Origin of the sequence: Aquirufa salirivi (assembly GCF_045310485.1) — a bacterium.
In the GTDB taxonomy this organism is placed as follows: Bacteria; Bacteroidota; Bacteroidia; order Cytophagales; family Spirosomataceae; genus Aquirufa; species Aquirufa salirivi.
Genome location: NZ_JBEWZH010000007.1, coordinates 1 through 115343 on the forward strand (window position 1 = coordinate 1; position 115343 = coordinate 115343).

Annotated in this window: 97 protein-coding genes and 1 tRNA gene (1 of these 98 running past the window's edge); 65 read left to right on the top strand and 33 right to left on the bottom strand. The window is 38.5% G+C overall.

Features of this window, described 5'->3' with window-relative positions; all coding sequences use genetic code 11:
• Window positions 1-861 precede the first annotated feature (861 nt).
• The 6 genes from rmuC to drt3b all read left to right on the top strand — a co-directional run bounded on the left by rmuC (window position 862) and on the right by drt3b (window position 10951).
• Window positions 862-2166 (top strand): DNA recombination protein RmuC, encoded by a 1305-nt coding sequence (gene rmuC / locus U0R11_RS10150; RefSeq protein WP_406751582.1) that lies wholly within the window; start codon window positions 862-864, stop codon window positions 2164-2166.
• Between the two features lie 1196 nt (window positions 2167-3362).
• Entirely contained in the window at window positions 3363-4064 is a 702-nt protein-coding gene (locus U0R11_RS10155; RefSeq protein WP_406751583.1) for a DUF6090 family protein, read from the top strand.
• 1510 nt (window positions 4065-5574) lie between these two features.
• Window positions 5575-6462 (top strand): ABC transporter permease, encoded by an 888-nt coding sequence (locus U0R11_RS10160; RefSeq protein ID WP_406751584.1) that lies wholly within the window; start codon window positions 5575-5577, stop codon window positions 6460-6462.
• A complete protein-coding gene (locus tag U0R11_RS10165) occupies window positions 6459-7139 on the top strand; it encodes an ABC transporter ATP-binding protein (RefSeq protein WP_406751585.1) in 681 nt (226 codons plus the stop codon). The genes U0R11_RS10160 and U0R11_RS10165 overlap by 4 nt, the downstream gene beginning before the upstream one ends.
• A gap of 387 nt (window positions 7140-7526) precedes the next feature.
• A complete protein-coding gene (gene drt3a / locus U0R11_RS10170) occupies window positions 7527-8897 on the top strand; it encodes an antiviral reverse transcriptase Drt3a (protein WP_406751586.1) in 1371 nt (456 codons plus the stop codon).
• Window positions 8894-10951, top strand: coding sequence for an antiviral reverse transcriptase Drt3b (gene drt3b, locus U0R11_RS10175; RefSeq protein WP_406751587.1), 2058 nt, complete (start codon window positions 8894-8896; stop codon window positions 10949-10951). The genes drt3a and drt3b overlap by 4 nt, the downstream gene beginning before the upstream one ends.
• A 378-nt stretch (window positions 10952-11329) precedes the next feature.
• Here the strand turns inward: drt3b and U0R11_RS10180 are convergent, their stop codons facing one another.
• On the bottom strand, window positions 11330-11539 hold the full coding sequence (locus U0R11_RS10180) for a zinc ribbon domain-containing protein YjdM (protein ID WP_109322565.1): 210 nt from the start codon (window positions 11537-11539) through the stop codon (window positions 11330-11332).
• Between the two features lie 13 nt (window positions 11540-11552).
• On the bottom strand, window positions 11553-13406 hold the full coding sequence (locus U0R11_RS10185; protein WP_406751588.1) for a YgiQ family radical SAM protein: 1854 nt from the start codon (window positions 13404-13406) through the stop codon (window positions 11553-11555).
• A gap of 1192 nt (window positions 13407-14598) precedes the next feature.
• Between U0R11_RS10185 and U0R11_RS10190 the strand changes: the two genes are divergently transcribed.
• The 13 genes from U0R11_RS10190 to U0R11_RS10250 all read left to right on the top strand — a co-directional run bounded on the left by U0R11_RS10190 (window position 14599) and on the right by U0R11_RS10250 (window position 28310).
• Complete coding sequence (locus U0R11_RS10190) at window positions 14599-15588, top strand: glycosyltransferase (protein WP_406751589.1); 990 nt, start codon at window positions 14599-14601, stop codon at window positions 15586-15588.
• Between the two features lie 100 nt (window positions 15589-15688).
• Window positions 15689-16549, top strand: coding sequence for an EboA domain-containing protein (locus U0R11_RS10195; protein ID WP_406751590.1), 861 nt, complete (start codon window positions 15689-15691; stop codon window positions 16547-16549).
• Between the two features lie 64 nt (window positions 16550-16613).
• The gene (locus U0R11_RS10200) at window positions 16614-17567 is read left to right on the top strand and encodes a TatD family hydrolase (RefSeq protein WP_406751723.1); all 954 of its coding nucleotides are present in this window, start codon (window positions 16614-16616) and stop codon (window positions 17565-17567) included.
• Window positions 17567-18448 carry a UbiA-like protein EboC gene (gene eboC / locus U0R11_RS10205; protein ID WP_406751591.1) on the top strand — a complete coding sequence of 294 codons (882 nt, stop codon included), beginning with the start codon at window positions 17567-17569 and terminating at the stop codon, window positions 18446-18448. Before U0R11_RS10200 ends, eboC begins: the two co-directional genes overlap by 1 nt.
• Before the next feature lie 9 nt (window positions 18449-18457).
• Window positions 18458-19603: a 3-dehydroquinate synthase gene (locus U0R11_RS10210; protein ID WP_406751592.1), complete on the top strand. Its 1146-nt coding sequence runs from the start codon at window positions 18458-18460 to the stop codon at window positions 19601-19603.
• 6 nt (window positions 19604-19609) lie between these two features.
• A complete protein-coding gene (gene eboE / locus U0R11_RS10215; protein WP_406751593.1) occupies window positions 19610-20812 on the top strand; it encodes a metabolite traffic protein EboE in 1203 nt (400 codons plus the stop codon).
• 4 nt (window positions 20813-20816) lie between these two features.
• The gene (locus U0R11_RS10220) at window positions 20817-22184 is read left to right on the top strand and encodes an alkaline phosphatase family protein (protein WP_406751724.1); all 1368 of its coding nucleotides are present in this window, start codon (window positions 20817-20819) and stop codon (window positions 22182-22184) included.
• Between the two features lie 59 nt (window positions 22185-22243).
• On the top strand, window positions 22244-22600 hold the full coding sequence (locus U0R11_RS10225; RefSeq protein ID WP_406751594.1) for a hypothetical protein: 357 nt from the start codon (window positions 22244-22246) through the stop codon (window positions 22598-22600).
• A gap of 20 nt (window positions 22601-22620) precedes the next feature.
• Complete coding sequence (locus tag U0R11_RS10230) at window positions 22621-23715, top strand: Gfo/Idh/MocA family protein (protein WP_406751595.1); 1095 nt, start codon at window positions 22621-22623, stop codon at window positions 23713-23715.
• 1 nt (window position 23716) lies between these two features.
• On the top strand, window positions 23717-24556 hold the full coding sequence (locus U0R11_RS10235; RefSeq protein ID WP_406751596.1) for a sugar phosphate isomerase/epimerase family protein: 840 nt from the start codon (window positions 23717-23719) through the stop codon (window positions 24554-24556).
• Window position 24557: 1 nt separating this feature from the next.
• Window positions 24558-25763: a parallel beta-helix domain-containing protein gene (locus U0R11_RS10240; RefSeq protein ID WP_406751597.1), complete on the top strand. Its 1206-nt coding sequence runs from the start codon at window positions 24558-24560 to the stop codon at window positions 25761-25763.
• Window positions 25764-25765: 2 nt separating this feature from the next.
• Window positions 25766-26812: an SO2930 family diheme c-type cytochrome gene (locus tag U0R11_RS10245; RefSeq protein WP_406751598.1), complete on the top strand. Its 1047-nt coding sequence runs from the start codon at window positions 25766-25768 to the stop codon at window positions 26810-26812.
• Window position 26813: 1 nt separating this feature from the next.
• A complete protein-coding gene (locus U0R11_RS10250) occupies window positions 26814-28310 on the top strand; it encodes a sulfatase family protein (RefSeq protein WP_406751599.1) in 1497 nt (498 codons plus the stop codon).
• Between the two features lie 149 nt (window positions 28311-28459).
• Here U0R11_RS10250 and leuS read toward each other — a convergent pair whose 3' ends face one another.
• A complete protein-coding gene (gene leuS, locus U0R11_RS10255; protein ID WP_406751600.1) occupies window positions 28460-31282 on the bottom strand; it encodes a leucine--tRNA ligase in 2823 nt (940 codons plus the stop codon).
• Between the two features lie 130 nt (window positions 31283-31412).
• On the opposite strand from leuS, the gene U0R11_RS10260 reads away from it, so the two are divergent.
• Window positions 31413-32369, top strand: coding sequence for a sulfite exporter TauE/SafE family protein (locus U0R11_RS10260; RefSeq protein ID WP_406751601.1), 957 nt, complete (start codon window positions 31413-31415; stop codon window positions 32367-32369).
• Here U0R11_RS10260 and U0R11_RS10265 read toward each other — a convergent pair.
• A complete protein-coding gene (locus U0R11_RS10265; RefSeq protein WP_406751602.1) occupies window positions 32366-34489 on the bottom strand; it encodes an FG-GAP repeat domain-containing protein in 2124 nt (707 codons plus the stop codon). The genes U0R11_RS10260 and U0R11_RS10265 overlap by 4 nt on opposite strands.
• Window positions 34490-34530: 41 nt before the next feature.
• Between U0R11_RS10265 and U0R11_RS10270 the strand changes: the two genes are divergently transcribed.
• A complete protein-coding gene (locus U0R11_RS10270) occupies window positions 34531-35820 on the top strand; it encodes a UDP-N-acetylmuramoyl-tripeptide--D-alanyl-D-alanine ligase (RefSeq protein WP_406751603.1) in 1290 nt (429 codons plus the stop codon).
• 78 nt (window positions 35821-35898) lie between these two features.
• Here the strand turns inward: U0R11_RS10270 and U0R11_RS10275 are convergent, their stop codons facing one another.
• Window positions 35899-36609 carry a metal-dependent transcriptional regulator gene (locus U0R11_RS10275; protein WP_406751604.1) on the bottom strand — a complete coding sequence of 237 codons (711 nt, stop codon included), beginning with the start codon at window positions 36607-36609 and terminating at the stop codon, window positions 35899-35901.
• A 104-nt stretch (window positions 36610-36713) separates the two neighbouring features.
• Between U0R11_RS10275 and U0R11_RS10280 the strand changes: the two genes are divergently transcribed.
• From U0R11_RS10280 to purQ, 6 genes are all read left to right on the top strand, one after another.
• Window positions 36714-39020: a TonB-dependent receptor gene (locus U0R11_RS10280; RefSeq protein ID WP_406751605.1), complete on the top strand. Its 2307-nt coding sequence runs from the start codon at window positions 36714-36716 to the stop codon at window positions 39018-39020.
• A complete protein-coding gene (locus U0R11_RS10285; protein ID WP_406751606.1) occupies window positions 39017-39508 on the top strand; it encodes a thioredoxin family protein in 492 nt (163 codons plus the stop codon). Before U0R11_RS10280 ends, U0R11_RS10285 begins: the two co-directional genes overlap by 4 nt.
• Before the next feature lie 165 nt (window positions 39509-39673).
• On the top strand, window positions 39674-40990 hold the full coding sequence (gene ahcY, locus U0R11_RS10290) for an adenosylhomocysteinase (protein WP_406751607.1): 1317 nt from the start codon (window positions 39674-39676) through the stop codon (window positions 40988-40990).
• 97 nt (window positions 40991-41087) lie between these two features.
• Window positions 41088-41474, top strand: a complete 387-nt coding sequence (locus tag U0R11_RS10295; RefSeq protein ID WP_406751608.1) for a phage tail protein — start codon at window positions 41088-41090, stop codon at window positions 41472-41474.
• Between the two features lie 34 nt (window positions 41475-41508).
• Complete coding sequence (locus tag U0R11_RS10300) at window positions 41509-43116, top strand: M1 family metallopeptidase (RefSeq protein WP_406751609.1); 1608 nt, start codon at window positions 41509-41511, stop codon at window positions 43114-43116.
• Window positions 43117-43172: 56 nt separating this feature from the next.
• Entirely contained in the window at window positions 43173-43850 is a 678-nt protein-coding gene (gene purQ, locus U0R11_RS10305; protein ID WP_406751610.1) for a phosphoribosylformylglycinamidine synthase I, read from the top strand.
• A gap of 183 nt (window positions 43851-44033) precedes the next feature.
• Here purQ and U0R11_RS10310 read toward each other — a convergent pair whose 3' ends face one another.
• From U0R11_RS10310 to U0R11_RS10325, 4 genes are all read right to left on the bottom strand, one after another.
• The gene (locus U0R11_RS10310; protein ID WP_406751611.1) at window positions 44034-47084 is read right to left on the bottom strand and encodes an efflux RND transporter permease subunit; all 3051 of its coding nucleotides are present in this window, start codon (window positions 47082-47084) and stop codon (window positions 44034-44036) included.
• Between the two features lie 5 nt (window positions 47085-47089).
• Window positions 47090-48160: an efflux RND transporter periplasmic adaptor subunit gene (locus tag U0R11_RS10315; protein WP_406751612.1), complete on the bottom strand. Its 1071-nt coding sequence runs from the start codon at window positions 48158-48160 to the stop codon at window positions 47090-47092.
• A gap of 215 nt (window positions 48161-48375) precedes the next feature.
• Complete coding sequence (locus U0R11_RS10320; RefSeq protein ID WP_406751613.1) at window positions 48376-48888, bottom strand: hypothetical protein; 513 nt, start codon at window positions 48886-48888, stop codon at window positions 48376-48378.
• A complete protein-coding gene (locus tag U0R11_RS10325) occupies window positions 48845-49990 on the bottom strand; it encodes a DUF4221 family protein (RefSeq protein ID WP_406751614.1) in 1146 nt (381 codons plus the stop codon). The genes U0R11_RS10320 and U0R11_RS10325 overlap by 44 nt, the downstream gene beginning before the upstream one ends.
• An 837-nt stretch (window positions 49991-50827) precedes the next feature.
• On the opposite strand from U0R11_RS10325, the gene U0R11_RS10330 reads away from it, so the two are divergent.
• Complete coding sequence (locus U0R11_RS10330; RefSeq protein WP_406751615.1) at window positions 50828-53881, top strand: efflux RND transporter permease subunit; 3054 nt, start codon at window positions 50828-50830, stop codon at window positions 53879-53881.
• 205 nt (window positions 53882-54086) lie between these two features.
• Here the strand turns inward: U0R11_RS10330 and U0R11_RS10335 are convergent, their stop codons facing one another.
• The 3 genes from U0R11_RS10335 to U0R11_RS10345 form a co-directional block, all read right to left on the bottom strand.
• Complete coding sequence (locus U0R11_RS10335) at window positions 54087-54695, bottom strand: LolA family protein (RefSeq protein ID WP_406751616.1); 609 nt, start codon at window positions 54693-54695, stop codon at window positions 54087-54089.
• 7 nt (window positions 54696-54702) lie between these two features.
• Window positions 54703-57174 (bottom strand): FtsK/SpoIIIE family DNA translocase, encoded by a 2472-nt coding sequence (locus U0R11_RS10340; RefSeq protein WP_406751617.1) that lies wholly within the window; start codon window positions 57172-57174, stop codon window positions 54703-54705.
• Window positions 57175-57237: 63 nt separating this feature from the next.
• The gene (locus U0R11_RS10345; RefSeq protein ID WP_269010635.1) at window positions 57238-58269 is read right to left on the bottom strand and encodes a quinone-dependent dihydroorotate dehydrogenase; all 1032 of its coding nucleotides are present in this window, start codon (window positions 58267-58269) and stop codon (window positions 57238-57240) included.
• A 185-nt stretch (window positions 58270-58454) separates the two neighbouring features.
• Here U0R11_RS10345 and U0R11_RS10350 point away from each other — a divergent pair, with 185 nt between their 5' ends.
• From U0R11_RS10350 to U0R11_RS10360, 3 genes are read left to right on the top strand one after another with little or no spacing between them, the layout of a single operon-like run.
• Window positions 58455-59417 carry an alpha-E domain-containing protein gene (locus U0R11_RS10350; protein ID WP_406751618.1) on the top strand — a complete coding sequence of 321 codons (963 nt, stop codon included), beginning with the start codon at window positions 58455-58457 and terminating at the stop codon, window positions 59415-59417.
• A 54-nt stretch (window positions 59418-59471) separates the two neighbouring features.
• On the top strand, window positions 59472-60206 hold the full coding sequence (locus U0R11_RS10355; protein WP_406751619.1) for a peptidase: 735 nt from the start codon (window positions 59472-59474) through the stop codon (window positions 60204-60206).
• The gene (locus U0R11_RS10360) at window positions 60203-61057 is read left to right on the top strand and encodes a transglutaminase family protein (RefSeq protein ID WP_406751620.1); all 855 of its coding nucleotides are present in this window, start codon (window positions 60203-60205) and stop codon (window positions 61055-61057) included. Before U0R11_RS10355 ends, U0R11_RS10360 begins: the two co-directional genes overlap by 4 nt.
• Here the strand turns inward: U0R11_RS10360 and U0R11_RS10365 are convergent.
• On the bottom strand, window positions 61054-61785 hold the full coding sequence (locus U0R11_RS10365; protein WP_166375720.1) for an MlaE family ABC transporter permease: 732 nt from the start codon (window positions 61783-61785) through the stop codon (window positions 61054-61056). The genes U0R11_RS10360 and U0R11_RS10365 overlap by 4 nt on opposite strands.
• A 37-nt stretch (window positions 61786-61822) precedes the next feature.
• On the opposite strand from U0R11_RS10365, the gene U0R11_RS10370 reads away from it, so the two are divergent.
• From U0R11_RS10370 to U0R11_RS10385, 4 genes are read left to right on the top strand one after another with little or no spacing between them, the layout of a single operon-like run.
• The gene (locus tag U0R11_RS10370) at window positions 61823-62527 is read left to right on the top strand and encodes an SDR family oxidoreductase (RefSeq protein WP_406751621.1); all 705 of its coding nucleotides are present in this window, start codon (window positions 61823-61825) and stop codon (window positions 62525-62527) included.
• Window positions 62527-62961: a tRNA (adenosine(37)-N6)-threonylcarbamoyltransferase complex ATPase subunit type 1 TsaE gene (gene tsaE / locus U0R11_RS10375; protein ID WP_406751622.1), complete on the top strand. Its 435-nt coding sequence runs from the start codon at window positions 62527-62529 to the stop codon at window positions 62959-62961. Before U0R11_RS10370 ends, tsaE begins: the two co-directional genes overlap by 1 nt.
• Window positions 62958-64175 (top strand): alanine dehydrogenase, encoded by a 1218-nt coding sequence (locus tag U0R11_RS10380; RefSeq protein ID WP_406751623.1) that lies wholly within the window; start codon window positions 62958-62960, stop codon window positions 64173-64175. Before tsaE ends, U0R11_RS10380 begins: the two co-directional genes overlap by 4 nt.
• A gap of 4 nt (window positions 64176-64179) precedes the next feature.
• Window positions 64180-64596, top strand: coding sequence for a hypothetical protein (locus U0R11_RS10385; RefSeq protein WP_109322531.1), 417 nt, complete (start codon window positions 64180-64182; stop codon window positions 64594-64596).
• A gap of 949 nt (window positions 64597-65545) precedes the next feature.
• Here the strand turns inward: U0R11_RS10385 and U0R11_RS10390 are convergent.
• The 5 genes from U0R11_RS10390 to xerD form a co-directional block, all read right to left on the bottom strand.
• Window positions 65546-66148 carry a hypothetical protein gene (locus U0R11_RS10390; protein WP_406751624.1) on the bottom strand — a complete coding sequence of 201 codons (603 nt, stop codon included), beginning with the start codon at window positions 66146-66148 and terminating at the stop codon, window positions 65546-65548.
• A 27-nt stretch (window positions 66149-66175) separates the two neighbouring features.
• On the bottom strand, window positions 66176-66427 hold the full coding sequence (locus tag U0R11_RS10395) for a hypothetical protein (RefSeq protein ID WP_406751625.1): 252 nt from the start codon (window positions 66425-66427) through the stop codon (window positions 66176-66178).
• Window positions 66428-66958: 531 nt separating this feature from the next.
• Window positions 66959-68236 carry a type II toxin-antitoxin system HipA family toxin gene (locus U0R11_RS10400; protein WP_406751626.1) on the bottom strand — a complete coding sequence of 426 codons (1278 nt, stop codon included), beginning with the start codon at window positions 68234-68236 and terminating at the stop codon, window positions 66959-66961.
• Entirely contained in the window at window positions 68223-68552 is a 330-nt protein-coding gene (locus tag U0R11_RS10405) for a helix-turn-helix domain-containing protein (RefSeq protein ID WP_406751627.1), read from the bottom strand. The genes U0R11_RS10400 and U0R11_RS10405 overlap by 14 nt, the downstream gene beginning before the upstream one ends.
• Window positions 68553-68751: 199 nt before the next feature.
• Entirely contained in the window at window positions 68752-69660 is a 909-nt protein-coding gene (gene xerD, locus U0R11_RS10410; protein WP_406751628.1) for a site-specific tyrosine recombinase XerD, read from the bottom strand.
• Window positions 69661-69761: 101 nt separating this feature from the next.
• On the opposite strand from xerD, the gene aroQ reads away from it, so the two are divergent.
• The 8 genes from aroQ to mog are packed head-to-tail and all read left to right on the top strand — an operon-like array spanning window position 69762 to window position 75478.
• On the top strand, window positions 69762-70187 hold the full coding sequence (gene aroQ / locus U0R11_RS10415; protein ID WP_166375715.1) for a type II 3-dehydroquinate dehydratase: 426 nt from the start codon (window positions 69762-69764) through the stop codon (window positions 70185-70187).
• A 1-nt stretch (window position 70188) separates the two neighbouring features.
• Window positions 70189-71253 (top strand): aminotransferase class V-fold PLP-dependent enzyme, encoded by a 1065-nt coding sequence (locus U0R11_RS10420; RefSeq protein WP_406751629.1) that lies wholly within the window; start codon window positions 70189-70191, stop codon window positions 71251-71253.
• Window position 71254: 1 nt separating this feature from the next.
• Window positions 71255-71824 carry a MarC family protein gene (locus tag U0R11_RS10425; RefSeq protein WP_166375713.1) on the top strand — a complete coding sequence of 190 codons (570 nt, stop codon included), beginning with the start codon at window positions 71255-71257 and terminating at the stop codon, window positions 71822-71824.
• Window positions 71825-71826: 2 nt separating this feature from the next.
• Window positions 71827-72453, top strand: coding sequence for a ribonuclease H1 domain-containing protein (locus U0R11_RS10430; protein WP_406751630.1), 627 nt, complete (start codon window positions 71827-71829; stop codon window positions 72451-72453).
• Window positions 72440-73156: a tRNA1(Val) (adenine(37)-N6)-methyltransferase gene (locus U0R11_RS10435; protein WP_406751631.1), complete on the top strand. Its 717-nt coding sequence runs from the start codon at window positions 72440-72442 to the stop codon at window positions 73154-73156. The genes U0R11_RS10430 and U0R11_RS10435 overlap by 14 nt, the downstream gene beginning before the upstream one ends.
• Window positions 73157-73188: 32 nt before the next feature.
• Entirely contained in the window at window positions 73189-74154 is a 966-nt protein-coding gene (locus U0R11_RS10440) for a glycosyltransferase family 2 protein (RefSeq protein ID WP_406751632.1), read from the top strand.
• A gap of 2 nt (window positions 74155-74156) precedes the next feature.
• A complete protein-coding gene (locus U0R11_RS10445) occupies window positions 74157-74954 on the top strand; it encodes a tRNA threonylcarbamoyladenosine dehydratase (protein ID WP_406751633.1) in 798 nt (265 codons plus the stop codon).
• Complete coding sequence (gene mog, locus U0R11_RS10450; RefSeq protein ID WP_269010587.1) at window positions 74951-75478, top strand: molybdopterin adenylyltransferase; 528 nt, start codon at window positions 74951-74953, stop codon at window positions 75476-75478. Before U0R11_RS10445 ends, mog begins: the two co-directional genes overlap by 4 nt.
• Here mog and U0R11_RS10455 read toward each other — a convergent pair.
• Both U0R11_RS10455 and folP read right to left on the bottom strand, forming a co-directional pair.
• Entirely contained in the window at window positions 75475-76290 is an 816-nt protein-coding gene (locus tag U0R11_RS10455; RefSeq protein ID WP_406751634.1) for an aminotransferase class IV, read from the bottom strand. The two genes, mog and U0R11_RS10455, sit on opposite strands and share 4 nt — an antisense overlap.
• Window positions 76268-77062: a dihydropteroate synthase gene (gene folP / locus U0R11_RS10460; RefSeq protein ID WP_406751635.1), complete on the bottom strand. Its 795-nt coding sequence runs from the start codon at window positions 77060-77062 to the stop codon at window positions 76268-76270. The genes U0R11_RS10455 and folP overlap by 23 nt, the downstream gene beginning before the upstream one ends.
• A gap of 150 nt (window positions 77063-77212) precedes the next feature.
• Here folP and U0R11_RS10465 point away from each other — a divergent pair, with 150 nt between their 5' ends.
• From U0R11_RS10465 to U0R11_RS10475, 3 genes are read left to right on the top strand one after another with little or no spacing between them, the layout of a single operon-like run.
• Window positions 77213-77791 (top strand): DUF1599 domain-containing protein, encoded by a 579-nt coding sequence (locus U0R11_RS10465; protein ID WP_166375705.1) that lies wholly within the window; start codon window positions 77213-77215, stop codon window positions 77789-77791.
• Window positions 77792-77803: 12 nt separating this feature from the next.
• Entirely contained in the window at window positions 77804-78913 is a 1110-nt protein-coding gene (locus U0R11_RS10470; RefSeq protein ID WP_406751636.1) for a BT_3928 family protein, read from the top strand.
• A 2-nt stretch (window positions 78914-78915) separates the two neighbouring features.
• On the top strand, window positions 78916-79437 hold the full coding sequence (locus tag U0R11_RS10475) for a shikimate kinase (RefSeq protein WP_406751637.1): 522 nt from the start codon (window positions 78916-78918) through the stop codon (window positions 79435-79437).
• Here U0R11_RS10475 and U0R11_RS10480 read toward each other — a convergent pair whose 3' ends face one another.
• Window positions 79438-81066 (bottom strand): hypothetical protein, encoded by a 1629-nt coding sequence (locus U0R11_RS10480; RefSeq protein ID WP_406751638.1) that lies wholly within the window; start codon window positions 81064-81066, stop codon window positions 79438-79440. It abuts the gene before it with no gap.
• Window positions 81005-82027, bottom strand: a complete 1023-nt coding sequence (locus U0R11_RS10485) for a hypothetical protein (protein WP_406751639.1) — start codon at window positions 82025-82027, stop codon at window positions 81005-81007. Before U0R11_RS10485 ends, U0R11_RS10480 begins: the two co-directional genes overlap by 62 nt.
• Window positions 82028-82159: 132 nt before the next feature.
• Here U0R11_RS10485 and proS point away from each other — a divergent pair, with 132 nt between their 5' ends.
• Complete coding sequence (gene proS, locus U0R11_RS10490; RefSeq protein ID WP_406751640.1) at window positions 82160-83632, top strand: proline--tRNA ligase; 1473 nt, start codon at window positions 82160-82162, stop codon at window positions 83630-83632.
• Here the strand turns inward: proS and U0R11_RS10495 are convergent.
• Both U0R11_RS10495 and glmM read right to left on the bottom strand, forming a co-directional pair.
• Entirely contained in the window at window positions 83629-84780 is a 1152-nt protein-coding gene (locus U0R11_RS10495) for a cysteine desulfurase family protein (RefSeq protein ID WP_406751641.1), read from the bottom strand. The genes proS and U0R11_RS10495 overlap by 4 nt on opposite strands.
• Window positions 84781-84785: 5 nt before the next feature.
• Complete coding sequence (glmM, locus tag U0R11_RS10500) at window positions 84786-86174, bottom strand: phosphoglucosamine mutase (RefSeq protein WP_406751642.1); 1389 nt, start codon at window positions 86172-86174, stop codon at window positions 84786-84788.
• 783 nt (window positions 86175-86957) lie between these two features.
• Between glmM and U0R11_RS10505 the strand changes: the two genes are divergently transcribed.
• The 6 genes from U0R11_RS10505 to U0R11_RS10530 all read left to right on the top strand — a co-directional run bounded on the left by U0R11_RS10505 (window position 86958) and on the right by U0R11_RS10530 (window position 93099).
• Window positions 86958-87371, top strand: a complete 414-nt coding sequence (locus tag U0R11_RS10505) for a hypothetical protein (RefSeq protein ID WP_406751643.1) — start codon at window positions 86958-86960, stop codon at window positions 87369-87371.
• Window positions 87372-87883: 512 nt separating this feature from the next.
• A complete protein-coding gene (locus U0R11_RS10510; RefSeq protein ID WP_406751644.1) occupies window positions 87884-88342 on the top strand; it encodes a DUF1801 domain-containing protein in 459 nt (152 codons plus the stop codon).
• A gap of 24 nt (window positions 88343-88366) precedes the next feature.
• Window positions 88367-88840 (top strand): GyrI-like domain-containing protein, encoded by a 474-nt coding sequence (locus U0R11_RS10515; protein WP_406751645.1) that lies wholly within the window; start codon window positions 88367-88369, stop codon window positions 88838-88840.
• 1110 nt (window positions 88841-89950) lie between these two features.
• Entirely contained in the window at window positions 89951-90940 is a 990-nt protein-coding gene (locus U0R11_RS10520) for a bifunctional heptose 7-phosphate kinase/heptose 1-phosphate adenyltransferase (RefSeq protein ID WP_406751646.1), read from the top strand.
• A 2-nt stretch (window positions 90941-90942) separates the two neighbouring features.
• Window positions 90943-92226: an AGE family epimerase/isomerase gene (locus tag U0R11_RS10525; RefSeq protein ID WP_406751647.1), complete on the top strand. Its 1284-nt coding sequence runs from the start codon at window positions 90943-90945 to the stop codon at window positions 92224-92226.
• Between the two features lie 12 nt (window positions 92227-92238).
• Entirely contained in the window at window positions 92239-93099 is an 861-nt protein-coding gene (locus U0R11_RS10530) for a TonB-dependent receptor plug domain-containing protein (protein ID WP_406751648.1), read from the top strand.
• Here U0R11_RS10530 and U0R11_RS10535 read toward each other — a convergent pair.
• The 7 genes from U0R11_RS10535 to fabD form a co-directional block, all read right to left on the bottom strand.
• Window positions 93096-95276 (bottom strand): T9SS type A sorting domain-containing protein, encoded by a 2181-nt coding sequence (locus U0R11_RS10535; RefSeq protein WP_406751649.1) that lies wholly within the window; start codon window positions 95274-95276, stop codon window positions 93096-93098. The genes U0R11_RS10530 and U0R11_RS10535 overlap by 4 nt on opposite strands.
• A gap of 111 nt (window positions 95277-95387) precedes the next feature.
• The gene (locus U0R11_RS10540; RefSeq protein ID WP_406751650.1) at window positions 95388-96551 is read right to left on the bottom strand and encodes a hypothetical protein; all 1164 of its coding nucleotides are present in this window, start codon (window positions 96549-96551) and stop codon (window positions 95388-95390) included.
• 148 nt (window positions 96552-96699) lie between these two features.
• Window positions 96700-97212 carry a tetratricopeptide repeat protein gene (locus U0R11_RS10545; RefSeq protein ID WP_406751651.1) on the bottom strand — a complete coding sequence of 171 codons (513 nt, stop codon included), beginning with the start codon at window positions 97210-97212 and terminating at the stop codon, window positions 96700-96702.
• A gap of 45 nt (window positions 97213-97257) precedes the next feature.
• Window positions 97258-98163, bottom strand: coding sequence for a response regulator (locus tag U0R11_RS10550; RefSeq protein ID WP_406751652.1), 906 nt, complete (start codon window positions 98161-98163; stop codon window positions 97258-97260).
• A 2-nt stretch (window positions 98164-98165) separates the two neighbouring features.
• A complete protein-coding gene (locus U0R11_RS10555; RefSeq protein WP_406751653.1) occupies window positions 98166-98945 on the bottom strand; it encodes an ATP-binding protein in 780 nt (259 codons plus the stop codon).
• Between the two features lie 123 nt (window positions 98946-99068).
• Window positions 99069-99142: transfer RNA gene (locus tag U0R11_RS10560), tRNA-Gln, on the bottom strand.
• A gap of 134 nt (window positions 99143-99276) precedes the next feature.
• Window positions 99277-100158, bottom strand: coding sequence for an ACP S-malonyltransferase (gene fabD, locus U0R11_RS10565; RefSeq protein ID WP_406751654.1), 882 nt, complete (start codon window positions 100156-100158; stop codon window positions 99277-99279).
• Between the two features lie 100 nt (window positions 100159-100258).
• Between fabD and U0R11_RS10570 the strand changes: the two genes are divergently transcribed.
• The gene (locus U0R11_RS10570; protein WP_406751655.1) at window positions 100259-101356 is read left to right on the top strand and encodes a hypothetical protein; all 1098 of its coding nucleotides are present in this window, start codon (window positions 100259-100261) and stop codon (window positions 101354-101356) included.
• Here U0R11_RS10570 and U0R11_RS10575 read toward each other — a convergent pair.
• Together U0R11_RS10575 and U0R11_RS10580 are read right to left on the bottom strand one after the other, a co-directional pair.
• Window positions 101353-101712, bottom strand: a complete 360-nt coding sequence (locus U0R11_RS10575) for a thiol-disulfide oxidoreductase DCC family protein (RefSeq protein WP_406751656.1) — start codon at window positions 101710-101712, stop codon at window positions 101353-101355. The genes U0R11_RS10570 and U0R11_RS10575 overlap by 4 nt on opposite strands.
• The gene (locus U0R11_RS10580; protein WP_406751657.1) at window positions 101712-104552 is read right to left on the bottom strand and encodes a T9SS type B sorting domain-containing protein; all 2841 of its coding nucleotides are present in this window, start codon (window positions 104550-104552) and stop codon (window positions 101712-101714) included. Before U0R11_RS10580 ends, U0R11_RS10575 begins: the two co-directional genes overlap by 1 nt.
• 173 nt (window positions 104553-104725) lie before the next feature.
• Between U0R11_RS10580 and U0R11_RS10585 the strand changes: the two genes are divergently transcribed.
• The 11 genes from U0R11_RS10585 to U0R11_RS10635 form a co-directional block, all read left to right on the top strand.
• Window positions 104726-105394 carry a succinate dehydrogenase cytochrome b subunit gene (locus U0R11_RS10585; protein WP_406751658.1) on the top strand — a complete coding sequence of 223 codons (669 nt, stop codon included), beginning with the start codon at window positions 104726-104728 and terminating at the stop codon, window positions 105392-105394.
• A gap of 22 nt (window positions 105395-105416) precedes the next feature.
• Complete coding sequence (locus tag U0R11_RS10590; RefSeq protein ID WP_406751659.1) at window positions 105417-107396, top strand: fumarate reductase/succinate dehydrogenase flavoprotein subunit; 1980 nt, start codon at window positions 105417-105419, stop codon at window positions 107394-107396.
• A 9-nt stretch (window positions 107397-107405) separates the two neighbouring features.
• Window positions 107406-108164, top strand: coding sequence for a succinate dehydrogenase/fumarate reductase iron-sulfur subunit (locus tag U0R11_RS10595; protein ID WP_406751660.1), 759 nt, complete (start codon window positions 107406-107408; stop codon window positions 108162-108164).
• Window positions 108165-108212: 48 nt separating this feature from the next.
• Window positions 108213-108797, top strand: coding sequence for a thymidine kinase (locus U0R11_RS10600; protein WP_406751661.1), 585 nt, complete (start codon window positions 108213-108215; stop codon window positions 108795-108797).
• Between the two features lies 1 nt (window position 108798).
• Window positions 108799-109254, top strand: a complete 456-nt coding sequence (locus U0R11_RS10605) for a YkgJ family cysteine cluster protein (protein ID WP_406751662.1) — start codon at window positions 108799-108801, stop codon at window positions 109252-109254.
• Window positions 109255-109331: 77 nt separating this feature from the next.
• Window positions 109332-110249: an ROK family protein gene (locus tag U0R11_RS10610; RefSeq protein WP_166375336.1), complete on the top strand. Its 918-nt coding sequence runs from the start codon at window positions 109332-109334 to the stop codon at window positions 110247-110249.
• Window positions 110250-110414: 165 nt separating this feature from the next.
• Window positions 110415-110651, top strand: a complete 237-nt coding sequence (locus U0R11_RS10615; protein WP_092019417.1) for an acyl carrier protein — start codon at window positions 110415-110417, stop codon at window positions 110649-110651.
• A gap of 123 nt (window positions 110652-110774) precedes the next feature.
• Window positions 110775-112022 (top strand): beta-ketoacyl-ACP synthase II, encoded by a 1248-nt coding sequence (gene fabF, locus U0R11_RS10620; RefSeq protein ID WP_406751663.1) that lies wholly within the window; start codon window positions 110775-110777, stop codon window positions 112020-112022.
• A gap of 4 nt (window positions 112023-112026) precedes the next feature.
• A complete protein-coding gene (rnc, locus tag U0R11_RS10625) occupies window positions 112027-112773 on the top strand; it encodes a ribonuclease III (protein ID WP_166375338.1) in 747 nt (248 codons plus the stop codon).
• 2 nt (window positions 112774-112775) lie between these two features.
• Entirely contained in the window at window positions 112776-113717 is a 942-nt protein-coding gene (locus tag U0R11_RS10630; protein WP_406751664.1) for a hypothetical protein, read from the top strand.
• 66 nt (window positions 113718-113783) lie between these two features.
• Window positions 113784-115343: the 5' portion of a hypothetical protein gene (locus U0R11_RS10635; protein WP_406751665.1), read on the top strand. 75 nt of this gene lie beyond the right edge of the window; 1560 of the gene's 1635 nt are visible here — the first part of the coding sequence; it begins with the start codon at window positions 113784-113786; the stop codon falls past the right edge of the window.

A 115343-nucleotide genomic window follows, 5' to 3' on the forward strand; every position in this document is an offset into this window, starting at 1 on the left:
TCGAACAGAGAAGTTAAGCCCCGCACCGCTGATGATACTGGGATCAAACCCGGGAAAGTAAGTAAGCTCCAAGTTATTATTATCCCCAAGCCCGCTAGATTCTAGTGGGCTTTTTTTTTGCTGAATGAAGAATGTAGAATTAGTGGTTAGTTATTAGAGTTTCGAATGTGAATCCGACATCCATTCATAATTTATACTTCACCATTTACCATTTATTAGTGCTGCATTGTTGGAATAAACCTTTCAATGTAGAATGTAAAATGTAGAATTTTTGATAGAAAACACTGTCGTGCAGCCCTGCGAAATGTGATGAACACAGCGGTAGACGAGGTTTTGACCTCAGCATAGGCGATGTGCGTAGGCGTCAAAAGTATAGGCGATAGCGGAGTGAATCACGGTTTCGCGAAGCGAAATTCGCCTTTGCTGAACGACAAAAAAAGAAGTTTTTTTGTTTCTTTTTTTTCAAAAAAAGAAAGGCCTTGGTAAGTTTGATTCAGTAAAAAGAATTGTTAAATAAATTCACATAACTACATTTCCTAGTTAAAAATCTCATTGGTCTTTCTTTTTTTTCATAAAAAAAGAAACAAAAAAAACAAAAGAAATACGGTTAATCCTAAGACGAATTCCGCATGCGCGGAACCGATGTTCACTCCGCATACGGCTTTAATCTTTGACGCATAGCCTTAGCCTACGCACGAGGTCAAAGATGCGCCTGCCGCTTCGCTCATGCTTCGTTCACATCTTTCGTAGGATTAACCCTTTTAAATAGGGATTAGTTGTTAGGGATTAGAACGTAGACCGATCCATTTACAATTTATAATTCACAATTTACAATTCTACATTTTCCCTATCTTTACATCCATGACTATCCTCTACATCTTTCTCGGAATATTAGCCGGAGCCGGTATCACCTACCTCCTACTGCAAGGCAAAATCAATTTACTAGTAAGCCAATTGGCCCAATTCAATCAAGAACAAGCTAAATGGCAAACACTGGAGGCCGAGACTAAAAAGAAAATCCAAGAGCTAGAACAAGAAAACAGAAGCATGTTTGGCCAAATATCCCTTTTGGAAGGCCAAAATACTAGCCTCAAAGAATCCTTGGATAGCCAGAAGGCCGACGAGGACAAAATGCGTAAAATGCTGGTGGATATCAGCAATGAATCCGTGCTCCGACAAGGCAAAGTGCTCAGCGATCAGCAACAAGTAAAGCTGAATGACGTACTCAATCCACTCAAAGAAAAGCTGAAGGAGTTTGAAGAGAAAGTCAACCTAGGCCAAAAGACCAGTCTGGAGCAAAGTACCGTATTGATGGAGCAAATCAAAAACCTGACCAGCCTCAACCAAACCGTAACCCAAAAAACAGAAGATTTGACGAATGCCCTCAAAGGCTCCAATAAAACCCAAGGAAACTGGGGTGAAATGATCCTAGAACGCGTATTGGAAAGCTCTGGCCTCAAAAAAGGCTCCGAATATGAGACCCAATTTGTGACAAGAAATCAAATGAACGAAAGCATCAAACCCGATGCGGTGATTTTCCTGCCTGACAATAAAAATCTGATCATTGATAGCAAAGTGTCTTTGGTGGCCTACGAACGCTACACCCGTGCCGAGGAAGGTAGCCTAGAGAAAGAGATTGCCCTTAAAGCTCATATTGAATCCTTAAAGAACCACATCAAAGAATTATCTGCGAAAGATTATCACACAGGTCTGAACTTGAATAGCCCCGATTTTGTCTTGCTGTTTATCCCCATTGAATCTGGATTTGTGGCGACCATTTCCCAGGACACCACCTTATTCAACTTTGCTTGGGAAAGAAAAATAGTCTTGGTCTCCCCTTCTACCCTATTGGCTACGCTGAGGACCATTGCTTCTGTTTGGAAAACCGAATACCAAACCCGTAATGCCATTGAAATAGCCCGACAAGCCGGCGATTTGTACGATAAATTTGTCAGCTTTACCCAAGACATGGAAGACGTGGGCAAACACATCAAAAAAGCAGAAGATGCCCACGTCAATGCCCTCAACAAATTAAGCACAGGTAAAGGTAACCTCGTTACCCGTGCGGAGAAACTCCATAAACTTGGCATCAAGTCTACCAAAAAACTCAACCAAGGACTTATTCAGGAGGAGGATTCTGATGAAGAAGAGGAAAATGAATTATAAATTATAATTTATAGATTGTGAATGCCTGAATGACGTTGACCGTTTTATCAATTTTTGAATTCTACATACTTCATTTTACATTCTACATTGAGAGGTTAACCGCAGGGTCCATGTCGAATGACAGATGATAGGGATTTGTAATCTCATGTCAAAGTTGGCTTCGAGAACCTCAGCCAACAACGAGAACCTCAGCCAACAGTATTCGCAAACGATAACATTTTACATTCTAATTTCTAAAAACTAATCAGAAGGTTAATCCCAACGAAAGATGGGAACGAAGCATGAGCGAAGCGGCAGGCGGGAAGGAAATTGTAAATGATGAATTATAAATTATAAATAGATGTAGCATTCTACATTCTACATTTTTCATTCTAACAGCCGTATGCGGAGTGACAATCGGTTCCGCGCAGCGGAATTCGTCTTAGGATTAACCGTATTTCTTCCGTTTTTTTTGTTTCTTTTTTTATGAAAAAAAAGAAATGCCAAAGAAAGTTAAGCTTCTGAAAATTGATGAATTCAAAAGAGTCAAAGCTAAAGGACATGTTCACCTCCCTACGTTTCGGTGTAAACCGAAGGGTCATGTCAAATGACAGATAATAGGGATTTGCAATCCCATGTTAACTGTTGGCTTCGAGAACCTCAGCCAACATTATTCGCAAACAATAGCATTCTACATGCTAAACACTAAAAACGAAACCATACTAACTAATACTACCTCTGCGTTCATCACCTTTCGCAGGACTGCACGACGGAGTTTTCTATCAAAAAATCTACATTCTTCATTTTACATTCTACATTGAGAGGTTAATCCAATGATAAGTAGTAATTGTAATTGAAAAGCATTTTACACGAACGGTTATTAGCTTTTCAATAACTATTTTCCAGCCAGCAATTTGCCCAAATACCACTATTTTACACCAAAATGATGGATTAAACGATCTATTCCCTATTTCTTTTTTTTGTTTTCTACCAAAATTCCACTTTGTCTTTACAACAAAGTCTAGCTAACGAACCTGCTGGATATGGTAGGCAAGTAGATTTTGGGTAGATTCGTGGCTGTAAATGCGAAATACCTGTTTCGGCATGCCAATAAAAGAGTAGGGATAAGCGAAATGTAGTAGCGCTTATACCCAAGGTATACATTAATTAGGAACGACAGAAAGAACCAATCAACATAAAAATTACCAATCGAAAATATGCAAGAAGAAATAATAAAACACACTAAAAAAATATATTCAGAGATGAACAATAAAAAACATTCTTTCAGTGAAAAAGTAAAAGAAGTTCTAACGGAAATTTTAATTATTGTATTTGCCGTTACTCTTTCCATTTGGCTCCACTCTTGGAGCGAAGAAAAACATCAACAGGAAGATGCTCAATCATTTTTAATTGGCTTGAAAGACGATTTACAAAATGACATTTCAAACCTAGAAGACACAAAAAATATATTAAATAAAACTCAACAACAAGTTTTCTTTAATTCACACCTCACACCTGAAAAAATAGACAGTATTAAAGCTAATCACCAACAGATTAATTCAGGTACCAATTTCATCAATACCTTAGTCAATAATGGACGATATGAAGGCTTTAAATCGAGTGGAAAAATAAACAATATAGAAAATCAAAACTTAAGGAATTCGATTTTAAGTTATTATCAGCAAACCATTCCACAGATAGCACTGGTCGAAGGGGCATACGAAAAACTTACTTCTAGGTATGTCGATTTATTAATGAGTGGAGATGAAGATATCAATAAGACTATATTGAAAAAGAAGACAAAGATTATTTTATCAGGTATTGATAATTTTACCCAATACAATCAAAAAACGTATGAAGACGCGATTAAGCAAGCAAGAGACATTATAAAAGAAATTGACAAAATAGAGACTGAATAAAAAAGCGAACGCACAATAGCTGTTTGACCATTTAGCGATTTAGGGCTGTTAGAATGAAGAATGCTACATCCATTTATAATTTATAATTCATCATTTACAATTTCCTTTCCGCCTTGGTAAGTGATGTTCTGTAAAAAGATTTTTTAAAAAAGTTAATACGAATGCATTTCCTAGTTAAAAATATCTTTGGTCTTTCTTTTTTTTCAAAAAAGAAAATTCGAACGAATGACAGATAATAGGGATTTGCAATCCCATGTTAAATGTTGGCTTCGAGAGCCTCAGCCAACATCGAGAACCTCAGCCAATATTATTCACAAACAATAGCATTTTACATTCTAATTTCTAAAAACTAATCAGAAGGTTAATCCCAACGAAAGATGAGAGCGCAGCATGAGCGAAGCGGCAGGCGGGAAGGAAATTGTAAATGATGAATTATAAATTATAAATAGATGTAGCATTCTACATTTTTCATTCTAACAGCCGTATGCGGAGTGACAATCGGTTCCGCGCAGCGGAATTCGTCTTAGGATTAACCGTATTTCTTCTGTTTTTTTTGTTTCTTTTTTTATGAAAAAAAAGAAATGCCAAAGAAAGTTAAGCTTCTGAAAATTGCTGAATTCAAAAGAGTTTAAAATACTTTTTATTTAAAATCAAGCACTTTGCGTTTCATTAATTCACATGGATTTTCTTTTTTTTCAAAAAAAGAAACAAAAAAACTTCTTTTTTTTGTCGTTCAGCCAAGGCGAATTCCGCTTTGCGGAACCGTGATTCACTTCGCTATCGCCTATATTTTTGACGCCAACGCACATCGCCTATGCTGAGGTCAAAACTTCGTCTACCGCTTCGTTCATCACATTTCGCAGGGCTGCACGACGGTGTTTTCGATCAAAAAATTCTACATTATTCATTTTACATGCTACATTAAGAGGTTAACCGCAGGGGCATGTCGAATAACAGATAATAGGGATTTGCAATCTCATGTTAAATGTTGGCTTCGAGTGCCTCAGCCAACAACGAGAACTTCAACCTAAATTATTCACAAACGATAGCATTCTACATTAAACGGTTAATCCCAACGAAAGATGGGAACGCAGCATGAGCGAAGCGGAAGGCGCATCTTTGACCTAGTGCGTAGGCAAAAGCTAAGCGTCAAAGATTAAAGCCGTATGCGGAGTGACAATCGGTTCCGCGCAGCGGAATTCGTCTTAGGATTAACCGTCTTTCTTCTGTTTTTTTTGTTTCTTTTTTTATGAAAAAAAAGAAATACCAAAGAAAGTAAAGCTCCAGAAAAAGTGATGAATTCAAAAGAGTTTAAAAGCACTTTTCGTTTCATTATTTCACATGTATTTTCTGTTTTTGAAAAAAAAGAAATGCCTTGGTAAGTGATGTTCTGTAAAATAACTGATAAAATAGATTTTACACGAACGGTTATGTCAATGAATCATTTTAGCGTATTTTAATATCTTCAAACAACACCCTACTGAAAGAGTATATTGAACTTCAAGTTAAGATGTGCAACCGCCATTTGAAAGATGCGGGGATTCATCCACTAGTGGCCTATGTTCTATTGGCGGGATTGTTCCTTGGACTTTCTGTTTACTTGTTTCAAAGCACGGAATTTGCCCCCTATATTTACTTGCTTTTTGCACTGTCGATGATTGGAAATTTATCGGAAAAGCGGAGAACAGAGTTTCTGCGCCTTTGTTTTGGCGACTCTCGCATGAAAAAAATTAGAATTTGCGAGAATGTCATAGCTTCTCTGCCATTTCTAGCTTTTCTGCTGTATCAACAACTTTTTGTTTATATGGCATTATTAGTAGCATTGGTCATCCTAATGGCACTCAGCCAGTTCAAAACCGCCTTACAATGGACCCTTTGGACGCCATTTTCAAAAAGACCTTTTGAATTTATGGTGGGTTTTAGAAATACATTTTACCTATTTTTTATGGCCTATGTCTTGGCTGTGATGGCTGTTATACAGAATAATTTTAATTTGGGGATATTCGCTTTGTTGATTGTATTTACCACATGCCTATTTTTCCATACCAAAGCAGAAAATGAATATTACGTTTGGTCATTCCATCCGAAACCGAGAGCATTTTTGTTGAGGAAAATAAAAACGGCCCTGCTTTATTCTACTTTACTGGCTTTACCCATAACACTGCTTCTCTCCTATTTCTTTTATCAAAACATCGGCATCATCTTGCTTTTCATGGTACTTGCTTGGGCATTTTTGATATCGATGATTGTGAGCAAATATTCCGAGTATCCTAATGAAATATACCTTGCACCCAGTATCTTGTTAGCGCTATGTCTTTGGTTTCCGCCCTTACTACTGCTATTCATTCCTTACTATTTCAAAAAATCTGAAAACCGCCTCACCCGTTTATTGAAATGATATCCATCCGAAACTTATCCAAGCAATATGGGACTAAGGTAGTGTTGAATCAAATCCACCTGGATTTTGAGCAAGGAAAAGTATATGGCATTGTCGGTGAAAATGGTGCCGGAAAGACCACCTTATTTAGGTGCATAGCTGGATTAGAAGACTACGAAGGTGAGATACTCTCCCATCTGACACCCCTAAAAAACCACCTAGGTTTATTGTTGACGGAACCTTTTTTCTTTCCGAAAATAACAGGCAAAGAATACATCCAGTTGTTATGCCAAGCCAGGGACATCCAAATCTCCAATTTGGAGGACAAGAACATTTTTGATTTACCCTTGAACCAATATGCGGCAACTTATTCCACGGGAATGAAGAAGAAATTAGCCTTGACGGCCATTTTATTGCAGGGCAACGAGTACTTTATCTTGGACGAGCCATTTAATGGAGTGGATATAGCCAGTAATATCCTGATTACCGAAATCATTCATCAACTCAAAGCACTGGGTAAGACTGTCATTATTTCCTCCCATATATTCTCTACGCTGAGTGATACTTGTGATAAAATACAGGTGATGAGCCAAGGAAGTTTGATCAAGTCTGTTCAAAAGCCAGACTTTGCCAACTTGGAAACAGAAATCAAGCAAATGACCCTAGGTAAGAAATTGGATAAATTGGGATTGGCATAATATGCCCAAGAAGCTTACCAATTTAGCTAAACATGCCAATTTTTACACGAACGGTTGATAGCTTTCTTTTAGACTATTTCATGCCAAATTTCAGCCAAAATACCTCCATATTAATCCAATTCAAGGATTAAACGGCATGTTCTCAATTTATATGGTTCATTTTCAAGCAAAATTTCAATTTGTCTTTACAACAAAGTCTATCTCGGAGACCAGCTAGCTATGGTGGGGAAATGGATTTTGGGTAGATTGGGACTATTAATCTTAAAATACTGATTTCTATAAACTACCTAAAAGGTAGGCATAAACAGGTATTTAATATTGATTAAAAAATTAGTGGCAACAATACGAACAAATCCACATAACAAAAAATAAAGACACGAGTCCGAGATGTTAGATCAGTCATTTTCAATTGAAAATTTCAGAAAGATTCTTGATATAGAGAATCGAAAAGGATATTATTTGGAAGGAGATTTCTTTTCTGACATAAAAGAAATTAGCAAAAAAATAAAAGAGGTTAACGCAGAAATTCGAATACTCAAACAAAAAGGATTAGACAATAAAAGTTTTATTGAAGAACGAAACACAATTAATGAAAAGAAAGATAAACTTAACGAACAGCGTGAACAAAAGTTGACAATGAAACTAACTACAATTAGTTCAAATGTTACGGCCCAAGAATTTAAAATTAAAATCGTTAAAGACATTTCTATAACCGATAAGCCAGTTTACAAGACTGAGTATAATTTAGAAAATATTTTAACTCTAAAGCAACTTCAATATAATTTCAGGAAACTTTATAAAGTAAAACAATCGAGTCGCTACGCCATTATAAGCCAATTAAAGAATTTGCTTGATGATGGATTTCCAAAAATCATTTTGAAGACAGATATAAAAGAGTTTTACGAAAGTATTCCTCACGATAATTTATTGAATAAAATCAATGACGATAATTTGCTAACTCATTTATCAATGCGTTTTATTCAACAAATTTTAAATACGTTCAAACACGAATCAGGTACAACTAATGGAGTTCCGAGAGGGATCGGTATTAGTCCATATTTGACAGAACTATATATGAGAGATATTGATGCAAAAATCAAACTTCTCCCAAACTTGATGTATTATGCAAGATATGTGGACGACATAATCTTAATTTTTATGCCACAAATTATTAACACGAACAGATATTATCAAATAGAAGTAAAAGAAGTTCTTTCTAAAGAAGAATTGATTATGAATGAAAGCATAGGTAAAACAAAACTTATTGATTTATCAAACAAGAATATAAATCAACAATACGAATTTGAGTATTTAGGTTATAAATTCATTTCAGGATATAAATCCAATAAACACATTCCTTTAAAATTAACAATTTCATCTAGGAAAAAACAGCAATATGAGGATAGGTTGAAAAAAGCATTTGAACTATATGCTAAGCAATCAAAACAAAATGAAAAAAAAGCGAGAAAACTATTTGTAAAAAGAATCAAGTTTTTGACAAGCAATACAAGATTAGTAAACAACAAAAGAAATGTAATCACGGGAATATATTACACTAATAGCTTAATTTCAACAACGGATGATTTAAAAGATTTAGACCTTTGCTTTGATGAATTTATAACCAGTTTTGCTTTACAAGAAACACTTGCTTCAAGGATTAGAAACTCAAATTCATTTGTATCAGGTTTCGATCCGACAAATATTTCAAAGTTCAGCACAGTTGAATTAAATAAAATAATGAACCACTGGACAAAGTGAAAAAACGAAAGAAAAAATACATTAAGTATAAAAAAGAAAGAGTCATTCTTTCAGATGTATTGCCATTTGAAGTTCCTATTACATTTTCAAATCGAAATTTTTATGATTTTCTTTTGTCATGCAAAATTGTTGTGGAAAATGAAAAAATTGCTATTCTGAAAAACAATACGCAAACAAACCAAGAAATTATAAAACTTCTCATGGGAATTAATTCAGCTACACCATTTATAAATGAGAAGGTCAATTTTGAAGAGACTAAAAGAGATAGTATTCCTTTTGGTTATAAAATCGTTCACAAGGAAAATGATTTTCGTGAATTGACTATCATTCATCCCAAAAACCAACTTGCTGTTATTGATTTTTACGATACATATAGAGACTTAATATTATATTACTGTAATAAAAGTCAGTTTTCCATTAGAAGACCATACAGAATTTCAAAATATACATATTTCAAAGATCGACTCCACATAGAAAAGCTTGCAGAGGATAACGATGAAATTGTTGAACAAAATGATTTAGAATATGAAAATTTAAAGACGTTTTTTGTCTATAAAAAATACAGTAATATCCATAAATTTTACGAATCATATCAATATCATAGGTGTGAGAAAAAGTTCAATTATCTTTTCAAGTTTGATATTTCAAAATGCTTTGACAGTATATATACTCATTCTATTTCATGGGCATTATTGGACAAAGAAATTGTAAAAAAATATTTAGCTGATAGCAAGCAAACCTTTGGTCAAAGATTTGATAATTTAATGCAAAAACTAAATTACAATGAAACAAACGGAATTGTTATAGGACCTGAATTCTCAAGAATATTTTCTGAACTAATTTTGCAAGAAATTGATGACCAAGCAAAAGATGAATTAAAACTTGGAGGATTCCATTACAAAAAAGATTACGAAATTTTTAGATATGTAGATGACTATTTTATTTTTTACAACGATGAATCTACTAAAGAGAAAATTATAACCACTTTCAGGTTGAGATTGCGTGATTTCAAATTATCATTAAATGACTCAAAAAGTATTCAATACAAAAAGCCAATAATTACAGAAATCACTATTGCGAAGCAAAAAATAAACGACTTACTAAATACTATTTCATACAAAATTGAAGATTTTGAAGAAGGCTTAGAAGAAGATGGGATAACAACAATTAAGAAAAAGAAAGGTAAAGTATATATTAATTCTAATAGTTTAATAACCAAGTTCAAGACAATAATTTTTGAAGCTAAAATTGATTATAAAGACATTCTCAATTACACTTTTACAATTATTGAGAGAAAGTTAAATACATTAGTAAAAAACTACTTCAAAATAATTAACGAAAAGAATACTGAAAAAGATTTTATAAATGCATTACTTGAATTATTAGATTTTGTATTTTTCCTTTATTCAGTATCGCCGAGAGTAAATACAACAATAAAACTTTGCAGAATTTTACGAATAGTTACAACTATTCTAAACCATAAAGACGAGTTTAATTTTGACTTCAAACATCTTGTCTTTAAAAAGATTTATGACAACATTATTTTTACTTTATACAAAAATAAAACCGTTAGCCACGCGCAAGTAGAAACGTTGTATTTACTTATAGCACTTGGCGAACTCGGCAATAAATATTGGCTTACAGAAGACGTACTTGCAAGTTATTTGCGAATTGATAACAAAGACTCTAACTTCTATTCTAAAACAGAACTTAACTATTTTTCACTTGTTGTTTCGCTTTTTTATATGAAAGACAAAGTTCGTTTTAAAAAACTTCGTGACTTCATTTTACATAAATTGGTTGAAAAATTTGAAAATGTGAGTTATGTCGACAGAATAAAAAAAGCAGAGTTAATTTTACTATTGTTTGACATTATTGCATATCCATATATAAATATTGATACAATAAAACGAAAAGTGCTAGCTTTATACAACATCTCAGATACAAGCTTACAAACAAATATTATTAATGCAAGAAATAATTGGTTTACAAATTGGTCAGATTTTGACTTTGGAAAAGCACTTGATGCCAAACAAAGCCAGGAAGTATATTAAGAAACTGAATCAGTCCAACCGTTAACGCCATAGGTGGCACACACACAAGCAGAGTTAGACATCACTATAAATGAGTTGTATAACGACAAAAGCAGCAGGGACTGGCTGCTTTTTTTTAAAACAAAACAGAAATTATTTAAAAAGAAATACTAATAGAGGCAGAAAATGTGACTGTTAAGGAAATCAATCAAATGGAAGTTGAATTTATTAAGCAATATCAATCCAACAACCCAAGCATTGGCTATAACCAGTGGCCAAAATTCAAAGAAAATACTAAATAATTCAGGGGCAGAACCTCAAAGATTTGGAAATGAAAGCTTAATCTTACCTAAAAAAAAGCCCCCATTTATAATTCATAATTTATCATTTATAATTTCCTTACGCTTTCTTCAAAAACTCCGTCTTTAAGACCATCATCGTTTTTTCTACTTTGCCTTCTACTTCGCCTTCAAAATCGGTTAAGCGGATGTTGCGCACCATGGTTCCGCGTTTGATGACGCCAGATGATCCACGTACTTTTAAGTCCTTAATTACTGTTACTGAATCTCCGTCGTTCAATAAATTACCGTTGCTGTCTTTAACTTCCATGTGCTATAATTGATTAATATTTTTGGTTCCTATTTCTAAAGCCCAATAAGCGCTGCGCTAAGTCGGGTCGCTGTAATTTGGTCAAACGGTTACGAATCCAATCCTTGAACTCGGCTTTGTACCAAAAGAAATACTTATTTTGATTTTGCTTCTCTTCCTTGGTTTTGGCCGTATAAATCGGCTGCAAGGTATACGGATGAACACCAGTATAATAAATCACCTCAGCCACCGTCATGGGCGTTGGGGTGAAATCCTGTACTTGTTCCAAGTGAAAGCCTAAATCCTTGGTCTCGGCCGCCAAATTGGCCATGTCCACTTCCTCACATCCTGGGTGAGAAGAAATGAAATAAGGAATCAAAGGCTGTTTCAAACCATGCTTGGCTGAAATGGCATCGTATTTTTCTTTGAACTTCCTGAAATATTTGAACGAAGGCTTGCGCATAACCCGCAAAGTAGCGTCCGAGGTATGCTCTGGAGCCACTTTCAATCGGCCAGATACATGGCGCGTAATCAATTGCTCCATGTATTCATCGTGGTTCATGTCGGAATTATTCTTATTGAAATCATCCACCAACAAATCATAACGCACTCCCGAACCCACAAAGGCTTTCTTGATGCCTGGATGCGCATCAACCTTTTTATATATCTCCGTCAATGGCTTGTGAGAGGTATCCAAATTGGAACAAATCACGGGGTGAATGCAGCTTGGACTAGAACAACGAGCACAAATGGACTCGTCTTTGCCCCGCATCTTGTACATGTTGGCCGAAGGTCCTCCCAAATCAGAAATGTATCCTTTAAAATCTGGTGATTTCGTGATTTGATCGACCTCCTTCATGATGGATTTCTCACTTCGAGAAGCAATGAACTTCCCTTGATGGGCCGAAATGGTACAAAAACTACAACCTCCAAAACAACCTCGGTGCATGTTGACCGAGAATTTAATCATCTCAAAAGCGGGAATAGGCCCTCTTTTGCGGTATTTGGGATGAGGTAAACGGGTATAAGGTAAATCAAAAGAGCGATCCATCTCCACCTCATCCATGGTTTTGAAAGGGGGATTAATGACCAAGGTTTGATCTCCTACTTGCTGTATAATCCGATTGGCCTGCCATTTATTGGACTCCACCTCCACAATCTTGAAATTGGCGGCGTATTTGATTTTATCAACCAAACAATCTTCATGACTGCTCAATTCCACGGTTTCCCAGGAATCCACCACCAGTAAAGCAGCCTCTTTGGGTTGTAAAAATGCCACTTGATTGATATTCGTTAACTCCGTTAATGGAATCCCACTTTTCACCCCACGAATAATCTCGCGCAAGGGCTGCTCGCCCATGCCATATACCAATACATCGGCTTTGGAATCTATTAAAACCGAAGGAAATAATTTGTCGGCCCAGTAATCATAATGCGTCACCCGACGTAAGGACGCTTCTATTCCTCCAATCAAGACAGGAACATCGGGATAAATTTCTTTGAGTATGTTGGAATACACCGTTGTGGCATAATCCGGTCTAAAACCTGCTTCCCCACCAGGGGTATAGGAATCATTGGAACGTAAGCGACGGTTGGCTGTATAATGATTCACCATGGAATCCATACAACCGGCGGTTACACCAAAAAAATACTTGGGTTTGCCTAATTTCTTGAAATCACGTAAATCATCTTGCCAGTTGGGTTGGGCCACAATACCCACTTTCAAACCTTCACTTTCCATGATTCGACCAATCACTGCGGTGCCAAAAGAGGGGTGATCCACGTAGGCGTCGCCGGATATTAAAATAACATCTAGCTCGTCCCAGCCTCGTTTTTCTACTTCTTTTTTTGTTAAGGGTAACCAGTCGGTGATCGGTCTTTCTTCCATGTTACAAAATTAGTGGAAATTGGGTGTTTTACCTATTCTTCGATTATCAACATGTTTTGCAGGATCATGTCAAACCCGATAATAAGAAATGCCTTGGTAAGTTAAGTTCCATAAAAGGAATTGTTAAAAAAGTTCATACAAGTACATTTCTTAGTTAAAAATTTCCTTGGTCTTTCTTTTTTTCATAAAAAAAGAAAATCCTAAGTATTTGCTAAAACATAGTGTTATTGTTACAACTCCTAGAAAATAGCTTTACCGAAGATTTAATTCATATGGTCTTTCTTTTTTTTCATAAAAAAAGAAACAAAAAAAACGAGAGAAATGCGGTTAATCCTAAGACGAATTCCGCTGCGCGGAACCGATTGTCACTCCGCATACGGCTTTAATCTTTGACGCCATCGCACATGGCCTATGCGCAAGGTCAAATATCCGCCTGCCGCTTCGCTCATGCTGCGTTCCCATCTTTCGTTGGGATTAACCGTTTTGTTATTAGGGTTAAGGGATTAAGATGTAAAATTTGCCACCACCATTTATACTTTATAATTCATCATTTACAATTTCCTTTTGCTTCGCTCATGCTTCGTTCCCATCTTTCGTTGGGATTAACCAGTCAATGAAGAATGTAGAATAATAATTAGCTGAGGCTCTCGATGTTGGCTGAGGCTCTCGAAGCCAACTTTAACTTGAGATTGCAAATACCTATTTTCTATCATTCGCCATGCCCTGCGGTTAACCTTTCAACGTAGAAGGGGAAATGTAGAATGTAGAATTTTAGGAATGAAAATACCGTCGGTCAGCACGAGCGAAAGGTGATGAACGCAGCGATAGACGAGGTTTTGACCTCAGCATAGGCGATGCGCGTCGGCGTCAAAAATATAGGCGATAGCGGAGAGAATCACGGTTCCGCAAAGCGGAATTCGTCTTAGGATTAACCGACTTTCTAAAAGTTTTTTTGTTTCTTTTTTTCTCCCAAAAAAGAAATGCCTTGGTAAGTAAAGTTCAGTAAAAAAAATTGTTAAATAAGTTTACATAAATACATTTCTTAGTTAAAAATCTCACTGGTCTTTCTTTTTTCTCATAAAAAAAGAAAAAACAAATTAGTCTCAGTAAAGTAGCATTATTCTAAAATAACAAGAAAGAGTATAAAACTTAAGGATGCATTATTCGCCAATCTCTTCTATTTTTGTAAGATATGCAGCTTTCCATCATATTTGTTAATTACCAAAGCGAAGATCTTCTACTGAATTGCTTTAGGAGCATTTACCAGTATACCCAAGGTCTGGAATTTGAGTGCATTGTGATGGATAATAAATACCAAGCGGGTGCTAATGCTACTATTCTTCAGGAATTTACAGCCACGGTGTGGATTGATTTGGGCTATAATGCTGGGTTCTCCAAAGCAAATAATATGGGTTTAGCACTTGCCAAAGCCCCTCATGTTTTGTTCATGAATGCGGATACATTGGTAAGCGACAATGCCATTGGGAAAGCCTATGATTACCTACAACAAAAACCTGAAATTGCCGCTGTTGGAGCTATTCAGGTAGATGCGGAGGGGAATCCGATACCCTATTATCGGACGCTGAACGACATCCGCATTGATTTATACATTTTGCCCAATATTCATTCCTGGAAGAAATGGGTATACCAATGTTTTCCTAGCTATGTGGCGCAAGAAAGCTTTGAGACCAATAATTTGGTTGGGTTTTTCTTGATGACGAGTCAAAAAGTAATCGATCAAGTGGGAGCTTGGGACGAGGATTTTTTCATGTATGCCGAAGATGCCGAATGGAGTACTCGGTTGATTAAAGCAGGGAAATTAGCCTATTTTGAGGATATCCGAGTGACGCATTTATTAGGTGATAATCCCTTCCGAAGAGCGAAAACTTCCTGGGTCAATCGTTTTTCAGTTCAAATCCAAGTGTCGAATTTATTGTGGATTAGGAAAAGCTATGGCCTGGTAGCCTATTTGCTTATTTTATTGAACTATACAGCTTTGGTTCCCTTGTTTTGGACTTGGAAAACCCTATTGAATCTGGTCAAAATGAGGCCATTGATGCACAATACAGAGAATCAGGTCTTGTTCAGTCGAAAAACGGGCATGCTATTTCATTATTTTTGGCAAACGGTTTTTTTGTCAAAAAAGTCATATCAGATCAAACCTGAAGAAAATGTTCACTAAATGCCATTTCTGATAAATATCATACATAAATCATGTCATCAATCTAAGGATTATGTAGTAAATTCGTTTTTAGCCTAAAATCATCATAAAATTGTAAATTTTGAATATCTCAGAACCATTATTTCAAGCCTTATCTGGACAATGCCAACCCAAAGAATTGGATTGGTTGAAGGAAAAATCTGCGAAAGACACTAATTCCCTATCGCTTAGCTTTGTCATGGTTCCTCGTTTTATAGAAAAACAAGAACTAGAAAACGAAGTCTTGAGCCAGGCCGCTTCCATCCTGCCCGATTGGAATTGGAATGGCTGGACTTTGGACCGCTTGGCTCGCGTGTATTTATTGAGCCTTTGCCAAGAGCGAGATTTAAGTCGAGAAGAATACATCAAAAAAATTAACTTACTATTTGATACCGCTGAATTAAACGAATCGGTAGCACTATATTCGGCCATTCCGGTTTTGGCCTATCCAGAAGCTTGGATGAACCGTGCCACGGATGCGGTGCGTTCTAATGTAGGTTTAATCTTTGATGCCATTGCCTTTGGAAATCCATATCCCAAGCAGTATTTCTCGGAATTAGCTTGGAACCAATTGGTCTTAAAATGCATCTTCAACGATAAGCCGATTCATCAAATTGAAGGATTAGAAGAAAGAAATAACGAAGCTTTGGTAAATACCTTGGTGGATTTTGCGCATGAGAGATGGGCAGCGAACCGACGAGTACCTTCGCAAGTTTGGCGCCTGCTTATCCCCTATTTGAACCAAGAAATATTACCCAATATTGAAAAATTAATTCATTCCGATTCCGCCTCAGACCGTTTGGCAGCTGCGCTTGTTTTAGCGCAAAGCAGCTTGCATGAAGCGAAAACATTGGCAGAAAAATATAAAAACGAGCTTCCTGCCATCCCAAAAGATGCTTGGGGAGCTTTAGAGAAACCAGAACCCATTTACCAACCAGCCTAGGATTATGTGTAAAAATCCACACCCATCGAACCCATCCCATTTTCAAGGATCAGCAGAGGAAGAAATGACTGCTAGCACCGTGGAAGAAACATTTGAGCAATACATCAAAGGCATGAAGTTTTTTGATCCGCATGTGCACATGACGGCAAGAACAACGGATGATTACCAAGCCTTAGCGGATGCTGGAGTCGTGGCCATCATTGAACCAGCCTTTTGGTTAGGTCAACCTAGAACGGGGTTATCCTCGTTCAAAGACTATTTTGCTACCTTGGTTGGTTGGGAGCGTTTTCGTTCTTCTCAGTTTGGCATCAAGCATTATTGCACCATTGGATTAAACTCACGGGAGGCTAATAATGAGGCATTGGCTGAGGAAGTGATGGAGATTTTACCTTTGTTTTTGCAAAAAGAAGGCGTAGTAGGTGTTGGAGAAATTGGTTTTGATGACCAAACCGCCTTGGAAGAAAAATACTACCGAGCACAATTGGAATTGGCCAAAGAAATGGGCTTACCTGTGCAGGTGCATACACCTCACCGAGATAAGAAAAAAGGGACGGAAAGAAGCATGGCCATTGCATTAGAGCATGGTTTAGATCCTCATATGGTCATTATTGATCATAACAACGAGGAAACGGTTAAATCGGTTTTGGATCAAGGATTCTATGCTGCATTTACCATTTACCCCTTCACGAAAATGGGTAATGAGCGCATGGTGGAAATCGTCAAACAATACGGTCCATCCATGATCATGATTAATTCAGCGGCCGACTGGGGAATTTCCGATCCCTTGGCAATTCCTAAAACAGCAGCCTTGATGAAGATGAAAGGGATTGCCGATGAAGATATTCGTTTAGTGACCTACCAAAATGCCTTGGATGCTTTTGCACAAAGTGGACAAATTAAGGAATCTGATTTTATCCATGGCATGGAAATAGATCAGTCTTTGAAATTCAATGGCAATACTGTTTTAAGGGGTGGACAGGCTCCAAGAGTCAATAAAAACTCCTTGATCATTCGCTAATGAGTCAGATTAGGGCCTTTTTGGAATTAACTCGACCAGCCAATGTCATCACGGCATTGACCGACATCATGGCGGGTATGGCCATCGTAGGTTTCCTTTTCGTTTGGAAAGATTATTCCATACAGCCCTTACTTTTATTAGGATTTTCCACCATGTGTCTATATGCCGGCGGTGTTGTGTTCAATGATGTGTTTGATAGAGAATTAGACAGCATGGAACGACCAGAAAGAGCTTTGCCTAGTGGCAGAATTTCTTTACAAGCCGCTGTGGCAGGAGGTTTATTCCTTCTTGTTTTGGGTATTTTCTTAGCCTTCAAACAAAGTTTACTCAGTGGCTATGTGGCCATCATCATCACCTTATTAGCCATATTTTACGACTGGAAAGGAAAACACATGACTTATTTTGGCCCCATCAACATGGGCCTTTGTCGTGCCTTTAACCTACTTTTGGGCATGTCGGTCTACGAACTAGGCGTCATAGAACAGGGGCAATGGATGATATTACCCTTGATTTATATCGCGGCGATTACCATGGTGAGTCGGGGTGAAGTACATGGCAGTACGCCTTGGCCCATCGCAGCAGCAGCCTTATTCTTTTTGATCATTCATGCGGCACAATTATCCTTGGCCATTAAATTGGAACAATGGATTGCCATTCCTTTCATTATCTTGCATATCACGCTTATATTTAAACCTTTAATAAAAGCATATCAAAATCCCATTGGACCTAACATTGGTAAAACGGTGAAAGCAGGAGTCTTATCACTCATTGTGATGAACGCAGCCTGGGTGAGTCTAAGTGGACAATGGATGATTGCTTTGGCCGTATTAGCCCTATTACCCATTTCCATGCGAGTAGGGAAATTCTTTGCCGTTACGTAATTTTATAGCATGCAGTCATTAGAACAATATTTTCAGGTACCCTTTCGCTATCAAGTCATTTTTTCCAAAGGCTTATTCCAACAAGATAATCCCGTTTTCAAGGATTTCATCTTGAACTTTGGTTTAGCTGATTTTAGAAAAAGGATCATATTTGTCATTGATAAAGGTGTGGCAGATGCCCATCCGAACTTGACCTCTGAAATCGTCCAATACTTTGATACCTATCCTGTGGCTGATTTAGCCCCAGAAATCTTGATTTTACCTGGTGGAGAAGTTTGTAAAAATGACCCTCGCTTTTATGAAGAAGTGGTTCGGGTTATTGATGAGCATCGCATCGATCGACACTCTTTTGTGGCGTGCATTGGTGGTGGAGCCTTTTTAGACATGAGTGGTTATGCTGCAGCTATCTCGCACCGTGGGGTGAAATTCATTCGTATACCAAGTACGGTTTTATCTCAAAATGATTCGGGAGTAGGCGTGAAAAATGGGGTAAATTACATGGGAAAGAAAAATTTCCTGGGCACTTTTGCTCCTCCTGTAGCCGTATTCAATGATGTGAATTTATTGGCTACTTTAAACGACCGCGATTGGAGATCAGGCATTGCGGAAGCCATCAAAGTCGCTTTAATCAAGGATTTGGCCTTCTTTCAATGGTTGGAAGAAAATACCTCAGCCATGAATGAGCGCCATGAAGCGGTCATGATCGAACAAATTTACCGTTGTGCGGAATTACACATGCAGCATATTTCCAGTGGTGATCCCTTTGAATTAGGTTCAGCTAGACCTTTGGATTTTGGCCATTGGGCAGCCCATAAATTGGAATATTTAAGCAATTTCGAGATTCGTCACGGGGAAGCTGTGGCCATCGGTATTGCTTTAGATACAGCCTATTCCCATGAAATTGGTTATTTAACCGCCGAAGAAAGAGACCGAGTGATTACGGTCATTCGTAGATTAGGATTTGATACCTACCACCCAGCCTTGGCAGAAAATGACAAAGCTAATTTATTCAAAGGCTTGCAGGAATTTCAGGAGCATTTGGGTGGACAATTATGCATTACTTTGTTGGAAAAACTAGGCAAAGGAAAAGAAGTGCACGAAATGAATTTTGATTTAATTAAAAAATCGGTTGATTTCTTAGCTCAATTAGGATAGCAAACCATGAAAACAGCACAAGGGCTTTTAAGTTATTGTTCCAACATTCACCCAGGTGAAATTTGGTCTGAACATTTTGCCAATCTTCAAAAAAACATACCAGCGATCAAAGCAGCGGTAAGTCCTGACGCTCCCATGGGCCTTGGTTTACGCATTGCGGATTTAGCGAGTAAAGATTTGCAAGATGAACAAGCTTGGGAAGCCTTGACGGATTGGTTGAAAGCCGAGGATTTATATGTGTTTACGCTCAATGGATTTCCTTTTGGTGGTTTTCATGGAGTAGTGGTCAAAGATGATGTGCACACTCCCGATTGGACCACGAAAGAACGATACGAATATACCCTGCGTTTGGCACATATATTAGCCAAACTTTTACCCGAAAATCAAACTTCAGGTGGTATTTCCACCTCGCCACTCTCCTACCGTTTTTGGTGGAAAAGTCCAGAGGCCTTGCAAGAAGCCACTGAAAAAGGCACGTTAGCCTTGGTGGATGTAGTGGACCAATTGGCGCAGATTGAACAAGCGACTGGGAAAAGCATACACATTGACATAGAACCAGAACCCGATGGAATTTTAGAAAACCACCGTGAGTTTGTGGATTGGTATGGTGCCTGTTTATTGCCATTAGGTATCCCTCATTTAATCGAAAAAGGATATAGTGCTGCGAAAGCCGAGGAATTGATTCGACGACATATTCAAATCTGTTTTGACATCTGTCATTTCGGAGTTAGCTATGATCATCCTGCTACCTGCATTGCAGAGTTGAAAGAAAAAGGCATACAAGTAGGTAAGATACAAGTGAGTTCTGCCTTGCGTTTGGACTTTAGTCAACAAGCCGAAGAGAAATTAGCCTTGTTAAAAAAATACCAAGAGCCTGTTTATTTGCATCAAGTGAAAGCCAAAAAAGCGGATGGTAGTTTCATTCAATATCCGGATTTGGACCAAGCCTTTGCGGCTTATGAACCAGGGGCATTTTTGGAATGGAGAATTCACTACCATGTACCTCTATTTTTAGAGAGTTATGGTTTATTGGGTTCAACACAAAAAGAAATTAGAGAAACATTAGCGATACAAAAGCAGGAAGCATTCACAGGCCAAATGGAAATAGAAACCTATACTTGGGGAGTCTTGCCAGAAGAACATCAAATTCCCATTCATGAATCCATCATTCGTGAGATTCAATGGGTACAAGAACAATTAAAAGCCTAATATGATGCAAAAGACGGTCGTGATTGATGTCGTTGGATTAAGTCAAAGCGTGCTTTGCGAGCATACACCGTTTTTAAACCAGTTCATTGCTTCCAAGCAAATTTGCCATATTAAACCCGTTTTACCGGCTGTGACGACTACTTCTCAGAGTTGTTATGTCACTGGAAAATACCCCAATGAAAACGGAATTGTGGGAAATGGCTGGTATGATCGCGAAGATGCCGAAGTAAAGTTTTGGAAACAATCCAACCATTTGGTGCAAGGAGAGAAAATATGGGATGCTGCCAAAAAGGCCAATCCCAACTTTACCTGTGCTAAAATGTTCTGGTGGTACAACATGTATTCAACAGCTGATTATTCGGTGACACCTCGTCCGCAGTACCATGCCGACGGCGTGAAAGCACCCGATTGCTACTCCTACCCTGCCTCCTTACGTGACGAATTACAAGCCGAACTAGGAACATTTCCTTTGTTTAGTTTTTGGGGGCCAAATGCCAATATAAAATCAACCCAATGGATTGCGGATGCATCAATCTGGGTAGATAAGAAATACAATCCCACGTTGAACCTGATTTATTTGCCCCATTTGGACTATTGTCTACAAAAATTCGGCCCAGATCTTCCCAAGATTGCGAAGGAATTACAAGAGATCGATCAGGTGGTCAAAGAGCTAGTGACGCATTTTGAAAGCACAGGAGCAGAAGTGATTCTGCTATCGGAATATGGTATCAATGAAGTAAATCAGCCGATTTACATCAACCGAATTTTGCGTGAAAAGGGATTGATTAGCATACGTATCGAACAAGGCTTAGAACTTTTGGATGCAGGTGCTAGTGCTGCATTTGCTACGGCAGATCACCAGATAGCGCATGTGTACATACAAGATGCCAACAAAATAGCGGCCATCAAGGCCGATTTAGAAAAAGTAGCCGGCATAGCTAAAGTCCTAAATAAAGAAGAGCAAAAAGCCTACCACATAGACCATGCCCGCAGTGGAGAACTAGTTTTAATCGCTGAACCGCAAGCTTGGTTTGTTTATTATTTCTGGATGGATGATGCCAAAGCACCCGACTATGCCCGATTAGTGGATATTCATCGGAAGCCAGGTTATGACCCTGTTGAGATGTTTATGGACCCTAAAAACCCCTTCATTAAACTCAGAGCGGCTTATAAATTGGCCAGAAAACTCAGTGGTTTTCGCTATTTGATGGATGTGATTCCATTGGATGCCACACTGATCAAGGGTTCCCATGGAAGTATTTTTTGTGAGCCAGCCTATTATCCTATTTATGTGTCGGATCAAAAGAGCCTTCCTAGCCAAGTAGAAGCACCAGAAGTATATGATTTAATTTGGAAAACTATTTTTCAATAAAAATTTAATTAGAAAAATTAGCACTATATTTAGCCATTAAATCAATAAAATACTTTACCATGAAAAAACTTATTGCCCTATGCGCCATGATGGCGATGTTCCTTGGCCTGAGTACAAAAGCTACTGCGCAAGACTTTGATCCAAAAGCGATGGTTCAACGTCAGCTTGACCGTTATTCTACGGAATTAAAACTGACTGATGATCAGGTTAAAAAATTGGAGCCCATTATTTCCTCTCGTATGCAAAAAATGATGGAATTCCGTCAGGCTGGCATGGAGCGTGAGCAAATGATGGCAGAAATGAAGAAAATCAATGATGGCCAATTAGAATCGTTGAAAGGTATTTTTACTCCAGAGCAATTGGAAAAATACTTCACACTGCAGAGTCAAATGCGGCAGGGTGGACCTAGAAACTAATTCAAGGCCTTAATTACGCCATGAAAACAAAAATCCTTTTACTTATAGGGCTGGTCTTCATCAGCCCTATACTTTTAGTAGCTAATCCCATTCGGGTGGGAATAGCCGGGATGACGCATGACCACGTGGGTCAGGCATTGCGTGCCGCACAAAAAAATGCGGATGTGCAGATTGTAGGATTTGCCGAGAAAAATAAAGACTTGGCCATGCGCCTGCTCAAGGAATACCATTTGCCTGAATCCCTTTGGTTTCCTGATTTAGAAACATTGATTGCCCAAACGAAACCAGAGGCCGTTTGTGCGTTTAATAGCATTTACGAACATTTGGAAGTGGTTCAAACCTGTGCGCCGAAAGGCATTCATGTCATGGTGGAAAAACCTTTGGCCGTCAATATGGATCATCTGGCTCAGATGAAAGCACTGGTTAAAAAACATCCGATAGCCTTATTAACCAATTTTGAAACGACTTGGTATCCCTCCCATGCCAAAATGTGGGACATGCTGAAAGTGGAAAAATCCTTGGGAGATCTGCGCAAGGTGGTCATCATGGATGGTCACAATGGTCCCGTAGAAATTGGTTGTTCGAAAGAATTCCTAGCTTGGTTGACTGACCCTAAAATGAACGGCGGAGGAGCATTGATTGATTTTGGATGCTATGGCGCCAACATCATGACATGGCTCATGGAAGGTCAAAAGCCCATTTCGGTTACGGCAGTCAGCCAGCATTTAAAGCCCCACATCTATCCCAAAGTGGATGATGAAACCACCATTATTTTAAACTATCCTAGCTGTCAAGCCATCATCCAAGCATCTTGGAATTGGCCATTTGACCGAAAAGATACCGAATTATATGCCAGCAAAGGTATTTTAGTGGCCGATAAGTCCAAACAAATGAAGTATATTTCCGAAGGTCGATTTGGCAAAGAAAGCCTCCTTCAATTATCCCCATTAGCACCTGAAAAAGCCCATGTATTTGCTTATCTGGCGGCCGTCGTGCAAGGCAAAATAGATCCCCAAAAGGATTTATCCTCCTTAGCCATCAATGAAATTGTGGTAGAAATATTATCTGCTGCGACAGAATCTGCAAAAACTCACAAAACCATATTTTTAAAATAACATGAAAGCTACTTTACTCCTACTTTTATTACCGATGTTGGCCTTGGCCCAGAAACCCATGAAAATCAACGGCAAAGACATTGGTATGGTTTCATTTACTTACCGCAATAGTTTCTCCAAAGACATGGTCAAAACCTTGGATACCTTACAAAGTCAGGGAATTACCGACATGGAATTTTCTAGTTTATTTGGCAAAACGGCCCAAGAAGTACGTGGCTTATTGGATGAAAGAGGCATGAAATGTACTTCTTTTGGAGTGAGCATGGCTGATGCATTAAACAAGACAGATCAGGTGGGGGAAAATGCGAAAACCTTAGGCGCTTCCTTTGTTCGCGTGGCATGGATTCCTCATACAGGTCCGTTTACCTTAGAAATGGCTCAAAAGACAGCTCAGGAATTCAATCAGATTGGTAAGGCCTTAAAAGAGAAATATGATTTAACCTTTTGCTACCATAACCACGGCTTTGAATTTGAGCCTTATGGAGAGGGTACTTTGTTTGATTACTTGGTTCAAAACACGGATCCAAAATATGTTAGCTATGAAATGGACATCCTTTGGACTTTTTTCCCAGGTCAAAATCCAGCTACACTGTTGGAAAAATACGGCAATCGATTTAAATTGATGCACTTGAAGGATTTGAAAAAAGGCGTGCAAGGAAATATGTCGGGTGGTACTTCTGTTGAAAATGATGTAGCTTTAGGAACGGGCCAACTGAACATACCTGAAATCATGAAAGCGGCTAAAAAAGCCAAAATTCAGCATTATTATTTAGAAGATGAAAGCTCTAGATATCCTGTTCAGACCCGTCAAAGCAGAACCTATTTATCGAATTTAAAATAATATGACAAAGCGTTTTCTTTACCTATTGATTTTACAACTAGCCATCCTTAGCCCGCTTATTGGGCAACAAGCTATTGAAAAGAAAATCCAAACGGATTTGATTTTAGCAGAAGATGGAAGTACCATACAATTAGAAGAAGGTACTTTTCAGATTTCGCAAAGTCTATCCATGGATGGTAAAAAAAACATGATCATCCGAGGTAAAGGAATCGATAAAACCATACTTTCTTTTAAAAATCAAGCAGGAGGTGCCGAAGGCATAAAAATCACTAATTGTGAGAACATCATTTTGGAAGATATGACGGTTCAGGATTCCAAAGGTGATTTAATTAAAACCATGCATGTGAAAGGCATCACATTTCGCCGCATCAAAGCCGAATGGACAGGTAAGCCCTCTCCTAGCAACGGTAGCTATGCGCTTTACCCCGTGCTTTGTGAAAATGTATTGATAGATAGTTGCATTGCCATTGGGGCCTCCGATGCGGGCATTTATGTAGGCCAGTCGAAGTACATTGAAGTGAAAAATAGTACCGCATTTCAAAATGTGGCTGGCATTGAAATAGAAAATTCTCAATTTGCGGAGGTGCATCACAATAAGGCCTATGGCAATACAGGAGGTATTTTGGTCTTTGATTTACCTGATTTGGTACAGAAAAAAGGTGGTCATGTGAAGGTATACCAAAATGAGGTCATAGAAAATAATTTAGCCAATTTTGCCCCAAAAGGAAACATTGTGGCTCGGGTTCCCAAAGGAACGGGCATGCTAGTTTTAGCGACGAGTCAGGTGGAAATTTTCAACAATAAGATTCATCAAAATAAAACCATGGGCGTAGGAATTATTTCTTACCACATGACAGAAAATAAAATCACGGATTTGGAATATGACCCCTATCCTACGGCCATTGAAATCCGCGACAATGATTTTGAAAGAAAAGCCGGTAGAGTTCCTGCCAAAGGTCGATTTGGTCAGATGTATCGCTTCAAACTGAAATTTGGCAGACAGGTACCCAATATTGTGTATGATGGCATTTTAGATCCAAAACGATTGGATTCCAGCGGTGAATATTTTCCTTCTTATCGGATTTGTATTCGAAACAATACGAATCAAAGCTTCGCCAATATCGATGCAGAGCACGATTTCAAAAACATACAACGCGACGTCAGTTTGTACGATTGCCATCTTCAAGCATTTAAGACACTTCGTTAATCATGAACAGGTCTTTTCGTTTAGGCTTGATGATTTTGGTATGGATGAGCTTTATTCAGGCTAGTTCCATCCAAAAAAACACGGCTGGCTATGTCATAAAATTATCTGACTATGGGTTTTTCAAAGGTGATTTAAAAGATCAAAATCCACAGGACGGCGTGATTCCTTACCAATTGAATTCCCCCCTTTTTTCCGATTATGCATCCAAACTCCGCTTTATCAAATTACCAGATGGAAGTAAAGTAGCCTATAATGCAGATTCGGTATTCCAATTTCCGGTAGGTACTGCCCTCATTAAAACCTTTTATTATCCCAAAGAGGAAGCTAATCCTTCGGCAGGCAGAAGGATCATGGAAACTCGGGTGTTGATTCGTCAAGAGAAGTCGTGGGTGGCCTTGCCTTATATTTGGGATGAAGCTCAAAGTGAAGCTACCCTAGAAGTAGCAGGAGGTTCTTCTCAGGTTAGTTGGAAAGACAAGCAAGGCATACTAAAACAAGTCAATTATCAGGTTCCCAACATGAACCAATGCAAAGGTTGCCATGAACGCAGTGCTAAGATGAGCCCGATTGGTCCTTCGGCCCGACAATTAAACGGTGACTTTCATTATACTTCCGGGAAGCAAAATCAATTGGATTTCTGGACAAAAGCAGGCATTTTGAGTGATTTACCTCATTTCAATGAAATTCCAGCGCTAGTCAATTATTCCGATGAAAGTAAATCACTCGATGAACGAGCGAAAGCCTATTTAGATATCAACTGCGCGCATTGCCATAACCTAACAGGGTCAGCACGTTCCTCTGGATTATATCTACATTGGAATTCAAAAGATAAAACAGCCTATGGCTTCATGAAAACACCAGTAGCAGCTGGAAGAGGGTCAGGCAATTTGAAATACGACATTGTTCCTGGCAAAGCCAAGGAAAGTATTTTGGCCTACCGCATGGATTCGGTAGATCCTGGGGTCATGATGCCTGAACTAGGTCGTAAAATGAAGCATCAAGAAGGAATTAAATTGATTCAAGATTGGATAAACTCCTTAGCACATTAACATGAAAATAAACATTCTTTTCCCGCTTTTGCTGGCTTTGTCCTTGGTTTTTCCGAGTTTGGCTCAAAAGAAAAATACGCAAAAACCCAATATCATATACATCTTAGCGGATGATTTGGGGTATGGGGATATTTCCATTTACAATCCCAAAGGGGATAAAATTGCCACACCCCACATTGATCAATTGGCCAAAGAAGGCATGCGCTTTTTAGATGCCCATTCTGCTTCTGGAGTTTGTACGCCCTCCCGCTATGCCATCATGACGGGTCAATATCCTTTCCGAAGTAAATTACCTACTGGTGTTTTAAGAGGCTACAGTCGCAGCTTGATTGAAAAAGAACGCGTAACGGTGGCCTCTTTTCTAAAAAGTCAAGGTTACCAAACTGGCGTGGTTGGAAAATGGCATTTGGGTTTGGACTGGGCCGTCAAACCTGGTTTTGAGGGTAATTTAACTCAAGTGAATTATGGCATTCAGGAAGAAATGAAGCCCGAGCACATTGATTATGACCAAGACCCTACAGGTGGTCCTGCAGCGGTGGGTTTCGACTATTCCTATATTTTGCCCGCATCCTTGGACATGCCGCCTTATTGCTATTTGGAAAATCAACATTTGGTGGAAAAGCCCACTGCCTATACGGATGGCAATAAATTAACCTCAGGTTATACCGGACCTTTTTGGCGAGAAGGCAAAATGGCACCCAATTTTGATTTTTATGGCGTCATGCCCCGATTCATCGATAAGTCCAAAGCGTTTTTGACACGTCAAAAAGCCAATCAACCCTTTTTCTTATATATCCCCTTTTCGGGTCCTCATACTCCTTGGGTACCCCAAAATAAATTCAAAGGAAGCTCCAAAGCGGGCGAGTATGGTGATTTTGTTCAACAAGTGGATGCTTCGGTGGGGCAGCTCATGAAAACCTTAGATAGCTTAGGCTTGAAAGAAAATACCATAGTTATTTTTACCAGTGATAATGGTCCCTATTGGAGAGAGAATTTCGTGAAAGAATTCCAACATCAGGCGGCAGGAGCATGGCGAGGAATGAAAGGAGATGCTTTTGAAGCTGGGCACCGAGTGCCATTCATTGTTCGTTGGCCCAAGAAGGTCAAAGCCAAAAGCACATCTCAAGCCTTAGTTTCTCAAACCAGTTTATTAGCTACTTGCCAACAGATCCTTGGACAGCCAACCAGCAAAAATGATAGTTATGGTATTTACCCTTTACTGACTCAGAAAAGCAAGGATATTCCAGAACAAGAGGCATTGGTATTCACCACCTCCATTGGCTACTTGGTTGTCCGACAAGGCGAATGGAAATGGGTAGAAGGCTTGGGATCCGGTGGTTTCACGAACCCGAGAAATGTCAAAGCCACCAATCACATCACAGGTCAATTATTCAACTTAAAACTAGATCCCAAAGAATCCGAAAACTTGTTTGAGAAATATCCGGAAAAAGTGAAGGAGATGCGGGAGTTACTTCAGCGGATTAAGCATATAGAATGAAGAATGTAGAATGTAAAATAAAGAATGTAGAATGTAGAATTGAGTGCTAAGTTTAATTTATTATTTTCATCTAACTCTAGATAAATTTGATGAAAGCGTAGAATCTTTTTCTGAAAAATTCTACATTCTACATTCTTCATTCTACATTGTTATTTTGCCAAAACGATATTCACAATCCGCTTAGGAACCACGATGATCTTACTGGGTGTTTGTCCATCCAAGACTTTTTGAACTTGAGCATGAGCTAAAACGCCTGCTTCAACTTCGGCAGGACTAGCCGTGGCAGAAAAAGATAAAGTTAATTTCACTTTTCCATTGAATGAAATCGGGTAATTAAACTCATCTTCAACCAAAAAGGCCGCATTGAACTCAGGGAATTTAGCTTTGGAAATACTTCCTGCCTCCTCACCCAAGGCCAGCCATAACTCTTCTGCCATGTGAGGGGCATAAGGAGATAATAAAAGCACTAAATCCTTTAATATAGCTTTCTTATGGCATTTCAAATGGGTCAAATCATTGACACAAATCATCAAGGTAGAAACCACCGTGTTGAACGAATAACGCTCTAAATCTTCGTGTACTTTTCGGATGGCTGCATGCAATACTTTCAATTCTTCTGGCTTGGCAGGAGCATCATCCAATTTCACTTTTTGCGTTGTTTCATCAAAGAACAAACGCCACACCTTTCTTAAGAAATTATGAGAGCCTGAAATACTGTTGGTATTCCAAGGTTTAAATTGCTCCAATGGTCCCAAAAACATCTCATAGACACGTAAGGTATCTGCACCGTATTTGGCAATCAAATCATCAGGATTCACGACGTTGTACTTGGATTTGGACATTTTTTCCACTTCCCAGCCACATAGGTATTTACCATCTTCCAACACGAAAACGGCATCCGCAGGAACATCGTTTCGAGAGGATTTGAAGGCCTCAACGTTCAACATATCATTTTCCACAATATTGACATCCACATACAAAGCTGCCACATCATATTGATCCTTTAGCCCATGAGAAACAAAAGTAGCTGGACTCACATTTTTCACTCGATAGACGAAATTAGATCTACCTTGGATCATTCCTTGATTGATTAATTTCTTTGCAAACTCCTCTTCCTGCACATATCCCAAGTCTTTCAAGAATTTATTCCAAAAACGAGAATACAATAAGTGCCCCGTAGCATGTTCAGAACCTCCAATGTACAAATCCACCGCTTTCCAATAATTCACTGACTCTTGCGATGCAAATTCTTGTTCATTTTGGGCATCCATATAACGGTACCAGTACCAAGAAGAACCCGCCCAACCCGGCATGGTCGACCATTCATAGTCGTACTGACCATGGTATTTCCAAGCATCTGCTGCACGACCTAAGGGTGGTTCGCCAGTTTCTGTTGGTAGATATTTATCAATCTTAGGAAGTTCTAAGGGCAATTCACTTTCCTGAATCAAATAAGGCAATAAATCACCTTTGGAATTCGGTTTAAAATAGACAGGAACGGGTTCTCCCCAATAACGCTGACGTGAAAATACTGCATTGCGCATGCGGTACTGAATCTTAGCTTTACCAATGCCCTTTTCTTCTAACCAAGCGGTTAAAATGGGAGTAGCCTCTTGATAGGTCTTTCCATTGATCAATTCGGAATTGATGTATTTCCCTTCTTTGGTCGCATCAGCTTGTTGATCTATATCCTTCTGAGCATCCAATATTGGGATGATCGGTAAATTAAAATGCGTCGCAAAGTTCCAGTCACGCTGATCTCCCGAAGGTACACCCATCACGGCTCCAGTACCATATCCAGCCAAGACATAATCAGCCAAATAAATAGGCACACGCTCTGCGTTGAACGGATTGATGACAAATGAACCTGTAAATACGCCGCTCACTTGTTTTACTTCCGAAACACGATCCAACTCAGAACGAGATTTCGCCCAAGTCACATAAGCCTCCACAGCCTCTTTTTGCTCCAGCGTAGTCAATTCATTCACCCACTCATGTTCTGGTGCTAAAACCATAAAGGAAACTCCATAAATGGTATCCACACGGGTCGTAAATACTTTGATTTTTTTATGAGAAAGCGCAGGATTATCGATATCAAAATCTACTTCTGCACCAATGGATTTTCCAATCCAGTTGCGCTGTTGTTCTTTCAATGAATCTGACCAATCTACCTCTTCCAACCCACGCAATAGTCGGTCAGCATAAGCCGTGATACGCATGGACCACTGACGCATTTTCTTTTGTTCTACTGGATGTCCACCACGCTCTGAAACACCATCTTTGACCTCATCATTGGCCAAAACGGTCCCTAAAGCAGGGCACCAGTTCACCACCGAATCATCCAAGAAAGCTAAACGGAAAGACAATAAATAAGCATATTTTTCTTCTTCAGAATACGCATTCCACTCCTCGGCGCTGATACGTTTTACCTCTTCATCACAAACGGCTTTTACTCCAATAGAGCCCGATTTTTCAAAAATTTGAATCAAGGTATCGATCGACTCCGCCTTATCGGAAGCCTGATTATACCAAGAATTGAACAACTGCATGAAAATCCATTGAGTCCATTTATAATAGGAAGGATCTGAGGTTCTCACTTCTCTCGTCCAGTCAAAGGAAAAACCCATGTTTTTCAATTGCTCAATGTATCGAGCGATATTTTGCTCGGTGGTAAGTGCAGGATGTTGCCCTGTTTGAATCGCATATTGCTCAGCAGGCAGACCAAAGGAATCAAATCCCATGGGGTGTAAAACCTCAAATCCCTGTAAACGCTTGTAGCGCGAGATGATATCAGATGCAATGTACCCTAGCGGATGCCCGACGTGCAATCCTGCCCCAGATGGGTAAGGAAACATATCCAACACATAATATTTAGGTTTATTCGGATTTACCTGTGCTTGAAAGGTATTATTTGTCTCCCAAAAAGACTGCCATTGCTTTTCGATTTCACGAAACTGATACTCTGTACGCATAAATTTTTATCATTTTAAAAAAGGAATGCAAATTAGGGCTTTTTTATGAAAAAATATTTACTCTACTTTATTGGTAGATTAGATAAAGTCTACTATTTTTGTAGGCGAATTTACCTTACGAGTAAGCATTATGTCCCTAAATACTCCTCCTAGTTCAGATACAAAGAGAAAATTCCCGAGCATTTTCAATGCGGTGCAAACCATTTGGAAACGGGAAAGAAGTATTACCGAAGTGATTATTCACATCAGTAATGCGCTGGCTTTGATGATCGTGGGACACATCCTGTTTACCTATGTAACCTTTGCTAAAATGGAAGTGGTCTTCTCTTCCATCAATTCTGAAATTTTGTATTACATCTTAGGAGGTTTTTTAGCCCAAATGATTGATGGGGCCTTAGGCATGGCCTATGGTGTTACAGCTACCACCTTTTTACTATCCGTGGGTATTTCTCCTGCCGCAGCTTCTGCCAGTGTTCATGCTTCCGAAGTATTCACTTCGGGCGTTTCAGGTTACATGCACTTGAAATTCGGAAATGTCAATTCTAAGCTTTTTAAAACCTTAGTGATTCCGGGTATCATTGGAGCCATCTTAGGAGCTTATGTGATTTCTAGCCTAGAAGAATATGCGGGATATATCAAACCCATCGTTTCTATCTACACCTTATTTCTGGGTGCCATCATCATCCGTAAGGCATTAATTAAAAGACAGGAAAAACGTCAATTGAAAAAAGTAGGGCTTTTAGCGCTATTTGGTGGCTATTTGGATTCCATTGGTGGTGGTGGATGGGGACCCATTGTTTCCTCTACTTTGATTGCTTCGGGGCGTCATCCCAAATACACCATTGGCAGTGTCAACCTTACTGAGTTTTTTGTTTCTCTAGCCTCTTCTTTGACCTTCTTTACGGTCATTGGACTAGGCTATTGGCAGGTGATCATAGGCTTAATTCTTGGCGGCGTAGTTGCAGCTCCGATTGCAGCTCGTTTGGCCAACAAACTTCCGATCAAATCCATGATGATATTAGTGGGTATGGTGATTATCATTGTTAGCCTTCGTCAAATTATCCTCGGGGCTGATAAATTCTTTTAGTCGATCAGCAAACGCTTCACGATGGTCTGACCGGCCTGATTTTCCCAGCGGACAAATACCGTCCCTTGAAATCCCTTAGGTAATTGAATGGTCTTGGTTTCTTTGGCTTGAATGGCTATGGAATTCATCATAACTCTTCCTTGTAAGTCTAAGAAGGTCAATTCCCCAGCAGCCTCACTCATCACAAAAATAGGCCCTTTACCAGGATTTGGCCAAACTTGTAAGCGATCTTGATTTAGTAGTTCAACAACTGGGTTAGCACTTATATTTTCCAATAACTGAACACCTCCAGCACCTAAACCAAGGCTAAGATCCATTTTGCCATCCCCATTCCAATCGGCTGCACTCGGCCAAACGCGCTCACCAAAATCGGCTGTCCATGTAAATGCTTGTGATCGTGTAGCACTTTTCCCATCCAAACTGAAGTTGATTAATTGTGCTTTGCCGATTCGATCAAATACCAAACATTCCATTTTACCATCCCCATTGACATCCAAGAAGCTGAGGCTTTTCGGAATGAAATTCAAATCTTGAAGCAGATTAGCCCAGTTGGCATTGTCCAATTGCAAGGATTTATCTGTTTGAAATTGATAGGATCGTATTCTTCCCGACTTTTCTAACACCAATAAATCCAATTTTCCATCTTGGTTCCAATCGACAAACAGGACTGTCTCTCCCACTTGCAGAACGGATACTGGGATTTCTTGCCATTTATTATCTATGGTATAAAGAGCCAGCTTTGCCCCTACAAAAGTTTGATATGAAATCAATAGCTCTTTCTTTCCATTTCCATCCCAATCTACTGCTTGAGGAATGATTTCCGTAGCTTGTATCACTGCGCTAAAATTGCCAAAGTCTGTACTCTTCAAAAGCAAAGATGCTTGTTGGGCTGTCCCCACATTTTCATAATAAGTCAAACTTGCCCTTACACCCCTAGCTCCCCGAATACCGCTATTCCCGATTAATAGGTCTAGATCTCCATCCTCATCGGCATCCCACCAAAGAGGCGCCGCATTTTCTCCTACGTCCAACATCTGATCTTGCAGGAAGGCAGAGTTCTTTTCCACCCAATTACCTCCTTCCAACTGGTAATAAGCTAATGATTGTTGGAAATTTTGGCTAAACAAAGCATTGTCATAGGTATTACTCGATACCAACAAGTCGAATTGACCATCAGCATTGACATCTTGAGGAAAAGCCGAGGCAAAAGCACCTACTTGAACGGGGTTTCCCGTGGGAAAATGGTAATTCAATTGGCTGAATTGAGGCTTAGAAGCTGTACCTGTATTGATTAAATGAATGAGATTCTGACAGGAAACATGGCCAAATAAGAAGTCAGGTAACCCATTTTTATTGGGCAAGATTGCCAAACTATTCCCTGAATGCATCACCTGATTAGGACTTTTTACTTGAAAAGGAATATAGCTTGTACTACAAGATTTCCCTAAAACCACATCTTCACAATCATTGTGAATAAAGTCGCCCCAACAATCTACTGTTTTCTTGAACTGAATCAATCCTGAACCTTTAGTAGCGACATTTTCATGAAACTCCACATAATGTCCTGCCGGTTCAAAGGCCAGCACATCCATATCCCCATCACCATCCACATCACCAATGGCCGGAATATCGGAAGCGGCTATATACAAATTTATTTTACCTGAGAAGCCTTCGGAATACACAGGATCGGCCAAAATTTGAAATGAGATATTCGCCCCCGATGTATTTTGGTATATCTTCATTCCTGCCGGAGCCGAACAGAATAAATCTTTTTTGCCATCTTGATTATAATCCACCAAGTGAAACCAGTTTTCTATTTTGGGAAAATGGGATTCATATAGAGGACTGTAGACCTGTGAAATTTGACCCGATGCATTTTTAACGCGCAAAAAAGTACTCAATTTTTGGGTGCTCCGATCGAAAATCACCCAATCTTCCAGTCCATCCGCATTTAAATCCATACTTTCCACTTGGACAGAATTAAAACCTCCTGCCCATGGATTGGCTAAAAATGATTGATTGACTTTCACAGGGATTTGCGAACTTTGCTTCCAAGATGGTGCCTGGGCAAGTATTTCCGAGCTTAGGAATCCAAAAAATAAGAATACTAAAAATTTCATTCGATATTTGTAAGCCAAAAGCCCTGGTAATCTAATTTATGATGAAGACCTCTAATGTAACACTTTTAGACAAATTTTTACAAGCTAGTGGTGTATCTACGGATACTCGTAAGATAGCTCCAGGTAATCTATTTTTTGCTCTAAAAGGTCCCAATTTTAATGCCAACCAATTGGCAGAAGAAGCATTATCCAAAGGTGCCGCTTATGCCGTGATTGATGATGAAGCTTTTGCTCACATCCCTAACACGCTGTTGGTAGAAGATGGATTACAAGCTTTGCAAGATGTAGCCCGACTATACCGACAGACCTTACAGATTCCTATCATTGGATTAACGGGGTCAAATGGTAAAACGACGACCAAAGAACTATTATTTTCTGTGTTGTCTCAAAAGTTTCATTGTTTTGCTACTGCTGGAAATTTAAATAATCACATTGGCGTCCCTCTATCTATTTTGGCCATCCAATCCAGTCATGAAATAGCGGTGATTGAAATGGGTGCCAATAAACAAGGAGATATTCATGAACTAGTGAATATAGCCCAACCGACACATGGTTTAATTACCAACATCGGTAAAGCTCATTTAGAAGGTTTTGGAGGAGTAGAAGGCATCAGAAAAGGGAAAGGTGAATTATTTGATTTTTTAGCGCATCATGATGGAACGGTGTTTTTACCTGCTGACAAAAACGTAGTGCATGACATGCATGCTGAAAGACACTTTAAAAATACTATCATGGCCAATGAGGCCTTGTATACCGAATTAGTGGAGGCTAAGCCTACCGTGGTTTACCAAACGCGAGAAGAAATACAAGTTCGCAGTCATTTACCGGGTATCTACAACTTCGAAAACATTCAAATGGCTTTGGCCGTGGGGAAATATTTTGGACTCAGTGATGAACAATGCCATGAAGGGATTCGGACTTATATTCCAACTAACCACCGTTCACAGTATATTCACATCGGTAGCAATCAAGTTTTGATGGATGCTTACAATGCCAATCCTTCGTCTATGTCGGCCGCAATCCAGCATTTTGCCGAAACGGAAAGCAGTCCTAAAATTGTCATTTTGGGTGACATGTTTGAATTGGGGGATGCTTCTGCGGAGGAACATGCAGCATTGGGTGAATTAATTGCCCAGCAACATTTCGACAAAGTTTTGTTGGTGGGTCAGCATATGCAACATGCCTTGATTCATTTACCGAAGGCCTATTATTTTCCAGACAAATTTGGCTTACACAATTGGTTACAAGATCATCCGATTAAAAATAGCTTTTTGTTGGTCAAAGGTTCTAGGGGTATTTCTTTGGAAAGTGTATTGCCGTTTTTGGAATAGTATTTTGATTCAAGCTTATTTCAAGGTAGGACTGAAAGACCGCTAATTGTCTTCTTAATAATCAGGTACACCACCTGCTTAGTTGAATGTACATCGTTCATTGGGACAAATCTTTCCTACTTCACAATGCTGGCAGACAACAAAAATATTGTCGGCAAACTTCTGACTCACACTTGATCTTTGTCCATTCACCTCAATCACCAGAATGGCATCGTATTCTTGTTTGGACAGTACATTAATCTCATTATTGAGACCTAATCCTACTTGAACCACGTATTGCAAGAAAGAACTTGAATTGTCCTTGACAGCGACCATTTTACAACTATTGCCCACCGCTACCTCAGATAAGGTTTTTTTGAATTGTACTTTTAGCTCTCCCAAACGGTTGGGAATAGGATCTCCGTGGGGATCATATTCAGGAAAATCCAAGAATTTGTCCAATTTATCGACCAACTTTTGTGAATGAATATGTTCCAATTGCTCAGCCACATCATGCACTTCATCCCAGCTAAACTCCAACTTCTCATACAAGAAAGTTTCCCAAAGGCGGTGCTTGCGAATAATATACGTGGCAATTTTCTTACCATCAGCACTCAATGTGATTTTCCCGTATTTTTCATAATCGACCAATCCTTTTTCCTTCAACTTTTTGAGCATGTCGTTCACAGTAGCAGGTTTGACCATTAAGGAAATGGCTAATTCATTTGTCCCTACGGCTTCACTCCCACTATCAAATGAAACTTTAAGCAATGCTTTTAAATAATTTTCTTCGGTATAAGATAATTGCATGAATGAAAAAAAGGATTAATATCCAAAGATACAAAAAAAGATAAAACTTAATTTGTTAGATTAGTCTAACTTATTTACTTTTGCTTGACTTGAATAGCAAAAAAATGAAAAAAATAAGACTACAAATCATAGTAAGCGTTTGTTTGATCTTAAGCTGTTCTATCTGCTATGCTCAAGTAGCTGCTAGCATTTCAGGTAAAATCATTTCAGAGAATCAAGCCATTGAGTTGGCCAGTGTCACTTTACTGGGCAGTCCTTACGGAACTTCCAGCGACAAGTCTGGAAATTACACGCTAAAAAACATCAAAGCGGGAAAATATATCCTTCGCGTAAGTTACGTAGGTTTTGAAAAATTTGAAAAAGCCATTTCCCTCAATGAAGGTGAGCACCTGACCCTGCCTGTTGATTTAAGCAATTATGCCATGCTTTTAAATGAGGTTGTCATTACTGGGACCATGAAAGAGGTAAGTCGATTAGAAAGTCCTGTTCCAGTAGAAATTTACACTCCTACCTTTTTTAAGAAAAACCCCACTCCTAATATCTACGAGGCATTACAAAACGTCAATGGAGTAAGGCCTCAACTGAATTGCAATGTGTGCAATACGGGAGATATCCATATCAATGGATTAGAAGGTCCATATACCATGGTCCTGGTTGATGGCATGCCCATCGTCAGCAGTCTGAGTACCGTTTATGGTTTATCGGGTATTCCGAATTCCATTGTGGAAAGAATTGAAATTGTCAAAGGGCCGGCATCGTCATTATATGGCAGTGAAGCAGTTGGCGGCTTAATCAATATCATTACCAAAAAACCACAAAATGCCCCATTGGCTTCAGCAGATATATTTAGTACGAGTTGGGGTGAATACAATGCTGATCTGGCTTTCAAACTGAATGCAGGCAAAAAGGCGACGGCATTAACAGGCCTTAACTATTTTAATTTTCAAAATAGAGTAGATAACAACAAAGACAATTTTACAGATATGACTTTGCAGCATCGGATCTCCATATTTCAAAAATGGAATTTTAACCGCAAAGAAAATCGATTGTTTAGCTTGGCTGCCCGTTACATGTATGAAGACCGTTGGGGTGGCGATATGCGATGGCAAAAACAATTTAGAGGTGGCGATAGTATTTATGGGGAAAGTATATATACCAATCGCTGGGAAGTCCTTGGGAATTATCAATTACCCAGTACGGAAAAGCTGCTCCTGTCATTTTCATACAATAGCCACAATCAAGATAGTAGATACGGTAAAACGGTGTATGATGCCCAGCAAAATATTGCCTTCATGCAATTGACTTGGGATAAAAAAATTGGGAAAAATGATTTTTTAATGGGTACAGCGCTGCGCTATACCTATTATGACGATAATACCCCTGCCACAGCAACAGCTGGCTTAACAAAGCCAGAAAATTTAGCCCAAAAAACATGGCTTCCCGGGATATTTGTTCAAAATGAAATATCGATCACGGATAAACATAAACTACTGCTAGGTTATCGATTCGATTACAACAATTACCATGGGAATATTTTCACACCTAGATTAGCCTATAAATGGACTTTTAATGAAAACAATATTCTTCGATTAAATGCGGGAACGGGCTATCGAGTTGTGAATTTGTTTACAGAAGATCACGCCGCCTTAACGGGTGCAAGAATCATTGAAGTAAAAAATGAATTAAACCCAGAACGATCCTACAACATCAATGCGAATTACATCAAGAAAATTTATACTCGGGATGATTCCTACATTGGGCTAGACGCTTCGGCATTTTATACCTATTTCACCAATCGAATTGTAGGAGATTATGAAATAGACCCCAATAAAATTATTTATGATAATTTAAGCGGTTTTGCTGAAAGCAAAGGAATAAGTTTAAACATTGATGCGGTATTTAACAATGGCCTAAAAGTCATAGTTGGAGGCACCTTAATGGAAAATACCCTAACTGAAAATGGTTTGACCAAGCAGCAATTATTAACCGAAAATTTCACAAGCACTTGGGCCATTTCCTACAAAATCAACCCAGCGCACTTAGCCATTGATTATACAGGAAACATGTACAGTCCCATGCGCTTGCCATTGCTTGGGGAAAGAGATCCTAGAAGAGCCTATTCTCCTTGGTGGAGCATTCAAAATATACAAATGACCTATGATGGATTCAGTGATATTCAAATTTACGGTGGTGTAAAAAACTTGTTGAATTGGACTCCTAATCAAGGAAATCCATTCATCATTGCTAGAAGTAATGATCCCTTTGATAAAGAAGTACAATTTGGAAATAATGGGAAAGTCATAGCCAGTCCAAATAACCCTTATGCCTTAACCTTTGATCCCAATTATGTCTATGGTCCTAATCAAGGTATCAGGTTATTTTTAGGTATTCGATATACATTCAAAAAATGAGAAAAAAGCAGCTCTTATTCTTGGTTTTGATTTCGCTTTTCATGTTGAAGCCTATTGAGGTATATTCCCAATTGAAATCCTATGCCATGGAACAACTGGATAGTTTACAGAAAACGGAAAAAAGAAAGGTCTTTGTTTTCATGCATACAGATTGGTGTAAGTTTTGCCAACTGATGAAAAACACGACGTTTAAAAATAAACAGGTTATTCAAGCGCTAAATAGTCAATTCTGGTTTGTGTCACTCAATGCCGAAGAAAAACGAAAGATGACCTTTGAGGGGAATGAGTTTCAGTTTCAACCTACGGGTGATCAAACTGGAATACATGAACTCGCTTTGAAATTAGGTAGTATCAAAGGAGCTATTGCCTTCCCCAGCATTTGTATCCTAAATCCTGACCATGAAATCATTTCGCAACATCAGCAATTTCTTAAATCAGCTGATTTACTTCAGTTGATATTACCGCTCGATAAAAAATACACGAACTAGACTGTTATAAATTTACCATTTTGCTTTGCATTGGGCTTTAAATGAATAAGTGTTGCTAATTGGCACAAAACGGATAAAATTAATCTCAATTCAAGATTTTCTCTTTCTTTAAAAAAGACTTAACTTTGCACTTTATTAAGAAATTTCAATTCAACATCATACACAATGGCATCACAATCAGGTACATATGTACCATTTAAAGTTAAAGACATTGCACTGGCCGACTGGGGTCGTAAAGAGATTCAATTAGCTGAAGCAGAAATGCCAGGATTAATGGCTTTACGTGCTGAATTTGGAAAAGCTCAACCTTTAAAAGGAGCGCGCATCGCAGGATGTTTGCACATGACGATCCAAACAGCGGTTTTGATTGAAACATTGACTGCTTTAGGAGCGGAAGTTACTTGGTCTTCTTGCAATATTTTCTCGACACAAGATCATGCTGCAGCAGCTATTGCCGCAGCTGGTATTCCAGTTTATGCTTGGAAAGGCATGAATGAAGAAGAGTTCAACTGGTGTATTGAGCAAACCTTGTTTTTTGGAGAAGAAAAGCAACCCTTGAACATGATTTTGGATGATGGTGGTGATTTAACCAACATGGTATTTGATGAGTATCCAGAATTAATCCCTGGCATCAAAGGACTTTCTGAGGAAACAACTACAGGCGTTCACCGTCTATATGAGCGTATGAAAAATGGTACTTTGTTCTTACCAGCAATCAACGTGAACGACTCTGTAACTAAATCTAAATTTGACAATAAATACGGCTGTAAAGAGTCATTGGTCGATGCGATTCGTCGTGCTACTGACTTAATGTTAGCTGGTAAAGTAGCTGTGGTAGCCGGATATGGTGATGTAGGAAAAGGTAGTGCTGAGTCATTACGTGGTGCTGGTTGCCGTGTATTGGTAACGGAGATTGACCCAATCTGTGCATTGCAAGCTGCTATGGATGGTTTTGAGGTTGTAACGATGGACGAAGCCGCTAGTCGCGCTAACATCTTCGTAACCGCTACAGGAAATGTAAAAATCATTCGTGACCGTCATTTCAAATCCATGAAAGATAAGGCCATTGTTTGTAACATTGGTCACTTTGACAATGAAATCGACATGGCTTGGTTAAACGATAACTACGGTGCATCGAAAGACCAAATCAAACCACAGGTGGATATGTATACGATTGATGGCAAAAACATCATCGTATTAGCAGAAGGCCGTTTGGTGAACTTAGGTTGCGCCATGGGTCACCCATCTTTCGTGATGTCGAACTCATTTTGTAATCAAACCTTAGCTCAATTAGAGCTTTGGGCCAACGCCGCTAATTATGAGAACAAAGTGTACATCCTTCCTAAGCATTTGGATGAGAAAGTAGCGTTCTTACACTTGGCGCACATTGGAGCTAAATTGGAGAAATTAGAGAAAGATCAAGCGGAATACATTGGTGTACCAGAAAATGGTCCATTCAAGCCTGAGCATTACCGTTACTAGTCTTTTTGGAGATTCTATTCCCAAAGCCACCTTCGCAAGAGGGTGGCTTTTTTGCTTTCAAGGGAATCTTGGCTATTTTTACTTTGCTATTCATAAAATGACAGAAAACATCCAAGCCTCATATTATTTTAAAGTTCAATACGGAAAAATCGAGATGTCATTTCAAGAGGTTTCTGGATTAGATTTTTCAAGTTCTAGTTTGAAAGAAGGGATCAAACATTCCCCACTAAGGTTTAAAAGAGGACTTTGTCAAAATTGGAAATCTTTTCAATTGATCATTGATGCCTTTAATAATCTGTGCAAGATCCCTGTCAAAAATTTGACCATTTCTTTACTTAATTCTGATGCTGAGGTCATTCGTGCTTGGCAATGTTTACATGCATATCCCATAAAACTTGATTTAGATACGTTGAAATATCCCACGGATTTCCTAACCATAGAAAATTTAGAAATGGAATATTCAGTCATTACTCGTACCAAATAATTTCAACCTCATTGCCTTAACCAGTGAAAAATTAATGAAACCTAAAAGCATATTTCTTCTATTTTCTTTACTATTTTCATTTAGTCTCTCCGCCCAAAAGTTCAGTCATGCGGATAGTTTGCGGGGCAGTTTGCGGCCTGCGCGTACTTCCTATGATGTGCTGCACTATGATTTGAAAGTGAAGGTTGACCCGGAGAAAACCTACATCACAGGCTCCAATAGCATCCAATTTGTGGTAAAAGAGAAGACTAAACAAATCCAAGTAGACTTATTCCAAAACTTGAGCATTGACCAAATTGTATTTGAAAACAAAGCCTTAACATACCGTCGTGATGGCAATGCCATTTTTATTGATTTCCCAAGAACACTCCTCGTCAAACAAAAACACCAAATACTCATTTCCTACCAAGGTCAACCCCGCAAAGCGGTACGTCCACCTTGGGATGGGGGTTTTTCTTGGACCAAAGATCCAGCAGGTAAACCTTGGGTAACCGTTTCCTGTGAAGGCCTAGGTGCTTCTGCATGGTGGCCATGCAAAGATCATCCAGGAGATGAACCTGAATCCATGGATATTCGTATCGAGGCGCCCAAGGGCCTTTTGGCGGTTTCTAATGGCAATCTAGTGGCTAGTACATCTACGGCTTTTGGCACGGAATACCATTGGAAGGTACAATATCCCATCAATACCTATAACGTATCCATTAATATTGCCGACTATGCCCATTGGTCAGAAAAAATGGTTCAACTAAATGGCAAGCCCTTAGATTTGGATTATTATGTTCTTCAAAGCAATGCCGAAATAGCCAAAAAACATTTTCAGCAAAGCCAGGAAATGCTACGCATCTTTGAGAAATACTTTGGCCCCTACCCTTTTCCAAAAGATGGCTATGCGCTTGTAGAAACGGATTATTGGGGCATGGAGCATCAAAGTGCCGTGGCCTATGGCAACCATTACAAAAACAATAACTATGGATTTGATTTCATCATCGTACATGAGTCTGCCCATGAATGGTTTGGAAATTCCATCTCATGTAGCGATCACGCTGATTTGTGGATTCATGAAGCCTTAGGAACCTATGCGGAAGCCATTTATTTGGAAGAAAAATCAGGAAAAGAGCAAGCTCAGTCCTATTTGAATGGACAAAAAAACAACATCAAAAATCGATTTTCCATCATTGGCCCTTATGGTGTTAATTATCAAAGTCCGGATGCCGACATGTATTTCAAAGGCACTTGGATGTTTCATACACTGCGATCCATTGTGGCAGATGACAAGCTTTGGTTTAGCACCATCAAGGACTTTTGTTTGACCTTCTACCATAAAAATACGAATGCCGAAGAAGTGCTCAATTTCTTTGAAAAGAAGTTGAAACGTAACGTCAAAGCCATCATGTCCTTATACCTACATCGGGCGGACATTCCAACCTTGGTATACCAACTGAAAGAATCGAATGGAGCATTTACTTTACGTTATAAATGGAAAAATGTACCTAATGAAATTGATTTACCTATTGAAATCAAGCATAGCCAAGGATTAGGGGAGAGAATTCATCCTACTGACACTTGGCAGCAAATAAAGTTGACCGAAGCACCCCAATGGGACTTTGAGCATTTTTTATTCCAAGTAGAAAAGCAAATTTAATCGGGGAATTCTGAACAAAAACCGCTATTTTTGCGGTCAATATTTAATAGCATCTTATGAAATTTGGCGTAGTAGTCTTTCCTGGTTCCAATTGTGATGATGATACCGTAGGGGTCATTGAAAGTTTAGGACATCAAGCTGTGAAGCTTTGGCATAAAGAAACCAGTCTTCAAAACTGTGATTTCATCATTTTACCGGGTGGATTCTCGTATGGCGACTACCTACGTTCTGGTGCTATTGCCCGCTTTTCTCCGATTATGGACAATGTCATTAAGCATGCCAATGATGGAGGTTATTTAATGGGTATTTGCAACGGATTCCAAGTATTAGTGGAGGCTCACTTATTGCCCGGTGTATTATTGAGAAATAATTCACAAAAATTCATTTCAAAGAACATCTACTTAAAGGCTGCGACCAACCAATCCTTGATCACACAGTCTTTGGACCTAAATAAGGCTTATAAAATACCGATTGCGCATGCAGAAGGACGTTATTTCGCAGATGAAAAGACCTTGGAAGATTTAAAAGCCCATGATCAAATCTTATTTTACTACTGTGATGAAAATGGCCAAGTAAACGATGCGGCTAACCCGAATGGCAGTTTATTCAATATCGCAGGAATTTGCAATGCGGGTCGTAATGTGATCGGTATGATGCCTCACCCTGAGCGTGCTGCTGATCCAGATTTAGCGAATATTGATGGCTTGGAGATATTGAAACAACTGGTTTTATAGTTATTAGGTATTAGTGTTTAGGGATTAGGGCTAAAGTGAATTTTACCTTACTATTCAAAGATTAATAAATTAGATTTATAAATGAAAAGCCCTGAATTTCAGGGCTTTTTTGATGTGCTATATAGAGTATATTAATCTACTATTGGGGCTTATTAGGCAGGTGAAACGATTATATTAATCGACTCATTTCCAAATTTTGCTATACAATATCCAATAAACGAGTGGGATGAAAGAAATAGAGATAAATAAACCTAAAAACATTCCTCCAATCACCGAAAGGGCTAATGGCCGTTGAAGTTCAGCACCTAATCCTGAAGAAAAAAGTACAGGTAAAAGTCCCAAAATTGTAGTTAAAAATGTCATCAACTGAGACTTTAATCGTCGTTTGCCAGATAATTTAATGGCATCCATCAATGACAATGAATCCTTCGATTGATTCATGGTACTAATTTTGAGGATGGAATCATTGTCCAATATCCCTATAAGAACAATCATACCTATTGCGGACATGATATTGATACTATTTCCTGCAAAATAAAGTAAGGTCATCGCTCCAGTTAATCCAAATACAATCGTTAACATGACAATTATTGGTTGAACCAATGACTCAAATTGTGCGGATAAAATAAAATATAGCAATAAGATGGCAATTAATATAATGAGACCCAATTCCTTCACAATTTCCAAATTTGTATAATATGCCCCTGTAAAACTTACATTCAAATTGGGGTGACCATCAACGATTTTCTGAATAGATGCTTGATAAGTTGGCACTTCCCTATTAGTTAGACTAAAATTAAATGGAATAAAACCTCCGCTCTTGTCTAAATAAAATGTTTTATAATCTTCTTGATTCGAAATTCTAATTAATTCCCTCAAAGGCAAATATTGACCATTATTACTTTGAACAGTTGCTTGTTGAACCAAATCAATGAAAGGCTTGGTGCGATTCCCCAACAAAATGGGTATGTATTTATGTTCTCCTTTTAAACTACCCAAATCATTATGATTAAAAACAGTTTTCAAAGATTGCACAACTTGCTCATAACCAACATTATAGTACAATAAACGATCGGATAACAGTTGAATGTTATACCTACTCTGCGTGGCAGACGATGGGTTTAAAAACCCAAATTTATTTAATTCCTGATTCAACAAATTTATTTGATCTGTACTTGGTACCTCGATGTTACTAGCACTCATCACTCTTGCTTGTAATGGAGGGTCAGTTGTATTAAATAACACCTCAAAGACATTCTTAGCTGCGCTAAAATGAACAATAGACCCTGGATAGTTAAAAGTCAAATATTCCTTGATCTCTTTTTGCATCCTTTCATACTCTTGGTTGGATGCGACCTTAATACTTAATTTAGATTCATTGAAATTTTGTTGCAGTTCCTTATTTAATAAAAATTGTTGTTGACCTATAAAAGCACAAACAGGCAAGCTATCATGCTTGCTCTTGACAATCGTTCTCGTCATTTGATTTATACGACGGTTATTTTCTTCTACGGTTACGGCTTCGTTCCAGTCAATTTTTACCTCTAATTCCGTTCTACTAATAATTGGCATGCCCTTTTTATCTAACATGATAAATAATGGAATGGACACTAGCGCTAGAAAAACAAAAAACGCCAACATCCATTTTTTCCTTCGAAAAACAAGATTCAATAACCCATCGTAGGTACTTATTGAAGCTTTCACCAGCCATGTGATTTTTTTGGGAACAAATCCTTTTAAACGCTCTTCCCTAAAATAGAAAAGTCGGTATAACACAGGTACCAACGTGTAAGAACATAACAAGGAAATACCCAGCGATAAAGTCACAGCAATGGCTTGATCAAAAAACAAAACTCCAGCAATTCCACTGATAAAAATTAAAGGTAAAAAAACAGCTGAATTTGTCAGAATGGATGTAAACAATGGCATAATTACTTCTTGCGTTCCTTCGATGCACGCCTCATCTAGGGAATGTCCATCCTCACGGTATTGCTCTATATTTTCAATGACAATAATAGAAGAATCAATAATTTCTCCAATTCCCAAAACTAATCCAGCTAATGAAACAATATTGATCGAAATATGAAATAAGTAAAAACACAAAAAAGTAATGATTAATGATACAGGAATAACGATACCAATCAGTATAGGGGTTTTAACATCATTCATGAAAAAAAATATCATAATAAATGTACATAACCCTCCAAATAAGATATTTCCGATGAGGTTATTAATCGACAAATCCAACAATTCGGTTTGGTCTTGACTAATATGAAAATCCAGCTGAGGATATTCCGATTTAAAATGTGCTATTTGAGTATTCAACTTTTTACGAAGTTGAAGCAATTGCGTATTTGATTGTTTGATAATAGAAAGACAAATGGCACGCTTTCCATTGAAGGAATATAATCCACGTAATTGTTGCTCTTGAACTGATACTTTTACTAAATCTTTCAGTTGTAAAACACGTTCACCCTTTTTTACATCCCCAATTTTCAGATAAATATTTTCAATATCCTGAATTGTTTTCAATGTGGTAGCAAAACGAATATTATATTGATATTGACCTTCTTTTACTATTAAATGCCCTAATTCAATATTATTTTTTTGCAAATTCTCTTTCAGTATTTGCTCGCTAATTCCTAAACCTTGAAGTTTGGATTGGTCTGGGATAATGGTAACTTCTGGTTGAGATAAGCCTGTAATGTCTACTAAAGCAACCTCTTTCAATTGTTCAATCCTTCTTCGAAGTACATTTTCACAAAACTCCGACAAGGCCAAATCAGAATTTTCAAAGCCTTTCTTATACGTTACATTGATATTAAAAACAGGAATATCAGAAGCACCAGCTTTGATGACTTTGGGTCTTTCCATCTCTCTGGGTAATTGGCCCATGATACCATCAATTTTTTCATTGGTCTCAATGTAGGCTAGATTGATATTTGTCCCAAAATCAAATTTCAATTTGATAACTGCCAAACCATCTTGAGTTTGTGCTTCCAAATCAGCCAAATGATTAACTTGTTGTAATTGATTTTTTATGGGTTTAACAATTGTTCTTTGTAATTCACGTGCTGATGTATTGGGATGAGTGATTTGAACCGTAATTTCAGGAATAGCTATATCGGGTAATAAGGAGATTGGGATTTGATTAAACGTAATGATTCCCAAAACCATCAAGGCGAAAGTACTGACTAAAACTGCAATGGGGCGATATAGTAAAAAACGGACCATTCCTCTTAATGAACAATTTCTACTTTGGCATCATGACCTAAATTCAAGTTTCCTTTTACAATAACTTTTTGTCCCCCAGAGAGCCCTTCGGATATGGCCAAGTCTTGACTATTTTCATGAGAAACAGTCACAAATTTCCATTTGGCTAAACCATCTTCATAAACAAAAACGACCTTCTTACCTGACCTTTCTACAACAGCTTCCTTGGGCACCACGACCTGCCTTGCCAGTATTTTTTCTATTATAACTTGGGCATTCATCCCTTCTAATAGGTATTGATCTGGATTGACAATTTTTACTTTCAACAAAACCAAGCCTTGTTCATTCACCATAGGATTGATTTCTGTAACTATCCCAGTATATTTTCTGTCAGGGAAAGCTAATGATGTAACTATTGCATGCTGACCTACATTAACTATCCCTAATTCTGATTCTAAAATTGACAGTTCCACCACCATATTCTCCTTACTCAATAAGGTACAAAATGGTTCACTGCTTGAACTTGGATTGAAAGCCTTTGTTTTTAAATTAGCAATTATACCAGCATACGGGGCTTTTAAATATGTATTTTCTAATTTCAAACGAGCATCACGAAGATTAGTAAGGGCTTTATTAAAACCACTTTTTGCCTTAATATTTTCCAAGATCCGTTTTGAAACCGAATTGGTATCTCTGTCTTTACCTCCATATTCCAAAACCAACTTATTTAATTCTAAACGTGCATCTTGAAGAATATCAAAAGATTGCTGCAATGCTATTTTTTGTTGTTCGTTTTCCAAAATTGCCAAAACTTGACCTTCCTTAACCAAGGAACTGTTCTTTATCAAGATTTTCTCAATGACACCTGTTGTCTTAAAATTTATCTTTGCTTGTACTAATGCCGAAATCTTACCAGTAGCCAATACCTGTAATGGAAAATGTTGGATTTTACTTTCAGCTATTTGAACAGCATGTACTTTGAGTGAACCAATAGTCGAGTGAATAGCTGCCACCTCTCCATCATCATGGGAGGTATTCTGACAAGCAGAAATAAATAAAACACTAAAAGAGTAAATACTAATTTTCAAAAAATGCATGAAAAATACTTGATTATAAAATGTAGACTTTTAATACTTATGAATAAAAAATCTTAGAAATTTTCATTTTCTATGACACCTAGAAAATGTAAACCAAAGATTTAACTGGTCAATTTCTTGAGGATAATTTCCCACATTGTCACTTATTGAATTTCTGATTCGAATAAAAATCTAGACTATAGGAACCTACATTTTGTAAAGTACAAGAGGAGGCATTATCCTTTGATACGATCAATGCGTGATTGCAATTCGAATAGCTCAAAACTAGCAGTAGTAGGATTGATAGCTTTTTCAAAAATCATTTCTCCTTCCTTAAAATATAAAACAGTCAAATTACTTTTGTGTAAGCCTAATTGATTACTCTTTTTATGGATATCAAATACTAAATTATTGGACAATATTTCCCTACCAGAAAATTTCAACTTAGTACTTTTAAAATCGAAATCAGTTGTAATAACAAAATAGATGTGCTTATGATTAAGATATTTGGCAGTTAACTTTAATGCTTTTTGAATGCAAGGATGACAACCATCATTGGGTATCATAAGCACATATCCACTAAAATTGGGCTCAATTGATTTTCCATTTTCAATTATTAATCTCGTTAATATTGAACTAGGTGAGTTTGTTTTATTACATGCAATATTAAACCCCAAGAATAACAAAAGAAGAAAAGCAATATTTCTACTTTCCAATTTTAAAAATACTATACGATAAAAATCTTTCATCTATTTTAGCGTTTTCTGGGTGATTATTTGAAATATATAAACCTTTTTCACCAACAAATGAATCTAGAAAATCATAGAAATTATCAAAAAATACATCTGTTTCACCCAATAGATTTAGATCACTATCAAAAATTTGAATCGAAAAAGGCTTTGAAATTAATACATCATTTAGGTTCCCACTATTTTTCCATTTTTTAGTAGGGTGTGCGATGAACCTTATAATTCTATTATTATTTCCATCCGCTAAAATTTTAACGTAAGACATATTTTGTGCATAAACGTCGAAGTATTCTTCTAAAGAGGTGAATTTCCTTACTACGACTCCATTTCCATTAACGGAATGAATACTTGGAGCGGAAACTTGCTTTACTTGTTTGGTATTGATGTTATAAAAATATAAACTATCTGATCCTGGAAATGTATAATAAAATTTATCTTGAATAATTGCGCTACTAGGTGTAATATGGAACAAATCCCAAAATTCTTTTTTATCATGCATCGTTATCGGAAACTTAATTGGCAAAAAAGTATATTTCCCATTGGTCAAATCCAAAAGTGCAAATGCCTTACTATTTAAATCAAAGTATTTCCTATTACTTGACAAGTCGCTCAGAAGTAATGCTTGAGTAAACTGTATCACATATTGATTATAGATAGAAATACACGTGGTAGGTTGTCCTAAAATTTCCCTCGCTTGAAATCCAGCAAATTTGGAAGTTGAAAATGTTGAAATTTTCTTAGCATCAGTATTTAAAGAATAGGTTTCCAAGGGATTCAATCCTTTTAAAACAATGGAATCTTCAGAATAAAAATTAAAATTCCCTATATATCCTATACCATGAGGTCCTTCCTGTTGAAATTTAATTCGTTTGACTATTTTTCTTCTATCTAAGTTAAAATAAACTAATTCGTTATTTAGATTAGAGACAACTAAATAACTCTCTCCCTTTGCATCCTTATGATATACATGATTATAATTTCCAACAGCACTAATTGTTGAATCTACTGGCATTTCTATGGAGTCATATTTTATAATCAATATATCATTCTGCAATGATTCTTTATCAAAAGAAGATTGATTACAACTCCCCAAAATAGCCATAAAGCTTACCGTCCAAATGGATAAGTAAAATCGTATTCTCATGTATAATCGATATAAGGTGGAAAAAAACCACAAATATCTAATACAAAATCAATAGGATAATGGTATTATTTCAATAATCTTCTCGACTTCATAGTAGATATTTGCGATTAAATTAGGATACCAAAATTTAATATCCTCCACAATTACCTAAAGAACAAACTGGGCAACACTGTCCATTCCATAAGCGATTCACAGAATCGGACTTGTCTTTTGCTTGAGATTCATTAATTAGACTGTTTGTAACTAAAAATCCAACTGTTAATGTAGCCGCCAATAAGACTCTCTTAGTCTTACTAACTAGATTTTGATTCAATTTCATGTCATTAAATTTTAAAATTAAACAATTTGCATCCCTTAAATTTCACCGACGTCAAGGCTATTTAATTCGGCAGATTTTGAAAACGTTTTCATGTTTCAAACCTCCCGATAATAATTATTAATGTCAATAGGATTAAATGGACATCTTAAGACATCTTTGGACATTATTGGACAGTCACTCTATTTCATGAAATTTTTGAAGAATCTCCTGAATAACTTTAGGTTTAATTAAAGTTCGAGCTTCTAGCTTAATGGAATGTTTCAAAATAAAACGATGAAGCGTTTTGGAACAAATTCCCAAATGACCAGCTAATTGTTCGCGAGTCATAGGTTTGGAGATTTTATTAATTGAATACATCTGAATGAATTTAGTGGTTATCTAGGTTGGCTAAATTTATGTACATCTAACATATTTAACAATACAAAGAGAAAAAAAACAAACTTATTTATAAAATCATTTGCCCTAGCTGCTATCAAATGCAAAAGTCATCTTTTGGGATCATCATTTTATTTATCGTATTGTGCATCATTGGAATAGCCTTTATTCCTGAACTTTCCATTCAATTAAATCCAATAAAAAATGCTGGAAACCTAACCATTACCTACGACTGGAGGGATGTATCACCCGAAGTTCTTGAAAGCCAAGTTTCAAGCAAATTAGAGGCTGCATTTAGTACCTTACAAGGTATCACAAAAATTAGATCCATCTCCAATTATGGCAGTGGCTTTATCACGATAGAAATTGATAAATTCACTGATTTAGATGAATTGCGTTTTGAAGTTGCGTCACTCATAAGGCAAGTATATCCTCAATTACCCAAAGATGTCTCATACCCAATCATTTACTTAAATTCACCAGATGAGGAAGAAGCGAAAAAACCGCTTATGTCTTTACAATTGAACGGTGCGGCTGATTTAAGTGAGCTTAAAGATTATGCGGAAGAACATTTTAAACCTCAATTAGCTCAAATTGAAGGTATTTATGCCTTACAAGTTTTTGGAGGCAATGATAAAGAATGGGTTTTAACATATAACAGAAGTCAATTTGAAAATCTTCATATAACTGAATATGACATCATTCAAGCCATAAGTCAACAATATAAGCAAGCTAGTCTTGGGCTCGCCCTAAATACGAAAGACCAACAAATGAACGTGATTTTAAATCCTTCATTTCAAAGAAATCAAAAATCTTCTGAGGAAATCAAATCTGATCTGGGGAATATTCTCCTAACAATCAAAGACGATAAACAAAATACTCTTGGGCGAATTATCCATTTATCTGATATTTTGAAAATTGAACGAAAGGAAAAATCAATACAAGAGTTTTATCGAATTAATGGAGAAAATGCAGTCACCATGGTGATTCAAGCAGATGCAGGGGCGAATCAATTAAGCCTTGCCAAAAAAATAAAAGATAAATTAAATGGTTTAAAAAGAAGTCTTCCTCCTACTTATAACATCCATATCGAATACGATGCTACCGAATACATACAAGAAAATTTAGAAAAAATATGGATTCAAACAGGTTTAGCCTTACTAATATTGTTGCTTTTTGTTGGGATAAGTTCAAGAAGCATAGAATACACTTTACTCATTTTGATAAGCCTATTGGTCAATTTAGCAATCTCCTTCATCTTCTTCTATTTTTTAAAAATCGAAATTCATCTGTATTCACTGGCAGCTATTACTACATCTTTAGGGATAGTCATCGATAATACGATTGTAATGATTGACCACTATCGAAGATATGAAAATCGAAATGTTTTCAAGGCGCTTTCGGGAGCTACCTTTACTACCATGGCAGGACTAAGCATCATTTGGTTTTTACCAGAAGAAACCAAAATAAATTTGATGGATTTTGCCATTGTTATGACCATCGAATTAGGAATATCTTTGATTGTCGCATTATTTTTAGTGCCAGCCATCATCGAAAAATTATCCATCAAAAAGAACCGTCAAGTAAAACAAAATAGAATAAAAATAAAACGAATATCCGAATTAAGTAGCCAATACTACAGAGTAATAGCCTTTCTCTTGAAATTTCGTAAATCAAGCATACTCGTAATCATTCTAGCTTTGGGAACAAGTATCTATTTATTTAGCCAATATGTTTTTGAATATTCTCACCCAACGAACAGTGAACGTACTGCATTATACGTCAACGCTAGCTTACCCAATCACTCCACCATAGAGCAAATGAATGAGGTTTATTTACAAATTGAAAAATACCTATCAGAGATCCCAGAAATAGACCGCTTTATCACTCGCGTTTATGATGGCCAATATGGGAGCATAGTCATCTATTTTAAAACTGATTTTCAAAATGGCCCTTTCCCGTTTATTTTAAAGAATAAATTAATATCACTATCCAGTGAAATGAGTGGTCTATCTTGGGATATTTATGGGGTTGGACAAGGTTTCAATCAAAATATCAATGAAAATAGTACTCCGACATTCCTTTTAGAAATGCGGGGATATCATTTCAATGAATTTGGCAAACATGCGAATACATTAAAACGACTGCTAGAAGTTCATCCCCGAATTCAAGAAGTCAACACAAACAAAAGTGTTACTTATTGGAACAATAAAAACCTATTTGAATATGTGTTAACCACTAAATCAAGCAAAATGGCCATTTTAGGTCAACATAATATTGAAATATACGAATACCTTCAACGACAAAATTTTAGACCACAAACAGATCTATTTCAATTTATTAATGGCGAATATGAAGAAATCAAAGTAGTTCCAACAGACAACAAAATCTTTGATGTATGGGCCTTAATGAATCAACCAATACAAATAGAAAACAAACAAATGAAGCTTTCCAATATGGGAGCGGTTGACAAGCAAAAAGTTAGCCCTGAAATAAACAAAGAAAACCAAGAATATATCCAAATTATCAGTTTTGAATATTTTGGGAGTCAAATTTTCGGAGAGAAATTTTTGGATAAAACCTTAGCTGAATTCAAATCTGATTTACCGCTTGGCTTTACCGTAAAGAAAAAAAATATTCTTTGGCAAGATGTTGAAAAGGAAAAGTCCTATTGGCTATTAGGCATTGTCATCTTACTTATCTATATGATTTGTGCTATAATATTTGAATCCTTACTTCAACCACTTGCACTAATTTCGCTTATTCCCATTTCATTCATTGGGGTATTTCTAACTTTCTATTTCTTTGATATTAATTTTGACCAAGGAGGATACGCTTCATTGGTGTTATTAAGTGGGAATGTGGTTTGTGCTGCTATTTTTATGATCACAGAATTTAACAACTTACAAAAAAAGCACCCTAAACAAGGTTCATTTATTCTATACTTGAAGGCATTCAATCATAAAATAACCCCCATTTTTTTAACCGTTTTTTCAACTATAATTGGATTAATTCCTTTTATCATTTTTGGGCAGAACGAAGTGTTTTGGTTTGCTTTTGGTGCAGGAACAATCGGTGGCTTACTATTTTCACTAATAGGAATCATTTTTTACTTACCTGTGTTTTTACCCAATATGCTTCCGGTAAGACGTTAAAATAACAAATGATTTATTGCATTTTCAAGACAATATTTTGCCTTGGTTATGATTGATTTGTAGTGGCAATAAAAATGGCTTGGCTATTTTATCGAAAAAATAAACAAGTTTTCTGAAGTGTATCATGTGAAAGTTTACACCAACAATTAGTTAGATGTAATCAATAAAACAAATCACCTAGAATCTATAATTCATAATTCACAATTTACCTAAGGTCATTCACCTCCACCCCAGGGTATTGCTTTTTATCGAAAGTAAAGTACTTATCATCCAAAGATTTAGATTCAATTTTCAGCACTTTGAAGTTCTGTTTCTTACCTGCTTTATTGATGATCGTCCATTCCTTTACCGATTTATCGGCTTTATTGATCTTGATGCTGATTTTCTGCATTTGCGCATTTTTGGAAGTAGGCATCATGTCTATGGTAGCGATTGAACCAGCTTCTCCTGCCAATGAAATTTTATACGCTTTTTTATCAAAGGAGTAAATCTTAGCTGGATTCAAGTCATTATCTGCCGGATCAAAGGCCGAAACGTTTACCTCATTGATTTCCTTGATGTAGGTAGATACTTCCTTGCCATTATTAAAAATCTCTTGTCCAGCGGTCTTTAAACGAAATTTAGTTCCTTTCACAGAAATGGATCCACTCATGGGTGCGCCACCATCCGTGGCATAAGAAAAGCTCGCCGCAAAAGACGACATCGCTTTATACTTTTTTTGCATCCCGTCGATGTAACTGATCGCTTTAGAAGCTTGTGCAAAGCTGAAGGTACTGATACATAATCCGACAATAATAGCAATAAATTTCTTCATGGTTATGTTATAAATTTCTCAAAATTTCTTCTAATTCTGTTTCACTTTTAACTAAAACATCACGGGCCTTAGATCCACCAAATGAACCTACAATACCTGCTGCTTCTAACTGATCAATCAATCTTCCAGCCCGATTATAACCCAATTTTAATTTACGCTGGATCAAAGAAGTCGAACCTTGCTGATGCATCACCACCAACCTGGCCGCTTCATCAAAAAACGAATCTCGATTACTCAAATCCATATCACTACGTTCTTGCCCACCCGTTTCTTCCGAATCAGGCTCAGGCAATAAATAAGCCGAAGCATAACCTTGCTGATTACCTATAAACTCACAAATCTCTTCTACCTCGGGCGTATCCACAAAAGCACATTGCAAACGAATCACCTCAGAACCCATAGATAACAACATATCCCCTTGTCCTACCAATTGATCCGCACCACCCGCATCCAAAATCGTTCTGGAGTCTATCTTCGACATAACCTTAAAGGATAAACGTGCCGGGAAATTGGCTTTAATAGTTCCCGTAATGACATTCACCGATGGACGCTGGGTAGCAACTACCAAGTGAATACCAATAGCACGAGCTAATTGTGCCAAACGAGCAATAGGGTGCTCCACCTCTTTTCCTGCAGTCAACATCAAGTCGGCCAACTCATCAATCACCAATACAATATAAGGCATGAATTCGTGATCATTGGGGTTCAAACGACGATTAATGAACTTATGGTTGTATTCTTTGATATTGCGACAGCCTGCATCTTTCAACTTATCATACCTTAAGTCCATTTCCTTACACAAGGAATTCAAAGTACTCACGACCTTTTTAGTATCCGTGATAATCGCTTCTTCGGAATCAGGTAGGCAAGCTAGGAAGTGTCTTTCTAACTTATTAAATAATGACAATTCTACCTTCTTGGGGTCTACCAACACAAACTTCAATGTAGCTGGATGCTTCTTGTAAATGAGTGAGGTCAACAACATATTCAAACCAACCGACTTACCTTGACCTGTCGCTCCAGCCATCAATAAGTGAGGCATCTTGGCTAAATCAGCCACAAAAATTTCATTGGAAATGGTCTTTCCTAAGGTAATAGGTAAGTCAAAATTCGACTTTTGGAATTTTTCCGAACCAATCACCGCCCGCACAGGCACCATTTCACGATTCTTATTCGCTACTTCAATACCAATGGTATTCTTTCCGGGCATTTGGCCAATAATACGAACCCCCATAGCGGCCAAGGAAAGCGATAAATCATCTTCCAAAGACGTAATCTTACTTACTCGAACTCCTGCTTTAGGAACAATCTCATACAAAGTAACTGTAGGCCCAATGGTTGCTTCAATCTTAGAAATACCAATGCCATAGTACTGAAGTGTTTCTACAATCTTCTCCTTATTCTCTTTCAACTCATCCATGGTTACTTGAGTTGTCTGATTTTTCACATCATACTCTTTTAGTAAATCCAAGGTTGGGTATTGGTACTTCGGTAAATCTGCCGTTGGGTCATATAATCCAAACTGAGCCACTAAATCGTTGGCCTTCGTTTCCGTAGTCAGTTCTTCCACCTCTTCTACTGGGGCATTAGGGTCTACTTCCGCAACTTTATAGGTGAAGGTTAAATCTTCTACAGGTGCTTCTGGAACTTCTTGTGTCGACAATTCTTCATCTAAGTCAAGCTCTTCTGCATCTGCATTCAACTTTAAAGGAGGAACAATGGGTCTAAATTTCTCAAGATCATCATTATCAACATGTATACTAGGATCCTCGTCAAACAAATCTTCTTCAAACAAAGCATCCTCCGCATTGGGAACCAAAGGTGCTTGAGCTCCCTCATCTGCATGAGAAGCATCAGCCAAAGGTTGCGCTTTAGGTTTAGGGTTTAACTGATAAAATAAGATCATGAAAACCAAACCTGCGAACAAAATCACAAAAATGGACATGTAGCCAATCAATTGATGTAGCTTTTCATTCAAGAAAAACCCAACGCCTCCACCTAAGGAATGAGGTAAATCTAATTGATAGGATAAAAAACCAGCCACCAAACTACCCCAAATCACATAAAAGAGGACTTGCCAAGATAGACGATCTACAGAATATATTTCTTTGCGATAACCTACTTTTAAAGCCGATAATAAGAACAAGGGTATCAACAAGACAGATGACCATCCAAAGGTTCTAAACAAGAAAAAATGCGCAATTTTAGCTCCTAAAAGACCAGCTAAATTTTTCACGGGTATATCAGAACCTTCTATGACATCGAGCGTACTACGTTCCACTTCACTTTGATCCGCCACTCCCATAAAGAAGTTGGAAATAAACGCTACAAATAATAAAATACCGGTTAAGAATAAAAAACTAGCGACAATGAGGCGGATACGGCCCGACAATTCACTCCTCTTTACAGATTCCTTGTTGCTATCCTTCTCAAAATTCAGTTGGAGGGTATTGCTAGGACTAGTAATCTTTTTGGCCATAAAGGTGTAGGATGAATGCTATCTGTAAATTTCGCTTTTTTGATTCGATTTACAAAATCATTTTTATAGACCCGACTGAATGATTCCTTGATTGATTTTTTTGACTAAACTTGGGCCTTCATACACAAAACCCGTATAAACCTGAACCAAGCTAGCTCCTGCCCTCAACTTATCCAAGGCATCCTTAGCAGAATGTATCCCTCCTACTCCTATGATGGGTATTTTACCGTTGGAATGTTGATACAAATAGGCAATCACTTCCGTTGAACGCTGTGTCAATGGCTTCCCACTTAAACCTCCCATTTCTTGACTTAAGCTAGGATCCGATTGCAATCCTTCTCGAGAAAGCGTGGTATTCGTCGCAATGATTCCTGCCAAATTCGTCTCTTGAACAATTTCCAAGACATCATCCAATTGAGCATTGGACAAATCCGGTGCAATTTTCAATAAGATGGGTTTAGGGCTAGGTTTAAGTGCATTCAAGGATTGTAATCGACTCAATAATTTCTTGAGCGGTTCCTTTTCTTGTAAATCGCGTAGATTGGGGGTATTGGGAGAACTTACATTCACTACAAAATAATCCACCACATCAAACAAAGCCTCAAATCCTAAGCAATAATCTTCCTCGGCTAATTCATTGGGTGTTACTTTATTCTTACCCAAATTTCCCCCGACGATTACCTTGGAGGTTCGCTTCGCCAAGCGTGCTTTCATGGCATCCAATCCTTCATTATTAAATCCCATGCGATTGATTAGCGCATGATCGGCTGGTAAACGAAATAAACGCGGCTGAGGGTTGCCATCCTGAGCTTTAGGAGTAACCGTTCCCACTTCGATGAAGCCAAAACCCAAATTAGAAAACTCATCCACCAAAGATGCATTTTTATCAAATCCTGCTGCTAGACCTACAGGGTTAGGAAATTTTATACCAAAAACCGTCCTTTCTAATCGGGGATCTTCCAACTGAAACAAGGAACGAAAGATGGATTTCACTCCAGGAATTTTCATCATCCAACGTAAACTGTCCGCCACTACATAATGAGCTTTTTCAGGACTCAACAAAAATAAGAGGGGCTTAATGATGGATTGATAAATCATAGGAGGAATTTAATGTACCTCAAAAATACAAAAAATGGGCTAGATTGAGGAAAATCTTCTCCATAAAATCCAAATTTTGTCGCCAAATTCAATTTTCTTCCTAGCTCAATTGCTACTCTTAAAAAAAAGGCTAATTTTAAATATCATTCGTAATATCAAGCATTTAATAAATATAAAAGCCTATGTTAAGTCGTGTAGCTAATTCCATATACTGGATGAACCGATACATTGAAAGAGCGGATAATTATGCCCGCTTTATCTCTGTTAATTTCAACCTTGCTTTAGACCTTCCTCCCAATGTTCCCGAACAATGGGAACCGCTCATTGTGGCCACAGCCGACCATTTTAATTTCTTTGAGCATTATTCGGAGGCCAGTCGCGAGAACGTATTGCACTACATGACATTTGATATTAAAAATCCTAACTCCATCATTTCCTGTCTCTATTGTGCCCGTGAAAATGCCCGTACCATTCGGGAAAGCATTTCCAAAGAGATGTGGGAATATGTCAACCAAATCTACTGGAAAGTAAAAGACAAGGTAGAAGGGAGTAAAAACTGGGAAATTTCTCGCTACCAAGGCTTTCTAGAAGAAATCAAATCCGGCAGTCAGCTATTTTACGGCATTGTTGATTCCACTATCACTCGAGGTGAAGCTTGGCATTTTGGACAATTGGGCAAATTGTTGGAACGGGCCGACAAAACCACACGTTTTTTGGACGTAAAATATTTTACACTTTTACCGGATGTCAATGAAATTGGTTCTCCTTTGGACTTATTGCTTTGGTCAGCTGTATTAAAGTCGGTATCTGCTTATAACATGTTTCGTCAGCAATACAAGGTGGTTAATCCAACGCACATTGTGGAGTTTTTGATTTTGGACAAAAACTTTCCTCGCTCGGTGGTACATTGCTTGAAAGAAGCACAATCCTCTCTCTACGACATATCCGGAACCTCTTCCGACAATGGATTTTCTAATCCTGCCGAGAAGAAACTATCCAAACTTCTATCGGAAGTTGAATTCACTGAGATTGATGACATCTTAAATACTGGGCTCCATCAATATTTAGATAATTTTCAAATCAAAAATAATGAAGTAGGGGAAACGATATTCAATACTTATTTTGACCTCAAACCCGTCAGCTAAGCTTAGCCTTCGTTTAAAATTTGTATTTTTGCGCACATTTTTGATTTGCATCTCATGACATTTTGCCTAGGAATTAAGGTTAAAGAAGGTTTAGTAGCCATTGCCGATACCCGTATTACAGCTGGAAACGAAGTTTACTCGAATAAAAAAATCTCCATACACGAAGTACAAAAGCATAGTTTATTTATCATGACAGCTGGTTTACGCTCCGTGCGTGATAAAGCGGTCACCTATTTCAATCAAGCCATTGAAAAGGAAGAAGCTAGTTATGACTTTATGTTTGAGGCTGCTACGGCTTTTGGAAATATGCTAAAAAAAGTAGCTTCCGAAGATCGGGATTCACTGGAAAAAGAAGGATACCATTTTAATCTCCATGCCTTGGTAGGTGGACAAATGAGTCAGGATAAAGAACATAAGCTCTTTTTAATTTTCCCAGAAGGAAATTGGATTGAAATCAATGAAGGATTGAAATACCAAATCATTGGTAATTCCAACTATGGAAAGCCTTTGCTAAATCGCAATCTTACCATGGAAACGTCCTTAAAAGATGCCCTAAAAATGGGTTTTCTTTCTTTTGATGCCACACAAGTAAGTTCCAATGACGTGGATTATCCCATTGATGTGGTGGTCTATGAAAAAAATAGTTTTCATGCCAAAGAAATCCGATTAAGCAAAGAAGACATGCAAAGCATTTCAGATGATTGGAATATCGCCTTGCGCAATTCATTGGAAGGAATCGATGAAAAATGGATGGAAAACCTCATTTCTTTTAGCCCCAAGCCGGCATGATCGCACATATTCAACACCGTTTGAATTACCAATATAGTGAACTCGTGACACTGGATCCGCATGTCTTGTATCTACATCCCAGGAAAAGCTCTATGCTGTCGGTCAACTCCATCAGTTTAGACATACAACCGCTGCCCGTACAGATTTCAAAAAACCTGGACCCAGAAGGGAATATTCAAAATATATTGTATTTCAAGCAGCCCACGAGGCATTTGAGCATTTACATGGAAGCGGTAGTAGAAACCACCGAATTCAATCCTTTTGATTTTGTGTATTTCCCTTTTGAAAGTCAAAAACTTCCGCTTCAATACAGTCCTAGTTACCAAAGAACTCTAAGTCCATATTTAACGCAAGATGCCATCAGTCCGGATATCGATACCTGTGCTCAGCAATTAGCCAAGGCTGTACTTTGGGATACTTCTGCGTTTTTATCGGCTGTCAATGAATTTATATTCCAAAACTTTGCCTACGAAATCCGAGAAGAAGGTGCCCCGCATAGTCCTGAAATAACACTACAAAACAGAAAAGGTTCTTGTCGAGATTATGCTGTCTTATTTGCAGCCCTCTGCCGAGCCATGGGTCTAGCCACGCGCTTTGTTTCTGGCTATTACATTGGGGTTGCCCCAGTGGATGTACCCAATCAAACCCACCATTTACACGCTTGGGTGGAAGTTTATTTACCAGGTGGTGGATGGAGAGGCTATGATCCAACCCAACATGAAGTAGTCTCTGGAAATCATATTCCATTGGCGGCCTCTTGCCTACCAGAAGAAATCACACCTGTCTTTGGCACCTATCGAGGAATCGCCATATCTAGCTTGACAACAGAAGTGAAGATGGAAAGAATCTAGCCTACTAATAATTGTGCCAATAAATAATCAGCAATTAATACTGCAATACAAGAATTAGTCACAGCTGCCGTACTTGCTTTCCCTACTTCATAAGCCCCGCCTTTGGTATAAAAACCTTGAAATGAAGCGATAGAAGCAATCAAAAAGGCGAATACCACGGATTTCACTAAGGCAAAAAACATGTAATTTCCTTTGAAATTGAATTGAATACCGTGAATATATTCTTGCTGAGAAATGGCACCTGTTAACCAACCTGCGATATAACCGCCATAAATACCTAGGAAACATGCCAAAGTAACTAACATAGGAAAGGTAATGATGGATGCCAAAATTTTGGGTAATACCAAATAAGACTGAGAATTGATTCCCATCACCTCCAAGGCATCAATTTGCTCGGTAATGCGCATGGTACCTAATTGTCCAGCAATGCTAGAGCCCACTTTTCCACTCAATACCACGCAAGTAATAGTAGGGCCTAATTCCAATAAAGTAGAATCGCGTACAATCAAACTGATGATATACTGTGGAACAAAAGGATTGTCCATATTGGCGGCAGTTTGCACACAAGTTACGGCCCCTAAAAAAGACGCTACGATGGTGACAATCAACAAGGAATTGATTCCAATATCCATACATTCCTGAATCACTAAAGATACATAGACCCTAAATTTCTCAGGATTTGTAAAAAGCTTACCAAGGAAGATTAAATATTTGCCTAATTTTGACATGCGTTGGATTAATTGAGCGCAATAAGACTCAAATATAATGAACAAAACGGTAGTAATCAGCGGGGGTAGCCAGGGAATTGGCAAAGCTTTAGTGAAAAAATTTATCTCAGAAGGATATAAGACCTTTACTTGCTCCCGTAAGGCAGCTAGTTTAGCCGCATTACATGAGGAATTGAACAGTCCTTTGCTCCATACTTTTGTGGCAGATGTTAGTCAAAAAGATCAGACTCAAGCTTTTGCTCAATTTGTGTTAGAGCATAGTTCTCAGCTAGATGTATTGATTAATAATGCGGGATTTTTTCTTCCAGGTCAAATTCAAAATGAGGAGGAAAACGTGCTGGAGCGACAAATTGAAACCAATTTGTATTCTGCCTATCATTTAACCAGAGCCTTGTTGCCGAGTTTCCAAGCTCAGCAATCAGGACATATTTTTACCATTTGTTCTACCGCTTCCATCACAGCATATACCCAAGGTGGCTCTTATTGTATCAGTAAATTTGCCTTATTGGGGTTCACCAAAGTATTAAGAGAAGAACTAAAAACCCAAGGGATCAAAGTAACCGCCATTTTACCGGGTGCTACCTTAACCCCTTCTTGGGATGGAGTAAATTTACCAGCAAGTCGATTTATTCCTGCCGAGGACATTGCCTCCACCATTTGGGCAGCTTATCAAATGGCTCCTTCAACCGTGTTAGAGGAAATATTGATTCGTCCACAACTAGGAGATATTGATTTAGACTGATGAAACAAGTATTTAGCGCAACGTATTCCTTAGAAGATTTACCCGCTGTGGTAAAAGATTGGATCGCATTAAGCTCTCCATTTCCTTCCGTTTATCTTTTTCGTGGACAAATGGGAGCAGGAAAGACCACTTTAATCAAAGAAATGGGGAAACAGTTGGGCGTCATGCAGTTGGTCCAAAGTCCTACCTTTTCTTTGGTCAATGAATATCAAAATGAAGCTGGAGATATCATTTACCACTTTGACCTCTACCGTTTGAAAAATGTTCGAGAAGCTTTGGACATTGGTATTGAAGAATACCTAGATTCTGGTCATCTTTGTTTAATCGAATGGCCAGAGCAAGCCGAAGACTTGTGGGATTTTCCTCATATAGAAATAAATATTAGTACTCAAGATGAAAAGCACCGTCATCTTACAGCAATTTGGCACGAATGATGGAATCTAATCCTTTTCAAGAACTATTAGCGCAACAAGGTATCATGCCCATGGAGGCGATGGCTTGGACCAAACAAAATGCCCGTAGTATTTTGATTGGTATACCCAAAGAACATGCCAAATACGAAAACCGAATCGCGCTAAGTCCACATGCTGTCCAATTACTAGTAGCCAATGGCCATGAAGTGCTCGTAGAAAAATCCGCAGGAGAGCGTTCTGGCTTTTCAGATGCCGATTATTTATTGGCTGGAGCTTCTGTTACGGAAGATTTATCACAAGTTTGGCAGTCACCCTTGGTGATCAAAATCAGCCCACCCAGTGAAAAGGAGATTGATTTAATGAAAGTAGGTAATTGCCTCATTTCCTGTGCTTCTTACCATCATTTAACGGTGGAAATCATTGATAAATTAATCCAAAAGAAAATCTTAGCCATAGGTTTAGAGTATGCCGAAGACAATGGCGGTGGTTTCCCATTTGTGAAAATCATGGCAGAGATTGCTGGGCAACTCGTTTTACCGATAGCTTCAGAAATATTACGTAAGGAACATCAACCGGGTATTTTGTTAGGTAATGTAACCGGAGTTCCACCCTGCAAAATGGTGCTTTTGGGATCCGGTCAAGTAGTAGAGCAAGCTGCAAGGGCCGCTTGGCATACGGGCATTCAAGTACAAGTTTTTGATAAAGACATTTATAAATTACAACGTCTGAAACAAAGTTTAGGCTTTCCTCTCATCACCCAAGTGATTGATTCGGAAAACTTACCGAAAGCCTTGCAAGAAGCCCAAGTGATTGTAGGTGCCTTACGTTCAGATAATGGCATTACGCCCTGCATCGTGACAGAAGAAATGGTGAGCAAGCTGAAAGAAGGCACCTTGATCATGGATGTGTGCATCGACCAAGGTGGCTGTTTTGAAACTTCATTTACCACCAATTTAGGAAATCCTACCTTTACCAAACATGGAGTAATTCACTATTGTGTTCCTAATATCCCTTCCCAAGTTAGCCAAACCGCCAGTTTAGCTATCAGCAATTTGATTACTTCATTTTTACTGAAAGCAGGAAAAACGGGTGGTGTAGAAGAAATGCTCTGGCAAGGAAAATCCTTCATGAAGGGCGTTTATGCCTATAAAGGTTACATCACACATCCTATGATAGGCAAGTTGTTTCATAAAGCGGTGAAAGACATCCAATTATTATTACTAAGTAAGAGTTAACATTATGATTGAAGATTATCAAGCCCTTTCCAATGCACCCAACTCCCCCGACTTGAATGGCAAGTATCTGGGCTTAATTTCCAGTGATTTCATCTTGGTATCTGAACTCTTGAAGGAGGCTTCCTACCAAATCAAGAAAAGAGGTTTTTCGGATTTCCCTGTTTTTGTAACATCTCAAAGGCCCATTGAAATTGGTCAAAAGTTGATTGGAGTCAATGAAATGAACGGTAATAAATGGAATTACCACGCTTCCACTTTAGAGGAATTTCTTCAAAGAGGTTTGGTAGCGGAAGAAAATAAAGAACTCTTTGTTCAAAATTACAAGGACATTGAAGAATTCGCCTGCCTTTTCGTGGTCGATGGCCAGTTTACGAATTTTGTGTTTATTCCTTTCCCGGAGGAAATGGACAATGTAGAATGAAGAATTTAAAGGATTGACAATACAGTCGGTCAGCACGAGCGAAAGGTGATGAGCGCAGCGATAGACGAGGTTTTGACCTCAGCATGGGCGATGTGCGTCGGTGTCAAAAATATAGGCGATAGCGGAGTGAATCACGGTTTCGCGAAGCGAAATTCGCCTTTGCTGAACGACAAAAAAGAAGTTTTTTTGTTTCTTTTTTTTCAAAAAAAGAAATACCATGGTAAGTTAAGTTCCATAAAAAGAATTGTTAAAAAAGTTCATACAAGTACTTTTCTTAGTTAAATAGCTCATTGGTCTTTCTTTTTTTTCATAAAAAAAGAAACAAAAAAAACAGAAGAAATACGGTTAATCCAAAGACGAATTCCGCTACGCGGAACCGATTGTCTCTCCGCTTACGGCTTTAATCTTTGACGCTTACACACATGGCCTATGCGCAGGGTCAAATATCCGCCTTCCGCTTCGCTCAAGCTTCGTTCCAATCTTTCGTTGGGATTAACCGTTCAATGTTGAATTTATATGATTGACAATACAGTCGGTCAGCACGAGCGAAAGGTGATGAGCGCAGCGATAGACGAGGTTTTGACCTCAGCATGGGCGATGTGCGTCGGTGTCAAAAATATAGGCGATAGCGGAGTGAATCACGGTTTCGCGAAGCGAAATTCGCCTTTGCTGAACGACAAAAAAAGAAGTTTTTTTGTTTCTTTTTTTTCAAAAAAAGAAATACCATGGTAAGTTAAGTTCCATAAAAAGAATTGTTAAAAAAGTTCATACAAGTACTTTTCTTAGTTAAATAGCTCATTGGTCTTTCTTTTTTTTCATAAAAAAAGAAACAAAAAAAACAGAAGAAGGGCGGTTAATCCAAAGACGAATTCTGCTACGCAGAACCGATTGTCTCTCCGCTTAGGGATTTACAATGTAAAGTAAAATACCACTTTCATATCAAATTTAATTAATCATCATTTGAAATAATGATTTTCGCTAAGGGAGAAATAAGATTTGTTGTCTCAAAAAACATTTCAATTGCCTCATCAAATAAACATTTAACATAATTTATATCAATAGTTTTATTAGGTGCAAAAACTAGAGTTCCATCTAAACTATTTACATATCGGTATGCAGAATTTTTTAATGGTTCTAAGAATTCTAAAAGCTTAGATGTTTTAATATGAACTTTTTTGAAATTTTCATATTGTTCAATATCAAAAGGCGTCTTAGTATTTATTTGATCAAGCTTATTTAAAAACAAAGTATGAAGTTTATTCAAATTATGATTTTTTAATTCATTGGAATTACAACTAACTCCCAAATATTCTTCAAAATAATCTAGATTACTTTTATAACCAAGTTCAAAAGAATGTCTCATCATATACATAATTGGATATGAAATTGAATCTGCTACAACATTATGATCTTTTATATTATCAAAAAGTATATTAACTGCATTTTGGTATTGCCTCAGAACACCGCTATGTCCATACATATTTCCAATACATGATATAAAGCTTTCTCCTTCTTTACACTCTTTTTTACTAAATTGATCTCTAGGTTTCATTTGTATGTAAAACTTCAAATTTGATACTTAATCAATTAAAGGCCACAAATATATATTCCTAAATCCCCATTTATCAATAAAATTTTCAGTTACCGTATAATTCCCCAGTGAAAATCTTAAAGATTTAAATAATAATTGATTAGATAATTCAAGCATATTATAATAGGATTCATCATAATGAAATAAATCTCCAACCAATAGATCCAAATCATTATGAATCAATTGCCAAAATTCGTGATCATTTTTTTTATATCTACAAAACTTCAAATATGTTTCCATACTGTTTTAACTTTATCAGAGGTATAATTGAATAAACTTACAATTTTAAAGAAACAATAATGCTCAAATACTTTCTTTTATAATTTTTTAAATACTAATTCGTCATATAGACTATCATCATACATTCTTACTTAAAAAAATTAGCTAGCTGTTAGGCATGTCCCGCAGGGTCATGCCTAACCCATAATAAGAACTTGATATAGAATTAACTGCATTTCTTTTTTTATGAAAAAAAAGAAATACCAAGAAAAGTATTAATCCAATAATGTGAATGAAATCAGAGAAATTTAATGCATTTGCAATTCACCATTAACCTTTTTACCATTTCCTTTCCGCCTACCGCTTCGTTCATCACCTTTCGCTCGTGCTGACCGACGGTGTTTTCAATCAAAATTCTACATTCCCTTATTCGGCGGATGAAAATCCCTGACCATCTGACTTAAATATGCTCGGTCTAAATGGGTGAAAATACTGGCATTTAGCAATTAAAACCATTTTAATGTGCAATTGTTGGACATTTAAGAAAACCAATCAGATGGACATATACGCCATTCGGAAGGCATTTGATTTTAATTCTTGTTCAACATTTGAAACCCCGTACTTTATTGCTTTTTCTCTCCATTTTTTAACTTTAAACTTCACCTCTTCTATGATCAATGACACTTTTTCTCTTTCTAATCTAAAGTAAGGTCCTACTTCCATAAGTAAACTCCAATCGAGTGAATTTTCATTTTCAGAAATATTCAGTGATAAACCTGTTCCTGTTTCAATTGGGTTGATATCATAGGCTGGAGACAAGACCCAACCGTTTCTAGTCAATAAAAAACCATGATTTCTTAGGTGATCATCAACGTTTGAAACGCAAATTGAAAAAGTTATTCGTCTAAATAATTGTTCTAAATCTTCAGTTACCCTTCCTCCATAGTTGATAATAAATTCAACCATATCTAAATAACTCGCTCCTTTTTCTCCATCTGAATACCCTAGTAGAGTCATGGCGGAAGCAAAATGTATTCGACTCCCTCCATGTCCTCGATCAAATCTTTTTGTTAAAAATGTGTCATGCTTGGAAGAAAATCTTTGAGCTTTAGCTTCTGCCATATTGATTCCAGACTCAACAGCTAACTCATGTGTAAGCATTTCCCACGCACCTATATTAAATGAATCTTGAATACTTGGAAATTTGGCTATCCACAATTGACCTTTCTTATCCGTTATACTGGCTTTAGGTCTTGCTCCTCCCAAGGAAGAACCTGGGTTGATCAACATGCTAAGCCATTTTAAATACTCAGGATTATTTACGGCATCATCACTTTCCAACTGTAGGCTAATATTCTCTAATTCTCCAATCGAAGTCCACGGGGGACTAGCCAATTCCTTATTATTATTTAAAAAAGCTTCACCATGAACTGATTTAAAGCGCAAAGCTCCCATTCTATGTCCATCGTATACACCCAACAAATAATCAAGTTCATATAAATGCTGTTCTTGTCTCTTCTCGAAACGAGCCAATGCTGCTTCTCTACGTCTCATCAAAATCCTTCCCCAACGATCAGGGGATGAATCTAGAAATACTCCAAAATTCTCTCTGTTTCCTTCCTTCAAATAGTGTAATCCAGAATATAGTTGTAAATCAGGATCTAACAATTGGATATGCTCTGACTTGAGCCAATTCTTATCGTATTCAAAAGAAAATATTTCTTTTCCTCTTAATCGTTCAGCATGAAGTATACCCATCAAATTAGGTTCTTTCAAACCAAGCCAATCAGCATAGACAAATACGCTTCTTTTTGTATTAGCTAATTTCATGATTCCATTTTTTGGGTGCTCTTCGTCTTACCACTAATTTGGCATCCTGCAGTTTTTGCCCCAAAATATCATCTTTAGCGATCAGTAGAAAATCCTTTTCTAAACCAAAAACTTGCAAAACCATTAAATAAGAACCTAAGCTCACTGTCTCTACCCCTTTCTCAATGGACACCAAAGTTGGCCTACTAATACCAGCTCTTTCTGCCACTTGCGCTGCACTTAACCTTCTACGTAATCGTGCCAATTTGATATTCTCCCCCAATTCGACCAAAATTCGTTGAAATTTTGGCAATATGATTTGATTTATAGCAGGCATAACATTAATTATTTTTTACAAAAATAGACAATTTTGTTAAATATAATTAACATTATACCTGATTCTATAAATGAGTAGCTGAATCCCAAAAAAATAATTTGTTCCACAAGCTATTTCTATCGCTCAATACAGATTTGAATACATGCAAATACAATACAAATCCATCCATCATTTATAATTTACATTCCCTCTCTTCATTCTACATTCCCTTATTCAGCGGATGAAAATCCCTGACCATCTGACTTAAATATGCTCGGTCTAAATGAGTATAAATCTCCGTAGTTAAGATGGATTCATGGCCCAGCATTTCTTGCACAGCACGAAGATCAGCTCCGCCTTCAATCAAATGAGTGGCAAAGGAATGTCGGAAAGTATGCGGACTAATGGACTTTTCAATGCCTGCTTTGGCAGCTAGGTCTTTACAAATAATAAAGACCATTACCCGACTCAGCCCCCCCCCTCGTCGATTTAAAAAGACAACATTCATAGCTTCCTTTTTGACAGGAATCTGCGACCGCACCGACTCCAAATAAATTTTCAAATAACGAAACGCATCTTTGCCCGCTGGCACCAATCTTTCCTTATCTCCTTTTCCTCGTACTTTCAAAAAACCAATATCCTCATATACATCCGTCAGTTTCAAATGGGTCAACTCTGAAACCCGCATACCAGCTCCATACAACATTTCTAACATGGCCCGATTGCGTACACCTTCTGGGGTCGACATATCATTTTGTTCCAAAATCTGATTGATTTCATCAAAAGAGAGGGTATCTGGAAGTTTCCGACCTTGCTGCGGACTCTTGATGTGCAAGGTGGGATCTTGATGTATGTTTCCTTCAAATTGGAGATAATGAAAGAAAGAGCGTATGCCTGACAAGCACCTCGCCTGCGTACTTGCCTCAATACCCAATCCATGCAAATCCTTCAAAAAAGCCAACAAATGTGCTTCTTGAACTTCAGCAATGGGCAGGTCATCACCCAAACTACTTGCCAAATAGGTGGACAATTTAGTTACATCCCTCAAGTAAGCCTCATGCGAATGGCCCGACAAGCCTCGCTCTATCTTTAAATAGTTTCCAAACGAACGGATTTCCTTTTCCCACATGGGCTTTTTATTGAAACAAACATGTAAATTTAGAAGAATTACGTAATTTTAAACCTTGACGGACGTTTTAAAATCCGTAGATGTAAGCAAAACCCATTGATATGGTACGACAAAAAATATTGATCCTAAATGGCCCCAATTTGAACCTATTAGGAACAAGAGAACCCGAAATTTACGGTCATCAGACCTTTGAACAATACTTAGAAGTACTGAAAGATAAATTCGGAAAAGAATTAGAATTGGAATATTTTCAATCCAATAGTGAAGGCGACATGATCAGCAAATTACATGAAGTAGGTTTTTCCTACGATGGTATTTTGTTGAATGCAGGTGGATACACCCATACTTCCATCGCATTGGCAGATGCTGTTTCAGCTATTTCTACTCCCGTGATTGAAGTGCATATTTCCAATGTGCATGCCCGCGAGTCTTTCCGTGCACACTCTTACTTAAGTCCAAAATGCAAAGGAAGTATCATTGGTTTTGGATTGAGAAGTTATGATTTAGGCCTATACTCCTTTATTTAACATGCTGTCCTTTTACCCTGGTCCTTCCAAAGTCTATCCTCAAACTTTGGGCTTCATCCAAGAAGCGTACGAGCAGGGAATTGTGAGCATCAACCACCGCAGTGCCCGCTTTGAATGCTTGTTAAAAGAAACCCTTGAAAACCTGCACCAAAAGTGGGATATCCCAGCTGACTACACCATCTATTTCATTTCTTCGGCCACAGAGGCCTGGGAAATTGTGGCTCAATCCCTGATTGAAAAGAAAAGCCTACATCTTTACAATGGTGCTTTTGGTAAAAAATGGGCTCATTATGTGGAGCAAATTATTCCTAATGCATCTAGTTTGGAGTTTGGATTGAATGAGTCTTTGTTGGAATTTGCCCCATATATTTCAGATGAAATAAAATCCGAAGTGGACACACTTTGCTTGGTTCAAAGTGAAACGTCCAACGGAACAGGACAGGTCATCCATCGACAGGAATTAGGTTTTTCATCCAATTGCCTAATTGCCGTGGATGCTACATCTTCCATGGGTGGCATTGAACTTCCTTGGTTAGAAGCCGATGTTTGGTTGGCTTCTTGTCAAAAATGCATGGGCATTCCTGCAGGTTTAGGCGTATTGATCTGTTCACCCAAAGCCCTAGAAAGAGCCGAAAAATTAAACAGAAAAGATCATTATAATAGTATCATTTTAATGGAGCAAAATAGAAAATTGTTCCAAACACATTATACACCCAACGTTTTGGGTATTTATTTACTAAATCGCTTAAGCCAAACACTCCCTAGCATTCAAGAAATACACCAACAAACCTTGGAAAAAATGGCCATTTGGGAAGATTTCTGGAAAAATCAATCCTCTTTTGAATTTGAATTTTTAGTGGACAAGCAAGCACTACGATTACCCACAGTACTCGCTTTGAAAGGAAATGCCTCCGAGGTCAATCGTATTTTTCAGTTGGCTGAACAGCACCAAATCGATTTAGGCAAAGGATATGGCACTTGGAAGAACAATACCTTCCGAATTGCCAATTTCCCAAGCCATACTGTAGAAGATATACACTCGCTCATACAATTTATACAAACTTAACATGCACTTCAACCTTAAAGAAATCATTTCATCCTCCCTCATTCTTTTTTCCGTGATCGATATCTTGGGCTCAATTCCCATCATCATCGATCTAAGAAAGAAAAATGGAAACATTCATGCCGAACAAGCCACCTTGGTATCTGGCGCCATCATGATTGGATTCTTTTTTGCTGGTAAGTTCATCTTGCATCTTTTAGGAGTAGATACTAATTCTTTTGCCGTGGCAGGAGCTTTGATCATCTTTTTGATTGGTTTAGAAATGACCTTGGGAAGAAATATATTCAAGGCTGAGGAGATTCAAAGTGGCACCCATTCCATCGTTCCATTGGCTTTTCCTGTCATTGCGGGTGCAGGTACCATGACTACCCTGATTTCCTTAAAATCACAATTTGAAGAAGAAAATATCATCATTAGTATCCTGATTAACCTTATTTTCATTTACCTCGTATTACGCAGCAGCGTTTGGATAGAGAAGAAATTAGGAAACGTAGGTACTCAAATTTTACGTAAGGTCTTCGGAGTTATCCTAATTGCGATTGCAATAAAAATCATTAAGACTCGATTGTTCTAAGCATGAGTAAAAAGCAAAAATACTATGTCATTTGGGCGGGTCATGAAACAGGGATTTTTGATTCCTGGGGCAAGGTCGAAAAGTTAATTAAAAACTTCCCTGGGGCACAATATAAATCCTTTGAATTTCGTGCCGCAGCAGAAGAAGCCTTCAAAAAGAGCTATTGGGCCAGCATAGATACGACTAAAAAGCCCAGTGTTAAAAAGTCCATCCATTCCCAAGCGATCATCGTACCTAGCATCTCGGTAGATGCTGCTTGCTCTGGTAATCCTGGGGTGTTGGAATACCAAGGGGTCAATACCGAAACCAAAGAGGTACTTTTTGCCCAAGGCCCCTATCCCATTGGGACAGTCAACATGGGGGAATTTTTGGCCATTGTGCATGGCTTGGCTTATTTGAAAAAAATCGACTGCCCTTTTCCCTTGTATTCCGATTCCAGAACGGCCATTGCTTGGGTTAGAAATAAGGCTATTAAAACCAATTTGGAAAGAAATGCGACAACGGAAGAAATATTCCAACGGGTGGATAAGGCCATTGCTTGGTTGAAAGGTAATTTCTACCAAACACAAATCCTGAAATGGGAAACAGAGCATTGGGGCGAAAATCCAGCGGATTATGGCAGAAAGTAGATCCATTTTTCAGTTCAAACAATTTCAACTAGCCCACGGAAATCCAGGTCTTAAAATCAGTACGGAAGCCTGTCTTTTCGGCGCTTGGCTACCCACTAGAAACTACCAACATGTCTTGGATATTGGTACAGGATGCGGATTATTGGCGCATATGATTTGTCAAAAATCCCCTGAATTAGCAGTAGATGCCATAGAAATCCATCCTGAAGTAGCAGAAATAGCTCAACAAAATGCCGAACAAAGTCCATTTAAAGCTCAAATCAAGGTGTTTCAAGGTGATATCAAAACGTGGACTTCGAGCCATCCATATGACCTTGTTGTGTGTAATCCACCTTTTTTTAGTAATCATTTAGCGGCATCGGATAGCTCCAAACAAGCGGCCATCCATGCGGATCACTTATCTCCAGATGAATTAGCGCAAGTGATCCAAACTCAATTATGCGATTCAGGGCAATTTGCCGTCTTATATCCTCCCTATGAAATGGGTCTTTTCTTACATTCAGCTGAAAAAAGAGGATTATTTGCCAATCAGATTACTGATATTATTCCCAAACCAGGGGCTAATGTACTCCGACAAATGCTCTTGGGATCCCGACAAAAAAAGGAAATTTCGGTCGAGCAAATTCATATTCGCGATGAACAGGGCAACTACCACCGTGACTTTCAAGAGTTATTAAAACCCTACTATTTAATCTTCCCCTAAAATAATAAAAAGCTTTTTGTATTTTTGTCAACATGCAAGATTCTACGCTACAAATTTCCATCGTCGTCCCTCTCTACAATGAGGCTGAATCACTTCCTGAGCTATGTGCTTGGATTGATCGGGTCATGAGAGCCAACCATTTCTCTTATGAAATGATTTTTGTCAACGATGGCAGTCGAGATGAATCTTGGGAAGTATTAAAATCCTTATCTGTTCAATACCCAAGTATTAAAGCTAGTTCCTTTGCCCGTAATTACGGTAAATCTGCTGCTTTGCACGAGGGCTTCTCCAAGGCACAAGGGTCTGTGGTGATTACGATGGATGCCGACTTACAAGATTCTCCTGACGAAATTCCTGCTTTGTATGAAATGATTACTACGGATGGCTTTGATTTGGTATCAGGTTGGAAACAAAAACGTTTTGATCCTTTGTCCAAAACCATCCCAACCAAATTATACAATGCCGCTACCAGGTCACTCTCGGGTGTGTATTTGCATGACTTCAACTGTGGCCTTAAAGCGTATAAATTAGAAGTGATCAAGACCATTCGCTTATACGGTGAAATGCATCGCTACATTCCCGTTCAGGCTAAATGGAATGGTTTTTCTAAGATCGGAGAAAAGGTAGTGCAGCACCAAGCTAGAAAGTATGGAGTAACCAAATTCGGCTTGGAGCGTTTTCTCTATGGATTTTTGGATTTACTTTCCATCACCTTTGTGCAGACCTTTGGCAAAAGACCTATGCACCTTTTCGGTAGTTTAGGGATACTTTCTTTCTTTTCTGGCAGCATTATTACCATGTGGCTCATTGGCGAAAAACTGTACAACATCACCCAGCATTTAAAATACCGTAATGTGACCGATAATCCTTTGTTCTTTTTGGCATTGGTGGCGATTATATTAGGTGTCCAGTTATTTTTAGCTGGCTTCATTGGTGAGCTGATGGTGACCAATTCTGACAAAACAACCGATTATCAAATCAAGGAAGAAATATCCTAAATATGAGTAAAAAAGACCTTTCTTGGCTGAGTCGCTCCGAACTTCTCATTGGAGAACAAGGTATTCAGCAATTACAAAATGCCCATGTATTGATTGTAGGACTGGGAGGAGTTGGCTCATTTGCTGCCGAGTTTATTGCTCGATCAGGAGTAGGAACCATGACCATTGTAGATGGCGATGTGGTAGATCCCACCAACCGCAATCGACAATTACCTGCCTTAGCAACCAACCACGGTGTCGCTAAAGTGAAAATCATGGCTGAGCGCTTAAAGGCCATCAATCCAGATTTAATCTTACACGAACATGAGACTTTTTTGAGTCCTGAAGCGGCCAAGGACATCCTAGAAAAAACAAAATACGATTACGTCATGGACTGCATCGATTCAGTCACACCCAAATTGACCTTGTTGAAAACGGCCTATGACTTAGGATTGAACATAGTGAGTTCCATGGGGGCAGGAGGAAAATTAGATCCTACTAAACTCAAAACAGCAGACTTATTGGATACGCGCGAATGTTATCTAGCCTCCTTAGTAAGAAAACGTATCCGCAAAATGGGTGTTTCACGAGGGATTAAAGCCGTGTATTCCCAAGAAAAAGTGAAAGATGAATCGCTTATATTGACGGATGGGTCCAACTATAAGAAGTCGGCATACGGAACCATCTCCTACTTGCCCGCAGCTTTTGGGGGTGTTTGCGCTTCTGTCGTGATTCGTGACTTGTTGAATGAGCCCATTCCTATGGAAAAAAAGCCGAAGGCCTTCATTAAAAAGGAGCAAAAAAATAAACAAAAGAAATGATCAAAATAGGGGTTATCAATGTTTCCGACCGTGCCAGTGCAGGTATCTACGAGGATATTCCAGGTAAAGCCGTAGTAGAATTACTCAAGGAATACTTGATTTCCGATTTTGAAGTAGTTTATGCTGTGATTCCCGATGAGCAGGCTCTTTTGGAACAAAGCATGTGCCAGATGGCAGATGAAGCAGAGGCTTGCCTGATTGTGACGACTGGAGGAACTGGCCCTGCACTGCGTGATGTTACGCCTGAAGCTACGGAAGCAGTATGCCAAAAGATGATGCCCGGTTTTGGAGAATTGATGCGTCAGGTGAGCTTACAATACGTCCCTACGGCCATATTGAGTCGCCAAACTGCGGGTATTCGAGGAAAATCCTTGATTGTCAATTTGCCAGGAAAACCAAAAGCGATTCGTCAATGCCTAGAAGCTGTATTTCCTGCAATCCCTTATTGCATTGATTTGATTGGTGGCCCATTTTTAGTGTGCAATGAAGCCAACATGAAGGCCTTCCGACCGCCCTCTTCCTAATTTTCGTGCTGGATCAATTGCTCGTACAATTGAGCAGTGATCTCTCCTCTTTTCCCATCGGCAATGATACTATCATCGATTTGAAGGATAGGAACCACTCGCTTGGTACTTCCCGTGGTAAAGACTTCGTCGGCCTGTTTAAATGCATCTAAACTCACGTCTTGCACCTTAACTTCCATGATAGAGGAGGCCAAATCGATCACATGTTTTCTTGTAATACCTTCCAAAATATGATGTGTCGGAGTATACAGAACCCCGTCCTTCACACAAAACAAATTGCTTCTGGAGGATTCTGAAACACCATATTCTTGGGTATAATAAATCAAATCATCAAAACCTTTGGATTTAATGTCATTCCAATTTCGGATGGCATAGGCATAGTTCAAGGATTTAATATCCGCCATTTCTCGGACATAATTTCTACTCGCTAATTTCATACCATGGATGGGGTCCATGAATTGAAACTCGTTGGGAATGATGAATAATTGACTTTTTCCTTGAGGCTCAAAACCGTTGAGGGAATCGCCACCTGTTAGCACCATTTTGATACCTAAGCATGCTACTTCCGACTTCGCAGCAATCTCATGAATTAAACCCGCTAATTGTTCTTTGCTGTAGATATGGGAAATCCCCATTTTATCTGCCGATACCAAAAAGCGGTCCAGGTGATCGGATAGAAAGATAGGTCTGCCATGCATGACTCTAAAAAAGTCAAATATGCCAAAGCCTCGTAAAAAACCGACATCCTGAATGCCAACAAATACCTGATCTGGATCTATCCAGTGGTGATTATGATAAATTGGGTAAACCATTTTCTTGTAATTTCTTCACTAATTGAATGACTTGTCTAGCTTCATTGACATCATGCACTCGCAAGATATGGGCGCCTTGTTGCAATGCCACCGTATGCAGAACCGTCGTTCCATTCAAAGACTCTTCTGCTTTTGTTCCAAGTACTTTTTGAATCATGGATTTTCGGGAAATACCCACTAAAAGTGGCAGCCCTAATCGAGTAAATTGATGTAACTGAGCCATCAATTGATAGTTTTGATCCAAGGATTTAGAAAAACCAAAACCAGGGTCCAATACGACATCCTTGGCACCCAAGGAACGTAAGGCCTGTATTTTTTTTGCCATGTCTAGCCAGACATCTTCCACCACATATTGGTAGTTGGGTACTTGATGAACTTGAGAAAATGCCCCTACACTATGCGTTAAAATATAAGGAACCTGATTTTCGGCGACCCATTCAAATATTCCCTCATCCATTTGCCCTCCACCTACATCATTGAACCAATCTGCTCCTGCTTGGATGGCGGCTTGTGCTACCGACAGGCGGTAAGTATCCACGGAAAGACACATCTTAGGAAATGCTTTACGTAAGGCCTCAACTACTGGAAGTACTCGATCTTGCTCCTCCTGAGCAGAAACCGCTTGAGCATCTGGTCGAGTGGAATGCCCTCCGATATCCAAGATACTGGCACCCTCCTCGATCATTTGGGAAGCTAATGCCAAGCAATCGTCGATGACACTCACCCTACTTGCAGAAAAAAATGAATCAGGCGTAGCATTCAATATACCCATGATTTGGGGTATCTGAAGATCAATCAAACCCGACTTATATCGAATTGTTTGAAAAGATGGAAAAAGAGCTTCCAAATGAGCTGAAATTTAGGATAATTTAAATATTTTTGTAGTCTGAAAAAAAAGAGATTTGTAAACTAATCCTCTCCTATGAACAGGGACAATGCGCCTTCCCAAACTGAAATCGAATATCGACAAGTAATTTCACACTGCAAAGCCTTGTTTGATAAAAAAAACAAAGATTACGGTACTTCTTGGAGAATTTTACGATTGCCCAGTTTAACAGATCAAATTTTTATTAAAGCGCAGCGTATACGCAGCATTCAAGAAAAAGGAGAGCAAAAAATCCAAGATGGTATTGAGGGTGAATTCATTGGAATCATTAACTATTGCATCATTGCCATGATTCAAAAGTCGCTCGAAACCTCAGAACAAATGGAGTTTTCAGCAGAAGAATTAAGTCGATTTTACGATCTTCAAGTAGAAAGTACCTTAGAGCTTTTACGCAATAAAAACCACGATTATGGAGAGGCATGGCGCGACATGCGAGTTAGTAGCATGACAGACCTGATTTTAATGAAGATTTTCCGCACCAAACAAATTGAAAACAACCTGGGTATAACCTTGGTTTCAGAAGGTGTAGAAGCGAATTACCAAGATATGCTAAATTATGCTGTCTTTTGTTTGATCAAAATTAAGGAGGAGCAAATGCAAATCCAACAACAATAATCCACCAATAACATGCGGCAATACAGTCGAATCGCTACTTTTTTATTGGTATTTATCTTCCTCTTTTCAGGTCTTATCAAACTCAATGACCCGATAGGTACCCAATTGAAATTAGAAGAGTATTTTGATGTTTTCTCCCAAGATTTCCCCGCCATGGAAGGTTTCTGGAAATTCTGGATTCCTTTTGCATTACCCCTTTCCATTCTCTTAAGTAGCATGGAAATTGTATTGGGCATTGCTCTGTGGGTAAATTACCGAACGAAACAAGTGCTTTGGACCTTTTTAGGCCTATTGGGATTCTTTGGTTTCCTGACATTTTACTCAGCTTATTTTAACAAAGTAACGGATTGCGGTTGTTTCGGAGAGACTATTAAATTGACGCCTTGGACCTCTTTCTTCAAAGATGTATTCCTGTTCGTTTTGGCACTTAGTCTATTATTTACGGACAAAATAAAGTCATTCAATAAGAACCTTGGTCCAGTCCTCATCAGTGCTATCTTTAGTATTTCTTTAGGCGTTTACTGCTATTTCTACTTGCCAATTCACGATGGCCTTCCTTATGCCATTGGAGATCATATTCCGCAAAACATGAAGTCGAGAGAAGCCATGCGCTTTTCTTATGTCTACAAAATCAAGGGCAAAGAGGAGACATTAACTGAAATGCCTACGGATACATTGGCTGTTTTTGTTTCTATGCAAGCCTTGAATGAAAAAGAAGCAAGACCCTTGATTACCGATTATCGGATCTGGGTAGATAACGATACCGTCGACTATACCGTAGAGAGTTTCAAAGGAAAGAAACTCATGGTCATCATTCCCAATGTGCAGCATTCACATTTGGACGCTTTAAAAGAAATTGCAGTATTGGCGAATGAAGCCAGTAAAAAAGGAATTGCTGTGTGGTTATTGAGTGCCTCCTCTGATGAAGAGGTTAATACCATCCGACATGAGTATCAATTGAACTTCCCGGCCATGTCCGTGGATACCAAAGTATTAAAAACCATCATTCGTTCTAGCCCAGGACTTTGGTTGCTCAACCAAGGAACTGTACGTGGTAAATGGTCTGCCTACCACCTGCCTAGTATCGAAGACATAGACCAAAGTTTATTAACAAACGATTAAGAATGAAAAATATTTATTTAATAGGTATGCCCTCCTCGGGTAAAAGTACTCTTGGGAAAGAATTAGCTAAAAACTTAGGATTTAGTTTTACGGATATGGACAAGCTGATTGAAACAAGGGAACAAAAAACTATTTCAGAAATTTTTTCGAACCAAGGTGAAGCTCATTTTCGTGAATTAGAACGTAAAACTTTACATGGTTTCCAGCCAGATCAATCCATGGTCATCGCCACAGGTGGTGGTGTTCCTTGCTTCTTTGATAACATGGACTACATGAAAAAGAATGGAATCAGCATATTCTTGAATGTGGAATTGGAGGACTTAGCCAAAAGATTGTACAAGGCACAAGGAAATAATCGTCCACTATTGGATAAAAGCCAAAGCGAGGAAGCAGTTATAGCAACGATCAAAAAAACTTTTGAAGAAAGACTTCCTTTTTATAAGCAGGCTGACATACAAGTGGATGGAGAAATCAGTGTCAACCAATTATTGTGGTTGATTGAATCTTATGTTCCTGTTCAATAATTAGAATAAAATCCCCGCTCCTAATACGAACTGCAGGTTATTTTTAGTCAACATGGCGGAAGAATAATCTGCCGCATTTTTTAGGCTGTATGGTGTAAATCCATCTTTCGATGTACGTTGAACAGCTGTTAAATCAATATAAAAAGAAGAAGCTCGGTAACCAATTCCTCCTGAGATTTGTAGGCTATTGCGGTCAATCGTATCGTAAGTACTGGCATATCCGCCTCCAAACTGGGCCACTCCTGCTCGCACATTCCAATTCGTTGTTACACGAATCTCTGTTCCAATCTTAATGTTTAAAGCTGAATCGAAATTTCGTTTGATTTGACCATTGTGCTTATCTTGAAATTGTTGGTCGGCCAATGACGACAATTCACTTGAAGATACGCGCATCCCAGGATAATTCACATAAGCTAAATCCATACTCAAAAAACCTCTTTTCCCAAAGAAATAAGCTAATCCACCCGATAAGGTCATAGGACTAGTCATTTGATACGTAAACTCATTCGGGGTAACGTATACGGGTCGAATATTCGTTATAATAATAGGTACTCCGTTTGCATCGTAAGAAGGGATACCATTGACAGTAGGACTAATGCGTGCATCGTAGCGCTCACTCATTTGATCAAAATATGCTGGACTTTGGAAATTAAAAGCAACTCTCAAATTCTGACTCCACTTATAAATCATACCTAGAGATAAAGATATTCCTGAACCATTGGTCACTAAATTTTCTCGGTAATTCATAGCAGCTACATAGCGTCCTCCAACGTATTCTTCTGACCAATTACTCGTAGTAGTAGAAGTAATCTTAGAAAATTGCAAGCCTGCACCAATGTATAATTTGTCCATATAGGACGCTCCATAGCTAAAATTCCAGCTACTCAAAGCCCCTGAATTCACAACCTCCCCTACTTGGGATGTTGGCAAATTAGGCTCATAGCGCGTGAATGGAACACCACCTGAGCTAGCATTAGGGTCAATCAAATAAGCTTGATAAGCGGCTGCTTCTGGACTATCCGCATAATTGCTAGCCGGACTATATTCATCGTCTAAACTAGCTCCAGTTGCATTTTTATCGTTTGCCTTCTCAATGAAGGAATCTAATAAGGAACTTCGGTTATTGGTACCAGTTAGATACACTGGTTGGCTAAATACCACATGTCTGGTGAAACTGATACCAAAGGCCCCATGCCATTTATTGTAGGTACTTGGATCTCCCGCTAATACTAATCCTAAACTTGGTAAATGAAATAATGCATCTGTTTGTTTGGCTGAACTCCCAAGGTAATTGGAACTCGTGGAAGAATTTTGTTGTGCCATACTCAAATGCAACTCCGAACGATTGTAAAATCCCAACCCTGCTGGATTAGCAGCGATGGAACTAATATCTGCTCCAAGAACACTATAATTGCCTCCCAAAGCCTGCATACGGGCAGTTCCCATGGCATAACTAGTAGAGAAATATTTGGCCAAATTCGCATAGGTGTATATTTGACCGAACACAAAGCTTGGTAAACACAATCCTAAGGCGATTGTTAAAAAATACTTTTTCATATGTTCAAAATTACCTAGGTCCACGTGAACTTCCACCACCGCCTCCGCTGCCGCTACTTCCGCCCCCACCATAAGATCCTCCTCCTGAGTTAGAAGAAGGTCTAGAGAACGTTTCTGTCTGACGGGATGGTGATGGTTCCGCATAACGGTATTCTACATTGCTATTTCTTCTTGGCGCAGCCGAACGCTCACTATTTTGTGTACCCACCGAACGGTTAGAATAGGTACTTGGCTGGTTAGAACCTTGATTATTGTAATAGTTATTACCACTTCTAGGCGTGTTGGAGAATGAATCCCCATAAGTAGCCCTGTTAGATGAAGCTGCATCTCTTGGTCCATAATTGACTTTACGAGGGGGATCTACTGTCGTATTATTGTAATTATATCCATTGGACCCCAAGGAATTATAATAGTTGTAATTATTAACCACTACCCCACCAAAATTACTGTATGGATTATAGGAAGACCATGGGTTGTAAAAAGGATTGTAGAAACGATAGTTATTAAATCCATATGCCGTACCCAAGCCAAAATATGAGGTTCCAAAATAGAATGGATCGTTCATCATGCCATAAGGGGAATAATAAGGATTGATCATCATGTTGTATGAACTCAATGGCGAATACCAACGAGAACCGAATCCATATCCATATCTAATCATCGGATTAACATACCAATTATTCCAAGAAGAAGCGGTGTTGAAACCTGCATTATCATCACTGTTATACGCTTGGTTATACGTTTTAGGATTCACACTGTTATTGTAATTGTAGACACTTCTAGAATTCAAATAAGTCGATTGCTCAGCTATCCCCTCCTCTTCTTCAATCACGATGGAATTATCATCAAAATTCAAATAATCTGATTTTACTTTTTTAGTCGAAGCCAGGGCACGCTGGGGCACATCATACAAATCATCTGAAGCAAATTGCTTCTTGGCAACTTCTCCTGATGGAATGACCTGAATGGTCACACAGCCTTGAAATAAAGCTGCGATACCCAGAAAAGACAAGATAATAAGTTGATTTTTCATGGTCTTAGAGATAAAAGTATAAGCTTAACTAAGGACAATAACGTATCTTTGTCGTTAATCGTTCGTTGAGTGTAAATAGTAACACAAATAAAACGAATTAATATCTAATTAATTACGCGACAAGCTATTTTTATGAGTAAATCCTTACCCAGCAGAGCTGAAAATTATTCTGAATGGTATAACGAATTGGTGAAGCGCGCGGACCTTGCTGAAAATTCAGCGGTTCGTGGCTGTATGATCATCAAACCGTATGGCTATTCTATTTGGGAAAAAATGCAAAGAGCTTTGGATGACATGTTCAAAGAAACTGGGCACGTAAACGCTTATTTCCCCCTTTTAATCCCCAAATCATTCCTTTCTAAAGAAGCTTCACACGTAGAAGGCTTTGCCAAAGAATGTGCTGTAGTGACCCATTACCGACTAAAAAATGACCCGAACGGCCACGGGGTTATCGTGGATCCAGAAGCTAAATTGGAAGAAGAATTAATCATTCGTCCAACTTCCGAAACCGTCATTTGGTCTACCTATAAAAACTGGGTGCAATCTTACCGCGACTTGCCTATTTTATTGAATCAATGGGCGAACGTGATGCGCTGGGAAATGCGTACCCGTTTATTCTTGAGAACAGCGGAATTCCTTTGGCAAGAAGGTCATACAGCCCATGCAACCAAAGAAGAAGCGGTAGAAGAAACAGAACAGATGTTGAACATCTATTCCGAATTTGCGGAAACATTCATGGCTATGCCCGTGATCAAAGGACGTAAAACTGCCAATGAACGTTTTGCGGGTGCCGAAGATACCTATTGTATTGAAGCTATGATGCAGGATGGAAAGGCATTGCAGGCGGGTACTTCCCACTTTTTGGGACAAAACTTTGCCAAAGCCTTTGATGTGAAATTTTTGAATAAAGCCAACCAACAAGAATTTGTGTGGGGAACCTCTTGGGGTGTTTCTACTCGTTTGATGGGTGCATTGATCATGGCGCATTCAGATGACCAAGGTTTGGTATTGCCTCCAAAATTAGCTCCTATCCAAGTGGTGATTGTGCCGATTTACAAAGGAGACGAACAATTGAATAACATCAAATCTAAAATTGATCCATTAGTGTCCGCTTTGAAAAAAAGAGGCATATCTGTGAAATTTGATATATCAGAAAAGCAAAGCCCAGGCTTTAAGTTTGCTGAATATGAATTAAAGGGTGTACCTATTCGCTTAGCAATTGGTAACCGCGATATCGAAAACGGAACCATCGAATTGGCTCGTCGTGATACTCGTGTAAAATCCAGTTTGCCCTTTGAAGGCATTGAGCAAGTGATTGTAGATACTTTGGAAAATATTCAAATCAGCATCTTCCAAAAAGCCTTGGATTTCAGAACTGCCAATACTTTTGAAGTGAATACTTGGGATGAATTCCTAGTAAAGATCGAAGAAGGTGGATTTTTGTCGGCACATTGGGATGGAAGTCCTGAAACCGAAGAAAAGATCAAGGAATTGACCAAAGCCACCATTCGTTGTATTCCTTTAGATTCCCAGGAAGAAGCAGGAAAATGCATCCTTACTGGAAACCCATCGAAACAACGTGTTATTTTTGCCCGCGCCTACTAAGAGGCGGGAATCAATTTCTTTAATACTTCCAATACCCGATCGATCTCCGATTGGGTATTGTTTTTTGAGAAAGAAAAACGAACAGCTGCACCAGTCGCGTTCGGGTTCAGGGCTGAAAGGACGTGAGAGCCTACCGAAGTACCACTCGAACAAGCACTACCGCCCGAAGCTGAAATTTTCTCAATATCCAATTGAAATAAGAGCATATCACCATCTACCACCTGTGGGAAACGTACATTGAGGACAGTGTACAAACTATTCTCTACATCACCTGATTTTCCATTGAATTCCACATTTGGGAAAGCATTTTTCAATCCCTCGATGAAGTAGGATTTCAAGCCTTTGATGTAAGCCTCATGCGCATCCATTTCTTCATAAGCCATGAACAATGCTTTAGCTAGGCCGATTGCGCCATAGACATTCTCTGTTCCTCCACGTTGGTTACGTTCTTGCGCGCCACCATGTAATAAGGGATGAAATTTTGCCCCAGCTTTGGCATACAAAAATCCGATGCCTTTAGGACCATGAAATTTATGTGCCGCTCCTACGATAAAATGTACGGGTAGTTGCGACATATCATGACGATAATGCCCCATGGTTTGAACCGTATCCGAATGAAAAACAGCTCCGTATTGCTCACAAAGAGCACCTACGGCATTCAAATCCAATAAATTACCTATCTCGTTATTCCCATGCATTAAACTCACTAATGCGTGTGGATTCTCTTGCAAAATACGCTCTAAATCGGCTAAATCAATGCTGCCATCAGGGAGCAACTGAACTAATTTGAGATCCGCCAAACCTAGTTTCAACCAAGCCTCAGCCGTATGTAAAACAGCATGATGCTCCAAAGGCGACGTGATGATGGTCTTTACACCGCCATATAAAACAGCGGATTGAATCACGGTATTATCCGCCTCTGTGCCTCCCGAGGTAAAGAAAATCTCCGAGGGAGAAGCATTCAATAAGGTGGCAATGGACTTGCGTGCTCGCTCCACCGCCACTTTGGCTTGTCGGCCATGGGAGTGAATCGACGAGGGGTTAGCCGTGAAATTTTCAAAATACGGCTGCATTTCTTGCCAAACTAAGGGATCAATGGGCGTAGTAGCTGCATTGTCCAAATAGATGGGCGTGACAGAATTTGACATAAATTTTAAGACTGTGCGATTTTTTCAATCGCATTCATAATTTGTTGAGCAAAAGTGTTGGCTTGTTCTTCCGTAGAAGCTTCAGCATAGATGCGAATGATAGGTTCCGTATTGGATTTGCGCAAATGCACCCATCCATCTGGAAAGTCAATTTTGACTCCATCAATCGTGTTGACATTGTATTCTTGATAGGCTTTGGCAATGGAATCTAGGATTAAATCCACGTTCAGATTAGCCGAAAGTTCCATTTTATTCTTGGATATGACATAGGCAGGATACGAGGCTCTTAGTTCGGAAATCTTCTTACCTGAATTAGCCAAATGCGTTAAAAACAAACCGATACCCACTAAGGCATCACGTCCATAATGTGATTCTGGAAAGATAACTCCCCCATTCCCCTCTCCCCCAATGATGGCCTTTTGAGCCTTCATTTGGTTGACCACATTCACTTCACCAACAGCCGCTGCAAAATAATGTCCACCTTTGGACTCGGTCACATCACGTAAAGCTCGTGTAGACGACAGGTTAGAAACAGTATTTCCAATTTGTTTGGACAAAACATAATCGGCTACAGCCACCAAGGTATATTCTTCACCAAAAGGACTACCGTCTTCATTGATGAAGCAAAGTCGATCTACATCAGGATCCACGACGATGCCCAGGTCATAATTACCTGATTTCATTTTGGCAATCATGTCCGTCAGGTTTTCAGGAAGCGGTTCTGGATTATGCGCAAAATGGCCGGTAGGTTCACCGAAGATCACATCCACATGAGCGGCACCAAGTGCTTTCAATAAATGAGGCACGACAATACCACCTGTGGAATTGACAGCATCAACTAGGATACGGAATTTGGAGGAAACAATGGCATTAACATCTACCCAAGGAAGGTCAAGAACATGTTGAATATGTTGGTCTAAGAAAGTATCATCTTGGGTAATTTTCCCCAATTGAAACACCTCTGAAAACTGAAAATCTTGCTGTTCTGCAATTTGCAATAAAGCCTTACCATCGGCATCTGAGATGAATTCCCCATCTGAATTCAGGAGTTTAAGCGCATTCCACTGAGCAGGATTATGACTAGCAGTGATGATGATACCACCGGCAGCCTTTGTCCAAGGGACGGCTAATTCTACGGTAGGTGTCGTCGACAAACCTATGTCGAGCACATTCCAACCCAAACCAATCAGCGTATTAGCCACTAAAGAAGAAACCATTTCACCTGATATCCGCGCATCACGACCTAATACAATGGAATTGGATGGATGGTTGTTACGACGAAGCCAAGTACCATAAGCCGCCGCAAAAGTTACCACATCGATTGGACTTAAGCCTTCACCGGGCTTTCCTCCAATAGTACCACGAATTCCAGAGATTGATTTGATTAAGGCCAAAATGCTAATGTTTTAAAGGTGGGAACGAAAGGTAAATTTACGAATTTGCGACAAGAAATTGGAAGGAATTATTGATTATAAATTATTTTTAGTTCGTAATAGCTCCCTACCAATTTTCAAAAGATTATACAGCACGAGCAAGCTTAGATTGCCCAATGGAAAGAGGAAGGCATTTGGGAGATTTTTTTTCTTCGTCAAAATAAAAACGGAGCTGTTTTAGTCTTCAAAAATGTGGACCAAGGGCAAGTTGAAATGCTCATGACTACCCTACCCTTGTACCCATTAATAGCCTTGTCAAATTTTGAAAATTTGACAAGGCTATTACTTTATGAGAATTTAAACTTTTGTTTACAAGCAAAATCCTCATTTAAAATTCAGAACAAAGCCCTTATATCCTACCTAGTAGGGCGATTTTACCTAGAAATTTCTGAATTTGAATTTTTCTTCACAAAAGAAAACGTAACAATCTGATTACTAGATGGGTGGAATGGTATAGAAAAAGTAGATTGGCGAAGGATTTATGTCTGGGACAAACCGATTTGCGGCAATAAATGTCGATGTATTACAAAAAACATGTATGCAAAAAACCTGTCCATGGAAAATCTGCAATCAAAATGACAAAGTTTAACTGAAAAGGTCAAAAAAGGGTTGACCACCCAAGGTGACAGAAATAAAAACGAGTGGAGCAGAAACCACAATAAAAACGGACTGATCTCATTCAGTCAATTCAATGAGGGGCGGAAACCGAAAAGCCTAATGAGTAAGGAATCTAATCTATTTAAAATGCCAAATTCAAAAGCAAAATACACATTTATTTCTTCTAAAACAGGAAATACCTATGTTCTACATGTTCAAACTGGACCATTAACGAATCCAATTCCGACCATTGATAATCCCAATGCTATTGGCTGGCCAATTTTAAGCGGTACTTTAGTTACCGTAATTGAAGGGGTTTCAACATCCTATAATGTTCCTCCAGCAGGAACCTCTGGTATGATATACAATGGATTATGGCAAAGTGCAAGTTCCTCACCTCAGGGAGGGCCGTTATGTCAAGGTATTGAAAATTTAATCGTTACACCATTTGACGGCAAGAGCACACCTATTTCTGCTATTAGTGGTACTACCGTTCAAATTACATTGGGAACATTAAACGATGCAGCGAACCTAGTAAGCTCTGTTTTCCCTCCACAATAAATAAAATTTATTAGATTTTTATTGCAGTCCAATATAAACTTACCTATAACATCGAATTAGCTAAAAAGCGGTTTATCGAGGCTCAATGACTCATTTGTACAAAAGCAAACGGTTATGCCTCGAAATCCGCTTTTTGCTTATCTTTCAAACAGTTTAGCTTTGTCAAATAGCTTTGTCAAATAGCTTTGTCAAATAGCTTTGTCAAATTTTGAAAATTTGACAAAGCTTGCGCATGGGATTCATTTTCCTACTATATTTCAAACTAATCAAATGAAGCTTAGAATTAAGGATATTCCATAAATTGATAAATAGAAAATCATGTTCATGATTTTCTATTCTCCCAAACTTGACCAAGTTAAACATTTGATTAATAGCTAAAAGAAAAATTCCAATTGACAGAGAATTTATGTTTCCTCAGGAAGAGAATATTGCACAAAGTGCATTTAAACAGTTTAAGAATTTTGAATCATAAACCTTGAAACAATTAATTTTAAAATCAAATTAATCCCCCCATGTCCAACCCAGACCTCACCCCAGATGAATATGAAAACCAATTAGCGGATGATCGCAAAGTGGTCATCGCCAAATTACGTAAATCCATTCTCCAACATCTTCCCCCAGGATTTGAAGAAACCATCAGCTACGGCATGATTGGCTATGTTGTACCCAAATCCATTTACCCAGCTGGCTATCATTGTAAAACCGATGAACCTCTCCCCTTTTTAAGTATTGCCTCGCAAAAGAACTTCATCGCATTATACCACATGGGCATGTATGCCGACGAAAAGCTACTTCAATGGTTCCAAAATGAATATCCGAAACATGCCAAATCAAAACTGGATATGGGCAAGAGCTGTGTCAGGTTCAAAAAAATGGATGATATCCCTTTTTCCTTGATTGCAGAATTAGCTCAAAAAATTACCGTGGCAGATTGGATAAGCCGCTATGAAAGCATGTTTAAAAAATCATAGTTCTCCTCTATTTTTGTCCCAGGCATGACACCTCGACTTGAAATACTTCAAGAAAAAAGACTCCTTGGTTTACACCAAGAAATGAGTTTGGCAGCAAATAAAACGGGCCTACTTTGGGCTAGCTTCATGCCAAGACGCCATGAAATAATGGATATCCATTCATATGATTTAATTTCCCTGCAAATTTACCCACCCACCTATTTTACTCAATTTTCACCTTTGAATTCGTTTGAAAAATGGGCCTGCGTGGAAGTTAATCCTTCTACATCAATACCCCAAGGCATGGACAATATTCTTTTACCTGGAGGTTTATATGCAGTATTTGACTACCAAGGTCTATCTTCTGACCCTCAAATATTTCAATACATCTTCAACTCTTGGTTGCCTTCTTCAGGCTATGAATTAGATCACCGACCGCATTTTGAGGTCTTAGGTGAAAAGTACCAAAACAATGATCCAAACTCGGAAGAAGAGATTTGGATACCCGTGAAAATGTAGAATTAAGAAGGTAGAATGGGAATAGTCTTGTCCTGATATAGGTTGACAGTTTTTAGGAAGACTCAGCTGGTAGTTATCGAACATTAATATTTTGGATTTTCCGATATGTATTTATTGTAGCAATACATGATATTTTATATCTCACTCTACTTTAATGCCATTACTTAGGTATTTCTTTTTTTAAAAAAAAGAAACAAAAAAAATGAAGTAACGGTTAATCCTAAGACGAATTCCGCTTCGCGGAACCGATGTTCACTCCGCATTCGACTGTTAAAATGTAGAATCCAAAAATAGATACAACGGTCAACGTCATTCAGGCATTCACAATTTATAATTCATCATTTACAATTCCCTTCTCGCCTACCGCTTCACTCATGCTACGTTCCCATCTTTCGTTGGGATTAACCTCATCAGTTGTCTTTATTAGAGTTTAGTTTCAGAATGAAATTTGTGATTTTTTGATAGAAAATACCGTCGGTCAGCACGAGCGAAAGATGATGAACGCAGCGGTAGACGAGGTTTTGACCTTAGCAAAGGCGATGCGTGTCGGCGTCAAAAATATAGGCGATAGCGTAGTGAATCAAGGTTTCGCGAAGCGAAATTCGCCTTTGATGACCGACAAGAAAAGAAGTTTTTTTGTTTCTTTTTTTTGAAAAAAAAGAAATACCGTAAAATTGGATTTTAAGTGATGTTATTTATGGGCTGATTCAAATTACAATAATCACACCATTTACCATGGCCTTTAATTTTTATAAAATGAAAGCCTTTGGGGGTTTTGAAACTGCTAAATTTTTATTTAAGATGTATTAATAACAAACTTAAAGTCAACTTATTTCATGACAAGACCACATTTAACTTTAAAAATGAAAAAGCTAGTTGATTTATATGCAGCTTAATTTATATTTACAATGAACTATTAATAAACCCAAAGTATACCTTTATCAGGACAAGACAAATGTAGCATGGGAATGTAGCAAGAAGCATGTAAAATGGCACCACATCCATTTATAATTTATAAATCATCATTTATAATTTACAATTCCCTTTTGATGATTTTTATTTAGCTTTACATCATTATAAACCTATTATTTCAATCTATACCTTTTACGCATGTCCCCCGAACAATTACGGCACATCCTAACCCGTATTCAATCCTTGAAAATTGCGGTCATTGGAGATTTTGCCATAGATTTCTACTTCCAAAAAAGAGAAGCTACTGGCGACTTTTCTGTCGAAACAAAAAAAGAAGTACACTGGGCTAAAGCTCCAAAAACAGGACTAGGTGGTGCCGGAAATGTGGCTAAAAACTTAGCTACTCTAGGCGTGCCCACCTCCACATTTGGACTCATTGGTTCCGATATTTTTGGTCGCGACATGAATTTTCACTGCCAAAATTTAGGCATTCATGCGGAAAATCTTAAAGCTCTAACTGGCATGGATACACCCACCTATTCCAAACCGATGCAAGGGGATGTGGAATTGAATCGGATCGACTTTGGTACGCAAGAAAAAGATATCGTTCAGGCTAGTCAAGATTTAGTGGATTCACTTTGTCATCAACTTATTGAATTCGACTGGGTGATCATCAACGAGCAATTTCGCTACCCATTACTGAACCAAAATCTACTAGAAAAACTACAAGAAGCCATGAATAAGGTGCAAAAAATTGGCTTAGCCGATTTACGTAGCTTAGGGCATTTTGCCCATAATATACTGCTGAAAGTGAATGAATCTGAATTAGCCCATTTACTGAATATAGACCCTGCCCTATTGGAGGACAATGATCTAGTACCACAGATTGTGAAAGAATGGGTTAAAAACCGTCAGCAAGGTGCACTAGTTACCCTGGGCGATCGCGGATTAATTTATGCTGACCATGACCAATTTCACTGGCAAGCAGGCATCCCTGCCAAAGGCCCCATTGATACGGTAGGTGCAGGCGATATGATTGTTGCTGGGTTCTCTGCTGCTAAAGCAGCTGGTGCCAGTATACAAGAAGCCTGTGAATTTGCTACCTTGTGTGCGCATATTTCCATCCATAAACTAGGTGAAACTGGTGAAGCCTCCCCTCAAGAAATTTTAGATCTAAACCAATTATAACGATGAATGTTCAAGAAATTGAAGCCCTAAGAAAAGAAATTAAAGACTATACCGAAGCGCATTTATTGCCTTTCTGGTCCAAAAGAACCATCGATAAAGAATATGGTGGCTACTTGACCCATTTCGATGAGTTTGGAAATGATTCAGGTACCGATGAAAAATCTCTGATCGCCCAAACCCGTTCTGTTTTCACTTATTCCCAAGCCTACCGACACGCTTTCGGAGGTCCCATCATGAAAGAAATGGCCGAACATGGCGTTAAATACCTGATTGAAAAAATGTGGGATGAGAAAAATGGTGGTTTCTATTGGATGATGGACCGCAAAGGTAATGCGACAAATAAACAGAAAATTGGCTACGGACATAGTTTTGTCATTTATAGTTTAAGCGAATACACCTTAGCTACTGGTGACCCGATCGGTTTGGAATATGCCGAAAAGACCTTTGACCTATTACAAAAATATGCTGTAGATACCAACCTGGGCGGCTATTGGGAGTTCTTCTCCGAAGAATGGGAATTGATGGGTGCTGGATCACCCGGTGGCGACCGCAAAACGTTGGACGTTCACATGCACTTGATGGAAGCATTTACAACCTTATATGAAGCCAGTGGTAAGGAAGTTCATCGCAGAAAACTGAAGGAATCCATTGATATTTTAATTCAAAAAATCATGCATCCTGACTATGGTACGGGCGTTCCGCAATTCTGGGCCGACTGGTCTGTAGCCCCGCAAATTAAATTCGATATCGTTTGGGGTTGGGATCGTTTTGCAGAAGGTGGACAAAAAGCCTCAGCCGTAGACAATACTTCTTATGGCCATAATTCAGAATTTGGATGGTTATTAATGCATGCATTGAACATTGGCAAATTCCCGGTAGTTGATTATATGGATAACCTGAAGAAAGCTTTCTACCATTCTATGGAACATGGAATCGATTGGGAATTTGGTGGTGTATTTGTAGAAGGATCGCACGATGGACAGGTCTATGATAAAGAAAAAGAATTTTGGCAACAGGCTGAAATGCTGATTGGTATGGCAGATGCCTACCTCTTAACTAAAGATCAAGACTTTCTAAAAGCTTATCGACAAGTACATCGTTTTGTTTTCGATAAAATGATTAATTTTAACACCGGTGAGTGGTGGCCTTTGATGACCAGAGAAGGAGAACCTATCTGGAGACATATGTCACACTCCTGGAAAATCAACTACCATAATGTAAGATCGATGATACTATCCTACGAAAGACTAGGAGAAGCAGCTAAGGTCTTAGCTAACTCTAACTAACCCCATAATGCCATGAAATACGTATTCTTTTCCCTGTTTGTATTTGCGAGTGTTACAGTAAGTGGACAATCTACCACCTCTCCTCAAGAAGTAAGTCAGATTTTAAGTACATATTTCAGCAAGACGGCCTCTTCCAGTGCTTTAGCGAATAAAAGCCAAGCACTGGAAGCAAGTCGCACTTTCTCCATTCGTCGAGATAGTTTATTTATCTACCTCTACGACCCGATGGATGTTTTTACCAAAGGTCCTTTTTATGACACGACGGTCATCCCTATTAATCAAATACAGCAAATAAAAATACATAAGTCGAAAAATGCTACTGGACAAGCTGGTGTAGGAATCGAATTTATCCAAAAGAATTTTGCAGGTATAGCTCCCAAAGAAAAAGCCAAAGACAATGGGGCTCCCGCCACAATCACAGATAAAAATCTGGCCAATGTCAATGCTGCTAGTGTGAATCAAAAAATGATTGGACAAGTAGCCGGTGTGACGGTCGGTAACGATAATTCTCCCGGTGGTGCCACTATGGTACGTGTTCGCGGCTATGGTTCCATCAATTCAAATAGCCCTTTGTATGTGGTCGATGATGTACCTGTAACAGGGAATTTGAACACCATCAATCCCAATGATATCGAATCCGTTCAAGTATTAAAAGATGCTTCATTAACGGCAATTTATGGCGTAAGAGGGGCTAATGGCGTGGTCTTAATCAAAACGAAAAAAGGAGGTATCAGCTCTGGGATTCCAGCTGATCTACCAAGAGATTTAGTTTTATCTTACACCCTTTGGACATGGGGCAAAGCTGCTACGGATTTCAATAAGTCGGACGATAAAATCAAATTGAAAAAATTCCTCGAACAAGATTATAATTAATGGCTTACGATGATATTTTTTACGTATTCCTTTTGATCATTTGTTCTCACCCATAATTTGTATAATCCTTGCGAAAGATGTTGTACATTCAATTGGGCTGACCCATCTTGGCTGATTTGTGAATCCATCACCAATCGGCCATCTAAGGTATATATTTTCACCAAAGCGCCGGCTAAAGACGTTCTTGCTTGTATCGACAAGGAATTAACTACAGGATTGGGAAATACCACCACTCCCATGTCATCTGGCAAACTATAGCTATAACTAGCCTTAGGAGATGCACAGGTTGGTCCCGGAATATAGGTTTTAGTTAAGTATAAGGAATAGGTCCCAGAATCTATAACGCGTAAAATCGTACTTTTCTCAGACAAGACCTTTTGATTGAACTCCCAAAACAAATTCGTATCACTGGCTTTCAATACAGAAGTCTTAAGAAAATAAGGACTTTCCTGTGTAATTACAGGAGCCGCTGGGATGTCAAAAACTCGGGTGCTAACTGCATTCGAATATGCCGTGGTACACTGATAAGTATTAGTTCCTTTTACTTGAAAAGAGCCTTTATCCTTAACGGTTATCAATGAACTTTGCGCACCTGTATTCCATACGTAGTTTAAATCTGAATTAGCTGCTACCTGCAATTCGACCGAGGCTCCTTGGCAAAACAAGGTATCTCCCTTGACTAAAATAACAGGAGTTGCTGGAGCTTGCAGCGGCTTAAATTGAAACAAAGGAACACTAAATTCATTTCCTACACCATCTTGCAAACGCATCGCATAATTTCCAGATTTTGCTTGTTGTATCGTATTGGTCGTACTAAATACTTGCGAACTTTCATTTAACCATTGAATGTTATCTGGAGTACTAACACTTAAATTGGTCGCATTGGTATTATCACAAATGACCGAAAAACTAGGTAAAGCTTTGGGAGTAACCGCCTTGGCATTTTTACCGATCGCCTCAGATATTTTTACTAACCAAAGGTAGGCCAGTTCTTCATAGGCATCAGGAGAGAAATGGACACATTCGGAGAAAGCATCGGGCTTACGAGGAATCTCTACAACATCCGTATAGGGCCCTAAATAAATTTCAGGTATACCACTGACTTCTGTCACCATATCTCCCTGTTTTCTTACCAATAATTCATCTGTGTAGGACAGACTGCAAGCCCCATTCACCAATCCTGCTCCATAGGAAACCTGAGAAACTAACCACGGTACATCGATTCCCGTTTGAGTCCGAAGGTTTTTAATCATATCCTTGAAATTCTGCTGATAGGTATCCGTTTTCGCTTTTCGAAGCTCATAAGAATCTAAACGATAGCCAAATGAATCCGTTTCGCCTTGATGCCAAAGTATGGCTCTAACTCCATTTTTCTTCCCAAATAGCTCAACAGCTCGCTTTAAATTCTTAAAAGGAAATCCGGCATCATAGGAAATGTTGGGATCAAAAGGATTGGCAGATGGCTTGGCATTAGGTAAAGATGATTCATACCAATTCCGCATAACAGTGGCTAACCAGGCAGTATTGATAAAACAAACAGGAACATTGTAGGTCTCTGCTAATCGATCCCCCAATCGCGCCCAATAATAATTGGATAATCCCATGGGACCTATCGTAGTTTTGGCATCCAAATGTTGGAAATCGGTAAAAGGAAAATCAGTGTTCAACCGACCTAAATAGCGGTAAAATGGGGAATTATTGTAGTCTTTAAAGTAATTGTACACATTAGCCACATTAACTCGATCATCCTTGGAAAAACTTTCCTCGGCCCGACGGTTATTTCCTCCTTGGGCATTGGATTGACCAGAAATAATGAAATTCTCCCCGACACCTACACGATCCAATTGAGTGGAATCTTTTAGTGTGGAGCCCTGAAAAGTTCGAATTTTCAAAGTATACCAGCCTCCTTTAGCGGTAATGATTTCTTGATAAAAACCTGCAACAGGCTTAGTATTAATACTTGTCCAATTGATTAATGTCCCTTGACCCACTTTCACTGGTTCCAATTTATATTGTACCAAGCTTATATCTTGTGAACAATTCCCTAGAATAGATAAACGGGCTTCATTTTGAGCATCACGTTGAAATATTTGTCGGTTGTGAGGAAAAACAATCGATACTTGACTATGTACTTGTAATGAAAACAACATGATAAAACATAGAATCAAGTATTTCATGGTTGGGTGTTTGATGGATATTGATACAAATTTTGGGTACTAAAATAGTAAAAAGCATCCGCTTGGGGAAATCAATTCATCAAAGACTCGACGATTCAACGATCTTAGTACCTAATAAATCCAACTGAGGGGAGTAATTCGTTCCAAATGCATCAACAATGTGTAAGTTGGAGTTAAAAAATTGGCCAAAAATATCAGACTAAGGAAGATTCGCGCACTTTCTTGTTCCTTAAGATGATGAATAATTTGAAAACATACGAAAACAATCGGGAAACAAAAAGTTAGGCTTCGAGTGACATCGTCCACAGCCGTGGCTGCTATCAATGAAGCTAAATAAGTGCCAAAATAAAGCCAAACGGATGCCCATATCCGCTGCTTCACCAAATAGGCAAAAGCGATAATGGGTAAAATAATGTCCCATTTCAAAGCAGAAAACAAGGCATTGGGCAATTTATATCCATGCAAAAAGGCAAAGCCTAATTGCACCCCAGCATGTTTCCCCACAGGGGTTTCCAATTGGAAACTGGTGTATAAATAATATCGAATGATGACAAATAAGGTTAAACTGATCAATAAATAATGAGTGGCTCTATTTTTCCAAAGAAAATCATGAATGACATCCGACCATTTTCCTGAAGGGATACCCGATTGAAATAAAAACAATAATGGCAAATTCAAGGCAGGGAATAAGCTACGCTCATCCACAAAAAAGGCTAAAATCAAGGCCAAAACAGACCATATTCGATCATAATAATAACATGCAATCAATAGAAATAGATAGGCGTATGAGTCATAAAATAGCGTATCATAGACAAATGAATGCCCTACGTAGGTAAATAAAATACTGGCCGTTGCCCAAAATGCCAAAGGGGCATCTCCACCAGCCAATTTTCGAATTAAATTAAAAAAGAGAAAAAGAAACAAGGGTAATAACAATACTTGCAAATAAAAAAGTCGAATCGCATTCAAGTGAAACGCCTTCCCTATCAAATAGGGAGTAATTCGTAACTCTCTTTTAGCAAAATGTTCTCTAGAATCTTTACCTACCATGGCCACCAAAGGATGTTCGATCTTTCGATTGATAAAATCAATCATATACTTTTCATTACTAGTCCATGAATTATCTAAGCGCTTCTGAATAACCTTTGGGAAATAGAGCAAGGAGAACCCCGTAAAGAGCGCCAGACAAATTAGCATAACACCCAATTGATGTTGTGACCATTGGCTTATTAACTCATTCCATCGACGAAAAATAGAAGAAACTTTGGGAATCATACACATTTAATAAATAATGCCATGCAGATACATGAGAGCCACATATTGGCTTTACATGTAATGCAAGTTAATTTTATTTATACTTTTTTACTAAATTATTATATTTCTATCACCTAGACAAGGAGCCAATAAGCTAAATTGTGATAGATTAAGGCTTCAATGAGCAATATTTTGCCTGTAAAGTAATTGCCGATGTATCGCCGGCTGCTATGGCCTCTTGAAGATCAAGACATGCTTCAGTCAAATCACCTAATGCAATAAATGAATCTGCTCGGTGACGGTAAACTTCTACATACCATGGTGCTTTAATGATGCAGATAGAATAATCCTTGATCGCGCTTTTGTGATATGCCAATTGTGATTTGAAATACCCTCGAAAGAAATAATAATCTGGACGAGAATCATTCAAGCTAATAGCTTTATTCATATCGGCAATGGCTAAAGAATGATAGCCCGCTAAACTCCGACTGGCCGCCCGAGCAAAATAGATTTCATCATTTCGCTTATCCTTCAAAAGAGCCTCACTAAACTCCACGTTCGCCCCCAAATAATCTTGATTGGAAAACTTGGTAATTCCTGTTTGATACTGTACTTGACTTCCACAGGAATACAAAGTGGCAAAGAAAAAAATCAGAATACAATTGCTAAAATATTTTCTCAAAAAATTAACAATTTATGTTGACAATTAATTTTAAAACTAAGAAAACTAGCCCTTTACTTGATCGTCAATAATTTGTTTAAAAGTAAATAACTTATCTTCTGCTTTTATCAATTTAATTAATTCAAAATTTGACAAGAATAACACTTTTTTGCTATCTCCAGATTCCCTCATTGCTTCTAAAAATACCGTTCTGGCTATTTTACCTGTAGTTGCTATAATTCCAAATTCAGCTAAACCATTTGTATTTTTGAGCTTACTGTAAAATATTATAAAATCATTTTTAGAAACACTTTCTTTGGGTTTATTCTTACATTCAATTAAGATATACTTACCAAATTTGTTAATAAAAACATCTTCAATATCATTCCGAATTATTAAATCAACTTCATTCAATGAAGTATCTTTAACACGCTTTTCAACTTTGTTAAATCCAATAGACTGAAAAAGTAAACTTATAAAATGCTCAAATCTTTCTCCTTTAATATATGTATCTTTTTCATTTTTGGTTTCAGAATACATTTGAAGTAATGCATTGTTAATTTCGGAAGGATCCTTATCCAATTCACCTAAATAATTATCTATAACAAGTTTCAATTTAGGTACCCAAACTGAAATTGACTCTTTATCTTGCACATCTATCACTTTACCAGAAAGTAACAATTCTTTTAATTGCCCAAAATACTCACCTTTAAATGCCGAAACTATTATTACTTTAGCTAGTGGATTATATTCAAATATTTTTTTTACAATTTCAATACCATCAATTTCATATTTATCCATTCTAATATCTACAATTGCTAAACTATAGAATCTATTTTCAATTGCATCAAGAATTTGCGACTCTAAATAATAAGCTTCGAAAGTGCATCCTTGAATCTGAGCATTCAACGACTTTGACAAACCTTCAGCTTGTTCCTTAACATCATCAATTACTAAAACATTTCTTCTCATTATTAATCTTTTAGAATTGGTAAATATATTAAAAATGATTTAGTAAAATCACCTTTTTTCGTGTTAATAAGCTCAATTTTACCTTCAAAAATTTCACAAATGTACTTTGCGTGATACAATCCAATTCCTGAACCTCCAGTAGTTGAAAAATCAAAATCGAATACCTTTTCTGAATTCAGATTGTCTATTTCAATCCCATTGTCAAATATTTCCAAATAAACAAAATCTTTTATATATGCCGAAAATTTAATTTTCGGATTTTCTGTGTACTCCAATGCTTTTATTGAATTAATTATTAAGTTATTAAGCATCTGTAAAACAGACTGGAATGGTAATTTAAATTTTAAATCTAAATTATCAGGAAGTTCTTTTATGAAGTTAATTTTCTTTTCAAAAAAGATACTTCGATTTAAAATTTCAATACCTAAGATCAAACTTTCTAACGTGAATGTATCATCCTGAGAATGTGGAACAAGGTTTGAAAAATTATCCATAGTTCCTCTAATTACTTCTAGGTTCTTTGATAAAGACTCCAAATGTTCTTGATTTATTTCATCAGAATTATTCGTAGATATAATACTATCCATACTTTGTATAGAGTTTTTAATATCGTGCCTTGCAAAATTACCTAGATAAGTGATATGAGTACTATGAGACTCTTCAACAGCTTTCAAAGTCTTGCCCAATTTATCTAAACTAGACTTCAATTCATCTAACTTTCTAGCCTGAATTACAGGATTATTTATAGCCTTAGGAATGTATTTAGATTTATTTTTTGCCATCGTTTAAAAATACAAAAACTCATTCATTTAAAATTTTATGAGGTAATTTTAATCTATTAATTTATAATATTTAGAAACTTTAACAAAAAAAATCCCCCGCCGAAAAATCAGCGAGGGAAAGGGTGGTTGACCTACTAGGATTCGAACCTAGAACGACTGAACCAAAATCAGATGTGTTACCTTTACACCATAGGTCAATTCCAAATCGAATGCAAAAATAAGACCTCCTAAGCGAATTATCAAATGTGCTTCAAAAAAAATTGAATTATTTCATCCAAAATCGGCTTGGAGGCTCTAAATCAAGCAATTAATTTGCACTTGACAAAGCTGCTTATGCCAACTCCATCGATGCAACTTGGACATCAGCACTAATTTTCTTCACCAAACCTTGCAAAACCTTACCTGGACCACACTCAATAAAGTCCGTTGCACCTGCTGCAACCATTGCCTCCACCGACTGCGTCCAACGTACCGCACCTGTTAATTGAGCTATTAAATTCTGCTTGATTTCCGCTGGATCCTGTGAAGGCTTTGCCGTTACATTTTGGAATATCGGACAGATAGGTCGTTCAATCGTCGTGGCTTCTATAGCTGCCGCCAATTCCACACGCGCTGGCTCCATAAAGGGTGAGTGAAATGCTCCACCAACAGGTAATGTCAAAACTCGCTTAGCTCCTGCCGCCTTCAATAGCTCAGCTGCTTTTTCAATTCCTAACACACTACCTGAAATTACCACTTGACCTGGGCAATTGTAATTAGCAGCCACCACTTCCCCATTCAATTCTCCACAAATACGTTCAATTTCGGCATCTGCAAGGCCTAAAACTGCTGCCATGGTACTTGGAACTACCTCACATGCTTTTTGCATCGCCAAGGCTCTTTGATAGACCAAACGCAATCCATCTTGCCAAGATAATCCACCTGCCGCAACCAATGCCGAAAACTCGCCCAAGGAATGTCCAGCCACCATGTCTGGAGCAAAATCTTTCCCTAATTTAGCCACTAGTACCGAGTGCAAATAAATGGCAGGTTGAGTCACCTTCGTTTGTTTCAAATCCTCATCAGCCCCCTCAAACATGACTTTCGACAAAGAAAAACCCAAAATTTGATCCGCCTCATCCACGATTTCTTTCGCTAAAGCAAAGTTCTCATATAAATCTTTGGCCATACCTGGAAACTGAGATCCTTGACCGGGAAATACGAATGCCTTCATTTTTATTATGTTTTGTTATATTTTTGATTTAAGATTGACAATCTTTGACAAAGATAAATTAATCTTCTGGCTATCTGAAACGCTCTTAAATTTCAATTGCATGTTATATCGATTTTTAACCTTCCTAGCAATCCCTCTCTGCCTAAGCCTATTCATTTCATGCCAAAAGGAAGAGAATAACCCATCCTCCAATCAGCAAGGAAATATCCAAATTGATGCATCGAATAGTCGGACTTTTGTTCAACGAGATCTCAACAATCAGGGTAAAATTGTCCTTGTAGGGCAAAGTTCCCTATCATTTACTTCTGCCCAAGTCAAATTCAAAAACGTACTTGGTGGAAAAGAAAGCGATTGGCTCAATCTAAGTAAAGAAGGCGCTCAATTCAAAGGTGAATTCGCTTTACAGGCTGGCGGATATTATCCAGAAATCAAGTTAATGCAGGATTCCAAAACAGTCAGTGATACTCTCCTAACCCAATCTCCCTTTAAAGTTGGAGAAGTTTTTGCAGTCATAGGTCACTCCTTAGCAGAAGGCCAACCTCCTTATGAATTGACCGATTACGACAAAAAATGGTGTGAAATCATTAAATATTCCGACAATAACGTAGTTGCCTTTTGGGGGAGACTCGCCGATAAACTAAAAAACAGATACCAAGTTCCCATTCGCATCTATAGTACGGGAATCGGTGGATCTACCTCGGAACAATGGGGAAAATCGGCTTTAGGATTGGAATTCAGCAGCACACTGTTCGACTGGAAAAAAAGATACCCATATTCCTTTTTTGAAAATAAACTCTTATCTGAAGTCCCTAGAAGCGGATTGAGAGCCGTATTAGTCATTCATGGAGAAAATGACGCCACTACTTCCATGGATAATATCATCAAATACACCGGTATTTATATGGATTATACGCGTAACATACTTCAAAGTAAAAATCTAAGTTTTATGCTGGCGAGAAGTAACCGTGGTCTCAATAAAACAGAGGATTTACATGTGCAGGAAGCTCAAAATGTCATCTTGAAAACCTTCCCCAATGTCATCGAAGGTGCTAATTTACAATCTGTGGTAGGTGCTGGTTTTCGCTGGGATGGAACTCACTTTAACTTTGCTGGACTAGAAGAGGCGGCTAGAAAATGGGATATCGTTTTTGATCCAAAATTATTCAGCCAAATGACACCCATTTTAAGGAGTCGCTAAAGCTCACAAGCATCCACCGAATTCCCCCAAATCAATCGATTTTTGGCAATAAAATCATAGCCTTTATCCAATACACGGCTAGGTAAAAAAAAGAATATCTGAAAAATTTGGTAATACCATGGGGCCAAAGACAAAACATACTCAACAGCCTTGGACTTGATCAAAACCTGATTTCCCTCTACCATTTTAATGCTATCCACTTCCCAATTTGGATGGGGATATTTTAGAACATAGCTTTGGTACACATCAGAACCCTGAAATTCAATCTGAATCTTTTCACCACACATGTAGCGCAAAACTTTGGCACAAAAGCGACAAAAGCGACAATTCCCGTCGATGAATATGGGGCTTTTCATTAGCGAACTAGTTCGACCCAACCTTTCAAACTTTTGGTTTTCAAACTTGGATCATTGACATCAAAGCTAACATCCACCGTGTAAAAATAAGTTCCCACTGCCATATCTTTTCCCGAACTATCTTTCCCGTTCCACCCAAAATCAGATCCCGTGCCGTTGTAATCATAGATCAATTGACCATAACGGTCTACTATTTTACATACGACCGTTTTTACAAATCGAGGACAACGCATGGGTAACCAAACATCATTTTTCGAGTCGCCATTCGGACTAAATAAATTAGGTAGTTCAAAAGATGGACAATTGTCTTGGTTCAATGTTTCACTTTTCGGACTTTCCTTGCCTAATTGACTAATGGCCGTTACATAATAACTTCCAATAAAGGAATCTTTCTTTTGATGTAAATAGCGCAAATCGCTAACCTCTGCAATCCGAGTAAATGGCCCTGCGGCACTAGGCGCATAATAAATGCGGTACGAGGCTATATTTTGATCACATGTACCAGTCAAAGTCGGTTGCCAAGTCAATTGATTCGTAAAACTGGTAAAATTACAATTCAAGGATCCATCTAAGGCCGCACAATCAGGAGCAGATAAACTCAATTTAGGTGCACATGGATTTACATCCGACTGAGGTTTCAAACAAACAATTTTAGAGGCATTAATTAAGGTCATGGCAGGGAAACCTTCACCATAAGAGCCTAAGGTTTCGACATAATAACAATAGGTGGAATCTGGAGAAAGTGTGACATCAAACTTCCCATCTTTGGTGTAAAAATCCGTTCCTTGATCTGTATACGTATAAGTACTTGGACCAGCTACCGAGACTTCCGTTATTTGATTGAATTTTCCTGAACCACGTGGAGTTTCTCGATACACCCGGTGAACTTGGAAATCGTTTAACCAAGGAACATCGGCAGACCAAGCCAACTTATTAGACCTTACGGCTGACTGAGCCACTAATTGTACTTGAGCGGCTGGACTAGGTGAATCCAATAATTTGAATTGCCCATTTAAAGTATAATAAAAATCTGCACGATATCGATAAACCTTTGCTTCCGTTGACAATCCTTTATCGATAAACGAAGTATCATTTTTCGCTTGCAAAATCGATGCTGAAATAGGACTTCCAATGACCACAAAATTAGTGGATCCATTTCCTTCAGCGCGCATTACCTGATACTGATATGGACCTTTGTACAAACTAGTATCTAGGTTCAAAGGCCGTGACCAGCGAACCAATATTTCCCCATTGCTTGCATCCGTTTTCTGAATAGAAACGTTTGTCATCAAGGGCGCAGATGATGGAATAAAAGCACAGCTGGAATTGGACATAGGGCTGTAATCGGTTTGACCACTCGAATTGGTAAACACCACCACTAATACATACACATAATTGGCATTCTTCATCAATCCCGCCCCTTTATTGGTATCTTCAAACTGTACGTCACCAACGTTCAAACGAGCTATCTCCGTAAATCCGGTTAATTGCATCCCCGTTTCACAAGATTTATTCACAACTGGTGTACATGCAGCCTGTTTACGGAATACGATGATTTTTGCCCCGGACAATGAACACGTATATGGGCTCCAAGTCAATAAAGCGGAACCTTTACTTGGCTGAATTCTAGCTACCAAATTCTTGATAGAAGGCGCAATGATTTTTATTTTCCAAATTTTACTATCCACCAGCTTCACGCCTCCGCCGATAGCTGTAGGAGGATTATCTTCGGCTTTAAAGAAAATATCATACGTTTCCTTTCGTATGTGCTGACATGCAGTCTGCCAAGTAAAAGTACCTGTAGCCGTTCCTATTTGCCTAGGAGTAGAAACAAAAGTGGCAAATGGTTGCTTGATGGCATATGAGGTATCAATCGGATATACATTACCCGAGCTAATGATGGTCACAGGGTCTGTCCTCCCAGAACGAGAAATAACATCAGCTGCTGTCACCGTTTCGCGGATTAAAGTACCAGCTTGAATGCATACATCAGGTGGTACTACGATTTTGGGGCCTTTATTATCTAAATCCTTTACCTCAATCTGCATATCACGTACCGTTTCGGAAATCTTTACTCCATTTCTCCATTCTTCTACAATGAAGGCACAATTGTATATACCTAATTCTTGGGGCGAATCCCATATTAAATCCCCGTTCAACGAATTGATAGTAAATGAAGACGCAATGGTTGACACTTCATTGGGTTGTCTGAAATTTGGTGCCGTAATACCACGACTCGTTGGATTACAAGTTTCATAATCACCATAACGTGAAACGGTTAAACGATAAGCTAAACTATCCCCCTCCGCATCTACGGCATTGGGATTATGGATAAATGGCTGACCGACTATTGCCGTTAAATCAACCGCAGGATTCAGCAATAAGGGAGTGGAATTTTGACCTAAACCTGAGTTAATAGAGAAAATTGTTTCCACATAAAAAGGAACTTCCACCGAACGAGTGATATTCCGAACTCCATCATTTCGATTGGGAATAGCAACTGATACTTTGTAAAATAATGCAGGTGCTGGATAAGTATATTCAATTTTATAGGTGTTTTTCAATGTCCCATTCCCCAAATTAACGATGGGTAAAAGTCTTTTGGCTTTGAATATTCCTGAACCATCTCCAAAACAGAAATTCACATCTGTCTGATCTTGATTAGCTCTATTATCCTCAGTATAAGTGGTTAAAGTAAATTCATAGGTTAGGCTGACGTTGGAAATCCGCTTTACTGTAATCTCCCCCCCTTTTAAGTGGGTTGCCTCAGCTTGGAAAATCATCCCCAAAAAACTAAGCAAAAAGGCAAGAATGTAGGCGGAATAATTTTTATAAGACATAAAACAAATTTGTAATATGGAAAGTTAATTAAGCAATTCGAAAAAAATAAAAAAAACGGTTTTTTTAATCGAATATTTGAAAGACCCACGAATCAATTGTAGTTTTATGTCCTAAATTTTCGCGTATGCTTAGCGTGGGCGAAGGTTTAACTCAATCAAAATAAATTTCATTTATGGCTTGGTTATCAAAATCACTTAATTCATCTCTAGGAAAAAAGCTCTTAATGGCAATCACCGGCCTATTTTTAGTTAGTTTCCTCATTGTTCACTGCGGACTTAATGCCACGATCTTTTTAAACGATGGTGGGGTCACATTTAACGAGGGTGCAGAGTTCATGGCAAAGAATCCCATCATTCGTACCATGGAAATCGTTTTATTTGGAGGTTTATTACTCCACATTTTAGACGGTTTACGTTTATGGATGGACAACAAAAAGAAGCGTCCTGTAGCCTATGCCGTTATCGATGGTGCTGCTAACAGCAAATGGTACTCACGCTCCATGGGACTTTTAGGAACTTTATTGTTATTATTCTTAATCATTCACCTAAAGCATTTCTGGTATTTCTCTCGTTTGACTGACAATTTAACGGAAGAGCATACTTTGTATAACGAGATGCAAACCGTTTTTGCTAGCCCATTGGTCGTTATCATTTACGTATTAGGTTGTATCTCATTAGGTTACCACTTGTTGCATGGTTTTCAGAGTGCATTCCAAAGTCTTGGATGGAACCATCCCAAATACACGCCAACGATCAAGTGCATCGGTGCTGCTTATGCCATCATCATTGCCGCTTTATTTGCCGCTATGCCCATTGCACTCCATTTTAATTTGATTCATTAATTCCTCAGCCGATACGATTAATATGACAAAATTAGACGCAAAAATTCCAGAAGGTTCTTTAGCCGAAAAATGGACCAAATACCGTTCCAGTGTTTCCTTAGTAAACCCTGCCAACAAACGTAATTTGGAAATAGTCATCGTAGGATCAGGCTTAGCAGGAGCTTCTGCTGCCGCCTCTTTGGCTGAGTTAGGATATAAAGTTAAAGTATTCTGCTTTCAAGATTCTCCCCGTCGTGCGCACTCAATTGCCGCTCAAGGAGGTATCAATGCAGCTAAAAACTATCAAAATGATGGTGACTCTACTTTCCGCCTATTTTACGATACCATCAAAGGTGGTGACTACCGTGCACGTGAGGCCAATGTGCACCGTTTAGCGGAAGTATCAGGAAATATCATTGACCAATGTGTGGCCCAAGGTGTTCCATTTGCTCGTGAATATGGTGGATTGCTATCTAACCGTTCATTCGGTGGAACGCAAGTTCAGCGCACGTTTTATGCCGCTGGACAAACGGGTCAACAATTATTATTAGGTGCTTATTCGGCTTTACAACGCCAAGTAGGTATGGGAAATGTCGAGTTATTCACTCGTCATGAGATGTTAGATGTCGTAATGGTCGATGGTAAAGCTCGCGGAATTATTGCCCGTGATTTAGTATCTGGAGAGCTAGAGCGCCACTTTGGCCATGCCGTTTTATTGTGTACAGGTGGTTACGGAAACGTATTCTATTTATCTACCAATGCCATGGGCTCGAACGTAACGGCTGCTTGGAAAGCGCACAAAAAAGGTGCTTTCTTTGCTAACCCTTGCTATACTCAAATTCACCCAACATGTATTCCCGTTTCAGGTGACCATCAGTCGAAATTAACCTTGATGTCTGAGTCATTACGTAACGACGGCCGTATCTGGGTTCCTAAAAAGAAAGATGATCCACGTAAAGCCAGTGAAATTCCAGAAGATGAGCGCGACTATTACCTAGAGCGTCGTTATCCTGCTTTTGGAAACTTAGTACCTCGTGATATTGCCTCGCGTGCTGCTAAAGAGCGCTGTGATGCTGGTTATGGAGTAGGAACATCCAAAATGGCTGTCTACTTGGATTTTGCTGCGGCAATCATCCGTTACGGTAAAGCCGAAGCTAACAAAAGAAATATCCACCACGCCAGTGATGAAGAAATCCAATTGATGGGTAAGGAAGTCGTAAAAGAAAAATACGGTAACCTATTCGATATGTATAAGCAAATTACAGGAGAAGATCCTTATGAACTGCCGATGCGTATCTACCCAGCGGTTCACTATACCATGGGTGGTCTTTGGGTCGATTACAACTTAATGACTACAGTTCCTGGTCTATATGCCTTAGGAGAAGCCAACTTCTCGGATCACGGTGCTAACCGCTTAGGGGCTTCAGCCTTGATGCAAGGTTTAGCCGATGGTTATTTCGTGATTCCGTACACGATTGGTGCTTACTTGGCATCTGAAATCAGAACACCTGCCTTATCTACTGATAGCGAGGTTTTTGTAAATGCAGAGAAAGCCGTAAAAGACCAAATCGACAAATTAATGAACATTCGCGGTACGAAGTCAGTGGATTATTTCCATAAGAAACTGGGCCTAATCATGTGGGATCAATGTGGAATGGCTAGAAACGAAGCAGGTCTAAAAATGGCCATTGCAGACATTCAAGCTCTACGCAAAGAATTCTGGAGTGATGTTCGTATTCCTGGCGAAGCGAATAACTTGAATCCTGAATTAGAAAAAGCGGGTCGTGTGGCCGACTTCCTAGAATTAGGAGAATTAATGTGCAAAGACGCATTAGAAAGACATGAAAGTTGCGGAGGTCACTTCCGTGAAGAATACCAAACTGAGGATGGAGAAGCTTTGCGTGACGATGAGAAATTCGCTTACGTAGCTGCTTGGGAATTCCAAGGTGAATCTAAATTCGAACTACACAAGGAAGAATTGAAATTCGAAAACATTAAAATTGCTCAAAGATCTTATAAATAATTCGATAACATGGAAGGAAATTTAAACCTGACGCTTAAAATCTGGAGACAAAAAAATGCCCAAACTGCGGGTAAATTCGAGACATACCAAGTAAGTGGTATTTCGGAGGATATGTCCTTTTTGGAAATGATTGACGTGCTCAACAACCGTCTTATCGAAGAAGGTGATGATCCAGTAGCTTTTGATCACGATTGTCGTGAAGGTATCTGCGGCATGTGCTCGATGTACATCAACGGCCGTCCTCATGGACCTAACAAAGGTGTTACGACCTGCCAGTTGCACATGCGTAGCTTTAGTGATGGTCAAACCATCACCATTGAACCTTGGAGAGCAGAAGCTTTTCCAGTGATTAAAGATTTAGTAGTCAATCGTTCTGCCTTTGATCGCATCATTGCAGCCGGTGGATTTATTTCTGTCAATACAGGGAATGCACAAGATGCAAATAGTTTGCCTATTCCTAAAGATGATGCCGATGAGGCGTTTGCAGCGGCAGCTTGTATCGGTTGCGGAGCCTGCGTAGCAGCATGTAAAAATGCATCTGCCATGTTATTTACTTCGGCTAAGATATCTCAATTGGCTTTGCTACCGCAAGGTCAAGCGGAGCGCTCGAAGCGTGCTGGGGCTATGGTCGCTCAAATGGACGAAGAAGGTTTCGGTGCTTGTTCTAACACAGGTGCTTGTGAAGCTGAATGTCCAAAAGGTATTTCCATTGAGAACATTGCTCGCATGAACCGTGAGTACTTCTCTTCGGTTTTTACTTCCAAATAAGATGTAACCTAAACTGAGCCCCTTGGAATCAAGGGGCTTTTTCATGCCTTGTTTTTAGAGCCCAATCATGCCAAATCTTCTCAAAATACCAATCCCTGCGGTTGGGTGGAAGTGATATGTGGCTCCATGTTTTCTGGCAAAACAGAAGAATTGATTCGTCGACTAAAAAGAGCGAAAATCGCCCAATTACAAGTGGAGATCTTTAAGCCTGCCGCCGATACTCGTTATCACGATGAGGATATTGTTTCTCACAATCAAAATTCCATCCGTTCCACTCCCGTCCATAGTTCCAGTGAAATACTCCTTCTGGCTGGCAGCTGTGATGTCGTGGGCTTGGATGAAGCACAGTTCTTTGATGAAAATATCATTGAAGTTTGTAATACCTTAGCCAACCAAGGTAAACGCGTGATTATTGCTGGCTTAGACATGGATTTCAAAGGTCTACCCTTTGGCCCCATGCCCGGTCTAATGTCCATTGCCGAATACATTACCAAAGTACATGCCGTTTGTGTGAAATGTGGGGGAGTCGCACAATATTCCCATCGAATCGTTCAGCAACAGCAAACCGTCATGTTGGGTGAGGCCGAAAGTTATGAAGCGCTTTGTCGTACTTGCTTCACGCACAGCTTTTAACATGCCCAGAGATCCAAGTTTCACCAAAGTTTTTCAGCGCATTCGGGCAAAAAAACCGAAAGACTTGGACATGCAATTTGAAAAAGCACATGAAGCTGTATTTGAAAACATCGATTGTCTGGATTGTGGCAATTGTTGTAAAACCACCAGCCCTATGTGGAATGAAACCGACATCCAACGGGTAGCTAAGCTTTTAAAAATGAAAGTATCCGATTTTTTGGATACCTATTTAATCAAAGATGCCGATGGCGACTGGGTTTATCCCACCAGTCCATGTCCTTTTTTATTAGAAGATAATGCCTGCGATATTTACGAACACAGACCGAAGGCCTGTAGGGAATATCCCCATACTGATCGAAAAAACATGTTAGGTATTCTTAAGTTAACTCAAAAAAATGCCTTAATCTGTCCAGCCGTTTCCCAAATGATGGAAAAACTGGAAAGAATCTACAACTAATACAAATTGCCCAAAAGAATATTTGAATATGCGCGTAATTTTAAAGAAATTCGCAGCAAATTAAACCAAAAGAACGCATGGAAGCAGCAGAATATCTAGGAATTGATGTAGGAGGAACAGGAGTTAAAATGGGCATTGTCCATCCTGAAACTGGTCATATAACTAATTTCCAAAGTTACGATACAGCCACTTGGAGAGAATCCAATCACTTCTTAGAACGCTTAGCTGATGCGATTGCCTTACAATTATTCCAACACAAACATGTGCATAAAGTGGGTATTGGTTTACCGGGCATTTTAACAAAAAACCGTAAGACATTAATTGAGATAACGGCCATTCCAGAAATTGATGGTGCTCATTTAATTTCCATGTTGGAAAAACGCTTTCCTGAACATGAATTTTTCATGGAAAATGATGCCAATGCCGCAGCTTTAGGAGAATTTTATTTCTCGCCTGAAAAAGAAAGCATGCCAGAAGATTTCATCTTTTTAACCTTAGGCACGGGAATTGGTGGCGCGGCTATCATTGATCGTAAAATATTCTTAGGTGGTGATGGTAATGCCATGGAACCAGGACACGTTCCTTCCAGAAATGGCAAAGTACTAGAAAGAAATATTGGTAAAAAAGAATTGTTGCAAATGGCTACCGCCATGCGTGCCGCTTATAAAGGTAAAACTGTCTTAGAGGCAGATGGCTCTATTTCAACTACAGCTTTGGTAGTAGCTGCAGAAGAAGGAGATGAATTAGCTTTAGCTATTTGGAACGAAGTAGGCGAAATGCTTGGAGACATGATTGTATCATTAATCCGTATTCTAGATATCAAAAATATCTTTATCGGAGGTGGACTTTCCGCTTCATTCGATTTCATTTTACCCAGCATGGAGAAACAATTGAATTATTGGTTAACTCCTGCCTACTTGAAAAAACTCAGTATTAAAAAGGCACTTTTAGGAAATGATGCAGGACTTTTAGGAGCTGCTTCACTTTGTTTTTAAGGCTTTAGTATAAATCAATTGCAAGAATTTTAAACAATTCAAAAAAAAGAATTATTTTTATCTAATTATTTATTTTAATAATGCAATTAGGCTTAAAATTTGTTTGATAATCTAAGTTTTAATTCTAATCTTTGCATCGTTTTTGAACCCCAAAATATTTTAGAAATGGCAGATATTGCAGAAAAAGTAAAAAGCATCATCGTTGAGAAATTAGGAGTAGAAGCATCTGAGGTTACACCTGAGGCATCTTTCACAAACGATTTAGGAGCTGATTCCTTAGACACGGTTGAATTGATTATGGAATTTGAAAAAGAATTCAACGTATCTATTCCAGATGATCAAGCAGAGAATATCCAAACTGTAGGACAAGCCATCACCTACTTGGAAGAGAACGCAAAGTAATCGAAACGAAATAATAATGATGTCAATTGGTAATTGGTAATGACTCAGGAACCTAGTTCCTTAGAAAAATACCCTTACGAATTGACATTTTTTATTTTTCCAACCTAAAATACCAGGATAATTATGGAGTTAAAACGAGTTGTAGTAACGGGTTTAGGAGCCCTTACCCCTATTGGAAATACAGTAAGTGAATATTGGGAAGGTCTATCTACCGGAAAAAGTGGATGCGGACTTATCACCAAATTTGACGCTGAAAAATTCAGAACTCGTTTTGCCTGTGAACTTAAGAATTTTAGTGTTGAAGAGTTCATTCCACGTCAAGAGGCACGTAAAATGGACCCATTCACCCAGTATGCCATTGTCGCTTCCGATGAAGCCATCAAGGATGCTGGATTTGATATGGAAGCAATCAATAAAAACAAAGTCGGTGTCATCTGGGGATCGGGTATTGGTGGTTTAAAAACCTTTGAAGATGAAATGATTTATTTCGGCAAAGGAGATGGAACGCCAAAAATCAATCCTTTCTTCATTCCTAAAATGATTGCTGATTCTAGTTCAGGTCAAATTTCCATCAGAAATGGTTTCCGCGGTCCAAACTACGTAACTGTTTCTGCTTGTTCATCAGCGAACAATGCTATCATTGATGCATTCAACTACATTCGTACAGGTCGTATTAATATCTGTGTGACAGGTGGTTCGGAAGCTCCAGTGACCATTGCATCCGTAGGTGGCTTTACTGCCATGCGGGCCATGTCAGAAAGAAATGATGACCCTGCTACTGCTTCTCGTCCTTACGACGTTAACCGTGATGGTTTCGTAGTGGGTGAAGGTGCAGGCGCATTGATCCTAGAAGAATACGAACACGCCAAAGCACGTGGAGCTAAAATCTATGCCGAGCTAATCGGTGGTGGATTCTCTTCAGATGCCTACCATATTACGGCCCCTCATCCAGAAGGATATGGTGCGCTACTTTCCATGATGGATGCATTAGAAGATGCTCAAATCAAACCAGAAGAAGTGGATTACATCAATACGCACGGTACTTCTACCCCGATTGGTGACCCACAAGAATTAAAAGCCATCGTAGATTGTTTTGGTGACCATGCTTATAAAATGAGCATCTCTTCCACCAAATCCATGACCGGCCACCTCTTAGGTGGTGCTGGTGCAGTAGAAGCTGTAGCTTCTATCCTTGCGATACAACACCAATTTGTCCCTCCAACCATCAACTGCAAGGATTTAGACCCTGCCATTGATCAACACCTAGACTTGACACTTAATCAAGGTAAAGCTAGAAAAATAGACATTGCATTAAGCAATGGATTTGGTTTTGGTGGACACAACGCTACCGTCATTTTCCGAAAAGTATAGGCTTATGAAAATTCTCTCGGTGTTAAGCTGGTTGAATCCTACCCAACTAAATGAAAGAGAGAAATTTCTAAAGAAATCTGTAACCCATTTGATTGGCGAAAGTCCATCTAACCTGTCGCTTTATCGCCTGGCCTTTTTACATGCTTCTGCCTCCAAGGATAGCATTGCCAAATCTTTCAAGGAATCCAATGAACGCCTCGAATTTTTAGGGGACTCTGTACTCGGTATGATTACAGCAACCTATTTATTCCAAAAATTCCCATTTAAAGACGAAGGTTTCTTAACCGAAATCAGATCTAGAATGGTCAGCCGGGAATCCCTAAATGTATTAGGAAGAAAATTAGGCTTAGACGAGGTGATTGAATATGAAAACCAAAAAAGAACCATTCTTTCTAGGTCTAGCATGTATGGAGATGCCTTAGAAGCATTCATTGGAGCGATTTACCTAGATAAAGGTTTTGCCTTTACCCAAAAATTCATCATCAAAAAGATTTTAACACAGTATTTCGACTTAGAAACTGTGGTTCAAAATAATCCCAATTTTAAATCCATTTTGATCGAATGGGCTCAGAAAGAAGGGAAAAAAGTGGTATTTACCTTGGATGAAGAGGGCCAACACCACAATAAAGAATTTACAGCCATCGTTCTGGTTGATAACCTGAAGGTAGCCGAAGGTAAAGGCTACTCCAAGAAAAAAGCAGAACAAACAGCTGCTATGAAAGCCTGTGAAGAATTGGAAATAAATAATTAACGATGCCGACGCCCAATATTTTGCTTCATTACTGGACCGAAGAAGGTCAATCAAGTACTTTTCAAGATATTTTACAGCAAGAAATTCCCGCTTCCACCTTGGAAGTTTTGCAATCTGAACTATTGTCGCAATTACAAAGTCAACGAGTTCAAGATCAATTACCTTGTTTTGATTGGCAAAGTCATCGATTCCAAGAAAAATGGGATAATATTACTCGCTCACTCGTTTTACAAGTTAGCCTTCCTAATCACATATGGAATCATTGGATTCAAGAAATCAATAATTCCAGCGCACAATCTGACTATTTATACAACGCATTGGGTGCTGAAACTCAAGAAATTAGTCCAGATACCTTGTTGACCGCCGAAGTTTATTTTGAAGCTCCCGAATCCTTAGATGATCTTCCTGAAGATGAGTCACCTGAACCTGAGATTGTTGCCATAGAAACCAGCATGGCTACGTTGGAAATTATAGAAGAAATAGTTCATGAGCCCATTACTGCCAAGCCTGTTGCAGAAATCATTATTGAAAACGTTCAAGTTTCTCCAACTCCTTCATCCAATTCCAATAGCTTTTTCCAAGAAGAACCTAAAGATCAAGCTCCTACAGGCAGAAAAATCATGGAAGTAATCGCTGATTCCACTTCCGAAAAAGTCTTTGAAAAACTGCAAGGAACGGATGGTTCGCTAAAATCTTTGGTGGAAACCAAAATGACTGAAACTTTGGCCAACAGCATCAGCCTAAACCAAAAAATTAAATTCATTCAATCCATTTTTGATGGAGAAGGGCATCATTTGAACCAACTGATTGACTTCATTGATAAAGTAGCCGAAAGCCATACTTGGCAAGAGGTCATCCAACATCGTTATGCTGAGTTCCAAAGAGCGGACAATGAAGAGTCATGGAATGAATTACATGAAATAATTCGTAGAAAATTCAACTAAGTGATTTTCTTCATCAAGTAATTGATCAGATTTAAACATTAAGCTAGCTATTTTCACTTAAAAAAAGTGAAATACTTAGCCATTATTCTATTAAGCGCATTTTCTCTCCACGCTCAAGTCGACGATACCCAAACTTGGGATGAATCTGAAATTAGACAAAGTACGTTTCAGCATTATTTGCAAAACCCCATAGATATTAATCAAGCTCAAACTTCGGATTGGTATTTATTAGGTTTACTCAATACAACACAAATTGAATCTTTCCTAGAATTCAGAAATAAAACTGGCCAATTTCTCAGTATTTGGGAATTACAAGCTATCCCTAATTGGGACATCCCTACGCTAAAACGTATTCAAGATTTCATCTTTTGCCCAAGCCCTATTGACCGTTGGAATATAACATCAAGTAAACACCTATGGATACATCGACTGGAATTTACCCTGGAAGAAAAAAAAGGATTTAGTCCTCCTGATGGACGAAGCAAAGTTCGCTATTTTGATAGTCCCTATACAGAACTTCATCGCTATAAAGGCCAAATAAGTAAGCCATTAGGTTTAGGTTTCTTAGTACAAAAAGATGCTGGAGAAAGCTCCATGACTGATTTTAGTAGTTTTTATGTGCATTGGAATAAACCCAAAAGCACATTCCATAAAATTATCATTGGAGATTTTACCAACCAATGGGGCCAAGGCCTTGTTCAAGCAGGGGGATTCAGCCTAGGAAAAAGTTATGAAAGTATCATTTCCACTCAAAAATTTCACCAAGGGGGTCTGCCTTACAGCTCCAGCATGGAATCGGGTTTTTATCGTGGAATACTTCTAGGAATTCAAAAGAAACAATGGAGCATGGAAAGCTTTGCTTCCAAAAGAAATTGGGATGCTAGTGTTCAAACCGATTCCGCAGGCATTGAATACTATACAAGCCTCATAACTAGCGGATTACACCGTACTCCAACAGAAGTCGACAAATTGAACCAAGTACAAGAATGGAGTTTGGGAAATTCCATCAGTTGGCATGCAAAAACCAATCCACTTACTATCCAGGCAAACACCGTATGGAGTCGATGGTCCATTCCAAAAAGAAATTCGGCAAAATCTTATCAGACAGCCGAATGGCAAGGACAAACACTCATCAACAGCTCCATATCAGCCAATTTCCCTTGGAAAAAAGCACAATGGATGGTAGAAATGGTCATAGCTAGTCCAAAATCTTGGGCTTTACTTCAAGGCGCGGCTTGGGCACAATCTAAGTCTAGCGATTTCTCCTATGTATTCAGATACCAATCTTCCGCCTATTTTAGTCCTCAGGCACAAGCTTTTGGCGAAAACTCAGAAGTCCAAAATGAACTAGGCATATTTCTAGGTAACCAATACCGCTGGTCTAAAAGAAGTCGAATATCTTCCTATGTGGATTTCTTTTTATTCCCTGAGCCAAAATATTTGGTCAGTCAAGCCCATACTTGGGGATGGGAAGCCTTAAGTCGATATCAATTTGATCGAAGAAATCAATACAATTACTTCATCCAAATCAAGTGGACTTCCAAACAAGAAGATGCTCCTAAGCCATTTTTTGATCTGATCAGAAAACATCAATGGCAATGGAGTGCCGATTATAAAAAAACAATC

Coding starts and splice junctions, on each gene's coding strand:
- U0R11_RS10485 (WP_406751639.1), bottom strand. CDS start 82,027: ATGAAAAATCAACTTATTATCTTGTCTTTTCTGGGTATCGCAGCTTTA.
- U0R11_RS10630 (WP_406751664.1), top strand. CDS start 112,776: ATGCCGACGCCCAATATTTTGCTTCATTACTGGACCGAAGAAGGTCAA.
- U0R11_RS10475 (WP_406751637.1), top strand. CDS start 78,916: ATGAAAAATATTTATTTAATAGGTATGCCCTCCTCGGGTAAAAGTACT.
- purQ (WP_406751610.1), top strand. CDS start 43,173: ATGAAATTTGGCGTAGTAGTCTTTCCTGGTTCCAATTGTGATGATGAT.
- U0R11_RS10315 (WP_406751612.1), bottom strand. CDS start 48,160: ATGCATTTTTTGAAAATTAGTATTTACTCTTTTAGTGTTTTATTTATT.
- U0R11_RS10225 (WP_406751594.1), top strand. CDS start 22,244: ATGAAAAAACTTATTGCCCTATGCGCCATGATGGCGATGTTCCTTGGC.
- U0R11_RS10240 (WP_406751597.1), top strand. CDS start 24,558: ATGACAAAGCGTTTTCTTTACCTATTGATTTTACAACTAGCCATCCTT.
- U0R11_RS10265 (WP_406751602.1), bottom strand. CDS start 34,489: ATGAAATTTTTAGTATTCTTATTTTTTGGATTCCTAAGCTCGGAAATA.
- xerD (WP_406751628.1), bottom strand. CDS start 69,660: ATGTGGGAAAAGGAAATCCGTTCGTTTGGAAACTATTTAAAGATAGAG.
- U0R11_RS10180 (WP_109322565.1), bottom strand. CDS start 11,539: ATGGAAGTTAAAGACAGCAACGGTAATTTATTGAACGACGGAGATTCA.
- U0R11_RS10390 (WP_406751624.1), bottom strand. CDS start 66,148: ATGAAACCTAGAGATCAATTTAGTAAAAAAGAGTGTAAAGAAGGAGAA.
- U0R11_RS10385 (WP_109322531.1), top strand. CDS start 64,180: ATGATTGAAGATTATCAAGCCCTTTCCAATGCACCCAACTCCCCCGAC.
- U0R11_RS10425 (WP_166375713.1), top strand. CDS start 71,255: ATGCACTTCAACCTTAAAGAAATCATTTCATCCTCCCTCATTCTTTTT.
- U0R11_RS10585 (WP_406751658.1), top strand. CDS start 104,726: ATGGCTTGGTTATCAAAATCACTTAATTCATCTCTAGGAAAAAAGCTC.
- leuS (WP_406751600.1), bottom strand. CDS start 31,282: ATGCGTACAGAGTATCAGTTTCGTGAAATCGAAAAGCAATGGCAGTCT.
- U0R11_RS10540 (WP_406751650.1), bottom strand. CDS start 96,551: ATGATTCCCAAAGTTTCTTCTATTTTTCGTCGATGGAATGAGTTAATA.
- folP (WP_406751635.1), bottom strand. CDS start 77,062: ATGGGTATATTGAATGCTACGCCTGATTCATTTTTTTCTGCAAGTAGG.
- mog (WP_269010587.1), top strand. CDS start 74,951: ATGATCAAAATAGGGGTTATCAATGTTTCCGACCGTGCCAGTGCAGGT.
- U0R11_RS10405 (WP_406751627.1), bottom strand. CDS start 68,552: ATGCCTGCTATAAATCAAATCATATTGCCAAAATTTCAACGAATTTTG.
- fabF (WP_406751663.1), top strand. CDS start 110,775: ATGGAGTTAAAACGAGTTGTAGTAACGGGTTTAGGAGCCCTTACCCCT.
- U0R11_RS10300 (WP_406751609.1), top strand. CDS start 41,509: ATGAAACCTAAAAGCATATTTCTTCTATTTTCTTTACTATTTTCATTT.
- U0R11_RS10520 (WP_406751646.1), top strand. CDS start 89,951: ATGTCCCCCGAACAATTACGGCACATCCTAACCCGTATTCAATCCTTG.
- U0R11_RS10435 (WP_406751631.1), top strand. CDS start 72,440: ATGGCAGAAAGTAGATCCATTTTTCAGTTCAAACAATTTCAACTAGCC.
- rmuC (WP_406751582.1), top strand. CDS start 862: ATGACTATCCTCTACATCTTTCTCGGAATATTAGCCGGAGCCGGTATC.
- U0R11_RS10455 (WP_406751634.1), bottom strand. CDS start 76,290: ATGGTTTACCCAATTTATCATAATCACCACTGGATAGATCCAGATCAG.
- U0R11_RS10400 (WP_406751626.1), bottom strand. CDS start 68,236: ATGAAATTAGCTAATACAAAAAGAAGCGTATTTGTCTATGCTGATTGG.
- U0R11_RS10340 (WP_406751617.1), bottom strand. CDS start 57,174: ATGGCCAAAAAGATTACTAGTCCTAGCAATACCCTCCAACTGAATTTT.
- U0R11_RS10370 (WP_406751621.1), top strand. CDS start 61,823: ATGAACAAAACGGTAGTAATCAGCGGGGGTAGCCAGGGAATTGGCAAA.
- U0R11_RS10260 (WP_406751601.1), top strand. CDS start 31,413: ATGTCCCTAAATACTCCTCCTAGTTCAGATACAAAGAGAAAATTCCCG.
- U0R11_RS10245 (WP_406751598.1), top strand. CDS start 25,766: ATGAACAGGTCTTTTCGTTTAGGCTTGATGATTTTGGTATGGATGAGC.
- U0R11_RS10605 (WP_406751662.1), top strand. CDS start 108,799: ATGCCCAGAGATCCAAGTTTCACCAAAGTTTTTCAGCGCATTCGGGCA.
- U0R11_RS10420 (WP_406751629.1), top strand. CDS start 70,189: ATGCTGTCCTTTTACCCTGGTCCTTCCAAAGTCTATCCTCAAACTTTG.
- U0R11_RS10480 (WP_406751638.1), bottom strand. CDS start 81,066: ATGGTGGGGGCGGAAGTAGCGGCAGCGGAGGCGGTGGTGGAAGTTCAC.
- U0R11_RS10185 (WP_406751588.1), bottom strand. CDS start 13,406: ATGGAAGAAAGACCGATCACCGACTGGTTACCCTTAACAAAAAAAGAA.
- fabD (WP_406751654.1), bottom strand. CDS start 100,158: ATGAAGGCATTCGTATTTCCCGGTCAAGGATCTCAGTTTCCAGGTATG.
- U0R11_RS10220 (WP_406751724.1), top strand. CDS start 20,817: ATGCAAAAGACGGTCGTGATTGATGTCGTTGGATTAAGTCAAAGCGTG.
- U0R11_RS10280 (WP_406751605.1), top strand. CDS start 36,714: ATGAAAAAAATAAGACTACAAATCATAGTAAGCGTTTGTTTGATCTTA.
- U0R11_RS10160 (WP_406751584.1), top strand. CDS start 5,575: ATGTGCAACCGCCATTTGAAAGATGCGGGGATTCATCCACTAGTGGCC.
- U0R11_RS10465 (WP_166375705.1), top strand. CDS start 77,213: ATGAACAGGGACAATGCGCCTTCCCAAACTGAAATCGAATATCGACAA.
- U0R11_RS10440 (WP_406751632.1), top strand. CDS start 73,189: ATGCAAGATTCTACGCTACAAATTTCCATCGTCGTCCCTCTCTACAAT.
- U0R11_RS10210 (WP_406751592.1), top strand. CDS start 18,458: ATGCAGTCATTAGAACAATATTTTCAGGTACCCTTTCGCTATCAAGTC.
- U0R11_RS10310 (WP_406751611.1), bottom strand. CDS start 47,084: ATGGTCCGTTTTTTACTATATCGCCCCATTGCAGTTTTAGTCAGTACT.
- U0R11_RS10190 (WP_406751589.1), top strand. CDS start 14,599: ATGCAGCTTTCCATCATATTTGTTAATTACCAAAGCGAAGATCTTCTA.
- U0R11_RS10470 (WP_406751636.1), top strand. CDS start 77,804: ATGCGGCAATACAGTCGAATCGCTACTTTTTTATTGGTATTTATCTTC.
- U0R11_RS10270 (WP_406751603.1), top strand. CDS start 34,531: ATGAAGACCTCTAATGTAACACTTTTAGACAAATTTTTACAAGCTAGT.
- U0R11_RS10535 (WP_406751649.1), bottom strand. CDS start 95,276: ATGAAATACTTGATTCTATGTTTTATCATGTTGTTTTCATTACAAGTA.
- U0R11_RS10610 (WP_166375336.1), top strand. CDS start 109,332: ATGGAAGCAGCAGAATATCTAGGAATTGATGTAGGAGGAACAGGAGTT.
- U0R11_RS10355 (WP_406751619.1), top strand. CDS start 59,472: ATGACATTTTGCCTAGGAATTAAGGTTAAAGAAGGTTTAGTAGCCATT.
- U0R11_RS10570 (WP_406751655.1), top strand. CDS start 100,259: ATGTTATATCGATTTTTAACCTTCCTAGCAATCCCTCTCTGCCTAAGC.
- U0R11_RS10445 (WP_406751633.1), top strand. CDS start 74,157: ATGAGTAAAAAAGACCTTTCTTGGCTGAGTCGCTCCGAACTTCTCATT.
- proS (WP_406751640.1), top strand. CDS start 82,160: ATGAGTAAATCCTTACCCAGCAGAGCTGAAAATTATTCTGAATGGTAT.
- U0R11_RS10250 (WP_406751599.1), top strand. CDS start 26,814: ATGAAAATAAACATTCTTTTCCCGCTTTTGCTGGCTTTGTCCTTGGTT.
- U0R11_RS10595 (WP_406751660.1), top strand. CDS start 107,406: ATGGAAGGAAATTTAAACCTGACGCTTAAAATCTGGAGACAAAAAAAT.
- U0R11_RS10230 (WP_406751595.1), top strand. CDS start 22,621: ATGAAAACAAAAATCCTTTTACTTATAGGGCTGGTCTTCATCAGCCCT.
- U0R11_RS10165 (WP_406751585.1), top strand. CDS start 6,459: ATGATATCCATCCGAAACTTATCCAAGCAATATGGGACTAAGGTAGTG.
- U0R11_RS10555 (WP_406751653.1), bottom strand. CDS start 98,945: ATGGCAAAAAATAAATCTAAATACATTCCTAAGGCTATAAATAATCCT.
- U0R11_RS10550 (WP_406751652.1), bottom strand. CDS start 98,163: ATGAGAAGAAATGTTTTAGTAATTGATGATGTTAAGGAACAAGCTGAA.
- U0R11_RS10320 (WP_406751613.1), bottom strand. CDS start 48,888: ATGAAAGATTTTTATCGTATAGTATTTTTAAAATTGGAAAGTAGAAAT.
- aroQ (WP_166375715.1), top strand. CDS start 69,762: ATGGTACGACAAAAAATATTGATCCTAAATGGCCCCAATTTGAACCTA.
- U0R11_RS10615 (WP_092019417.1), top strand. CDS start 110,415: ATGGCAGATATTGCAGAAAAAGTAAAAAGCATCATCGTTGAGAAATTA.
- U0R11_RS10575 (WP_406751656.1), bottom strand. CDS start 101,712: ATGAAAAGCCCCATATTCATCGACGGGAATTGTCGCTTTTGTCGCTTT.
- U0R11_RS10235 (WP_406751596.1), top strand. CDS start 23,717: ATGAAAGCTACTTTACTCCTACTTTTATTACCGATGTTGGCCTTGGCC.
- U0R11_RS10530 (WP_406751648.1), top strand. CDS start 92,239: ATGAAATACGTATTCTTTTCCCTGTTTGTATTTGCGAGTGTTACAGTA.
- U0R11_RS10330 (WP_406751615.1), top strand. CDS start 50,828: ATGCAAAAGTCATCTTTTGGGATCATCATTTTATTTATCGTATTGTGC.
- U0R11_RS10295 (WP_406751608.1), top strand. CDS start 41,088: ATGACAGAAAACATCCAAGCCTCATATTATTTTAAAGTTCAATACGGA.
- U0R11_RS10200 (WP_406751723.1), top strand. CDS start 16,614: ATGACTGCTAGCACCGTGGAAGAAACATTTGAGCAATACATCAAAGGC.
- eboC (WP_406751591.1), top strand. CDS start 17,567: ATGAGTCAGATTAGGGCCTTTTTGGAATTAACTCGACCAGCCAATGTC.
- U0R11_RS10380 (WP_406751623.1), top strand. CDS start 62,958: ATGATGGAATCTAATCCTTTTCAAGAACTATTAGCGCAACAAGGTATC.
- U0R11_RS10590 (WP_406751659.1), top strand. CDS start 105,417: ATGACAAAATTAGACGCAAAAATTCCAGAAGGTTCTTTAGCCGAAAAA.
- U0R11_RS10510 (WP_406751644.1), top strand. CDS start 87,884: ATGTCCAACCCAGACCTCACCCCAGATGAATATGAAAACCAATTAGCG.
- U0R11_RS10580 (WP_406751657.1), bottom strand. CDS start 104,552: ATGTCTTATAAAAATTATTCCGCCTACATTCTTGCCTTTTTGCTTAGT.
- U0R11_RS10335 (WP_406751616.1), bottom strand. CDS start 54,695: ATGAAGAAATTTATTGCTATTATTGTCGGATTATGTATCAGTACCTTC.
- U0R11_RS10155 (WP_406751583.1), top strand. CDS start 3,363: ATGCAAGAAGAAATAATAAAACACACTAAAAAAATATATTCAGAGATG.
- U0R11_RS10285 (WP_406751606.1), top strand. CDS start 39,017: ATGAGAAAAAAGCAGCTCTTATTCTTGGTTTTGATTTCGCTTTTCATG.
- U0R11_RS10525 (WP_406751647.1), top strand. CDS start 90,943: ATGAATGTTCAAGAAATTGAAGCCCTAAGAAAAGAAATTAAAGACTAT.
- U0R11_RS10430 (WP_406751630.1), top strand. CDS start 71,827: ATGAGTAAAAAGCAAAAATACTATGTCATTTGGGCGGGTCATGAAACA.
- tsaE (WP_406751622.1), top strand. CDS start 62,527: ATGAAACAAGTATTTAGCGCAACGTATTCCTTAGAAGATTTACCCGCT.
- U0R11_RS10495 (WP_406751641.1), bottom strand. CDS start 84,780: ATGTCAAATTCTGTCACGCCCATCTATTTGGACAATGCAGCTACTACG.
- ahcY (WP_406751607.1), top strand. CDS start 39,674: ATGGCATCACAATCAGGTACATATGTACCATTTAAAGTTAAAGACATT.
- U0R11_RS10275 (WP_406751604.1), bottom strand. CDS start 36,609: ATGCAATTATCTTATACCGAAGAAAATTATTTAAAAGCATTGCTTAAA.
- eboE (WP_406751593.1), top strand. CDS start 19,610: ATGAAAACAGCACAAGGGCTTTTAAGTTATTGTTCCAACATTCACCCA.
- U0R11_RS10505 (WP_406751643.1), top strand. CDS start 86,958: ATGCCAAATTCAAAAGCAAAATACACATTTATTTCTTCTAAAACAGGA.
- U0R11_RS10350 (WP_406751618.1), top strand. CDS start 58,455: ATGTTAAGTCGTGTAGCTAATTCCATATACTGGATGAACCGATACATT.
- U0R11_RS10365 (WP_166375720.1), bottom strand. CDS start 61,785: ATGTCAAAATTAGGCAAATATTTAATCTTCCTTGGTAAGCTTTTTACA.
- U0R11_RS10515 (WP_406751645.1), top strand. CDS start 88,367: ATGACACCTCGACTTGAAATACTTCAAGAAAAAAGACTCCTTGGTTTA.
- U0R11_RS10395 (WP_406751625.1), bottom strand. CDS start 66,427: ATGGAAACATATTTGAAGTTTTGTAGATATAAAAAAAATGATCACGAA.
- U0R11_RS10360 (WP_406751620.1), top strand. CDS start 60,203: ATGATCGCACATATTCAACACCGTTTGAATTACCAATATAGTGAACTC.
- drt3a (WP_406751586.1), top strand. CDS start 7,527: ATGTTAGATCAGTCATTTTCAATTGAAAATTTCAGAAAGATTCTTGAT.
- U0R11_RS10325 (WP_406751614.1), bottom strand. CDS start 49,990: ATGGCTATTTTGGGGAGTTGTAATCAATCTTCTTTTGATAAAGAATCA.
- rnc (WP_166375338.1), top strand. CDS start 112,027: ATGAAAATTCTCTCGGTGTTAAGCTGGTTGAATCCTACCCAACTAAAT.